Consider the following 115343-nt stretch of genomic DNA (forward strand, 5'->3'; position numbering starts at 1 on the left):
GGGAGGACGTGGCTTCGAGACACCGTTCGGCATCGTCCATGCGGCCAACATTTCGCCGGATGCCCGCGCCGGTATCGGCAGCTGGTCTTTTGCCGCCTTCGAGCGCGCCATGCGGGAAGGGATAAGCCGCGATGGCAGGCATCTCTATCCGGTTCACCCCTACACATCCTTCGTGCATGTGAGCGATCAGGACCTGCAGGATCTCTATGCCTATCTGATGGCGGCGCCCGCCGCCGCCGAGCCGGCGCCGGAAACGCGGCTGAAGCCTCCGTTTCAAATCCGCAGCCTGATGGCCGGATGGAACGCACTTTTTCTCGACAGGACACCACTCGCCTACGACCCGGCCCGCGGCGAGGCCTGGAACCGCGGCGCCTATCTGGTGGAAGGTCTCGGGCACTGTTCCGCCTGCCATTCGCCACGCAACGCGCTTGGTGCCGAGGTGCGGGGAACTGCCCATCTTTCGGGAGGGTTCGCCGATGGCTGGGAGGCTCCGGCCCTGAACGACCTGTCGAAAAGCCCGGTCGGCTGGTCGGAGCAGGCGCTCTACGCCTACCTGCGCGCCGGCCATTCCAGCGACCACGGCAGCGCTGCCGGCCCGATGGCGACCGTCGTGCGTTCTCTGTCTGCCCTGCCGGATGAGGATGTGCGCGCGATGGCCACCTATCTCGCGAGCCTTGCAGCAGCACCCGATGCGGCAGAAGCCGGTGCAAGACGCGACAACGCCCTCCGCCTGTCCCGAGAAGCCGCAACCGCCGCAGCCCTTCTCCATCCGGAAGGTGCCCGGCTGTTCGCGGGAGCCTGCAGCAGCTGCCACGCGGACGAAATGCCCCTGCCGAGCCTCGCCCTCAACAGCAACCTTCATGCGGAGCGGGCCGACAATGTGCTGCAGGCCATTTTGAACGGCGTCGAGACGATGCCGGGCCTTGCGAGCGCTTCAGAAGGCCCTGCGGACATCCTCTCCATGCCGTCCTTCCGCGACAGCCTTTCAACACGCCAGCTGGAGGAGTTGGCGCACTATCTGCGCGCCCGCTTTGCTCCGCAGCGCCCGGCATGGCGCAACTTTTCCGACACAGCCGCCCTGCGCCGTTCTCCGGGCGGATAGGGCTCCGCACCGCCCCGAACGGGAGCCTCTAACCAAGTTCGAGCGTGGTGACGCCAAACACGAGCGAGGGATGCAAGCGTGGGGGCGTGCCCCGATACATGCGCGCCGTATCGAAACCCTTTTCAAAACCCAACCCTGCGAGGCAGGCGGAGAATTCGCCCTGCGTCTCCGGTACATCGATGGCCACGGTCTCGAGGCCAGCCTCGCGGGCGAGCGCTGCAAACAGCCGTTCCGCCTCTTCCGGCGTTTCCGCAAACAGCGGACCGATCTTGAAGCCGTCGTGACAGCGGCGCAGCACGCCATAACCACGGATCGTATCGCCGCGCAGAAGCGCAAGAGCGATCCGCGGCGGCTTCAGCCAGGCTTCGAGGAAGGCTTCGCGCGGGGCAGGGAAGGCACGGCGGTCGAAGGCGGAAATGGCCGGCAGCAGCGTATCGGTGACGGTCACGATGTCGGCGGATGCGCGCGTCAACGCCGGAAAACGACCGCTCCAGCGCCAGGTGCGATAGGCGGGCGAAAAACCCATTCGCGCATAATTGCCCTGCTGCGCCGGCACGCCGTCAAGCCCGATCGTGCGGCCGTCGAGCGAGGCCATGGCATGATCCCAGACCGCCCGGCCAAAACCTTTCCCGCGACAGTCCGGATGGCTGATGTAGAGGCCGATGAAGGCGAAGTCTGTTCCGTAACGCACGGCGGAAATGCCGGCGGCCATGCGCCCCTCGCTGAAACAGCCGAAAAAGCCGCCCTGATCTGCGGCGCGAAAGGGCGCCGCATCGGCAATCCCCGGATTCCAGCCCTCCGCCTTTGCCCAGCCGAGAAGCTCATCGACCTCGGGCAACGTCAGCGGGCGGATCTCGGGTGTTGTCATGCGGTCAGCGCTTTCGGTTCGAATGGCTCCAGCAGCCCGTGATAGGGTTTGGAGACAGGAAAGGCATAGGCGCCGCGCTTGGCGGTGGAAAGCCCCATGGCAATCAGCGCTTCCGCCTGCTTCACGGCGGCGGCCACGCCATCGACCACCGGCACGCCGAATTCGCGGCGAAGCTCTGCCGTCAGGTCGGCCATGCCGGCGCAGCCGAGCACGATCGCTTCCGCCTTGTCTTCGCGCAGTGCTGCGGCAATCTCGTTGCGCAGCCGGTCGCGGGCATTCGACTGCGGATCCTCCAGCGACAGCACCGGAATGTCGGCAGCGCGCACTTTTGCGCGGCCCGTCATGCCGTAACGATGCACCAGATGTTCGAGCGGCAGGCGGGAGCGTTCCATGGTCGTGACGATGGTGATCCGCTGGGCGATGAAGGAGACGGAGGCAAGTGCCGCCTCGCAGATGCCGATCACCGGAATGCCGGCGAGTGCGCGGGCAGCATCGAGGCCGGTATCATCGAAACAGGCAATGATGGCGGCGCGCGCGCCGGCCTTTTCGCCGCGGGCGATTTCCAGCAGCAGACCGGGAACCGCGAGCGCCTCGTCGTAATAACCCTCGATCGAGACCGGCCCCATGGAGGAGGTCGCGGCGATGATCTCGGTGCCGGGGGCGGCGACGCGGCGCGCGGCATCGGCGGCGGTTGCCGTCATGGTGGCGGTGGTGTTCGGATTGACCAGCAGGATCTGCATCAGCGGCGCGCCTGGTTGCGGCGGTTGAGCGCCACGATGAGGCCGAGCGTGCCGGCAATCACGAGGAAGGAGAAGATGGTGGTGACAGTGCCGAGCGCATAGAGCACCGGCGTCGTGACATTCGTCGTCATGCCGTAGATTTCCAGCGGCAGCGTGTTGTAGGTGCCGGATGTCATCAGCGTCCGGGCGAATTCGTCATAGGAGAGCGTGAAGCCGAAGAGCCCGACGCCGACGAGCGAGGGTGCGATCATCGGCAAAACGACATGGCGGAAGGTCTGCCAGGAGGTGGCGCCGAGATCGCGTGCTGCCTCCTCGTAGGAGGGCGAGAAGCGGTTGAAGACAGCGAGCATGATCAAGACGCCGAAGGGCAGCGTCCAGGTGAGGTGCGCGCCGAAGGCAGACGAATACCAGGCCGGCTGCAGGCCAAGCTGCGAGAACAGAACGCCGATGCCGAGCGAGATGATGATCGACGGCACGACGAGGCTTGCGACCGAGAGATAAAAGAGCGGGGTGGCGCCGATGAACTTGCGGCGGAAGGCGAGCCCCGCCAGCAGCGAGACCAGCACCGTCACGATCATCACCATCAGCCCGAGCGCCAGCGAGCGGCGGAAGGAGCCGCCGAAATCGCCCACCGCCTGGGTTTCGAAGAGGTTGGCGAACCAGTGCAGCGAGACCCCGTTCAGCGGGAAGGTCAGGCCGCCGTTTTCGCCCTGGAAGGAAAGGATGACGATGGCCGAGAGCGGGCCGTAGAGAAACAGCACGAAAAGGGCAAAAAAGATCGCGAGGATATAGAATTCGCGGGAGCGCTTGTCGGCATACATCTTAGAGCTCCTTGCGGATATCGACGATGCGGAGGATCCCCGCGACCATCAAAAGAACGAGGACCAGCAGCACGACCGCGTTGGCGGCGGCGGCCGGATATTGCAGCAGCGACATCTGGTTCTTCATCATCAGCGCGACGGAGGCGCTCTGGCCGCCGGACATCACCTGCACGGTGGAGAAATCCGCCATCACCAGTGTCACGACGAAGATGGTGCCGATCGCCATGCCGGGTTTTGCCAGCGGGATGATGACGTTGGTGAGCACCTGCCAGCTCGTGGCGCCGGCATCGCGCGCCGCTTCCACCAGCGATTTGTCGATGCGCATCAGCGTGTTGAAGATCGGGGTCACCATGAAGAGCGTGTAGAGATGCACCATGGCAAGCACGACCGCGAAATCCGAATAGAGCAGCCATTCCACCGGCTCGGAGACGATGCCGGCATTCACCAGGCCGGAATTGATCAGGCCGTTTCGCCCGAGAACCGGGATCCAGGAGATCATGCGGATGATGTTGGAGGTGAGGAAGGGTACGGTGCAGATGAGGAAAAGCACCATCTGCATGGCGGTGGTGCGGATGTGGAAGGCGAGGAAATAGGCGACCCAGAAACCGAGGAAAAGCGTGATCGCCCAGACCATGGCGGCGTATTTCAACGTGTTGAAATAGGTTTGCCAGGTGACCCAGGAGCCCAGCGTCTCCTCGTAGTTCATCAGCAGGAAATCGGGATACATCTGGGCGAAATCGTAATCCCAGAAGCTGACGACGATGATCATCAGCAGCGGCAAAGCGAGAAAACAGCCGAGGATCAGCGTCAGCGGCGTCGCCTGCAGATAGGAGGCGAGCTTCGGCGAGATGCGGATGCTCCGCTTCGGCCTCGGCGTGCCTGCGCCTATGAATCGGACTGTCGTCATTGATCGTTGTCTCCTTTGGGAATTCCCCCTCTGGCCTGCCGGCCATCTCCCCCACAAGGGGGGGAGACACCATGCGGCCCGGCATTGCCCTCCATCGGAGGTTTGTCTCCGCAGTTGGCTCTGCGGAGGTCATGACCAATTGGTGCTCCTCCTTGCTCCTGCCCTGCCTTTAAGGTGAGGCGGTGCTCCGGGTTTCCCTCCCCCTTGTGGGGAGGGTGGCCGGCAGGCCGGGAGGGGACTTTCGCCTTACGCCGCGATGAACTCGTTCCAGCGGCGAACCATGTAGCGGTCCTCGTCCATGACGGAGTTCCAGCAGGCGACCTTGCCCATGCGGTCCTCGAAGGAGCCGCCGTCGCGCACGGCGCCGGCCTTTTCCATCACCTTGCCTTCCGGCGAGAGGATTTCGCCCTGAGCCGGCTTGCCCTCGATCCAGTAACCCCACTCGTCGGCGCTCATGAAGGCCTTGGCGGTTTCCATGCAGGCCGAATAGTAGCCCTGGCGGTTCAGGTAACCGCCGACCCAGCCGGACGTGTACCAGTTGATGTATTCGTAGGCCGCATCGAGCTGGGCGCCCTTCAGGTGCGCTGCGAGACCCAAACCGCCGCCCCAGGAACGATAACCTTCCTTCAGCGGCTGATATTTGCAGGCGATGCCCTTGGAGCGGACGGCGGCAACCGCCGGCGACCACATGGACTGGATGACGACTTCGCCGGAGGCCATCAGGTTGACGGATTCATCAAAGCTCTTCCAGAAGGCGCGGAACTGGCCGGCCTTCTTGGCCTTGATGAGGAAGTCGATCGTGGCATCGATTTCCGCTTTCGTCATGTTGCCCTTGTCGGCATATTTGATGTTGCCCATGGCTTCCATGATCATCGCGGCATCCATGATGCCGATCGACGGGATGTTGAGGATCGAGGTCTTGCCCTTGAAGGCCGGGTCCATGATGTCGGCCCAGGTGGTGATCTCGCGGCCGACGAGGTCGGGGCGGATGCCGAGCGTATCGGCATTGTAGATCGTCGGCATCATGGTGAACCATTCGGTTTCGCTCTTGGCGAAGGTCTTGGTGCCGGGCTTTTCGACATAACCGACGGTGTGCGGTGCGGTCCCTTGCGCAATCACGCTGTCCGGCTTCAGCTTGCCGTTCTTGAACAGCGGAACGACCTTGTCGTAATATTTCAGCTTCTTGACGTCCATCGGCTGGATGACGCCGGTCGGATAGACCTTCTTCAGGATCCAGTATTCGATGTCGGCGATGTCGTAGGAATTCGGCTGGGTCACGGCGCGCTGGGCGGCGGCGTCCGAATCCGTCGCGGTCATTTCGAGCGTGATGCCGAGGTCCTTTTTGCACTGCTCGGCGATCGCATTGATGTTCGACACGCCGGTGCCGAACTGGCGCAGCGTGATCTTCGACTGGGCCCAGATGGTGGGGAAGCCGGTAATGGCACCGGAACCAGCGGCGAGGCCGGCGGCGGCAGAGGCGGTCTTCAGCAGGTTGCGGCGGCTGATGCCGGCCAGCTTCTTCGGTGTATCGGTCATGCCATGTTCCTCTCTTTGTGGTTTGTCAGCAGGGTCTTGTTCTTGGTTAGTGGGGTCGGCCGAGAACGATCACGTCCTCGGGCGCCCAGGACAGCTGGATGGCTTCGCCCACCTTGACGGGTGTCGCGAAGAACATCGTGTCGCTGAGGATGGCCGTGAACTCCTCGATGCCGGCGCCGGTGGCGACCAGTTTGACGGAGGAGCCGCGGTATTCGATGTTGGAGATCGTGCCGGTGAAACCGAGCCCGGTTTGCGCCACCTCACCGATCTTCACCCGGTCGGTGCGGATGGCGATGTCGGCCGGATCACCTTCCGGCGTGCCGCTCGACGGCGCCCAGAAGCTGCCGCCGGAGGGAACCGACAGGATCGTCTCCATCATGTTGGAGGTGGTGACGCGGCCGGAGATGACGTTGTGATCGCCCATGAAGCGGGCCACGAAGGCGGTGGCCGGCCGCTCGAAGACGGTGCGCGGCGGTGCGGCCTGTTCAATGCGCCCGTCATTCATGACGACGATGATATCGGCGAGCGCCATCGCCTCTTCCTGGCTGTGCGTCACATGCACGAAGGTGATGCCGAGCGAGGTCTGCAGCTTCTTCAGTTCCGCGCGCATGCGGATCTTCAGGAAGGGATCGAGCGCGGAGAGCGGCTCGTCGAGCAGCAGCGCTTCCGGATCGGTGATGAGGGCGCGGGCAAGCGCCACGCGCTGCTGCTGGCCACCGGAAAGCTGCGCCGGGCGGCGGTTCGCATAGGGCTCCAGCTGCATCAGCTTCAACATCTCGAGCGCCTTGGCGCGGCGGGTTTCCTTGTCGATCCCCTTCATCTTCAGGCTGAAGGCGACGTTGTCGATGAGGTCGAGATGCGGGAAAAGCGCATAGGACTGGAACATCATCGCCGTGCCGCGGGCGGCGGGTGCCAGATCGGTGACATTCTTGTTGCCCAGCAGCACATCGCCGCTGGTGATGATTTCATGGCCGGCAATCATGCGCAGCGTCGTCGTCTTGCCGCAGCCGGAGGGGCCGAGAAGGCAGCAATAACTGCCGGCCGGGATCTTCAGGCTGATCGCGTGCACGGCCGTCGTCGATCCATAGACCTTGGTGACGGAGGCGATTTCGATCTCTGCGGCTTTCGTCATGCATGTCTCCCCTGAGGCGGACCCATCCATGCATCTGGCGTGCCAGTTTGGATTCTGCGGGCAAAACGGGCAGGACGGAAAAAGGAGCATGCGGCCGCGGCACGTGTGTGCACAGAAGCGATGCAGACGCTGCACAAGTTTTGATCGATCGTGTACCATTAGCTATCACAATCGTATCCAATTCATCGGCAAGCAGAATGGAAGCTTTGCAAACAGCTCCCGTCGGGGTTACAACAACTGCAGCAGCAGGATTTCCCATGAACATCAGCGAAAAGCTCTCCCCTTTCGAACTCGTTCCCGACGACCGCGCACTAGCCATACGGGAAGCGTTGCGGAACGCGATTGTTGACCGGCGACTGGCACCTGGCACCAAGCTGGTCGAGAGCGAGGTGGGAGAACTGTTCGAGGCAAGCCGCACCGTGGTGCGGGCAGCCCTGCAGATGCTGGCCTTCGAGGGGCTGGTCAGGACGGAACGAAATCGGGGGGCTTTTGTATCCAATCCGACGCCGGAAGAGGCACGCCAGGTCTTTGCCTCCCGCCGCCTTCTCGAGCCCGGCATCGCGGCCGCCGCTGTCGACCGGATCACGGACGAGGAAATCGAAGGCTTCCGCCATCACCTGAAGGCGGAAGTCCGCTTCATGAGCGAGCGCGGCCCGGCCGCCCGCCGCGCCGAAATCAAGGCCTCCGGCGATTTCCACCTGATGCTGGCCGCCGTCGCCGGCAACGCGATCCTGCAGCGTTTCATGGATGAACTGGTGGCGCGCTCCTCACTGGTGATTGCGCTTTACGGCAGCACCGGTGTCTCCCGCTGCGGCCATCACGAACATGCCGACATTCTGGAGGCACTGGAACAGCGCGACGCAGTTCGTGCCAGCGCGTTGATGCTGCACCACATCGATCACATCGAGGCGGATCTGGACATCCGGGTGCGGGATGGGCTGGCCCTCAAGGATGCCCTGCATATCTGACACCAAGAATGGCGTTGCGGGTGGATCGCGCCGACGCCGCTTGCCGGCAAGGGCACATGTCTCTATCCTCTGCCCTCGACGCCGCGACGGTAAAACTTGACGCATCTGCCGATTTCCGGAAGAACAGCGGCAGATTTTCCTGCAATGGAAGCGCTGGCACGTTTTGCAGCGCCCCTCCAGACTGACCGCCGATGACCCGCAATCGCCGCCCTGCTCCCTTTTCGGAAGACGCGCTCCAGAAGACCCTGGTGCGGGTGCTGCAGCCATTGGTGAAGCTGGCACTGGCCAGCGGCTTGACCTTTCCCGCCTTCTCCGCGCTGCTGCGGCGGCTGTTCATCGATGTGGCGGAAAAGGACTTTGCGCTTCCCGGCAAGACGCAGACCGACAGCCGGATTTCGCTCATCACCGGCATCCATCGCAAGGATGTGAGCCGCCTGCGCACCGGCGACATGCCGATGCCAAGCCTGCCGGCTCCGGTTTCCCGCACCAGTCGCATCATTGCGCGCTGGCTTGCAGATCCGCGCTATTGCGGCGAAAACGGGCTGCCGAAGCCGCTGCCGCGCAGCGCGCCGGACGGCGAACCCTCCTTCGAAACCCTGGTCGGTGATGTGACGCGCGACCTGCATCCACGCGCCGTGCTGGACGAATGGCGCGACCGCGGCATTGCCAGCCTGGATCAGGACGATCACGTGCATCTGGGGGCCGCCGCCATCGTGCCGGATGCCGGCGACGAGGCCCGCCACCATTTCTTCACCCGCAACCTCACGCATCACGTGACGGTATCGGTGGAGAACATGCTGACCTCGCCGCCGCCCTTTTTCGAGCGCGCGGTGCATTACAACAATCTCTCCCCCGAACTGGCCAGAACCCTTGAACAGGCGAGCCGCGACGAGGCGATGCAGATGCTGCTGCGGCTCAACCGCATCGCCAACGAAGCGCTCGCGACCGATCAGGGCGGAACGGCCACGTGGTCAACCGGTATCTACATCTTCCGGGCGGCGGACGCGCCCGGAGCTGCGGCGGCGCCGGATGAAGCCCCTGCGCCCGGAGACGCGACGTCAGGGGGCAAGGCATGAAAGCCAGGCTGTCCCGTCGCCTCTTCCTGCATCTCGCAGCAAGCCTGCCTCTGCTGGCCGCCAATGCCTGGGCGGCACCGAGGAAAGTGCCATCCTCCGACCACGGCATCGGCGGCACCGGGCTTTCCGTTTCGGGGGGAGGCGAGGGCGACGACCACGGCATCGGCGGCACGGGCATCGTCGGCACACTCCAGCGGTTCGGCAGCATCTATGTGAACGACCTGCGCATCCGCTATCCGGACGATGTACCGGTCTTCATCGACGGACGCCGGCAAACGGCAGAGGCCCTGCGGATCGGCCACGTGGTGCGCGCCATCCTGAGCGGAACCGACAAGGGGCCGGTCACCGGACGCATCGATGTGACCAGCGAGGTCATCGGCCGCATTGAATCGGTCGAGCCTGGCGCCATGACCGTGCTGTCACAAAGGATCGACACGACAGGAGCCACCGGACTGCGGAACTTCCGCACCGGCCAGATGGTGGCTGTCTTCGGCATTCGCAAGCCCGACGCGACCATCGTCGCGAGCCGCATCGAGCCAAGGCCGAAAGGCGCCGTCCTGACGGTTCGCGGCGTTGCCGCACCCGAACAGACACGCATGCGGCTCGGCGGCCTCCTGATCACCCGCCCGGCGGGACGTCTGCAGGGCAGGCGCGTGATCATGACGCTGACGCAGCGCCAGGACGGCCTTCATCTGCGCAGTCTGGAGGCCGAAACACTGGTTCCGGGCCTGACGTCGGGCCGCGTCAACGTCGAAACCTATGCCGAGGCGAACGGCAGATCCCTTCGCCTCGGCATCGGCATCGACCTTCCCGAACCGGCCGGGCGTCCGGCGCCACAAGGCCCGCAACGCACGTACTTCGACGCCGTTCTTGATGGACGCGGGCAGGTTTCGCCCTCCCGTGAGGGAGACGACCGTGGTGCACGAGGGACACGGCCCGACAGGCGTCTGCAACCCGGCAGCGATGCACGCGAGCGCAATTTCTCTCCTCCGGACCGTTTTGATCAGCCTGATCGTCCCGACCCGCCATCTCCTCCGTCCTCTCCGGACGATCCGGATCCGTCGGCGCAACCCTGAATCGTTGCACCGCGTTGCCCGGCGGCAGCCGAGGCCTGTTTTCGACATCCCGATCTGACAGCACCGACTGAGCGGGTTGTTCGCGCGCGCACGTCTTGTCGGCCGCCGGCGGAGGGCGCCGCCAGCACACGGCAGGCCGACGCGCATCAGATCTTTGGCTCCCCGCAATCTTCCGTTTTCCAACACACCCCTCCTTCCGACGACACCGTCTTCACGGAATGGACGAGCGGCACGCCGCGCCGCCGCAGCCACCTTCGGCGCTTCATGTACGAAATTTAATTTGTACATGGGATTTTTTCCCATTTATAAGAACAGCCATCGAGCCCGGTGGCTGGACGCATCATCCTTTGGCCAGCCATCCCCCTTCAGCCCGCCATGTCGCCTCCACGGGAGCGAACCTGACGCAGCAGACGGAACAGACCCGGAATGAGCACCTTGAAGCGCGAGATCCAGCGCTTGCCCAAATCGCTGCGCAAGCTCGCGGCCCCGCACCTCGTTCGCCTGCGCTGGACGGCACGCCCCCTCTACGAGGCGCTTCCCGCACCGCACGACCTGCCGGGCAGGCTGATCATTTCGCTGACGTCGTACCCCCGCCGTTATGGAACGCTGCACCTGACCTTGAAGGCGCTGCTGTCGCAGACGATGCAGGCGGACAGGCTGGTCCTGTGGGTCGCAGAAGCAGACTATGCCGCGCTGCCAGCTGCCGTCCTGCGCCTCCAGTCGAACCGTTTCATCATCCGCACCGCAGATGACCTTCGCTCCTATCTGAAGCTGGTCCCATCGCTGGAAAGCTTCCCCGGGGCCTTCATCGCCACGGCGGATGATGATGTGTATTACGAGCGAACCTGGCTTGAAGATCTGGTTCGTGCATGGCGCGGCAATCACGGTCAAACCGTATGCCATCGCGCCCACCGCATCACCACCGATGCGGTGGGCAACTGGAAACCCTACGCGCAATGGCAGAACGGGTTTCGCGAGCCGACCGCCTCCGCCGAGGTGTTTCCGACCGGCGTCGGCGGCATCCTGTATCCGCCCGGCAGCCTTCATCCATTGTGCACGCGTCGCGATCTTTTCCAGTCACTCGCACCGACCGCCGATGACCTCTGGTTCTACTGGATGACCCGCATGGCCGGCAGCCAGGCCCGTGCCCTGGGTTGGAAACGGGGCGTGATCAACTGGAAGGGTTCCCAGGCAACCTCGCTCTACGCGGAAAACGTGCTTCAGAACCGCAATCAGCAGCAGTTGGAAGCTCTGGCGCACCATTTCGGATGGCCATCGCTCTGCGAAACCCCTTCCGAAGCCGACGGGCGCCCCGGATCGTATCCGACATCCCGCCACGCAGCACCCGATACGATGGATTCCTGCTCATGAAGATCTGCATCGGTCTTGTGACCCGCAAACGCCCGGAAATGCTGCGACAGGCCCTGCTTTCCCTTGCGCGCATGAAACGGCCCGCCGGTACGCAACTGTCCTTCATCGTGGTGGAGAACAATCCGGTCCTGACGATCGGCCCGGTCATCGATGCCGTGCGGTCTGCAACGGGACTGGAACCGATCACGCTCGGCCTCGCGGCAACGACCGGCATTCCCTTTGCACGCAACGTGGTTCTGGCCGAAGCGCTGCGACAGGAGGCCGACATCCTGACCTTCATCGATGACGACGAGATGGTGGATGAGGCTTGGCTGGTGAACGGCATTGCCTGCCTGAACGAGGGCAATTACGATCTGGTCGGCGGACCGGTGCTGGTCGGCCCGTGCCCGGATGGCGCAAGCGCATGGCAGACATGGCTCTGGAACGGCCATCGCCGGCGTTGCCTGGCCCTGCGGGCCAAGCTCATCCGCCGCATGAAGAGGAAGGGCGCCAACAGCGTCAACGTAACGACCGCCAACTGGTTCGGAAGGCTGGAATTCTTCCGGCGCACCGGCTTGCGGTTCGACGAATCCATCGGCCAGGGCAGCGGCAGCGACAGGCGCCTCTACCAGCAGGCGAAGCAGCAGGGCGCGCGATGCGGCTGGGCCGGGCTTGCGCCGGTCTATGACACGATCCCCAAAGATCGGCTGGCGCTCGGCTACACCTTCCGCCGCGGGCGGGAACATACAAGCTATCTGTTCGCCGACCGGGCGAGACGACCGGTCGCCGCAATACTTCTGGCGAAGGCTTGCGTGCGTGGGCTTAGAGCCGGTCTTTCCGCGCTGAGCGTGCCCGTTGCAGGCGCCACGGGCCTGGTCGATGCGGCAAGGTTGTCCGGTGATGCCTTCGGTTTCCTGGATGCGGCCCGCGGCATCTCGACCAGCCACTATTCACGGGTGACCGGCCAATGACGTCAATCACTTTCAGCCAGAAGACGTCGCTGACCGGCCGGAACAAGGTTCCGCTTGCCCGTCGCCTCATCCGGATCGCATTCCGGCTTGCAGGCAGGCGTCGCGCCCACTGGTATGCCGCCTTCCCCCATCTCGTGCTTGAGCCGCCGCGTTATCCGGCCGCAATCGGCAGCCTTCGCCATGCGGGGCGCCCGCTGGCCCGTCTGCTGCCACTCTCAACGCTGCGGGAACAGGCAGCCAACGCGCTCTTCGTCATCGGGTCGGGGCCATCCATCCGTGATCACGACCTGACGCTGCTGCCGGAGCGTTCCTGCCTGCTGCTCAACGGCGCGATCGCCCTGGCGGGCTGCACGATCATGCGCCCGCTCGCCGTGGTCATCGAGGATGAGCGCTTCGTCTGGCGCCATTTCGAACTGATGCGGGCAAAGATCGACACCGACATGCTTTGCATCCTGTCGGTCGGCGTGCTGCGTGCGCTGTGTGAAAAAGATCCGGTCTGGGTTGCCGAGCGGCGCATCATCCTGCTGGACGACATCCGCAAGCCGTATCGGACAGCACGCCGATGCGCGAATGCCTTCGGCCGGCTGGATCACGTCGTCTTCGACACCGAAACCGACACCGGTATCTCCCTCGATCCGGAAAAGGGTGTCTTTCAGGCCGGATCGGTTGCGGTCAGCGCGCTGCAATTCGCACTCGCCTGCAATCCGGAAAGCATCGGGCTATTCGGCATCGAGATCGTCAATGCCGACCAGCCGCGTTTCTATGAGCGCGCAGGCGACACGGCCAAGTCTGGCATCGTCGCGGCGCGGGAGCGCATCGTGGCGAGTGTCAGGATGTTCCGGCAGATCTGCACCATGCGCGGCATCCGCCTCTCCAATCATTCCTCCGCGCAATCCGCTCTGACCGAATGCGGGCTGGACTATGATCCGCGATATCTGCCGGCCTGCCCGCAAGACGCTCTGACACAGCGGGCAGGCTGACGCCCGAACACGGGACATCGCGAAGCAGCGTCCGGTCCGCCACGGCCAACCGGACGGGCCGCCTCAATAGGTGGCGCGTCCGCCGGAAAGATCGAAGACGGCGCCCGTCGTAAAGCTGTTTTCCGCGGAAACCAGCCAGGCGACCATGGAGGCCGCTTCCTCCACTTTCAGGAAACGGCCGCGCGGGATTTTTCCGCGCATATAGTCGATGAATTCTTCCGAAAGCTGTTCCAGAATACGGGTCTGGGCGGTCGCCGGCGTGATGCAGTTGACGGCGATGTCAAAGCCCGCCAATTCCTTGCCGAGCGACTTGGTAAGCCCGATGACGCCGGCCTTGGACGCCGAATAGGCGGAGGCGTTCGGATTGCCTTCCTTGCCGGCGATCGAGGCGATGTTGACGATACGGCCGTAATTCTCAGCCTTCATGCCGGGCACCACCACGCGGCTCACATGGAAGGTACCGATCAAGTTGATGTCGATGATCTGGCGGAACATCGCGATGTCATAGGTGTCGAGCGGGGCCGCCGGCCCCGCAATGCCGGCGGAATTGACGAGGATCGACACCGGCCCGCTCTCTGCCAGCGTTGCCGCATAAGCGGCTTCCACGGCGGCATAATCGGTGATGTCGACCACCGCGATGCGTGCGGCACTGCCGAGTGCGGCACGCGCCTCCTCCAGCAGGGCTGCATTCATGTCCCACAGGGTGACGGTAGCGCCGGATTCGATGAAGCGCCTCGCCATGGCAAAACCGAGGCCTTGCGCGCCGCCGGTGACGACCGCGTGGCGACCCGACAGATCGTATTGATTCATATTGCTATTCCTTGACCGCACCCGTCATCGACGAAACGTAATAATCCACAAAGAACGAGTAGAGGATGACCACCGGCAGCGAGCCGAACAGCGCACCTGCCATCAGCGATCCCCATTCGAAAATGTCGCCGCGCACCAGTTCGGTCAGCACGCCGACGGGGACCGTCTTGTTTTCCGACGACTGGATGAAGGTGAGCGCATAGATGAACTCGTTCCAGGAGAGCGTGAAGGCAAAGATCCCGGCGGAAATCAGGCCCGGAACCGCGAGCGGCAGGATGATCTTCGTCAGAATCTGCAGCCGGGTTGCGCCATCCACCAGCGCACTTTCCTCAAGTTCGAAGGGGATCGAGCGGAAGTAACCCATCAGCAGCCAGGTGCAGAAGGGAATGAGGAAGGTCGGATACGTGAAGATCAGCGCCATGCGGCTGTCATAGATGCCGATCTTGAAGACGATGAAGGCAAGCGGAATGAAGAGGATCGACGGCGGCACCAGATAGGCGAGGAAGATCAGAAGGCCGACCGAGCGAGACCCGGTGAAGCGGATACGCTCAATGGCATAGGCACCGAGCACCGAGGCAAACAGCGACAGGAAGGTGGAGGCGACCGCCACCAGCATCGTATTCCACAGCCAGCCCGGATAGGAGGTTTCAAACAGCAGGTACTTGATGTGGTCGAGCGTGGCGCCGACCACCCAGAACGGGCTGTAATTGTCGTAATCTGTCAGCTGGGAATTCGGCTTCACCGCAGTGATCGCCATCCAGTAGAAGGGAAACAAAAGCACGAAGACGAAGACCGCCATCGGCAGATAGATGGTCACCACCTGGCGCGGCAGACTGTTGAGATAGGACATGCCCTGGCTGTCATCGGTCAGGACGGAAGGATCGGTTTTGATCTTCGTGGTCATGGTCGTCTCCATCTCAATCCCCTCCGCCCTGCTGCCACTTGCGGCGCTGCAGCCCGAAGAAGGAGAACATGATTGCGGCGAGCAGGAAGGGGATCATGGCAACGGCAATCGCGGCACCCTCGCCCAGCTGGCCGCCCGGAATGGCGCGCTGGAAGGAAAGGGTCGCCATCAGATGCGTGGCATTGACCGGCCCGCCCTTGGTCAGGACGTAGATCAGCTGGAAATCGGTGAAGGTGAACAGCACCGAAAAGGTCATGACGACGGCGATGATCGGGGTGAGCATCGGCAGCGTCACGTATCGGAACCGCTGCCAGCTGGTGGCGCCGTCGAGCGAGGCAGCCTCCTGGAGCGAGGCCGGAATGGTCTGCAGGCCGGCAAGCAGCGAGATTGCAACGAAGGGAATACCGCGCCAGACATTGGCGGCGATGACGGAGGCACGCGCCGTATTCGGGTCGCCCAGGAAATTGATCGGCGTGTCGATGAGGCCCATCTGGATCAGCGACCAGGAGACGATCGAAAACTGCGAGTCATAGATCCACCAGAAAGCGAGCGCCGATAGCACGGTCGGAACGACCCAGGGGAGCAGCACGATGGCGCGGAAGAAGGACTTGAACGGCAGGTGCTGGTTGAGCAGCAGCGCCAGCCAGAGGCCGAGCGCGAATTTCGCCACCGAGGCCACCGTGGTGTAGAGGATGGTATTGAACACCGAGAGCCAGAAGACCTGATCGCTCCAAAGGAAGCCATAATTTTCCAGCCCGACGAAGATGCCGTCGCGGCCGATCGTCGTATCGGTGAAGCCGAGCCAGACGCCAAGCCCGAGCGGATAGGTGAGGAAACACAAAAGGAACACGGCTGCCGGCAGCATGAACAGAAAGCCGAGCACGTCGCGGTTGTTGGTCAGCCGGGACCAGAGCGACCGCTCCGGCAGGGCAGAATCCGTCATGGGTGTCATCGTCATGGACATCCGAACTCCAGGAATGAAGGGCCAGAAGCGGCTGCGCGAGCATTTGCCCGCGCAACCCTGATTGCGGCGATGTCAGACGCGGTAGTAGCGGTTGGCGCGCTTTTCCGCCTGGGCCATCGCATCTTCCGGCGTGGCAGCGCCGGTGACGGCTGCGGCGAACATGTCGACGAGCACGTAATCGGCCATCACGGCGGCAGAGGCATAACCCAGCGGGCCGGCGTAACCGTTCGGGCGCAGCGTCTCGGAGGCTTTTGCATAGGGTGCGTGGATCGGGTTTTCCGTCCAGATCGGGTTGCTGGCAAAGGCCTTCAGCGGCTGGCAGCAATAGGCGCTCGACCCCTTGATCCAGGCATTCATCTGGTCGGCTTCCATCATGAACTTGATGTAGGCCTTGGCGGCTTCCGGATATTTCGTGTGCTTGAAGAGCAGCAGAGAACTGGTCTGGTGCAGTTCGATGCTCTTGCCCACCGGGCCGACAGGGAAGTTGGTGCTGCGCATGTCGGCCGCGATCTCCGCCAGCTTCGGATCGTTCTTCGCCGCGTAGTAGATCGAGACGCCGTTGGCCGTCAGCGACACCTGGCCGGCGAGGAACGCGCGGTTGTTGTTGATGTCGAGCCAGCTTTCGGTGCCCGGAATGAAGGTAGCGTAGAGTTCCTTGGCATATTTGATGGCGGCGAGCGTTTCCGGTGAATTGATCGTCACCTTGCCGCTTTCATCCACCATCTTGCCGCCATGGCTCCAGAGCAGCCAGTGGGCGTAGTTGTTGCCGTCGCCAACGGCTTTGCCATGCGGGAAGCCGGCCGGCGTGCCCTTGGCTTTCATCGCCTTGGCAAGCTCCAGGAAGCCCGCCGTATCCTTCGGGAATTCGCTGAAGCCGGCAGCTTTCATGTGGCTGTCACGGTAGACGACGGCATTGCCGATCGCCGTCAGCGGCATGGCGATGAACTTGCCCTGGCGGGTGGCATACCCCTTCACGCCGTCATAGAAGCCGCCATACTTGCCGTCGAGATAGGTGCCCAGTTCGGTGAGATCCACCAGCTTGTCCGGATACTGGTGCGCATCGTCGAACCAGCACATCACGAGATCCGGGCCGGAACCGACGTTTGCGGCAACGGCAGCCTTCGGGCGGATATCCTCCCAGCTTTCCTTGTCGATGCGCACTTCGACGCCGGTCGCTTCCGTAAACTTCTTGGTGTTGGCAAGCCAGGCTTCCTCGTCCCCCTTCACGAAGGGCGACCAGCGCAGCAGGCGCAGGCTGGCCCCCTTTTCCGGCGTGTAGGTCGGCTCGGCCGCCTGAACGGGTCTGAGGCCAAGGCCGGTGAGACCCGTTGCACCCACAAGACCGGCCGTTCCGGCCAGAAATGTTCTTCTCCTGATGGTCATGACTGCTCCTCCTCCAAATCGGGACCCTCCCGCGAGGCATTCGCTGTCCCGAGCGGCGAATGCCGGTTTCACGCAACGGTGTGGAAACATGCTGCGGCCCGGCGGCTCCTCTTCCGCCCGGCCATCGCGTCCTCAGTCAGCCGGAAAGGCGCTGCCCGCTGTCTGCGTCGAACAGATGCACATTGGCAGGATCGATCGCGATGGTGATCGCCTCGCCGGGACGCACATCGACGCGCTCCCGGAACACGCAGGTCACTTCCGACCCGCCGAAATTCACCACGATCTGCGTTTCGTAGCCGGTCGGTTCGATGACGACGACCTCCGCCCGGTGGCCGGCTCCGTCAAGGCGGATATATTCGGGCCTAAGCCCATAGACGAGGTTCCTGCCGACGGCCAGCGGATAGGCCCTGGCGAGTGGCAGGCGCGTTCCATCCACCGCCACGAAGACCTGCGGATTTTCCGGATCCAGGCGCCCTTTCAGCATGTTCATGGCCGGCGAGCCGATGAAGCCCGCGACGAACAGGTTGTTCGGATTGTCGTAGAGATCGAGCGGCGTGCCGATCTGCTCGACGCGGCCGTCATGCATGACGACGATCTTGTCGGCCATGGTCATGGCCTCGATCTGGTCATGCGTCACATAGACCGTGGTGGTCTTCAGCCGGTGATGCAGTTCCTTGATCTCGGCGCGCATCGCCACGCGCAGCTTGGCATCGAGGTTCGACAGCGGCTCGTCGAACAGGAAAACCTGCGGGTCACGCACGATGGCGCGCCCCATGGCAACACGCTGGCGCTGACCGCCGGACAGTTGCCGCGGATAGCGATCGAGAAGATTGGTGAGGCCCAGAATGCCGGCGGCATAATTGACGCGCTTGTCTATCTCCGCCTGGGAAGCGGAAGCCAGCATCAGCGAAAAGGCCATGTTCTTGGCAACCGTCATATGCGGATAAAGCGCATAGTTCTGGAACACCATGGCGATGTCGCGTTCCTTGGGCGGCAGGCTGTTCACCGTGCGCCCGCCGATGCGGATCTCGCCGCCGGAAATATGTTCCAGGCCGGCCAGCATGCGCAGAAGCGTGGATTTTCCGCAGCCGGAAGGGCCGACGAGAATGACGAATTCGCCGTCCTCGATGTCGATGTTGACACCCTTGATGACGGGAAAGGCGCCGAAGGATTTCCTCACCTCGGCGAACTGAACAGTGGCCATGCGTCTCCTCCCAGAGTGCAATGCGGATGTCTGCGATCTCGAACCAGTCGCGCCGCGGGCTCCTCTTCCCGCAGGTGGCGCAACGGCAAATTCAGGGGCCGCCGGCTCCTCCCCAGCCGGCGGCGGTGCCGGTCGCGATCAACCGCGCCCGACAAACGGCATTTTGGTCGCCATCACCGTCATGGTCAGCACATTGGCATCGAGCGGGAGGCTCGCCATGTAGACGACTGCATTGGCGATATGGGCGGAATCGATGGTCGGCTCTGCGGCAAGGCTGCCATTCGCCTGGATCACGCCGGTGGCGATCTTCTGTGTCATCTCGGTGGCCGCGTTTCCGATATCGATCTGGCCGCAGGCAATGTCGAAGTCGCGTCCGTCGAGCGCCGTCGACTTGGTGAGGCCGGTGATGGCATGCTTCGTTGCGGTATAGGGCGCCGAATTCGGCCGCGGCGTGGTGGCGGAAATCGAGCCATTGTTGATGATGCGCCCACCGCGCGGCGACTGCGCCTTCATGATGCGGAACGCCTGCTGGGTGCACAGGAACGCACCGGTCAGATTGGCGGACACCACGGCACTCCACTGCTCGAAGGTCAGTTCCTCCATCGGCACGCCGGGTGCGCTGATGCCGGCATTGTTGACCAGCAGATCGAGCCGCCCGAACCTTTCCGTGATGCCATCGAAAAGGGCCCTGACCGACAGAGGATCGCCCACATCCGCAACCATCGGATGAAGATGGCCGGAGGTTTCGGCCGCAAGATCCAAGGCCGCCTTGTCCAGCACCTCGGCGCGGCGCCCGGAAATGACGACCTGGTAGCCCGCCACGGCGAGCGCCCGGGCAATCGCCCTGCCGACGCCCGTGCCGCCACCGGTGACCAGCGCAATCGCGCCATTGCCTGCTGCCGTCATTGGATGCTGCCTCCCAGTTCGTCCTCGATATGAATGCGAATGATCTCGTCGAACGTCTTTTCCGCACTGAAACCGAGCTGCTCGGCACGGCTCGCGTCGAAATTGGTCGGCCAGCCGGCAACGATCCGCTCGATTACCGGATCGGCTTCGCGGCGAATGAGAGCAACGGCCTTGTCGCCGGCCACGCGACGCAGCGCCTCGATCTCCTCACCCACGAGCGCCGAGAGGCCCGGCATGGTCAGGTTGCGGCGCGGGCCGATCAGGCTCGTGTCCATCGTCGCTGCATGAAGAAAGAAACCCACCGCCGAACGCGGGCTGGCAAACCAGTGCCGCACCGTCTCGCTGACCGGCAGCACGGCCTCCTTGCCCGACAATGGCTCGCGCAGGATGTTGGAGAAGAAACCGGAGGCAGCCTTGTTCGGCATCCCGGGCCGGATGCAGATGGTGGGCAGGCGGATTCCGACGCCATCGAAAATGCCGCGCCGCGTATAATCGGCAAGCAGCAGTTCGGTGATCGCCTTCTGCGTTCCATAGCTGGTCAGCGGTGTCGTGAAGAACTCGCCGCCGATCCTCTCGGGGAAGGGGGCGCCGAACACGGCGATGGACGAGGCAAACAGCAGGCGCGGGCAATAGGCTTCACGCAGCCCCTCGCGGCGGATTGCCTCGAACAGCGCCCGTGATCCATCCAGATTGACCGCATAGCCCTTGTCGAAATCGGCCTCGGCCTCGCCGGACACGATGGCGGCGAGATGGATGATCAGATCGGGACGCTCGGCAATCAGCATCTCGGCGCTGCCCGGCGCGGCAAGATCGATCGTCAGCGTCTTGCCGGCGGACTCGAAGACGCGGGGCAGGGTGGGCTCGAAGGCATCGGCCAGCGTCAGCCGGGCAATCTCGCGGCCGAGAAGGCCCGGCGCGCCGGCCAGCCTCTCCACCAGCTTGCGCCCCACCATTCCTGCGGCGCCCAGTACCAGTACATGCATATGCGGCGTCCTCCCTGCCGTCTCGTCCCTCTCGCCTGAAGCCACCCTCCCGTGGCTTCAGGCCTCCTGCCGTTCGAGCTGCCGCGGCGAAGCGGCCATGGCTCGCGTGGTCTCGTAGATGCGCGTCAGATGCCGCCGGAAGGCATCCACAACCGCCGTTCCGTCGCGACGCCGCAGTGCCTCGACGATCTCCACATGGTCTGCGTAACTGTCTTCGATGGCATGCGGCTCCGCCATCGCCTGGCGGCGCTGGTCCATCAGGTAGCCGTAGAGATCGATGACGAAATCCGTCAGCAGCGGATTGCCCGATGCCCTGTAGATTTCCAGGTGAAATTCGCGGTCGCAGATCAGGAAACGCATGGTGTCCGTCCCAGCCCCGCGTTGCGCCTCCAGAAGGCTTTCCAGCTTGGCAATCGTCTCACCGTCCACCTTTTCGGCTGCCTGACGCACGACATCCAGCTCAACCAGTAGTCGCGCGCCATGCACCGCCTCGAGATCGTAGCGGTCGATGGCACTGGGGGAAGCAATCGTCACGGGCAGGTGGCTGAGATCGACATCGGCAACGCGGCTGCGGCTACCCTGGGAGACTTCGACAAAGCCGTGAGCCGCCAGAATCTGGATCGCGCCGCGAACGGTCTCGCGGCTGACATTCAGTACATGCGCCAGTTCCCGCTCGCCCGGCAGCTCATCGCCCGCCCGCAGCATGCCTGTGGCAATCAGCGTTGTCAGCTTGTCGGCCACGACATCGCGCGCCGTCTGCCGCGTCAGCGCCCTGCCTATCGTCGGAACCTGGTTTAGAATGCCGTCGGTCTTCATGCCCCGCCATCCCTGCGTCGCTCCGGCCAGCCCCTTGGCGTATCATACGCCAACTGGTCTGCTGGATGGACCACTGGATATGTTGGTAGAGTCCTTTACGGACGGCGTCAATGAGCATTCGTCGCTGCACTGCAGCGATGAAGGCAGGCGTCCGCCGCACCGCGGCGGCGGATGTTCCGGCCAGACCCGTCACCGGAAAGCCTGCAGCCAGCCAAGCCCCGCCTCGGTGGTCGCAGCCGGGCGGTATTCGGCCCCCACAGGCCGCCGGTAACCGAGCCTTTCCAGGCACTTCAGCACCGGCCGATAATCCAGCTGGCCGTGATCAGGCTCCCCTCGGTCGGGCACTGCGGCGATCTGCACATGCCCGATATGCGGCATGCAGGCTTCGAGCCGCCCCTCGACGTCGCCCTCCATCAGGGCGATGTGATAGCAGTCGAACATCATCTTCAGATTGTCCGCTCCGAGTTCCTCGATCAGCGCGATCGCCTGGCCGGAGGTAGTAAGGAAATAGTCCGGCGCATCCCGCAGATTGAGGGGCTCGATCAGCACCGTGATGTCGTGCACCTTGGCAAGGCTCGTCGCATAGGCGAGATTGTCAAGAAAGGTGCGGCGCGCCTCTTGACCTTCTGCCTTGCCGGCCATCACGTGCACGTTCGGGGCGCCGATCGCCACCGCATAGGCGATGGCTTCGCGAATGGCTGCCTCGGCCTCGCTCCTGCGGCCGGCAATGGCAGCAAGACCGTTGTCGCCGGCGGCCGGATTGCCGCGGCTGGTATTCAACCCCAGCATCGTCAATCCGGTCTCTTCCAGCGCCCGGTTCAGTTCGTCGACAGGCACAGCATAGGGCCAATGGCATTCGACCGCGTCGAAGCCCGCAACGCGGGCGGCGCGCACCGCATCCGGAAGCGACAGTTCCTGCCAGAGAAATCCGAGATTGGCGGAAAACAATGTCATCGTCAGTCCCACTCCACATCGAACCGGTCGACGATCTCGCGGATCTGCCCGGTGGTCAGATGGCGCGGCGCGAGCCCGCGGGTCAGAAGCGCAAGACGAGCGGTCTCCTCAAGTTCCTCGATGGCATAGACGGCAGCCTCAAGATCCCTGCCGGCGACGACAGGGCCGTGATTGGCCAGCATCACCGCCGAACGCTTGCCGGCAAGCCCGCGAATTGCATCCCCCATGGCCGGATCGCCGGGGATGAAATAAGGCAGCAGCTTCACCTTTCCGAGTTTCATGATCGAATAGGCGGTGAGCGGCGGCAGCATGTTGTCGGGATCGACCTCGGGCAGCATCGACAGGGCGACCGAGTGGCAGCAATGCAGGTGCACGACGGCGCCGGTGCGCTCCGGGCGTGTTTCGTAAAATGCAGAATGCAGCGGCATTTCCTTGGTCGGCTTGTCCCCGCCAACGAAGCGTCCATCGTGATCGAACAATGAAAGACGGGCAGGATCGAGACGGCCGAAGGAACTTCCTGTCGGCGTCACCAGCAGGCGGCCATCGGAAAGCCTTGCCGAAATATTGCCGGAAGAGCCGCCAGTCAGGCCACGATCGAAAAGGGATCTGGCAAACAGGCAGATCTCCTCGCGCAGGCGCGTCTCCTCCGTCATGCGGCCTCCAGCAGCTGAAACGCCTCGTGGAAAAAGTCTGCACTGCCGAAATTGCCAGATTTCAGGGCGAGCGCCACCGTTTCCCCCGCAACCTCCGCATAGGTCCAGGGCACGCCCGGCGCGATTTCGCAACCGATGGCAAGGCGCGTCACCCCCAGCGCCTTGGCAACTGCGCCAGAGCTTTCTCCGCCGGCCACCACGAAGCGGCGAATACCCATGCGGAAGGCTTCCTGCGCAAGACGCGCCAATGCATCCTCGACCAGATGCCCGGCACGCGCCGCACCGAGCTGCTGCTGCGCGGCCCGGACCTCCTCGGGTTCGGCGGTCGCATAGATGATCTTCGCAGCGGCCGGCTGCCTGGCGCGCAGCCATTGCAGCGCCGGCTCCACCCCATCCGCCTGCAGCGACAGCGGATCAAGGCGCAGGCTCTCCGCCTCCTCCAGATAATGCGCAACCTGCTGGCGTGTCATGGCCGAGCAACTGCCGGAAAGAACGATCTGCCCCCCTTCGACCGAGGGGCGCTCGAAGAAATTGCTGGCGCGATCCATCAGCCCTCGTTCGAGATAAAGCCGGGGAAGCGGCGCGGCCAGCGCGCTGCCACCGGTGATCAGCAGCATGTCGACGGCGGCCGTGGCGATCGTCACAAGATCCTCCTCCTCCACGGCGTCGACGATGATATGCGCCAGTTGCCGGTGATAGAGTTCATCGAGCCGCGCCTTCAGCGCCTGTGGCCCCTGCGCCACCACATGCCGGTTCGCCAGCCCGACCGCTCCCTTCACCTGCGGCCCCAGCAGGCGGACCAGGCTTGAGTCGCGCATCGGCGTCAGCGGATGGTCCTTCATCGGGCTTTCCGACAGCAGCTGTTCGCCGACAAACAGGTGCCCCATGAAGATGCTGCGGCCATTTTCCGGAAAGGCCGGGCAATAGAGCGTCTGGCCGATGCCGAGATCCGCCATCAGCGCCTCCGCGACAGGGCCGATATTCCCTTCCCGGGTGCTATCGAATGTCGAGCAGTATTTCCAGTAGAAGCGCCGGGCACCGACCGATCGCAGCCAGGCGAGCGCGGCGCGGGCTTCCGCCACGGCCTCCGCAGCCGGCAAAGTGCGGCATTTCAGGGCGATGATCTCAAAGGGAGATGCCTGCTCGGCGGCGACCGGGTGTGACGGCACCCCGAGACGCAGGCAGACCGGCAGGCCACTGCGGGCCAGCAATCCCGCCAGATCGGTCGCGCCGGTGAAATCATCCGCGATGGCACCGAACAGAGCCGCCATTTTCTACTCCATGCCGGGCAGGCGAAGGCCTGCCCGTTCGGCCAGCACCTTGGCAACGGCCGCATCGTCTTCCAGCCCCAGCCCGGCGGCAGCCGCCTCCTGAAAAAGCGCAAGAGCCGTCCTCGTCAGCGGCGTGTCCCCACCCTCACGCCCCGCTTCAGCTGCGACGATACCGAGATCCTTGACGAAGATGTTGACGGCAGAGCGTGGAGTATAATCGCCCTCGACTATATGGGCACCGCGGTTTTCGAACATCCAGGAGGAACCAGCCGAGACGCGGATCACGTCATAGACTGTCCTGAGATCGAGGCCGCAACGGGCCGCCAGCGTCAGGGCCTCGGCCGCGGCGGCGATGTGAACGCCCGCCAGCAACTGGTTGATCATCTTGACCCTGGAGCCGAGACCGATTTCCTCGCCCAGCCGGAATACACGCGCCGCGACGGCCGCCAGCGCCTCTTCCGCCGCGGCAAAGGCCGCATCAGGTCCGGAGCCCATGATGGTCATCTCTCCGGCGAGCGCCTTCAGATGCCCGCCCGACACGGGTGCATCGATGACCTGCATTCCGGCCCGCACCAGTTGCCCGGCGATCTCAACGGTCTGGCTGGGCGCCATCGTCACGCACAGCACGAAAACGCTGCCATGAGGGGCGGCGGCCACGATGCCATCTTCGCCGAACAGCACCTGCCGCGCCTGATCGGAATTCACGACGAAGAGAAAGATGATCTCACTTGCGGCGGCAGCGGCCGGGCTGGCATGCGCCTCGCCCCCTTCGGCTGAAAACCGCGCCAGCACATCCGGGCGGATGTCGACCCCACGCACCAGAAAGCCCGCCCGTATCAGCGACAGGGCCGCGCCCCATCCCATTGAGCCGAGCCCGATCACGGTTGCCGTTTTCCCGTACGCCACTCCCAATCCTCCCTCGGCAGCTGCGCTTGATCTCCGGTATCGATACCGGTATCGGTAACGTAGGAGAGAGATAAACCTCTGTCAACGCATCCCGCCGAAGATCGCAGGCAAAGACCCTTGCCGCTGCCGGCGGCATCTCCGGAGAACGTCACGCATGCGCCAACCGACCCTTGAAGAAGTTGCCGCCGCCGCCGGAGTCAGCAAGATGACGGCCTCCCGCGCCCTGCGGGGCGCCGCGGACGTATCGGCCGAAAGCGTCGCGAAGGTCCGCGCCGCGGCCGAACGCCTCGGCTATGTCGGCAACCGTCTGGCGCTCTCGCTTTCGGCGAGGCGCACCAATCTCGTCAGCGTCGTGGTTCCGAGCATGTCCAACATCGTCTTTCCGGAGGTGGTATCGGGCATCACCCTCGGGCTTGAGGGTTCCGGCCTCCAGGCGGTGTTCGGTATCTCGGACTATGATCCCGACAAGGAGCGGGAGGTCATTCGCAACATGCTCTCCTGGCGTCCGGCAGCCCTGATCATCACCGGTCTCGATCAGCCGGAGGAAACACTGGCGCTTCTGAGGCACATCGACATTCCGGTGATCCAGCTGATGGACCTGGACGGCGAACCGCTCGATTTCAACATCGGCCTGTCGCATCACGCCGCCGGTGCGGCGATGGGGCGGGCACTGATCGCGGCCGGACGCAGAAGGTTTGGCTATATCGGCAGCATGCTGGGCCGGGATCTTCGCGCGGCCAAGCGGCGCGAGGGCTTTGCCGAAGCGCTTCGCGACAAAGGGCTTGAGTGGATCACCAGCAGCATTGCGCCGGACGCATCCTCGGCCCTGCTCGGCAAGCAGTTGACAGGGGCGCTGCTGGCCGGCGGCCGCGACATCGATTGCCTTTACTATTCCAATGACGACATGGCGGCCGGCGGCCTGTTTGCCTGCATGGAACTGGGGATTTCGGTGCCGTCCGACATCCTGATCGCCGGTTTCAACGGCCTGGATCTGGCCGATGCGCTGCCGGTGCAGATCGCAACCTCGCGTTCGCCGCGCCGGCAGATGGGGGAGGCGGCCGCGCATCTGGTGCGCCGCGTCTTGAAGGACGGACGAGAAGGCGTCGAGCGCGTCATTGCCTTCACGCCCGACATCGTCCTCGGCAACGGATGAGGAATTCTACGCCGTGCCGTCCACGATCACCAGCGGGCGCCCCTGCGTGCAGTTTTCCACCCGGGCATCGACCCGGTAGACGGACCGCAGCATGTCCGGCGTGATGACATCCAGCGTCGGGCCGCTTGCCAGCAGGCGGCCGCCGGAAATCACCATGGTCTGCGCGCAGTAGCGCAGCGCATGGTTCAGGTCATGCAGGGCGATCAGGACGGCCATGCCTTTTTCCGCCGCCAGTTGCCGCATGAACTCCAGCACCTCGATCTGGCGGAAGAGGTCCAGAGCAGAGGTGGGCTCGTCCATCAGCAGCACTTCCGGCCGGCGCACCAGCGCCTGGGCAATTGCCACCAGCTGGCGCTGCCCGCCGGACAGTGCCCCGAGATCGCGAAAGGCGAGATCCGAAATGTGCAGCGCCTTCAGCAGCCGGTCGATCTCCTTCAGGTCGTCCTCGGCCACCCGCCAGCCGCTGCCCTGCTTGGCAGCGAGCAGGATGGATTCATAAACGGTCAGCACCGCATTGGCGCCGGTATCCTGCGGCATGTAGCAGATCGGCCGAAAGCCTTCGCGCACATCCTCGACCTGCACGACGCCTTCCCCCTTGAGAAGACCGGCGATCCGCTTGAAAAGCGTGGATTTTCCTGCCGCGTTGGGGCCGATCAGCGCCGTCAGGGTGCCGCCCTTCAGCCAGTCGGTGGAGATGGCCTCGAACACCTGGGTCTTGCCATAACGGGCACCGACCTCCTCGAGCTTCAGGGCTACCATGCGCGCCTCCGATTGGTGAAGATCAGCGAGAAGAAGAAGGGGACGCCAACCAGCGCCGTAATGACGCCGATCGGCAGGATCGCACCCGGGATCAGCATCTTGGAGACCACCGAGGTGGTCGACAAAAGCAGCGCCCCACAGATCACCGAGCCCGGCAGGAAGAAACGCTGGTCCTCCCCCACAACCATGCGTGCAATGTGCGGCCCGACAAGGCCGACGAAACCGATCGTACCGACGAAGGAGACCGGGATCGCTGCCAGCAGGCTGACCAGCAGCATGGTTTCCAGCCGCAGCGAACGCACGTTGACGCCAAGGCTCGCCGCCTTGTCGTCGCCAAGGCGAAGTGCCGTCAGGGCCCAGGCACGGCGGGCAAACAGCGGCACGCAGACCACAAGTACCGCAAAGGTCACAGCCACCTTGCCCCAGGTCGCCTTGGTGAGGCTGCCCATGGTCCAGAAGACGACGGCGGCCAGCGCCTGTTCGGAGGCCAGGTACTGAAGCAGGGACAAGAGCGCATTGAAGGTGAAGACAAGGGCGATGCCGAGAAGAACAATGGTTTCCACGGTCACGCCGCGCAGCGTCGAAACACCATAGATGAACAGCGAGGCAAGCATCGCCATCAGGAAGGCGTTCATCGGCACCATGAACTGCACGGCCGCCGGAAACACGGCGACTCCGCCGACCAGCGCCAGCGCCGCGCCGAAGCCGGCCGCGGCGGAAATGCCGAGCGTGAACGGGCTTGCCAGCGGATTGGCAAGAATGGTCTGCATCTGCGCACCGGCCAGCGACAGGCACGCTCCAACCGTCACCGCCATCAGCGCGATCGGCATGCGGATATCCCAGACGACGACGCGCAACTGGTTCGGAACCGAAGCCGGCGTAAAGATCGCCGAAAGCACCTCGGAGAGCGAATAACGCGCCGGGCCAAGGCTGATATCGACCGCGACGCTGAGGGCGAGAGCTACGCCAAGCCCCACCAGCATGAGGATCCGGCGGGCCGCAAGCGCGCGATAGCGACCGCGCGCCTCCATGCCGGCCTCTTCCTGAACTGCGACTGCCATCAGTGTCCGCCTTCTGCAAGCGATGCGAAATAGCCGGACTTGTAGGTCACCGGCAGGAACCTGTCATGGAAATCCCGGAAGGTCTCTTCAGGATCCAGATCCGCGAAGAGTTCGGGATGGAACCACTTGGCGAACTGCTGGATCGGCACGAACTCGTAGGGAACGCCATAGAACTGGTGCCAGACGGCATGCACATGGCCCTCCTTGACCGCCTTCAACTCCGGAAACGGGGTGCGCTGCATCAGCGCAGCCAGACGCTGCCGCGCAAGGCTCATGTCTGCACCGCGCCCGACCGGGACGAACTGGTTGATATCGGATTCCGCCGCCCAGTTGGAGCCAGTGACGATCACATGATCGGGATTGGAAACCACAAGCTGCTCGGGATTGAGGTCGCCGAAGGTGGTGCCGATAACGCCGTCGGCAATGTTGCGCCCACCGGCGGCATCCACCATGGCCCCGAAATTATAGGGGCCGAAGGTACGGCAGCAGGTATTTTCCCCGGAAATGCCCGGCGCGCGCTCGATGAACACCGTCGGGCGCTTCAGATCCTTGACGGCGGCAAGGCGGTCCGTCACGCGGGCGATCTGTTCGCGCCGATAGGCCTTCAGCGCCTCGGCCCGGTCGGTGGCGCCAAACAACTGCCCCAGGATATCGATCGACCGTTCAGTGTTCTTCTCGGGGTCGAGACGGAAGTCGAGATAGACCACCTTGACGCCGGCCGCCGCCAGTTTCTCCTCAAGCCCGCTGTCACGCGCCGATTTCTGGGATTCGAGATTGAGCGTCAGGACATCGGGTGTCAGCGAGATGGCCGTTTCGAGATCGAAGTCGCCCTGCGGAATGTAACCGAACTGCGGAAGGCGGGCGATCTGCGGGAAGCGTTCGAGGTAGGCGGCATAGCTGTCGGGATCCTTCTTGAGAAGGTCGTCGCGCCAACCGACGATGGTATCGAAGCTGTGTTCGCCCTTCAGGGCGGCAATCACATGGATCTGCCGCGCCTCGCCGACGATGACCCGCCTGGCCGGCAGGTCAAGCTCGACCGTGCGTCCCGCAACATCCGTCAATTGTGCGGCCAGAGCCGCAGGCGCCCAAAACGCCAAAAGGGCGAAGACCGCCCGCGCAACAAGCCTGAACATTCAGGTCTCCCCTGATAATGAACCGGCAGGCCATTGGCCTGCCGGCGGAAATCGACTTACTTCGGGTCGTTGAGCGAGACGAAGTAACCGGTGTGATAGTCCACGGGCAGGAAGCGCTCGTGCAGTTCCTTGAAGGTCGCTTCCGGGTCCAGGTCCTTGAACAGGTCCGGATGCAGCCACTTGGCGATCTGCTGGATGGCGACGAACTGGTACGGGTTGTTGTAGAACTGGTGCCAGATGGCATGCACATTGCCTTCCTTCACCGCCTTGATGTCGGTGAAGGCCGGACGCTGCATCAGTGCCGCCAGCTTCTTGCGCGCCAGCGCCTTGTCCGCCCCCGGACCGACGCCGACCCAGTTGCCGCCCGGAACATAAAGCTCCCAGTTGGCGCCGGTGACGATCACCTGATCCGGATTGGAGGCGATGATCTGCTCGGGATTGACGGTGCCGAACGTGCCCGGAATGATCTTGCTGGCCAGGTTCACGCCGCCGGCCATTTCCACCATCTTGCCGAAGTTCTCGGCACCGAACGACATGCAGCAATCGTCGCTGTAGCCGCCGGCGCGTTCCATGAACACCACCGGCTTCTTCAGGTCCTTGGCCTTGGCGATCACGTCGGTCACGCGGGCGATCTGCGCGTCATGGAATGTCACGAATTCCTCGGCCTTCTGTTCCTTGCCGAACAGCTTGCCGATCAGGCGCATCGAGGGATCGGTGTTTTCAAGCGACTTTTCGCGGAAGTCCACATAGACCAGCGGGATGCCGACCTTGGAGAGCTTGTCGATGTAGCCGCTCTCTTCGGTCGCAGACTTGGCGTCGATGTTCATGATGATGACATCGGGCTTCAGCGTCACGGCCTGCTCGATGTCGAATGTGCCGTCCTTCATCCCGCCGAAGGTCGGGATCTTGGCCATTTCCGGAAATTTCTTGAGATAGATGTTGTAGCCGTCGAGGTCAGCCTTCTGGAAGTCGTCACGCCAGCCGACCACGCGCTTGAACGGCGCTTCCGTATCCAGGGCACCGGTGAAATAGATCTGGCGACCTTCACCAAGGATCACGCGCTCGACAGGAACGCTGACCTCAACCTCACGGCCGGTGATATCCTTGACCTTGATCTTTTCGCCCGCTTCAGCCACACCCGCGAGGAATGCGAGCGAAATGGCCGCAGCCGTTGCGACGCCGGAAATTTTGAACACCTTTGCCTCCATGTATGGAATTTGGGCGCTTCTATGATTTTATGAGTTTTCAAGTCAACAAATATCTTTTAGAACAATTCCAATCATTTAGTTGAAGTGGATCCCCTCTCATGCAGCAGTTGGCGGTACAGACGAACTACAACCTCAAGGACGAAATCAAGGCCTACTGGTCGGCACGTGCCGAGACCTTCGACGAACAGCCAGGACACGAGATCTTTTCCGATGCCGAACGGGCGGCCTGGCATGCGCTGATCCGCCGCCATCTCGGCGACGGCGAGGGGCGCAAGGCGCTCGATCTCGCCTCCGGCACGGGCGTGGTCTCGCATCTGCTGGATGATCTCGGCTTTTCCGTCACGGGGCTCGACTGGGCGGAATCGATGCTGGAGCGCGCCAGGGCCAAGGCGAAGGCGCGCGGCCGCTCGATCCGCTTCCTGATGGGAGACGCGGAAGCCACCATGGAGCCGGACGACAGCCATGACGTGATCACCAACCGGCATCTGGTCTGGACCCTGGTCGATCCGGCTGCGGCCTTCCGCGAATGGCACCGGGTGCTGAAGCCCGGCGGGCGACTGCTGATCGTGGATGGCGATTTCGTCAATCCGGGTATCGTTGCGCGCATCGCCGGCCGGCTGGCGACGGTGCTGGCACGGCTCGGCATTTCCGACAAGCGGCCGGCGCATGGGCCCGGCAAGGCCCTCGCGGAAACGCATCGCAGCATTCTGTCGCGCGTCTATTTTTCCGAAGGCGCGCGGGCAGAGGCGGTCGCGGCGCTGCTGCGCGAAGCGGGCTTTTCGCAGGTGACGGTGGATACCAACATGCGCGCCATCCACCGCGCCCAGCGCAAGAACTTCAGCCTCCTGAAGGGGCTCGAGCGCGCCACCCAGCACCGCTATGCGATCTGTGCCGTCAAGTGAGCCGCGGCAAGCCGCCGTTGTGCGGACTCAGGGCCTTCCCTTCAGCCCGAGCAGGGCGGCACCGATCAGGCCTGGCTCGATCAGGCACTCGGCCCGCACCACCAGCGGGCGGTTGAACCGCCGCAGAATGCGGCAGCGCACCGCCCGGTCGATTTCGGCAAGAAGGGCCGGCGCATTGGACAGCCCGCCGCCCACCGGCATGATCGTCGCACCGGTAACATTGGCAACAAGCGCCAGCGGCCCGGAAAGGACATCGACATAGACATCGATGGTGCGTGCGGCGCGCGGATCCTGATCGGCCCAGGCCCGGATGATCTCCTCGCTCGTCAGGGCCTCGTCGTGCAGATGGGCGTGCAGCTTTTCCAGCCCGCGCGCGCTGCAGGTGGCATCGATGCAGCCGGAGAGGCCGCAGCCACACTTGAACCGCGGCAGACGCGCCGGCGGATGGCCCGCCTCGGTTGCCGCAACAGGCCCATGCCCCCATTCTCCGGCAAAGCCGCCCTCGCTGTTGATCAGCCGGCCGTCGATCACCAGGCCACCCCCGACACCGGTTCCGAGAATGACGCCGAAGACGACGCGATGTCCGCGTCCGGCTCCGATCCCCGCTTCGGCCAGCACGAAACAGTCCGCGTCATTGGCAATCAGCACCGGCAGGCCGAGTGCGGCCTCCAGATCCGTCTTCAGCGGTCGACCGTGAATGCATGGCACGTTCGCAACGACCGCCAGCGCGGTATCCGGATCGATAATGCCGGCAATCGACAGCGCCACGCAGTCCGGCCGCTCGCCGGCCGTGTCGATGACGCTGCGCAGGACGCCGACAAAGGCATCGAAATCGTCAAGCGGCGTCGGCAGGCGCGGAACCGGGCGAATATCTTCCGCGCCATAGGCAAGCGCGCCCTTGATCGCGGTGCCGCCGATATCGAAGCAGACGATCATGCCGGGGCTCCCGCATCGCTTTCATTGGCACCGTACACCATGGTGCCGCCGATCCAGCTCGACAGCAAGGCCAAGGACGGATCGAGCAGCAGGAAATCGGCCGTGTTTCCGGCAATCAACTGGCCGCGATCGCGCAGCCCCATCGCCTCGGCCGGATAGAGCGACGCCATGTTCAGTGCTTCGGCGAGCGAAAGGCCGAGGCGCTGATGCGCGAACCGCACGCAGGACAGCATGTCGATATCGGCGCCGGCAAGCGTACCGTCGGCCAGCGTCAGACGGCCATCGCGCCGGTAAACCCGTCGGCCATTCAGGTCGAAGCCGGGCTCATCGGTGCCGATGGTCGACATGGCGTCGGTCACCAGGAAGATCCGGCCGGGGCCCAGCTTGGCGCGAAGCGCAATGCCCATGCTCACCGGATCCACATGAAAGCCATCGGCAATCAACCCGCAGGACAGAGCCCCGCTTGCCAGCGCTGCGCCGACGACGCCCGGCTCGCGATTGCCCATCTGGCTCATGGCGTTGAACAGATGCGTGACCATCGAGGCGCCGGCGCCGACATAGGCCGCCACCGTTTCGGCCCCCACATCCGTATGGCCGAGGCTGACCACATAGCCGGCCTCCCTCAACGCGCGGACCTGGTCCGTCGTGACGTTTTCCGGCGCTATCGTGATGAGGGCCTGCCCGAAGCTGCCGACCTCTGCCGTCAGCGCCGCCAGATCCTCCGCCGTCATCGGCCGGATGAGGGCCGGGTCATGCGTGCCCTTGCGGGCGAGCGACAGATGCGGGCCTTCCAGATGCAGGCCGAGATAGCCGGGCAGGCGGCGCTGCTGCGCGAGCCGACCGGCCGCAAGCGCCCTGTCACGCACATCCGGACGGTCGGTGATCAGCGTCGGCAGAAGTGCCGTCGTGCCATAGCGGGCATGAGCAGCGAGGATGGTCGCGATACCTTCCACCGTCGGCTCGTTGTTCAGCAGAACGCCGCCGCCGCCATTCACCTGCAGATCAATGAAGCCGGGCACCACAAGGGCGCCGCCGGCATCCTGTCGCGGCAGATCGGGCAGGGGGCCACGGAGGGGCAGAACGCCGGCGATCACGCCTTCGGCAACCACCAGAACATGGTCGTCAAGGAAACGCGCACCATCGAAAATGCGTCCGCCGGCAAGGATGAAGCGATTGCTCATCGGGTCTCGGTCACTTTCTGCAGGGCGGCGGGCTTGTCCGGATTGAAGCCGCGACGGCGCGACAGCGCCTCCACCATGCCGTAATAGGGAATGATCAGGCAGAGCGCGTCGGTGAGCGGATGGCCGGTCTCGATGAAGGGCAGCACCGCCGGCCCCCGGCCGCTCGCCGACGTCAGATAGATCGCCGCCTTCTTCGCCACAAGCTTCGATGCGGTTTCCGCGACCGATGCCTCTGCCTTGTCGCGCGCGGCAAAGGCGATGACCGGAAAGGCATCGGCAACCAGCGACACCGGCCCGTGCAGCACTTCAGCCGAGGAATAGGCTTCGGCATGCAGTTCGCAGGTCTCCTTGCATTTCAGCGCCGCTTCCGAGGCGATGGCAAGCGAGGGACCACGACCCAGCATGTAGAGCGAATCGGCGCCGGCCAATGCCTCGACCAGCATGCCCCAGTCGAGCGCAAGGGCCTTCTCGAACTGGCGCGGAAGCTCCGCCACGGCCGCCGCCAGGCTTGCGTCTTGCTTCCATGCCGCGATGATCGCCAGACCGGCCACGATGGAATTGACGAAGGATTTGGTTGCCGCCACCGCGATCTCCGGCCCGGCCTTGATGTCGAGCGTGATCGAGGCCGCCTCGGCAAGTGGCGAGGGAACGGTGTTGACAAGCGCAACACTCAAGGCACCGCCTGCCTTTGCACTTTGCGCGAGAGAAACGATGTCCGGGCTCGCACCGGACTGCGACACCGCCAGCGCCGCCGCCCGCGCCAGTTTCAGGGGCGCGCCGTAGATCGAACTCAGCGACGGGCCGATGGAGGCGACGGGAATGCCGAGTTCCAGTTCGACCGCGTATTTCAGGAAGTGCGCCGCGTGATCGGAAGAGCCACGGGCAATCGTCACAACCACGGCCGGATCGCGCGCTCGCAATGCGGCCGCGGCCTCGCGGATGGCATCGGCCGAGGAGGACAGCAGGGACGCGGCAACGGCGGGGATCTGATCGATCTCCTGACGCATGATGGAAGACATGGGAAGGGCCTTTCGGAAGAAATGGATCAGGAGCCGATGGTCAGTTCGGCCACGAGGTCATAGGCATCGCTACGGTAAAGTGCGGTCGACACTTCCATCACGCGCCCGGTTTCGAGATAGGCGATGCGCTGGACAGAAAGCGCTGCGGAGCCCAGCGGCACGCCCAGCAGTTCTGTCTCCTCGTCCTTCAAAAGCACCGCGCAGATACGCTGGTTGGCACGCATCGGCCGGATGCTGCGCTGGGACAGCGCCTGATACAGCGAGTTTTCGATGCCATCGGGATCGGGCAGGATGTCATCCGGCAGGCTGGTGCGTTCCAGCGCGATCGGCATGTCATTGGCCGTGCGCAGGCGCGTCAGTCGCGCCACGCGCGCATTGCCGGAAAGACCGAGCGTCATCGTCTCTTCCGGTGTCGGATGAAACAGGCCGCGATCCAGCCAGCGCGATCCGGGCACCATGCCACGCCGGCGCATGTCCTCGGAAAAGGAGGTCAGCCGGTTCAGCGTCTGCTGCATGCGCGGCACCGGCTTGACGACAAAAGTGCCGGAACCGCGCCGCCGCACCAGCAGGCCCTGGTCGACCAGATCGTCGATCGCCTTGCGCACCGTCACGCGCGAAATCGCCGCGGCATCGGCAATGTCGCGTTCGGCCGGCAGGGCATCGCCATGCTTCAGCCGGCCGGAAACCACCGCCTGCTCGATCATGTTCTTGAGCTTCAGGTAGAGCGGGCCGCCGCGCACATTCTGCAGATCCGCCAACGGGAGGGCGTCATCCATGGCCATGCGCGCATCCCTCTCGGAAAGATGCCGAGAACCCCTGCTGCCCCATCCCTTTCGCCTTCCTCTCCGTGGCCACCGTTGGACCCTGTTCCGTTATCGGTTGAAACGCGACAATACCAATGAAGTGCCAAATCCGCAAATGGTTTCAGTTTCATGGCGAGAGCAGGCCCTTTCCTCGTTGCGGCGATCGAATTTCGCTGGTTTTTCAACACACGATCGGAAAATTGGATGGGACCAGTAGACGATTGGCATTTTTTTGGTATTGTTTATTAACAGGAGCCGCGGCAAGGCTCCCGTTCTCGCGAAAACTGGCAGGCCTCCACGAGGAAAGCCCAGGCGGAAACCACGACGCATGCCGATCATGAAAATGAATTTCATGATTTTGCGGATTTGTCGTTTTCCGGTTGACGAAAACGGGCACATGCCACAGGCTAAGAAAAATAATTACGAAAACAGGGAACATGCTGTCATGAAGGTCGCCATCATCGGACTCGGATTCCGTCTGGGCTATCTCGGCGTCGTCTTCCGCGAGATCGACACGGATTTCGAGATCGTCGGCTATGTCGACCCGGCGCCTGCCGGATTGGCGCGTCTGACCGAGGCCGGAATTTCTCCTGGCAAGGCCTACGACACGCCGGAAGAGCTGATTGCGTCGGAAAACTTCGACCTGCTGATGATCGGCTCGCCCAACCACATGCATCTCGAGCATATCCGCATCGGGCTCGAGGCGGGCCTGAAGGTCTTCACCGAAAAGCCGATCGTCATCTCCATCGAGGAGAGCCATGCGCTGGCAAGCCTCCTCAACACCCATGGTCATGACCGGCTGCTCGTTGGACTGGTGCTGCGCTATTCGCCGCTCTACCGCGACCTGCGCGACGCCCAGGCGTGCGGATTGCTGGGCGACGTCGTCTCGATCGAGGCCTCGGAGCATATCGCGCCCTATCACGGCGCCTTCTTCATGCGCGACTGGCGCCGCTACGCCACCTATACCGGCGGCTTCATGCTGGAAAAATGCTGCCACGACCTTGATCTTTACAATGGCGTGGTGGGCCAGCGCCCCCGCTTCGTGGCAAGCTTCGGCGGCCGCAAGAGCTTCGTGCCTGAGAACGCGCCGCAACAGGCCGGCATCAACGATCTGGAAGTCTATCATCGCAAGCCGAGCGGCTGGATGGGCTCCGACAAGGTGTTCGACAGCGACGGCGACATTATCGACTACCAGACCGCCATCGTGGAATACGAGGGCGGGGCGTCGATGACATTCCACACCAATCTCAACGTGCCCGACGAATTCCGCCGCTTCTGCGTGATCGGCGCAAAGGGCATGGCCGAAGGCGATTTCGTGCGGGGTTATCTCGACGTGCACGACGCGCACACCCGCGAAAAGCGGATCGGCAACCGCTATCAGGCTCCCTCGACCAAGTCCCAGCATTACGGCGCCGACGAGCAGATGGCGGCCGATGTGCTGGCCCACATGCAGACGGGTGCCGCACTGCCGGTCTCTGCCCTCGACGCGATCGAGGCCGGTATTCTGGCGCTTGCCATGGATGAGGCCCGCCAGAGCCGCAAGGTGGTGGATCTGGCGCCGGTCTGGGCGCAGTTCGATGCCTGCCTGCATGGTGGTGCCGCCGCACCCCGCGCCAAGTCCGCGTAAGGGGGAAGCTCTCATGCATGCCAGACGCAGCGCTGTCATCTTTGCCTGGATCCTGCTGGCGCCGGCGCTTCTTTATGTCTGCGCCATCGTTGCCTATCCTCTGGTGGACACCTTCATCCTGTCCTTCACCGACGCGTCGCTCCGCAAGACCACCAACTGGGTCGGCTGGGAAAACTACGACAAGATCTTCAATGCCACTTTTGCGGAGGTCATCACGCGCACCTTCGTGTGGACCTTCTTTTCGGTATCGATCAAGATGATGATCGGCACCTTCGGCGCCGCCATGCTGAACTCCGCCGTGCCAGGCCGCGCGCTGTTTCGCGTGCTGACCATGCCGCCCTGGATCGTGCCGATGGCCATCGGTATCTTCATGTGGGGCTGGATGTATAACGGCCAGTTCGGCATGATTTCCGGCCTGCTGCAGCGCTTCGGCCTGACCGACGGCCCGATCGCCTTCCTCGCCTATGGCAACACCGCCTTCTGGGCCACGATCATCACCGATGTGTGGATCGGCGTGCCGATGGTGACGCTGTACATGCTGGCCGCCATGCAGGCGATCCCTCAGGATCTCTACGAGGCCGCGTGGACCGATGGAGCAGGGCGCTTCTACCGCTTCCGGCGCATCACGCTGCCGCTGCTGGTGCCGGCCATGATCACCATGTCGATGCTGTCGCTGATTTCCACCTTCAATTCCTTCGACATCATCTGGATCCTGACGCAGGGTGGCCCGAACGGCGAAACCACCACCATGATCATCGACACCTATCGCACCGCGATCGGCTCGAAGAAATATGGCGAGGGTGCCGCGCGAGCCGTGCTGATCTGCATTTTCCTGTCGATCTTCTGCCTCTGCTATTTCCGCGTCACCAGCCGCCTTGCCACGGGAGAAAAGCAATGAAAGAGCCCGCGCAGCTGATCAACCGCTACAAGTGGTACGAGATCCTCGGCATCTATTGCGGCATCTTCGTCTTTCTGAGCTTCGTGCTTGCGCCCTTCGTCGAAGGCTTTCTGGTGTCGCTGAAGCCGCTCAGCCAGCTGTTTTCCTCGCCCTACCGCTTTGTTCCCGAAAACGGCTCCTTTGCCGCCTACAGGACGATGTGGGAAAGCGTGCCGGGCTTCGGCCGCTACATCTTCAATTCCTTCTTCATTTCCGGCATCGTGACCACCGTGGTTCTGTGCATGGTGGTGCCGGCGGCCTATGCCTTCGCCCGCTTCGAGTTCAAGGGCCGCGGCGTACTGCTTGCCGCTTTCCTTGCGGTCAACATGTTTTCCGGCGCGGTTCTGCTGATCCCGCTGTTTCGGCTGATGCGCAGCTTCGGCGTGCTGAACACCTATTTCGCCATGATCGTGCCTGGCGTCGCCTTCCTCATTCCGTCGGCCATCTGGCTGTTGCGCACCTATATCATGCGCATTCCGAAGGAACTGGACGAAGCGGCCTATGTGGACGGCGCCAGCCACTTCTACACGCTGCGCCGCGTGATCCTGCCGATCGCCATGCCCGGCATCACGGTGGTTGCCATTACCACCTTCATCGGCTCCTACGCGCAGCAGTTCATCTTCGCGCTGACCTTCAACGCCAAGACGGAATACATGCCTTTGCCGGTCGGGCTGTTTGCCTATTTCGGCCGCCAGGAGGTGATCTGGAACGAACTGATGGCTGCAAGCTTCGTCGGCATCGCGCCCGCCATGATCGTGATCTTCTTCCTGCAACGCTATCTCGTCAGCGGGCTCACCGCTGGTGCGGTGAAACAATAAGACAACCAAACAGAACGGGAGCATAAACGTGACAATGAGCATCAGAACTGGGATTTTCGCCGCCGCCCTCGCCAGCACCACCATGCTGAGCGCGTTCGGCGCACACGCCGCCGACAAGGAGATCTCCTGGATCTACTGCGGCGACAAGATCGATCCGATCCACGAGAAATACATCAAGGTCTGGGAAGAAAAGAACCCGGGCTGGAAGGTTGCGCCGGAAGTCGTCGGCTGGGCCCAGTGCCAGGACAAGGCAACGACGCTGGCTGCCGCCGGCACGCCGGTTGCCATGGCCTATGTCGGCTCGCGCACGCTCAAGGAATTCGCCCAGAACGACCTGATCGTTCCCGTCCCGATGACGGATGCGGAAAAGAAGACCTACTATCCGAACATCGTCGACACCGTGACCTTCGACGGCACCCAGTGGGGCGTTCCGATCGCCTTTTCCACAAAGGCTCTCTACTGGAACAAGGACCTGTTCAAGCAGGCAGGCCTCGACCCGGAAACACCGCCGAAGACCTGGGCTGAGGAAATCGCGTTTGCCAAGCAGATCAAGGAAAAGACGGGCATTGCCGGTTACGGCCTGCCGGCCAAGACCTTCGACAACACCATGCACCAGTTCATGCACTGGGTTTATACCAACAACGGCAAGGTGATCGATGGCGACAAGATCACCATCGACAGCCCGGAAGTGCTGGCCGCGCTGAAGGCCTACAAGGACATCACGCCGTATTCGGTCGAAGGCGCCACCGCCTACGAACAGAACGAAATCCGCGCCATCTTCCTTGACGGCAAGGTTGGCATGATCCAGTCCGGTTCGGGCGCGGCGTCGCGCCTGAAGAAGACCAACATCAACTGGGGCATCGCCCCGCTGCCGCTCGGCCCCTCCGCCAAGGGCGAAGGCACGCTTCTGATCACCGACAGCCTTGCCGTATTCAAGGGCTCCGGCGTCGAGGACAAGGCAATCGAATTTGCGAAGTTCATCACCTCGCCCGGCCCGCAGGGTGAATACGAACTGCAGGGCGATGCCGGCCTCACCCCGCTGCGTCCCTCGCCGCAGGTCGATGCCTTCGTGGCCAAGGATCCCTTCTGGAAGCCGCTGATCGACGGCATCACCTATGGTGGCCCGGAACCGCTCTTCACCGATTACAAGGGCTTCCAGAACGTCATGATCGCCATGGTTCAGTCGGTTGTCACCGGCCAGGCAGAACCTGAAGCGGCCCTCAAGAAGGCCGCCGCCGATCTGGAACAGTACAAGTAAGATCTGACAGCCATGGGGGATCGCGTCGCAGATGCGCGATCCCCTCCCTCATATTCGTGATGCGCCGCGCGGCCGCTCGTTCCGGCGAACGGAGACTTTGACCTTGGGACAGCTTTTTCTGAACAATGTGCAGAAGTTCTACGGGGACTTCGAGGTGCTGAAAAGCATCCGCCTGGAGGTGAAGGACGGCGAATTCGTCGTCTTCGTCGGTCCGTCCGGCTGCGGAAAATCGACCTTGCTGCGCATGATCGCCGGCCTTGATTCCGTCAGCACCGGCGACATCGTCATCGATGGCGTGCGCGTCAACGACAAGCCGCCGGTCGAGCGCGGCATTGCCATGGTCTTCCAGTCCTATGCGCTCTATCCGCACATGACGGTGTTCGAGAACATTGCCTTTCCGCTGCGCGTCGAGCGCCTGGTGGAGGAAAAGATCCGGGAAAAGGTGGAGGGCGTTGCCCGCATCCTGCAACTCGACAAGCGTCTGCAGCAGAAGCCCGGCATGCTGTCCGGTGGCCAGCGCCAGCGCGTCGCCATCGGCCGCGCCATCGTGCGCGAACCGAAAATCTTCCTGTTCGACGAGCCGCTGTCGAACCTCGACGCGGCCCTGCGCGCCGATATGCGCATCGAGCTTTCCAAGCTGCATCAGGATCTGAAGGCGACAATGATCTATGTCACCCACGACCAGGTGGAGGCCATGACCATGGCCGACCGCATCGTCGTGCTGAATGCCGGCAGCATCGCCCAGGTCGGCGCGCCGCTGGAGCTTTATCACAAGCCGCAGAACCTGTTCGTTGCGGGCTTCATCGGCAATCCGAAGATGAATTTCGTGCCCGTGACCTGTGAAGCCGCCGGCCCGGAGGGCGTCACCGTTCTTTGCCAGGGCCAGCGTGCCGTGATCCCGGTGGCGCCGCGCGACAATCTCGTGGGCAAGACGCTGACGCTCGGCATCCGCCCCGAGCACACGCATCTCGGCCACGGCGACCTCTTGATCGATGTCGTTCCGTCGGTCATTGAGCGTCTCGGCGTCAACACCGTTGCCTATGCCAGCCTTCCCGGTGGCGAAGCCTATTGCGCACTGCTTCCGGGTTCGGCCCCGGTGCGGGTCAACGAAACGATGAAGACCGGCATCCGCGCCGCCGATTGCCATCTGTTCGACGCCGACGGCCTCGCGCTCGAGCGCCGGATCGACTGGCAGAAGCTGGAACTGCCGGAGGTGACGGCTGGGGAGTGACGCAGCCTGGGGGAGGCTGCCGATAACTCTCATCAACGCCCGATAAAACCGCCGGCCGTGGCGCTTGCCCGCTCCCGGCCGGCGCGCCAGGCATGGATCGCCGCTTTGTCCGGGCATGGCGTCTGGCGCAAAGCCGCGCCTCAGCCGATATCAAACGCCCCCACCCGCCGGCCCCGCTCCGCGAACAGCCGTTCCACGTCTTCCAGATCCGGGCTCTGCGGTGGGTTCGCGAGAGCCGCACCGGCCGCATCTCCGGCCGGCAGGGCAAAGGCGGCAGTCACCAGCACGCGGCGGCCGGCCGGAACGGTGCCGCGTAATTGCGGCAGGTTGGTTTTTGCGACGACGAGGTTGGTATTGGCGATCGGCACATGTGCACGACCGGCGCGGGGCGCCTGGCCCAGATCAAGGATGGCGCTCACGTCCCTTTGCCCGAACCAGACGGCGCGGCCGGTCTCTTCCTCGCTCCGGTCGCGCGCGAAATCGGCGCGCGGAATGGCAAACCCGCCCTCTATGGTCAGCAGGTCGCGCGGCGTGTCGATGCGATGAATCCGCAAATGCCAGGGATTGGCTGGAACCAGCCAGGTCTCGACCGTAACGTCTGACCAGGGCTTCCAGCGGGAATAGAGCCTGTCATCGGCGATCAGCGCCTCCTCCAGCGTCTCGCGCATGCGAAAATGGACGCCATCGTCGGAGAAGCCGATCATGTTGTCGAAACTTGCCGCATCGAAATGCCGGTCATTGGCCTCGATGTTGAAGCCGTAGCGGGTCGAATAGGCGAACTTTGCGTATTTCTCGTTCGATCCCCGCATCTTGTCGTGTTCCTGTCCGGAGGACAGCACGACGTTGTTGCCGGGCGTGTGCATGGCAACCATGCCGGGTTTTTCGAGCGGCACCGGCTTTGTAAAGCGCGGCGCTTCCTCTTCCTCCGCCTGCCAGAACGGATGTTCTTCCGGCAATGCCAGCGCCAGAAAGAATTTCAGCGCCCAGTAGGGCGAACCGGCGGAATTATAACTCTCGCTCATCAGCAGGTTGGGATAACCGTAACCGACCGAGAGCACACCGTCGCGGTCGCAGATCGGCAGGTGCGACCAGTAGCGAATATGGCGCAGGTAATAGCCCTTGATCTCGCCCCAGGGCAGAGCGTCCAGATCGGCAAAGGCAAGGGCTGCCCAGAAGCCGCCGGCAGCAAATCGGTAGGTCTGGCTGCGGCCGAAGGCGAGCGAGGCACCATCCGGCCCGTACCAGTGGCGGATATCGGGGGCAAAGCGTTTCGCACGTTCCCGAATGCGGTCGCAACGCGCCTCGTCACCCTTGGCGAGAACCGCATAGATCAGGCCATAAAAATGCATGGCGAAGGGAATGTAGTGATCGACCCGCTTGACCGGTCCGTCGCGATACCAGCCCTCGCCGATATCGAAGGCTTCCAGCTCGTCGAGATAGGCGACCGTCTTCGCCCGGTCAAACGCGATGCCGATCCGCTCCAGGCCGAGATCGACCAGCACGCGGAAGAATTTCCAGTTGTTGTCGACGTAGTCCCACTCGCGGGCGGCCAGCAGGTAGCACGCCGCGCGCTCCTTGGCCGCGGCACCCAGCGGCTCCCACAGGTGTTCGGGCACCATTGCAAGCGCAAAGCCGATCGCGGCAAGTTCCACGAGACGCTGGTTGCGGTCTGCCACATCGCCCCAGTATTCTGGATGATCGGGATCGGTGCCGTTGGTCAGCCCCCTGCGGTAGAGATCCCAGTGTGGAAAATCGCCGCCGCCGGCAGCAAAGGGAACGATGCCCCAGAGCGGCCGGGCAAACCCTTCGAGATCGGCCGCCGCGTGATCGAAGATCGCCCCGGAAGCGCTCAGGCGTACGCGGGCGCCGCCTTCGGAAAAATAGGGCAACAGCGGCTGGAAGAGATCGAGCAGCGCCTTCTGCAGATCGGACCTAGTCAACAGAGGGTTGCCGTTCAGCGGGTTGGCGCGGGCGGGATCATACATGGCTGGAACTCTTGAATGTTATGAAAGGAGACCGGCCGCGCAGATGAACCGCGCGGCCGGAGGGAATGGTGTCACCGGATGGCTTTCACGCCGTCGTTCATGTCCTTCAAACCCTGCTCGATCGGGACATTGTCCGTCATGATCGCATCATGGGCGCGGTTCAGAACCACTTCGATCTTGGCCGCATTCGGGTTCACGGCCATTTCGAGGTAGGACTTGCCCGCCTTCAGCGCCTTCTTGCTCGTCTCATCCTGCGGGAAACCCGGCAGTGCGGCAATTTGGGCCGCCACATCGTCAGAGCGGATCGCGGGTATGGTTCCGGTCTCGGCGATGATCTTGGCACCTTCCGGACCGGCGGCGAACTTGATGAAGTCCAGCGCCGCTTGCTTGTGGCCGGAATTGGCGTTGACAGAAAGACCCGCGAGCTGCGCCGCCGTCGTGCCGGCCGCGACGCCCTCCGGGTGCGGGAAGCTGACGATACCCCAGTTGGCACTCTTCGATTCACCGCTCTTCACCTTGGCGATCTGCGTGCCGATGAACCAGGTGCCCATCGGCAGCATGCCGATGGTGCCGTTGAAGAACAGCGCCGAATAATGGGTGTTGGAGGTCTTCAGCGAGGCATAGGAGGGGATGGCACCGCTCTTCTGCAGCGCCAGTGCGCGCTCGTACCACGGTTTCAGGAAATCATACTGGCCATCGACCAGTGTGTGCTTGCCATCCTGAATGCCGGGAAGCTGGACGGTGGAACGCCAGGTGTGCAGAAGCGCACCATAGATCTTGTTCGAGCCGAAGCCGCCCTTCAGTTTCTCGGCAATGGCATCGAACTGTTTCCAGGTCATGTCATTGGTCGGGTAGGGCACGCCGGCCTTGTCAAAAATATCCTTGTTGTAATAGACGACCCAGAAATCCGAGCGGAACGGCAGCGCATAGACCTTGCCGTCGATGGTCATGGCGTCGATCAGACCGCCATAGGCGGACGCGTCGATCTTCTCGGTCTTCATGAAATCGTTGAGTTCGGTAATGTTGCCGGCCTTTACCAGCGTCGCATAACCCGGCACGTCCTTGATGGTGACGATGTCGATATCCTTCGAGCCGCCCGTCAGCTGGGTAGCGATCATCTGCGTGTAGTCCTGCGAACCGAGGTCCACATGCTCGAACTTTACATTCGGATGTTTGGCCTGATAGGCCTCGATCAGCGGCTTGTAATAGGCCACCTTGTCCCAGTCCCAGAGCGCCCATTTCAGCGTCACCGGCTCGGACGATTGTGCAAAGGCCGCGCCTCCCAGCGAAGCGGTCACCGTCAAGCCCGCCGCAGCGGCACGTATGGTCTTCGACATGTAGTTCAGTGTCATATCCGTTCTCCTTCCCTTGAACGTTTCTGATGGCGTGCGCGAAAAGTCGCGCTGCCCTTTCAAATTTCCCGGTCCTGCAAAGCCTCCCCGGACGGCGCGAGAACCTGCGCCACCGCCCCATGTGCACCGAACGCCACGGCGAACATTCCGAATGAAAAATTGACCATCGCCGGCATGAAGACGGAGACGGGGTAGAAGAGGACATGCGCCAGCCAGAGCAAAGCGACGACGGCAAGCGAAGCGAGCGCAGGCAACGGATGAAGCAGCGCGGCAAGCGCTGCCTGCCGGAGCGCGGTGCGGATGGAGCCGCGGCCCGCCACGCTCACCATCACGAAATAGCTGCTCACTACCGCAGCGAAAACGGTGGCAACCAGGCTGACGGTCAGCGGCAGGACATAGATCAGGGCGTCCTGCGCATAGGTCCCATAGATGATGATCGCATAGGTGCCGGCGGACACGGCGCCCGCGGTGATGATCGCCCAGAGGCTTGCTCGCAGCGCATGGGCCCGCATCGCCTCCCGGAAATCACGCAGCAGATAGACATTGCGATCCTCGACGATCAGCCGGCAGACATGCGCTATCGCAAACAGCGCTGCCGGCAGCGTCACCAGAGGCAGGCTTGCCAGCAGGAAAAGAAGGTTCAGCTTGACCAGTTCCCACCACTCACGGGCGAGGATATCCGCTATCAGCGCAAGGCCGGTCTTCTTCGGTGCATCCTTGGGGATGCCCTTTCCTTCCTTCGTCCAGAATGCCTCCAGCCACTGCATGGCGCGTCTCCGCAAGCCGGTTAATAGAGGATCGACCGTTCTGTCGTCGGGTCGAACAGTTGCGCATTGGTCATGTCGGCGGTCAGCGTCACTGCGTCGCCGATCCGCGGTCTGAAGCGTGGCGAGACGCGGGCGATGAGCGAGCGTTCGCCGGCAATCAGGTTGAGGTGGATTTCCGAGCCCATCGGTTCGGCGAGTTCGACCACAGCGTTGAAGGCGCCGGTATTGGCTGGATCGATGTCGCCGGGCGCCAGTTCATGGAAGTTTTCCGGGCGGATGCCGAGCATGACGGGACGCCCCTCGTAAGGCGCAATCCGGCTCTGGTCGAAGCTCTGCGGCAGTGGCAGAACCTGGCCATCGACAACGGCCAGGAAGCGACCGTCCTCACGGCGGATGGTTGCCGGTAAAAGGTTCATCTGCGGCGCACCGATAAAACCGGCGACGAACATATTGACCGGCCGGTCATAGAGGTTCTGCGGCGTATCCACCTGCTGGATATGGCCGTCCTTCATCACGACGATGCGGTCGGCCATCGTCATGGCCTCCACCTGGTCGTGTGTTACGTAGATGAAGGTGGCGTCGAGGCGCTTGTGCAGCTTGGTGATTTCCGCGCGCATCGTGCCGCGCAGCTTGGCATCCAGGTTGGACAGCGGTTCGTCGAGCAGGAAGACGGCCGGATTGCGGACCATGGCGCGGCCGAGCGCCACTCGCTGGCGTTGCCCGCCGGACAAGGCCTTCGGTTTGCGGTTCAAGAGATGGGTAATGTCGAGGATCTTTGCCGCTTCCTGCACCTTGGCGTCGATGATCTCGCGCGAGGCTTTGCGCAGTTGCAAGCCGAAGGCCATGTTCTTGTAGACCGTCATATGCGGATAGAGCGCATAATTCTGGAACACCATGGCGATGTCACGGTCCTTGGACGGCACGTCGTTCATCAGGTCGTTACCGATGATCAGTTCGCCGCCGGAGATTTCCTCCAGGCCGGCGATCATGCGCAGCGTCGTGGATTTTCCGCAACCGGAGGGGCCGACCAGGATGATGAACTCCTTGTCGGCGATCTCCAGGTCGATATCGTGCACCACGGTGAGCGCGCCGAAGGTCTTGTTCAGTTTTTTCAGCGAGATGCTGGCCATAAAGTCCTCACGCAATCACCAATAGGAAGACCAGTTGCGCGACAGGCGCGTCAGGGCTTCCATGTAATAATAATCCCCCCAGGACACGCACTCATCGACGCCTTCGCCGCGGCAGGTGTTGTGCGGGGTCTTCTTCGAATAGGTGCCGTGCAGCACAAGTCCGTTGGAGAGGGTCGGGTCTTTCACGGCGTAGCGGTCCGTCAGGCTCTTCATCATCCGCCGGGCAAGGTCGCGGTAACGCGCGGCGTCGCCCGCCTCCACCAGCTCCGCCATTTCCAGGAGCCCGCAGGCGACGATGGAGGCAGACGAACTGTCGCGCGGCTCGTCGGAGCCTTCGGTGAAGATGAGATCCCAATAGGGCACGAGGTCTGAAGGCAGTCGGTTCAGGTAGAAGCCGAGCAGCCGTTCGAAGGCCTCGCGATAGGCGGGCAGACGTTCGTAACGATAGGACAATGCCATGCCGGCAATGCCCCAGGCCTGGCCGCGCGCCCAGAAACTGTCGTCGCTGTAACCCTGCTTGGTGGCACCGCGCACCGGGGCCCCGGTTTCCGGGTCCATATAGAAGGTATGGTAGGTCGAGTCGTCGGGCCGAACCGAATGGGCAAGCGTGGTTCGCGCATGGGTGAGGGCGATCTCGCGGTATTTTTCGTCGCCGGTTTCGCGCGTCGCCCAGTAGAGGAGCGGCAGGTTCAGCAGGCAGTCGATGATGTAGCGGTATTCGTTCGGATTGCCCTTGCGGCCCCAGGCTTGGATAAAGCCGCCGACCGGCTGGTAACGCTCGATCAATTGATCGGCTGCGAGCAGCGCCGCCTTGCGCCCGTCCTCATCGCCCACCAGTTTCCAGGCGGCGATGCAGGAGGGCGAATAGAGAAAGCCCATGTCGTGATGGTCCGTCTCGATGCGGTTTTCGATCCGGTGGAGAAAGCTCTGCACCTGGATCTGCGCCGCATAGCGGAACAGCTTCTCGCCGGTATGCTCGAAAGCCAGCCAGATCTCGCCCGGCCAGAAGCCCGCCGTCCATTGATCGTTGGCAACCGCCGGATAGACATTGCCGACGCTCGAATGGTTCTGCGCCGAATAGGTGAAGGTCGGCAGGTTACGGCGCACCTGGGCGACGGCAGTGTCGAGTGCCGCGCGCACCTCTTCGTCGGTGATCGGCTGTGGTGCGAGTGTGGAGACGGCATTCATGGCATCAACCCTTCAGGCCCGACGACGCGACGCCTTCGACGAAGAAACGCTGCAGCGCCAGGAAGACGACAAGCACGGGGACGAGCGCGACGACGGAGGCCGCCATGATCAGCCCGTATTCGGCGGAATATTGCGAGATGAACATGCGAAGCCCGATCTGGATCGTCTTCAGCTCCGTCTTCGTCAGATAGATCATCGGCCCGAGAAAATCGTTCCAGGTGGTGACGAAGGTAAAGATGGTCAGCGTCGAGAGCGCCGGCTTCGACAAGGGCAGCATGATCTTTGCCCAGATCTGGTATTCGTTCATGCCGTCGATGCGCGCCGCTTCGCAGAGTTCGGTCGGGATCGACATGTAGAACTGCCGCATCAGGAACACGCCGAAGGCGGTGAAGGCCTGCAGGCAGATCAGCGCCAGGTGCGTGTTGTTCAGCCCGAACTCGCGCATCAGCAGGAATTGCGGGACCATGTAGACCTGCCAGGGCATGGCGATCGTTGCGATGTAGCCGAGAAACAGCGTGTTCTTGTAGGGAAAGTGCAGCTTGGCAAACGCATAGGCCGCAAAGCTCGAGGTCAGCAACTGCAGCAGCGTGACGATGATCGTCAGCTTCGACGTGTTGTAGATGAAGAGTGCCAGCGGGATCTTCGTCCAGATGTCCACATAGTTCTGCCAGCGCGGTTGCGCGGGGATCCACTCGATCGGGAAGGCGAAGACGTCGCGGTCGAGCTTCAGCGAGGCCGACAGCATCCAGGCGAACGGCAGCAGCATGATGACGGTGACGACGATGACGGTCAGATAAACGGCAATCGTCGCGGGCTTGATCTTCTTTCCGGCAATTCTCATCGGCTCAATCCTCCCGCTGGCGGCGGAACTGGACGACAGTCACGACCAGCACCAGAAGGAAAAGGACGAGCGCGATCATGCTGGAATAACCGAGATCCCAGGAAATGAAGGCCTCGTTATAGATGTGGTAGACGAGCACGAGCGTCGACGTTCCGGGCCCGCCCTGCGTGATCATGTAGACCTGATCGAATACCTTGAAGGACTGGATGGTCAGCATCACGGTGACGAAGAAGGTGGTGGGCGCCAGCTGCGGCAGTGTCACGTGGATGAACTTCTGCCAGGCATTGGCGCCATCGAGGCCTGCCGCCTCGTAAAGTTCCGAATTGATGCCCTGCAGGCCGGCGAGGTAGATCACCATGTAGTAACCCATGCTCTTCCAGATGCCGAACAGGATGACAGTGACCATCGCCCAGTGCCGGTCGGCCGCCCAGCCGGGCAGATCCTCCGGCGGAATGCCGATCGTGTAGAGCAGCATGTTGACCGGCCCCATTTCGGGGTTGAACACCATGTTCCAGACCACTGCGACGGCCACCAGCGAGGCGACATAGGGGAAGAACATGGCCGTGCGGAAAAAGTCGCGGCCGAAAATCTTCTGGTTCAGCAGAATGGCGAGACCGAGCGCGCAGGCAAGCGTCAAAGGCACCGAGACGGCGGTGTAGATGATCGTATTCCAGAAGGCATCGATAAAGGCGCGGTCTTCGAACAGCCGCCAGAAATTGTCGAGGCCGGCAAACTCGATCGGGTTCGAGCCGTCCCAATGCATGAAGGCCAGCGCGAAGGCGAACAAGATCGGCCCGAGCGTAAAGACGGCGAATCCGAGAAAATTCGGCGCAATGAAGGAATAGGCGATCAGCGCGTTCTCGATCCGCCGCCTGCGTCGCGAGACGACACGCACCTTGCGGCGGACCGTGGTTGCCGGTTGCCTGTCAGACATGGCTGGGCTTAACGTCGTCACCCGCATCCTCCCATGGACAATGGAAGCCTCCGCCTCCAGTCCGCTTGCGCAGCATGCGCACCTTCACTCCACCCGGCCGCCGTAACCGGCAACCGGCCTCCCGTCGTCTGAATAGCACGAATCAGCGAGTGGTCAAACAAATTGATATTAGATCAGACCAATCTGCTGGATACGTTGAAATAGGTATGATAGGTGTGCGATAGCAATCGGCCGAGGACGGGCCGCGGAGGAGGGCGTGTGTTTTCAGGGCGGATCGAATGTCTGGCGCAGTCGCTTGGCGATGTGGCCGCTTCTGCGCTCGGGCCCTATGGCAGCGATGCCTGGACGGCGCTGCCGTCACAGGTCCGCACACAGCTGGTTGCGAGCGGCGAGGGCGCCCTGGCCGAGCCCTGGCCGCAGATCCTGGCGAGCGATTACCGCGCCTATGTGAAAACCGGAGACCGCGCCCGGTTCGAAGCCCTTTATTTTGCCCGGCGCCTGAAGCTCAATCACCTGGTGCTGGCGGAATGCGTCGAACGGCAGGGGCGGTTTCTGGACGCTATCGTCGACGGACTCTGGCTGATCGCGGAAGAAAGCGGCTGGCAGTTGCCAGCCCACAACGCCTATGGCCGCGGCGGCCAGCGCCTGCCGCTGCCGAACCCGGCAGATCCCGTCATCGATCTTTTTGCGGCAGAAACCGCGGCCAATATCGCCGCCATTCTGTCACTCCTGCGCGCGCCCTTGATCGCCGTCGATCCCGGCCTTTGCCCTCGCCTTGAACAGGAGATCGGCCAGCGCATCCTCGCACCTTATCTCGCGCGCCACTTCTGGTGGATGGGCAAGGGCGACGAACGCATGAACAACTGGACGGCATGGATCACCCAGAATGTTCTGCTTTCGGCCTTTCTGCTGCCAACCGCCCAGCCTCAACGGCGGGCGGTGGCGCAAAAGGCACTGTCCAGCCTGGACGCCTTCCTCAAGGACTATGCAGAAGACGGCGCCTGCGAGGAGGGTGTCGTCTATTACCGCCATGCCGCGCTCTGTCTTCATGGTGCGATGACCGTGCTGGACGAGGCATCGCCCGGCCTGATGGCACCGCTTTGGCAGCACCCGAAAATCCGTAACATGGCGGAATTCATCCTGCACATGCATGTGGCGGACGATTACTACTTCAACTTTGCCGATGCGGCGGCGGTGGTGGAGCCCTGCGGCGCGCGCGAATTCCTGTTCGGCAAGGCCGTCGGCTCGCTGCCGCTGCAGGATTTTGCCGCTGCCGACTGGCGACGTTCCGCGAGCCGGTTGATGCCGAACGAATGGAACCTCTGGTATCGGCTGCAGGCCATCGCCGCGGCAGGCGAAATCGAAAGCTGGACGCGTGATGTGCCGGCCAAGTCGGACAGCCTCTATCCCGGCATAGGTCTCGCGATCGCCCGCGACGGTCGTTATGCGCTGGCGGTCAAGGGCGGCCACAATGGCGAAAGCCACAATCATAACGATGTGGGCAGCATCACGCTCTACAAGGACGGCCAGCCGCTGCTGATCGATGTCGGCGTCGAGACCTATACGGCAAAGACCTTCTCGCCACGCCGCTACGAAATCTGGACCATGCAATCGGCCTATCACAACCTGCCCAGCTTCGGGGACGTGATGCAGCGCGACGGGGAGGCTTTTGCCGCACGGGATTTCGCCGCGCGGTTCGACACGGAAATGGCCGAGATTTCGCTCGATATCGCCGGAGCCTACCCGCCGGAGGCAGAGCTTCAAGCCTATCGGCGCAGTGTCCGCCTGCTGCGCGGCCGGCATGTCGAGATCCGCGACGAGCATGAGGGAAGCCGCCCGGCGATCCTGTCGCTGATGACGCTGATGGAGCCCGATGTGCAGGACGGTGTGATCCGGCTCGGGGAACTGGCCCGCATCCACCTGCAGGGCGCCGGGCCGATCACGGCAGAGCCGCTTGACATCACCGATGCCCGGCTGCGGCAAAGCTGGCCGGCGCGGCTTTACCGCCTTCTCGTGCCGCTTGCCGGGCCGAGTCTGACATTGACGATCGTTTAAGGAGAAAAACGCATGCAGTTGACCCTCAAGGTGACGGACGCCTCGGGAGCGGTGAAGACAGAGGCCACCGGAGACGACGAGGTGCTTCTCGTGCACGACGCCGCCTACGAGGATGGCGACCGTCTTGTGGTCACGGCCGCCGGGGCCGGCCACATATGGCTGTCTCTCGATGCCACGCTGATGCCGGCCCTGCTTTACCTCGCGCAATCGCCGTTCAGCTTCACCATTCCCTTCGGCGAAAAACGCATGCCCTATGCACCGCAAGCCTTTCTCGGAGCCCTGCATCGTCTGCATGTTCGTCGGGCCGAGCCCTGCGAAGTCGCCGCGCGACGCAATCTGGCCCTCAACCCGATGGACCAGCATGGCAACCGGACGCTCTTCCCGCGTGCCGAGGCCACGGTGGAGACCCGTGGCGAGGCGCAATTTGCCGCCCGAAACGCCATTGACGGCGAGAAGGCCAGCTTCGATCACGGCTCCTGGCCCTTCACCAGCTGGGGCATCAACAAGGATCCCGATGCCGCGCTGACGATCGCATTCGGCCGGCCGGTGCGGATTGACGAAGTGGTGCTCTATCTGCGCGCCGACTTTCCTCACGATGCCTGGTGGCAGGCAGCAAGCCTCAGCTTTTCGGATGGCAGCACGACCGAGGTGACATTGCAGAAATCCGGCAAAGGCCAGAAATTTGCGCTGGAGCCGCGCGTCGTGGACTGGGTCAGGCTGCATTCGCTGGTCAAGGCGGAAGACCCTTCGCCTTATCCGGCGCTGACGCAGATCGAAATCTGGGGAACGGACGCCTGATGCCGGGGCAGGCGGCCCGGCATCCGCCTCAGGCCGGGCCTTTGCCGCGCATGTCGCGCAGCAGGTCCCGGTAGCGCATCTGACTGCCGCGCAGATGCTCCTGCATGGCTTCGCGTGCCGCCTTCTCGTCCCGGTCGGAAATGGCAAGCACGATCGCCTCGTGCTCCTTGTGGATCAGCTGGCGATAGGCCGTCTGCTCCGCAGCCTGGTTTTCCGGCACCACCTTGGACTGCGGAATCGCGGAGGGGCCGTACTGTTCCAGAAAGCCGACGAAAAGCGGATTGTTGGTGGCCGCGGCAATGGCCATGTGCAGAGAAAGATCCGCCTCACGGATCGATCGGCTTTCCTCGATGCAGGCAAGCACCGCCGCATGACAGGCGAAGATCGCCTCTTCCTGGGCCGGCGAGCGGCGCTGCGCAGCTAGCCCCGCCGCCTCGATTTCCAACGGCGTGCGCACTTCCAGCACCTCGAGATCCGAGGAAATCCGGGCCCGGTCGAGCGCGGGCGGCGCGGTCCTTGCCGGCTGCGCTGGCAGCACGAAGATTCCGGCCCCCTGCCGAACATCCACAAGACCATCGCAGCGCAGTGCGGTGATCGCCTCGCGGATCACCGTGCGGCTGACGCCATGTGCCTCGGTGAGTTCGATTTCGCTGGGCAGCCGCGCACCCGGCGCATAGTCGCCACTGAGGATCGCCTGCCTGAGGCTCTCCTCCACCCTGGCGACCAGCGAGCCCGTCGGCTTGCCGCGATGTCTTGTCTGAACTGCCAATGTCCCACGCACCGTGTCGTTCGTGTCAAACGCGATGCATAATAGGTATGATGACTTTAGGCCTTTTACAATCAATATCGACGAATTGGCGAATAGATATGATGATTACCTGTCGGATCGCCCCCCTCGCAGCGGCCTGAACGCGCTCAGACGCCTTGTACATCGACATAGATCGCGTAGAGCGAGCGGGTGGCGGTGATGAACAGGCGATTGCGCCGCGGGCCCCCGAAGGTGAGGTTTGCGACCGTCTGCGGCACGAGAATCTTGCCGAGCAGCGTGCCATCCGGCGCAAGGCAATGAACGCCGTCGCCGGCGCTCGTCCAGAGATTGCCGGCGGTATCCAGCCTGAAGCCGTCCGGCAGTCCAGCATCGAGGCGGCAGAAGATGCGGCCATTTGCCAACCGCAGGCCATCCACCACATCGAACACACGAATGATCGGCTCGGCAGACGGGTCATGGCTGACGGCGGAATCGGCAACGTAGAGCCTTGTCTCGTCGGGGGAGAAGGCAAGGCCGTTCGGCTGGCCGAAATCGTCGACGACGGAGGTCAACGTACCAGTGGCCGGATCGAGGCGGAACACGTTGCGACACGCCTGTTCCGGCTCGGCCTGGAAGCCCTCGTAGTTCGAACGGATACCATAAGTCGGATCGGTGAACCACACGGTCCCGTCCGACTTTACCACCACATCGTTGGGCGAGTTCAGGCGACGTCCCTCGAAACGATCGGCGAGCACGGTGATGCTCCCGTCATACTCCGTGCGGATGACCCGGCGCCCGCCATGTTCGCAGGAAACAAGCCGCCCCTCGCGGTCACGCGTGTTGCCGTTGACGAAATTGGACGGCTCACGGAACACGGAAACGCCCTGGCCCGGAACGTAGCGCAGCATGCGCTGGTTAGGGATATCGCTGAAGATCAGCAGGCCATGATCGGCAAACCACACCGGCCCCTCGGCCCAGCGGCAGCCGGAATAGAGTTCCTCCAGCGCAGCGCTTGGAATGATCATCTGCTGGAAGCGCGGATCGTGGATCTGGAAGAGGGAACTGCTCATGGGACTGCCTTTCAGCGCGCGCCGGCGGGGCGGCTTGCCGCAACGATGACGGCGATGATGATGAGACCGGTGAGGATGAGGCGTATGCCTGCGCCGAAGCCATAGGTATTGAGCATCGACACCACCAGGAACATGAAGAGCGAGGCGCCCCAGATGCCGGGCACGTTGGAATTGCCGCCGGCCACCGCAGAGCCGCCGATAACCACCACGGCAATCGACATCAGCAGGTATTCCGCGCCCATGTTGAGCGCCGCGCCGCCGGAGAAGCTCGCCAGAAGATAGCCGCAGAAGGCCGCCAGTATTGCACACAGGATATAGGTCAGGCAGCGCGTGCCATCGACCGGGATGCCGGCCATGCGGGCGGCCGCGAGCTTCTGCCCGATGGCGGAAATCCAGCGCCCGTAGATCGACCGCTCCAGCAGCCACCAGACGGCGAGCGACACGACGAGGCCGACTAGTGCGATGTTCGGTATTCCGAGTGTCGTACCCGTGGCAAAGGCCGCCAGCGCTTCCGGCGGCTTGATGCGCAGGCCGCGGTTCGACCAGATGGCCATCGACTGGACGAGAAAGCTCATCGACAGCGTCGCGATGATCGGTGGAATGCGCAGGAGTTTGATCAGCCCGTAATTGGCGAGCCCGATGCACAGGCCGATGCCGATGGCAATCGCAAGCCCAGGCAGGATCAGAGTGTCCTGCGTATCCATGAACTTCAGCGCCAGCGTGCCGGACAGGGTAATGGTAGCCGGCACAGACAGGTCGATATTGCCCGGGCCAAGCGTGATGACGAGCATCTGCCCAAGGCCGACCAGAACCGAAAAGGCGGCAAAGGTCAGGGTCGCCTGAGACAGGCCGAAGGCGGAGGCACCACCGGTGAAGAGAATGGTGACGATGAAGGTGGCAAGTGCGGCGAGCCAGGACCACAGCCAGGGCTTCGACAGGAACGGTTTGAGCGCATTCATGATCGACCTCATGCCTCCCGCCGGGCGAGAAGGAGGCGCAGGCCAAGCACGATGATCAGCACCGCGCCCTGCGCGCCGATCTGCCAGTCGGGCGAAATCCGCAGGAAGGAAAGAAAGGAGCCGGCCAGCGTCAGCGTCAGCGCGCCGATGACCGCGCCCACCGGCGAAACACGACCGCCGACGAATTCTCCGCCGCCGAGGATCACCCCGGCAATCGACAGAAGCGTGTATCGCAGAGCGATATTGGCATCGGCCGAGGTCGTGACCCCCACCAGCGCCATTCCGGCCAGCACCGAGAAGAAAGCCGAAAGCGCATAGGCCGCCGCCTTGATCTTCATGACCGACCAGCCGGCCCGCGCCACGGAGCGTGCATTGCCGCCGATGCCACGGATTGCGACGCCGAGGGTCGAGCGCATGACCAGCAGATGGGCGACCACCGCAATCACCACACTGGCAATGATGGCCAGCGGCACGAAGGGTGTCGAGGCCGTCATCAGTGCCCGTAGCCAGCCGGCCGCCTGTCCACCCGGCGAGGGCAGGATCAACACCGCCAGGCCGCCCCAGACGAAGCTCATGCCGAGCGTCACCACGATGGAGGGCAGGTCGCGCAGGTGGATGAGGATGCCGATCAGTGCATAGACGCAGATCGCCCCGAGGAGGATGGCGACCGCCACCAGCGGCGCCGTCGGCAGGTAGACCGCGGTGACGCAGGCTGAAAAGCTCACGAAGGTGCCGATCGACAGATCGAGATCGTTGACGGCAATCACCAGCATCTGTGCAATCGTGGCAAGCGCGATCGGCACCGCCAGGTTGAACAGCAGGTTCATGCCCATATAGCTCATGGCGCGCGGCTGCAGCCAGAAGACGGCAGCCAGCAGGACTGCCAGCGACAGAACCGGGATCATCAGGCGGATGGCCTGCGGGGACAATCTGGTCATGCGGCTTCTCCCTGGAAGGAGGCGGCCAGCACGCGCTCCTCGCTGATGTCGTCACCGGTCAGTTCGGCCACCATCACGCCGTCGCGGAACACGTAGACACGGTCGCAGAGGCAGATTTCATCCATCTCCGTCGAATACCAGATGAAGGTTCGCCCCGCTTCCGCCTCTGCGCGGATGATGCCGTACACATCCTGCTTGGTGCCGATATCGACGCCGCGCATCGGATCGTCCATCAGCACGATGGCGGCGGGCGTGGCGAGCGCCCGGGCGAACAGAACCTTCTGCTGGTTGCCGCCCGACAGCGAAAGGATCGGATTGCCCATGTCCGGCGTGCGGATTGCCATGCGGCTCTTCCATTCGCCGCCAAGCGCGGTTTCCTCGCCGTGGGCGATGGTGGAAAGACGCGAAAGCGCGCCGAGATCGCCGATGGACAGGTTGCGCAGGATGCTCCACAGCGGGAAGGTGCCGTTGAGCGCGCGATCGCCCGCCACGAAGGCCACCTCCTGCGGGCGTTTCGGCAGCCAGCTGGAGGAGCGGCTGCGGAAGAGCGACAACAGCATGTCCGTCTGCCCATGTCCGCCAAGCCCCGCCAGGCCGACGATCTCGCCCCTGCGGGCCGCAAATGCCGTGGCAGCCCCGGCCGCGGCCGGCAGGCTGACGGCAAGTGGTGCCTTCGACAGATCCCGCGCGCCGGCGCGAACCTTTTCCTTTACGACACTGCCCATGGCCTCGACCAGGCTCTTGCCGCTGAAGCCGGAAACCGGCCGGTTTGCGACCACCTTGCCATCCTTCATCACCACGATGCGGGTTGAGGTGGAGAGGATTTCGCCGAGAATATGCGAGATCAGCAGCACCGAGCCGCCGCCCGCCACATAGCGGCGCACATGCGCCATCAGCTGTTCGGCCAGCGCCGCATCCAGAGAGGAGGTCGGCTCGTCCAGAATCACAAGCCGCGGAGGCGTGCCGATCGAGAGGAAATTGATGGCAATTTCCACCATCTGCCGTTCAGTGATCGGCAGCTCGGCCACCGTTGCCGCGCAATCCACGCGGTTGCCCGGGAAGATTTCCGAAAGCTTGGCGCGGATCAGCGACAGCGCCTCGCGCCGCCAGCCGACGCCGGTCAGTCCCTGATGCATCAGCCGGATGTTTTCCGCCACCGTCAGGTTGGGACACAGCGAAAGTTCCTGGAACACGCAGCGCACGCCCCCGGCGCGCGCCGCCGAAACGCCGCCGCCAGCAGCATCGACCGCGCCATAGGCAAGACTGCCCTGATGCGGCGTGAGGCCGCCATTGATCACATTGACGATGGTGGACTTGCCGGCCCCGTTGTGGCCGACCAGCCCCAGTGTCTCGCCGGGGTGGATATCGAGATCGACGCCATCCAGGGCGGTGACCGCACCAAAGGCGACACGGACGCCGCGCACCGAAACGACCGGGCACGTTTCACTTTCTGAAATCATGGAGCGAACCATCGGGACATGCGATTGCGGGAGGACGGAGGCGCCAGGAGGCAGCGCCTCCGCCCGTTGCGGGGGGGGATCCCGCCTTACTTGGCCTCGGCGATCACCTTCTGGGCGTCCGCCTGCGAATATTCGACATTGGCGACGCCGCCCTTCTGCGTCGTCTTGAGGTTTTCCTCGAGCGTGGCCTGATCGATGCGCAGGAAGGGAACCGTCAGGTCCTTCTTCACCTGCTTGCCGTCAAGGATCTGCTGGGCCACCCAGAAGGCGAGCGTGGAAACGCCGGGCGCGATCGAGACGGACATCGTCTCATAGCCGGAGGCGTCCTTCTGCTTCTTCCACCACTGCAGCTCATCCTCGCGGTTACCCATGATGATCACGGGGGTGGGACGCTTGGCCGCCTCGAAAGCCTGGGCGGCGCCATAGCCATCGCCACCCTGCGTCACCACGGCCGCAATGTCCGGCAGGCTCGGCAGGATGCCGGCCACGGCGCGCTGCGCCACATCCTGCGCCCAGTCGCCATGCACGGAGCCGACGATCTTGAACTGCGGGAACTGCTTGACGCCTTCATGGATGCCGGCGGAAATCTCGTCATCGACGAAGACGCCGGCAAGACCGCGCACTTCCAGCAGGTTTCCGCCCTTGGGCAGGCGCTTCGACAGGTATTCCACCTGGCTGCGGCCCATTTCCTTGAAATCGACGGCGATGCGCCAGGCGCAAGGCTCGTTGACGATACCATCGAAGGAGACGACAACGATGCCGGCATCGCAGGCGGCCTTGACTGCGCCGTTCAGCGCCGTCGGCGAGGCCGCGTTCAGCACGATGGCGTCATAGCCCTGCAGGATCATGTTCTGGATCTGGGCCGCCTGTTCCGTCGCCTGGTTCTCGGCGGTGGTGAAGGCATCGGCGGAGGCCACGACACCGGCCTTGACCGCCTCCTTCGTCACCTTGTCCCAGCTGGTCAGCATGGCCTGGCGCCAGGAATTGCCGGCATAATTGTTGGAAAGCGCAATCTTCTTGCCGGCCGTATCCGCGTGAGCGGTGAGCGGCGAAAACGCGCAGGCGAATATGGCGGCCGATGCCGCGAGCATGCTTCGGATTCTCATGTTACCTCCCAAGTGCCGCCTGTTGCGGCGTATCGACCGGGACCGCTCCTCAACGGTTTGCCCCGCGTCCATCTCGTACGGATCGCTTGTATCCGTCAGCATCAGGATGGCGCAAAGGGCCCGGGCTGTATAGGGGAATTGCCTCCCCGAATCTGCGGGTTTCCGCACGTTGATTGCGAGATGCCGCACGACAAGGAGGCCCGCTCGGGGCTATTGTCAGGGGGCGGAAGGGAAGAGCCGCAGAATGAGACCGCTGAAGGAGGAACAGCCGTGCTCGACAAGACCGGATCGCCGCTGTTCGAACAGTATGTGCGCATCGCCTGGCATCTGGCCGGCAATCTCGATTTCAACTCGGCCATCCGCGCGGTGGCGGAACAGATTGCCCGCATCGTGCCGCATGATCACATGGATGTCTGCATCATCATGCCCGGCAGCCGCTTCCACATGGCCTACGAAAGCGGCTTCGAAACCGAATGGAGCCGCCGTGCCGAGGCGCCCATCGACCAGAGCCCGCTGAAACGCCTGCTGATGGGCGAGGTCGACTGCATGGTGACCGGCGATGCCATGGTGGACCCGGCCTTCCATTTCGAGGGCGCCTTCGGTCAGCCCATCCTCGATCACAAACTGAAGAGCCGCATCCACGTGGCGCTCAAGGCCCATGGCGAAACGATCGGGGCGCTGTCGATTTCCGACCGCAAGGCCAATGTCTACGATTCCGTCGACGTGGAACGTGCGCGCTGGATCGCCGACCTGATCGCCCCCTATTTCTTCGCGCTGCGCGCCTCCGATGAGGCAAGACGCGCCGCGATTGCCGAGGCCGAAACGCGGGTGCGCGCCGAAGGCCTGCGCGTCGGCGCCCTGAAACTGACGGAAGCGCTGGAGGCGGAGCGCCAGCGGATTGGCATGGACCTGCACGACCAGACGCTCGCCGACATGACCCGTTTTGCGCGGCGGCTGGAGCGGCTGTCGCAGATGAAGAACGTGCCGGGCGACATGCTCGCGCCCTTGTTCCAGAGCCTGCAGCAATCGATGCGCGATCTCAGGCAGATCATCGAGCAGGCGCGCCCCTCGGTACTGGAACTGTTCGGCCTGGCGGAAGCCATCGACAACCATCTGGACCGGTCGGTGCGTGACAGCGGGCTCTCCATCGACTGGGCATTGCGCGACGATAGCGACGGCGCCATGGAGGCACTGCCGCAACCGGTGCAGACCGCCCTGTTTCGCATTGCGCAGGAAGCAATCAACAATGCGGTGCGCCATTCGCAGGCGGGCCGCATCGATGTGCGGCTTGCCCGCGTGGCCGATCGGGTGGTCATCGAGGTGCGCGACAATGGCATCGGCCTGCCCGGCATCGAGGAGAGGCGCGGCAGCGGCATCGAGAACATGAAGACCCGCGCCAGATTGATCGGTGCGCAGTTCGCCGTCCGGCGCGAGGCAAGCGAGACCGTGATCCGCGTGACGCTGCCGCTGGCATGGGAGGAGATGCAATGAAGGTTCTGATCGTTGAGGACGACCCCCTGCACCGCGCCTATCTCGGCGAGGCGGTGCGGGGGGCACTTCCCGAATGCAACACGGTTCTGGAGGCGGCCGACGGACTGGCAGGCGAACGGCTGGCGCGCGAACACATCTCAGACCGCGTGGTGATGGACCTGCAGATGAGCCCGCGCAACGGCATCGAAGCCGCCCGCACCATCTGGCGCGAACGACCGGACACCCGCATCCTGTTCTGGTCCAACTATGCCGACGAAGCCAATGTGCGCGGCATTTCCCGCATCGTTCCGCCAGGCGCTGCCTATGGCTACGTGCTGAAATCAGCCTCCGACGAGCGGTTGAGACTGGCGCTACGCTCCGTCTTCATCGAGGATCAGTGTGTCATCGACCGCGAGGTGCGCGGACTGCAGCAGAAGAGCGCCGGCGCGGTCAGCGGCTTCACCGATTCAGAATACGAAGTGCTGATCGACATCGCCCTCGGCCTTACCGACCGCACGATCGCCCGTCGCCGCAATCTTTCGCTCCGCAGCGTCCAGAACCGCCTGCAGCAACTCTACGAAAAGCTCGGCGTCTACCAGCCCAATGACGGCGACCCCGAAGCCCGCTTCAACCTCCGCTCCCGCGCCGTCACCGTCTCCCTGCTACGCAAACTGGTGAACCACACGGCCCTGGAGCGCGCCGAAATGGATCTCGCCCGCTGGCTCGAGCGGGACGGACACGGGCCAAAACCGTAAGGCAGGACACAACAGCCGATCGAGCTTCTGCAGCGTTTGTGTTAACTCGATGCCAAGGTCGACAATCAGGGAATGCGGACATGCAGATCACGCTCACCATCACCGACAGTCCGGCGGCAGAGGAGGTGGCGCTGATCGGGCAGAACCTCGCCGCCTATAACGATGCCGACGTCGGCCCGTCCGGGCGGCGTGTTCTCGTGGTGACTGTACGCGATGAGGCTGGAGCGCTTCGCGCCGGCATCAGCGGCTATACGGCGTGGGGCTGGCTTTATGTGCAGTGGCTGTGGGTTGACGAAAGGCTGCGCGGTCAGGGCATGGCGGGCCGCCTGCTGACCGCGGCGGAAGACGAGGCGCGGGCGCGCGGCTGCCAATCGGCCTGGATCGACACCTTCAATCCGGTCGCGGAAAAGGCCTACACCCGGCAGGGCTATGAAGTCTTCGGCGAATTGCCCGATTTTCCCGTCGGGCGCAGCCGCAAGTTCCTGCAGAAGCGACTGGTCGCGTCAGACTGACAGACGCCCGCCCGTCATCGGCTGTGGCGCGCCTGTCGTGGCCGGGAAGCTGATGGGCAGGCCGCGCAGCACGCGCACGGCGAGAAAGGCGAAGCATTCCGCCTCAACCGCGTCCCCGCGCCAGCCGAGATCCTCCGCCGGCTGCACCTCGACATGCGCCCGAGCGCGCAGCATCTGCATCAGGGTGGGGTTATGGCGTCCGCCACCACTGACAAACAGGCGGCGCGGCCGCGCCGGCAGAAGATCAAGCGCCCTGCCGACGGCAGAAGCTGTGAAGGCGGTCAATGTCGCGGCGCCATCCTCCGGCGAAAGCCCTTCGGCCATCGCGGCACCGAAATCGAAACGGTCCAGCGATTTCGGGAAGCGAGCCGAGAGATAGGGATGCTCGAGAAGACGCGCGAGACGCTCCTCGTTCACGGTGCCGGCCGCGGCCAGCCTGCCGTCGCGATCCATGTCGCCCAGTCCGTGCCCCTTCACCCAGTCGTTGATCGGCGCATTGGCCGGGCCGGTATCGAAGGCCACCAGCCCGTCACGGCCATCGCTCCAGGTGATGTTGGCGACACCGCCGAGATTGAGCACCGCGGCCGATCCATCCTGCGCCGCGCCCTTCAGGAGTGCCGCATGATAGATGGCGGCAAGCGGCGCGCCCTGGCCGCCGGCGCGCACATCCGCACTTCGAAAATCATAGGCGACCCGCGCACCCAGGATATCGGCCATCAGCTGGCCATCGCCGAGCTGGCGCGTGGCGCCCGTCCGCCCCGGCTGCGGCGCCCGGTGCAGAACCGTCTGGCCATGAAAGCCGATAACGCCGATTTCGCTCATCGCAAGACCCGCCTGCGCCACCAGAGCCCGCACGGCCTCGGCCTGCGCCCACGTCAGCGCCGCTTCGGCTTCGGAGAAGATCGCGGGTTCGGGCCCCTCGAAATTCCAGGTCCTTGCCTCCGCCAGCGTCTGTTCCAGCAGATCGCGGATCGACTGCGGATAGGGTGCCAGGGTGTAGCGGCCGAACCGCTCGATCGTCTCGCCATCGGTCTTCAGCAACGCCACGTCGATATTGCCGTCCAGCACGGTCCCCGTCATCAGACCCACGGCCCAGATCGGTCCCATTGTCGTCCTCCCTTACATCCGGTTGATGGCATCGCCCACCGCGCTGCGCAGCGCAAAAATTCCGCTGTCGGCGTGACGGGTGGGATGAACCCGGTTGGTCAGCAGCGTCCAGGCACGGCCGCGCTCGAAATCGATCCACAGCCCGGTGCCCGTAAAGCCGGTATGCCCGATGACGGAAGCATTGCACAAGCTGCCGCCGGACCAGCCCTCATGGGGCCGCTCCCAGCCATGGGTACGCCGGTCGGACAGGGGCTCCCGCATCCAGCCCGCCACCGGATCACCCGCGGCATCGGCGCGCAAGATCCCCGCCGCAAAATCGAGAACCGCATCCGCGGTGCCGAACAGACCGGCGTGACCGGAGCCCTGCAGCGCAAAGCAGTTCTCGTCATGCACCTCGCCGCAGATTATGCGCTCTCGCCAGTGGCAGAATTCGGTGGCCGCCGTCTGATCGGCAGGCCCTGCGAAGGCAAAGCCCGGACCGGCATCCATCGCCCGGATCTTCCGGCCTTCGATGCGCTCCAGCGCGATCCCCAGCAGGATGTAATTGATGTCGGAATAGACCGGCGGGCCGGCACGCCATTCCCTCTGCAGAACGAAGGCGCGCAGGCGGTCGGGCTCATCGCCATAGGTGTAGATCGGCTCGACGGCGGGGAAGGGCGTCTGATGGCCGAGACACTGGCGGAAGGTGACCTGACGTTCCCAGCAATGCGGCGCATACTGGCGGAAATCTGCAATGATCGATGCCAGCGGCGCATCGAGATCGATCCTGCCGCCGGCAGCGAGCGCGAGAATGCGGGGCGTGGTGAAGATCACCTTGGTCAGCGAGGCCAGATCGAACCATGTCTCGCGCGACATTGCCCGCTGTGCGCCCACCGTCTGGGCAAATCCTGTGGCGCGCACCACGCGATCGCCGCTGCGCTCGATTAGGCCCAGCACACCGCCGGGGATGCGGCCGCTTTCCACGGCATGCCGCAGCAGGGCAAAGGCATTTTCAAAGACTGTCGCGCCACGGTCGTCGCTACTCATCGGATCTCCTTCGCGGCGGCCGCACGTTCCACCAGCACCTGATGATCCTCGCCGCAGACCTGCCAGACAGCCTCCGGCGGTTCATAGCCCCTGGGTCGCAGCAGGCTCGGCACGGCGGCGGTCTCCAGCCGGAAGACGTCTCGCCGACGCTCCGTGGTGGGAACCGCGGCAATCAGGCGGCGCGTATAGTCATGGCGCGGGTTCGACAGAACGGCATCCGCCCGCCCGATCTCGACGATCCGCCCGGCATAGAGCACGGCGATACGGTGGGCAATGCGCTCCACCACCGCCATGTCATGCGAAACGAAGAGGTAGGCAAGCTTCAGTTCGTTCTGTAGGTCGATCAGCAGGTCGAGAACGCGGGCCTGAACCGAAACATCAAGGGCGGAGACAGCCTCATCCAGCACCAGAACCGAAGGGTCGACCATCAGGGCACGCGCGATGCACAGACGCTGCCGCTGGCCCCCGGAAAATTCGTGCGGAAACCGCCTCAGGCTGTCGGCTGGCAGTCCGACGCGCTCCAGAAGCGCAACCATGCGCTGGCGGGTGCTGGCATCCGGACGCACGCCGCCGGCCAGCACCGGCTCTGCCAGCAGGCCTTCCACGTCAAGGCGCGGATTGAGCGAGGCATACGGATTCTGGAACACCATCTGCATCGGCTTGCGGCGCGCCAGCCCTTCTGCGGACATCACCGAGAAGGTTCCGGAACTGGGCTTCACCAGCCCCAGCAGGGCGCGTGCGGTGGTCGACTTGCCGGATCCACTTTCGCCGACAACGGCCAGCGTCTCCCCCGGCATGACATCGAAACCGATGCCCTCGACGGCATGGATCGCGCCGACAGGGCGGCGCAGCAGGCCGGCCGTTGCCGGGAAACGAACCGTCAGCCCCTCGACCTTGAGCGCCGGTCGCGCCATCTCCCGGCCGGCAGGGGACATATGCCGGCGCACCTTGCGCCCATGCGAGAAATGCGGCACCGCCTGCAACAGATGCTGCGTGTAGGGATGCCGGGGACGGTCGAAGATATCGTCCAGCCGCCCCTGCTCGACCACGCGGCCGGCAATCATCACCAGAACCCGATCGGCAATGCCGGCCACCAGTCCCATGTCGTGGGTGATGAAGATCATCCCCGTGCCGGTCTCGCGTCGCAGCTCGGCAAGCAATGCCATGATCTGTGCCTGGACGCTCACATCGAGCGCGGTGGTCGGCTCGTCGGCGATCAGCAGCCGCGGATTGGCCGCCAGTGCCATGGCAATCATCACCCGCTGCAGCATGCCGCCGGAAAGCTGGTGCGGATAATAGCCCAGGCGACGCTCCGCATCCGGAATGCGAACCCGCTCCAGCGCATTCAGCGTTTCCAGGCGGGCCGCCGCCCGGCCGAGCCCCCGCTGAAGACGGAATGCCTCCTCGATCTGCCGGCCAATGGGGATCACGGGATTGAGCGAGGTCATCGGCTCCTGAAAGATCATGCCGATCTCCGAACCGCGGATCGTCTCCATCCGCCGATCGGTAGCGCAGGCGAGATCGATCACCTCGCCGCGTGCCGTCGTAAACTCCATCCGGCCACCGAGAATGCGTCCGCCGCCATCATCGATCAGACGATTGATCGAGAGCGCCGTGACGGACTTGCCCGAACCGCTCTCGCCGACAATGGCAAGCGTCTCGCCGGGTTCGAGATCGAAATCGACGCCGTGCACGACGGTCTTTGCCGCATTGCCGCGGCCAAAGCCAACCTTGAGACCGCGAACGGAAAGAAGCCGGTTCATGCCAAGGCCCTCCGGCTGCGCGGATCGAGAATGTCGCGCAACGCATCCCCGAGAAGATTGAAACCCAGGATGCCGATCATGATGGCAAGCCCCGGAAAGACGAGAAGCCAGGGCGCCATTTCCATGAGGTTCACGCTGTCAGACAGCATGAGGCCCAGAGAGGAGGCCGGCGGTTGCGTGCCGAGCCCGAGGAAGGAGAGGCCGGATTCGGTCAGGAGCGACCAGGCGAGTGCCAGTGTCACCTGAACGGTGAGCGGCGCCACGAGGTTCAACATCAGATGGCGGCTCAGGATATAGGAGGTGGAACTGCCGAAGGTGCGGGCCGCATCGACGAAATCGCGCGCCTTGAGGGAGAGCGCCGGCCCACGCACCACGCGCGTGAAGATCGGGGTATAGACGAAGGCGATGGCGAGGATGCTCGTGAAGGTGCCGGGGCCGACCACGGCGATGAACAGCAGCGCGAGCAGGATGGCCGGGAAGGCCAGCAGCACATCCATCAGCCGCATCACGAGACCGTCCCAGAGATGGCCGAACCAGGCCGCCGTCAGCCCCAGCAGCGTGCCGGCGAGCGCTGCGATGCCGACCGAGGAAAAGGCAACGAGGAAGGACTGGCCGATGCCGATCATCAGACGGCTCAGCACGTCACGGCCGAACATGTCCGTGCCCATCCAGTGCGCCAGGCTCGGCCCCTGCAGGCGCTCGATGCGGAACTGCTGCAGCGGATCATAGGGCGTGAGGCCTGCCTGCGCAGCAAGCGCGATCAGGATATAGGCAAGCACGATCACGCCGCCGATGCGGCCGCTCGAATGGTCGAGCAGGCGGGTCAGAAAACGGTTCACGAGCGTCCCCCCAGGCGGATCCGCGGATCGAGCATGACATAGGCCAGATCGACCAGCAGGTTGACGATCATGAAGTTCAGCGCGACGAACAGCACGCTGCCCTGCACCAGCGCATAATCGCGCTGCAGGATGGCGTCCAGCACCATGCGGCCGAGCCCGGGCAGGGCGAAGATCTGCTCCACCAGAACCGCGCCGCCAAGCAGATAGCCGAATTCCACCCCGCTCAGGGTGACCACCGGGATCAGCGCATTGGGCAACGCATGGCGCCAGATCACCCGCCGTCTGGTGGCCCCCTTGCTGCGGGCGGTGCGCACGTAATCATCGCTCAGCACATCCAGCATGGCCGAACGCGAAATGCGGGTGACGGAGGCCGTGAAGGACAGGCCGAGCGTCAGTGACGGGAGAATGAGCTGGCCGAGATTGCCGAGGGGATCCTCGGAGAAGGGGATGAACTGCCCCATGGCCGGCAGCACGCCGAAGCCGGCGGACAGGACATAGATGATCATCAGCCCGATCACGAAACTCGGCGTCGACTGGCCGATCATCGCGAAGATACGCACGGCAAGATCCGATCCGCGCTCTTTGCGTGTGGCGGCAAACACACCGAGCGGCAGGCCGATGCCGATCGCGATGAGCATTGACAGGCAGGCAAGTTGGAGCGTCAGCGGAAACCGCTCCAGGATGACGTCCAGCACCGGCTTGCCATAGGTGACCGAGAGGCCGAGATCGGCCGACAGCACGCCGAGAAGCCAGCGGCCGTACTGGACCGGCCAGCTGTGATCCAGGCCGAAATAGGCGGCGAGCGCCTGCTTCTGCTCGGGCGTCAGCAGCCCGGCCTCGGTGCCCAGCATGGCGGTGATCGAGTCACCGGGAACGAGGCGGATTGCCACGAACACCAGAACGGAAACGCCGAGCATCACGAGAGGAAATGTGATGAGACGCCGCAGGAGGTAGGTCATGTCAGTCTCCGCCTCGCATCGAGCATTACTTCAGCGTGACCTTGGCGAGGCCAAACAGCGAGCCATCCGGAGTGGGCACGAAACCCTGAACGTTCTGCTGCTGCGCGGTATAGGCATAGCCCGTATAGAGCCAGATCCACGGCGAAACCTCGGCCAGATGCCTGTCGAAGGCGGCAAAGATTTCCTTGCGCTTGGCGGGATCGGTTTCGACGCGTCCCTTCTGCATCAGATCGTCCAGGGTGTCGTCGATGTAGTTGGCGACCTTTTGCAGATTGCCGGCCTTTGTCCAGTACCGGTTGTACATCGAATAGGGATCGGCGCGTCCACCGTTCAGGGCCACTGCCATGTCGAAATCGCCCTTCAGCCAGGTATCGACATAGACGTTGAGCTCCATCAGCTTGATGTCGAGCTTGATGCCGATGTCCTTCAGCTGCGACTGGATGACCTGCGCCTCGGCGGCGGCCGTCGGCGGCTCGCCGGTCGCGGCGATCACGGTCGCCGAAAAGCCGTCGGCATAGCCGGCATCGGCCATCAGCTTCCTGGCCTTGGCAAGGTCGCGGCTGTAGCAGAACAGCGTGTTCGGATCGGACCGGTACTGCGGCATGGTCAGTGGGCCGGTGATCTCTCCTTCACCGAGAAGCGCGGTGTCGAGAATATCCTTCCGGTCGATGGCGCAGGAGATTGCCTGGCGCACGGCAAGTTCCGTCATCGGCTTGCGTGACGGGTTGAGCTGCAGCACGTGATAGGAGAGCACCGGCTTGCGGTTCAGCGTCAGGCCGGCAACCCTGGGCACCAGCGTGGCGACGAGCGGATCGTTGAGCAGCGCGAAATCCACCTGCTTGGCGCGCAGCGCCGCGAGGATGGCATTCTCATCCGGCAGCACCTTGATGTCTATGCCGTCGACGCCCACCTTGCCACCGGCCCATTCGCTATTGGCCTTCAGCACTTCGCGTGAATTCGGCTCCCAGCTCTCCAGCTTGAAGGGGCCGGAGCCGATGGCGGCCGTGCCGATCTTGCCGGCAGCGATCTCGGAAGCCGGCACGATGGCGGCATTGACGCTGCCCATGGCCGTCAGCAAAGGCACGTCCGGCTGGGAGAGATTGAAGACAACGGTTCTGTCGTCCGGCGTATCGATACTGGCGATGGAGGCATAATTGGCGCGTGCGGCCGCCCCGGTTGCCTGGTCGAGAATGCGCGTGAAGGAGGCCTTCACGTCAGCAGAGGTGACCGGCTGGCCGTTGTGAAACTTCGCCTTCGGATCGAGCTTGAAGGTCAGCGTCTTGGCATCCGGCGCAAAGGTCCATTCCGTCGCCAGCGCCGGCACCACCTTCAGGTCGCCGTTCAGGCGCACCAGCGGCTCATAGACGAGTTCGAGCAGGCGGATCGACGAAAAGGCCGTCTGCTTGTGGGGATCGAGCCCGGTCGCATCCTGGGCCCAGGCCATTTTCAGTGTTGCAGCCGCAGCCGGCGCGACCGAGGCACCGACCAGTCCGGCCACCACGGCAGCACAGGCGAGAAGCCTGCGGGTCATTCCAGGTTTCATGCTCATTCTCCCTCTGGTTTTCCGGCCTCGGCTTCTGAAGGCCGGGCGCCGGATGGCTTGCAGTTTCAAACCGATTGTCGCGCCTCTTCAAGCGCCTTGCGAAGAAAGCCCTCGCTTTTTGAAAGGGCAATCTCACCATCTGCCGCCGAAAGCCCCGTCAGCGCCATCAGGATCGCCAGCTTCACATTGTTGCCGCTCTCCGCCAGATGGCGCTCCGCATCCTCCACCTGGCAGCCGGTGGCCTCCGAAATGATGCGGATGGCGCGCGCGTGAAGCTTCTTGTTGCTGATCGACAGGTCCACCATCAGGTTCTGATAGGTCTTGCCGATGCGGATCATGCTCGCCGTCGTCAGCATGTTGAGCACGAGCTTCTGCGCCGTGCCGGATTTCAGGCGGGTGGAGCCGGTCACGACCTCCGGCCCGACCACCGGCGAGATGGCAATATCGGCCATTGCTGCAAGCGTCGAGGCGGGGTTGCAGGTCAGCGATACGGTGACGGCGCCAACCGAGCGGGCATAATCGAGAGCACCGACGACATAGGGTGTGCGGCCGCTGACCGCTATCCCCACCACCACATCGCGCGCCGACAGCGCCACGGATTGGAGATCGCGACGTCCGCCCTCCACATCATCCTCCGCGCCTTCCACAGCGCGCAGGATTGCCCCGGGGCCGCCGGCAATCAGACCGATCACCATGCCCTCCGGCACCGAAAAGGTCGGCGGGCATTCGGATGCATCGAGAACGCCGAGCCGGGCGCTGGTGCCGGCCCCGATATAGATCAGCCGGCCGCCCTCGCGGAAGGCGCGGACGATCTCGTCCACCGCATGGGCAATCTCCGGAATGACCCGGGCGACGGCCTCCGGCACGCCCGCATCCTCGCGGTTCATCACCCGCAGGATCTCCTCCGTCGGCAGAAGATCGATGGCCATGGAATTCGGATTGCGCGCTTCCGAAACCAGCTGCTGAAGCTCTGCGAGAAGGTGCTGGGAAGACATGGGCTCTCACTGTTCGTTTTGAATTTTGTAGGATTGAATATTCCTTATGTCAACAAATTCCGGAATACTTTATTCCAAAGAGTCGACACGAGGCGGCAGCGTCTCCGCTGTCGATCAGGTCATACGGGCAAGGATGATCGCACCCGCCACGGCATCGCCATCCGGCGGTTTCAGGCGACGGCGCACATCAGGGGAAAGCCAGGGCTCCAGCGGACCGGAAAGCCCGCCAAGCAGCGTGACCAGCGGCGCACCATACTCCACCATTCGCCGCACCAGCCCATCGATCTGCTCCGCCCCCGACTGGACGATCTGCCGCGCCGCCGGATCGCCCTGATCGGCATGGCGCAGCACCAGCGGCGCGAAGGTTGCGTAATCGGTGGCGGTTGCCTTGTCCATCCAGGCGATGACACGGGAAAAATCGCCATCGAACCGCGCCATAACCTCGGCCAGCAGCGCCGTGCGGTCACGACGCCCGTCATGGGCGCGCAAGGCGAACTGGATCGCCTTCAGGCCCATGTCGGCGCCGCTGCCCTCGTCCGAGATGGGAAAGCCGTAGCCGCCCGCCCGCAATTCCTCCCCACCGACAAAGGCAAGGCCGATCGAACCGGTACCGGCGATGACGATCGCGCCATCCCGTCCGGAATGCGCCCCAAGGCAGGCGGCTGCGCCATCGGAAGTGAAGCGGATGCCGGCAAAGGGATGCGGCAGCGCTTCCAGTTGCTCGCGCGAACCCGCGCGACTGAGGCCGGCTATGCCGATGCCTGCCTTGACGTTCGGCGCATGCTCGGGATCGAGGCCGGCCTCCTCGGCCGCGCCCCGCCAGGCGCGCATCAGGGATGCCCAGGCCTCGGCAATGCCAAGGCGCGTGGTGGCAGGGCCGGAGAGGCCCTGTCCCAGCAGATTGCCTTCTTCGTCGGTGATGCGGGCCCGGCAGCCCGTACCACCACCATCGATGCCGAGGAAGAGCTGCGGCACGCCTCCCATTGTCGCGATCGGGGCCGTCATCTGGAGATCCGTTCGATCTTCGCACCGCACTGGGCAAGCTTGCGATCGAGTTGCTCGTAGCCGCGGTCGAGGTGATAGACGCGGTTGATCAGCGTTTCGCCTTCAGCCGCGAGTGCTGCCAGCACCAGGCAGACGGAGGCCCTGAGATCGGTCGCCATCACGGGCGCGCCCTTCAGCGTGGCGCGGCCACGCACAAGCGCGACCGGCCCGTTGAGCGTAATGTCCGCGCCCAGCCGCCGCAGTTCCGGCACATGCATGAAGCGGTTTTCGAAGATCGTTTCCCGGATCAGGCTGGCGCCATCGGCCAGAGCGGCCATGGCCATGAACTGGGCCTGCAGGTCGGTCGGAAAACCGGGATAGGGCTCCGTCGTGATGTCGGCCGGCTTCAGGCGGCGCCCACCGTCCACCACGACGCCGCGATCGCCGGGCCAGACGGAAACGCCCATCTCCTCCAGAACCTGGAAGACCGAGGCCAGATGCTCCATGCGTGCTCCGACCAGTTCGAGACGTCCACCCGTGATGGCGGCCGCAGCGGCATAGGTGCCGGCTTCCACGCGATCCGGGATGCCGTGGTGGCTGGCCGCACGCCACGCCGTGCCGCCCGCAATCAGCAGGCGATGCGTACCGGCACCCTCGATAACCGCCCCCATGGCGCAGAGGCAGGCGATGAGATCCACGACCTCCGGCTCGCGTGCGGCATTGAGGATTTCGGTCTCGCCGCGCGCGCAACAGGCTGCCATCAACGCCGTCTCCGTCGCCCCGACGGACGGCCCAGGCAGTACGATCCGCGCCCCGGCCAGTCCGGCCCCGGCGGAGGCAACAATATAGCCGCCCTCTACCGAGACATCGGCGCCGAGTGCGGTGAGCGCCTTCAGATGCATGTCGACCGGTCGGGCACCGATCGCACAGCCACCCGGCAGCGACACGCGCACACGGCCAAAGCGGCCCAGCAGCGGCGCCAGCACCAGGATCGAGGCCCGCATGCGCCGCACCGTGTCATAATCCACGTCTCCCGGCATCATCGTGCCGGCCTCGATACGGGTGCAGTGGGAATCCCGGCTGACGGTTGCGCCATAAAGCGCAACGATCCGCAGCATGTTCTCGACGTCCGTCACCTTGGGGAGATTGGTCAGTTCCAGCGCCTCGGGCGACAACAGCGCCGCTGCGATCTGCGGCAGGGCCGCATTCTTGGCGCCGGCAATCGGCACGGCGCCGTCCAGCCTGTTGCCACCGATGATGCGAAGCTGATCCATGGGCAAAATCCACTGAAAGCCGTCAAGCGGCCGGAATCGGGGGGTGACCAATGATAGGACGCCGGCTATAATATTCCAGATAATTTTCAAGTTTCGAATAGCTTATTCCATCATCTCGGACTGCGAAGGAGCCGGAATGTCCGTTCTGAAAGTCATCCGCGCCAAGCTGGACGCCATGACGGAGGCCGAGCGCGAGATCGGCCAGTTCATCATCGATGACCCCGAGCGGATGCTGACGCTCTCCTCCGCAGAACTGGCTGCCGCCACCGGGCGCAGCCAGTCCAGTGTCGTCAAATTCTCCCAGAAGATCGGCTATGATGGCTATCAGCAGCTGAAACTGGCGGTGACGCGGGCCAAGGCCCAGGAGTGGCGCGTGCCAACCGGCATGATCCACGGCACCATTGATGCCGGCGACAATCTCGTCACGATCCAGCAGAAACTGGTGGCGAGCAAGGTATCGGCCATGCAGCAGACCATGCAGGTCAACAGCGAAGAGGCGGTAACGGCCGCCGTCAGCGCGCTCGCCGCCGCCCGCCGCATCCATCTCGCCGGCATCGGCGCCTCCTCGCTGGTGGCGCGCGACTTTTCCTACAAGCTGCTGAAACTCGGCCTGATGGTACTCATGGACAGCGACACCCATGTGCAGATGGCCAACGCCGCCTCCCTCACCGACGAGGACGTGCTGTTTGCCATCTCGCAGTCCGGCGGCAATGTCGAAACCCTGCGGCTTGCGGAAATGGCCCGCAGGTGCGGCGCGACCGTCATCACGCTGACGGGTCTGCATGAGAACCGACTGAGCGAGCTCGCCGACATCCGGCTCAATACGGTGGCCGATGAGGAACGTGTCCGCTCCTCCGCGATCACCTCGCGCGATGCGCAGCTTGCCATCACCGATCTCGTCTTCCTCGCCCTGGTGCGCACGCTGCCGAAGGCCAATGACGCGATCCATGCCAGCGAGGCCGCAGTGGCCTTGCTGAAATCCTGAGGACTGCCGCTACTTGATCGCGCCCGCCGTCATGCCGTTGATGAACTGGCGCGACAGAGCGATGTAGAGCAGGATGATCGGCAGGGCCGACAGGGTAAGTCCGGAAAACAGCACGCCCCAGTCCGTGCCGAACTCGCCCATGAAGGTCGTCAGCCCCTGCGGCAGCGTCTTCAGATCATTGTTCTGGATGAAGATGAGCGGGAAGAAGAAGTCGTTCCAGATCGGCACCACGTTCTGGATCGCGGCAATGACCATGGCCGGACGCACCAGCGGCAGCATGATCGACCACATGATGCGCGCCTCGCTGGCGCCATCCATGCGGGCGGCATCCTCCAGTTCGTTCGGCAGGCTGCGGATGAAGCCGGTCATGATGAAGACGGTGGTCGGCAGGCCGGTCGCCACATAGATGAAGATCAGCGAGAAACGGCTGTCGACCAGTCCGAGATCGCGCATCTGGATGAACAGCGGAATGACCGCCAGCTTCAGCGGCAGCGTCAGACCTGCGAGAAAGAACAGCAGGATGGCATTCGATCCGCGAAACTCGTAGCGTGCCAGCGCATAGGCGGCCATGGTGCCGAGAACGAGGATCAGCACGATCGATGCCCCCGTCACGATGAAGGAGTTCATCAGGTAGCGGACGAAATCCGTTTCCGTCCAGACCCGTACCAGATTGCCGACATGGGTGAAATCCGGCAGCGCGAAGGGTGACTGGAAGATCTGCGCATTCGTCTTGAAGGCAGAAAACACCATGATCACGATGGGCGCCAGCATGACGATGCTGTTGCCGATCAGGACGATCTGGATCAGTCCGTCCCAGCCGAAGGTGCGCAGCGTCCGGCTGCGGTTTTCCCGGATCATAGCTGGATCTCCCGCTTGCGAAGTTTCAACGTGATGACGCTGGAGACCACCGCGATGAACAGGAAGATCAGCACCGCCAGCGCGCTGCCCGGCCCGAAATTTTCCGCCGAGGCCGACATGCTGCCAAACGCCGTGCGATAGAAGTAGAGGCCCAGCACATCGGTCGCACCATGCGGCGAGCCATCGATTCCGCCCATCACGAAGGGCATTTCGAACCAGTTGAAGGCACCGACGAAGAGCAGGGTGAAGACCACCGTGGCAGAAGGCGCCACCAGCGGCCAGACGATCTTCGTCATCTTCACCCATTCGCTTTCGGTTTCCATGCGCGCGGCATCGAGAATTTCTGAGGGGATGCGCTGCATGCCGGCGAGAAACACAAGCGTCGGAAAGCCGACCATGTGCCAGGCATTGGCAACGATGATCGCCATCAGCGCCGTGCTGTCCTGACCGAGCCAGGGCTGCGCCAGCGTACCGAGCCCGACGGCCCGCAGCGATACGTTGACCGCGCCGAACAGCGGATGCAGGAACAGTTTCCATAGCAGGCCGACGATAACGGTGGACAGGACGACCGGCAGGAAGACCGCGATGCGGTGAAAGCGCGCCCCCCACAATTCGCGCCAGAGGCAATAGGCCAGCAGGAAACCGACGCCGTTCTGCAGGATCATCAGCGCGAAGAACACGACGATGTTGTGGGTGAAGGCGTTGAGGGTCCGTTCCGAGAAGGGATATTCGAACAGGACGCGGTGAAAATTGGCAAACCAGACGAAATCGCCGCGCACCAGCCCGCGCCATTCATAAAAGGCATAGGCGAAGGCCGAGAGGATGGGGTAGACCAGAAACAGGCACATGAAGGCCAGCGGTGGCACGACAAGCGCCGCGATCCATAATCTTCTTCCCGTCAGTTTGCTGGACAACATGCACGATCCTCAGGCGCCGTTCCGGTGACGAGGGGCCGCCGCAGGGGCGGCCCGCTGCCGTTTCACTTCTTGAAGGGGGCGTACCAGGTGGCAAGTCCGTCCGTCATGGACTTGCCGATTTCCTGCGGCGTCATCTGCCCGTTCAGCATCTTCGAGACACCGGCCTGGATCAGATTGGAGCCGGTCGGTTCGCCGTAACGGAAATGTACGAGCGTCATGTAGGCAATCGAGTTCTTGTTCAACTCGGCGACCTTGGCCAAAAGCGGGCTTTCGAAGGTCACGCCCGGCACGGCGGAGACATTGTTCAGGTTGTTGGCAAAGGGCTGGGCAAAATCCTTGCTGGCCGCATAGTGGAGGAACTTCAGTGCCGCGGCCGGGTCCTTGGCCTTGGCATTGGCCGCAAAGCCGGAATCGTAGAACAGGCCGACCAGCTTGTCGTCATCGGCCTTCAGGCCCGGGGCGGCAAAGATGCCGAGCTTGAGCGCCGGGTTTTGCTTGGCAAAATTGGCAAGTTCGAAGGAACCGCCGGCAAACATGGCCGCCATGCCGGAGGTGAAGAGCTGCTGCGCCGAGGCATAATCAAGCCCGACGAAGCCATCCGGGAAGTAGGCGGAAATTTCCTTCAGCTTCGTCATGGCCTCCACGAAGCGGGGATCGTTGAAATCCGTCTTGCCGGCCATCAGGTCGGCATAGAAGCCCTTGCCCATGATGGAGGAGGTCAACGCCGAGACGATCGTCTCGTTCTGCCAGGCGGTCGCCGTGCCATTGGCAAAGGGCATGATGCCGGCAGCCTTGAGTGTCTTGCAGGCGGCGATGAACTCATCCCAGCTCTTCGGCTCGGAAATGCCGTTCTTGTCGAAGATGTCCTTGTTGTAGACCACCAGCATGGTCTGGCTGGCGGCGGGCACCGCATAGAGCGTCTTGTTCGAACGCATGGTCTCCGAGGCGAGCGCCGCCTGCGAAAAGCCCTTGAGCGCCGGGATCTTGGTCTCGTCCAGCGCCATCAGGTAACCGGCGCCGGCCAGGCTCTCGATGCCGCCATAGGTGCGCGTCATCATCAGGTCCGGTCCCTTGCCACCGGCAAGGGCCGTGGAGAGCACGGTGTTGTAGCTCGTGGCCTCGAAGGCCTCGAACTTGATGGTGATATCGGGGTTTGCCTTGGTGAAAGCGGCAAACAGTTTTTCGTATTCCGCCTTGTCCTCCTGGCGCCAGGTCCAGAAGGTCAGTTCGGTCGCAAAGCTTGCGGAGGCCGACAGAAGGGTTCCGACGGCAAGGGCTGCTCCCAGAAGTAAGCGTTTCATCATGTTCCTCTCTCTTTTCGTTTGATGTCTTCAACGTCATGCCAGTCAGACACTCAGCCGCTCGGAAGTCCTGCGGCTGAAGTAATGCGCACGGCCGGGCAGCACCTGCAGCCGGACGGCCGTGTCCGGGGCAAAATTCGCATCGGGCGCGCAGCGCACCCAAATGGGCGCCGCCTCGTCGCCCAGCCGCACATAGACGAATGCGCTGTCGCCCAGATATTCGGTATAGACCACCGTTCCGGCAAATCCCTCGCCCCCGGCATCCGGCATGACCGTCATGCCATCCGGCCGGACACCGAGCAGGATGTCCCGCTCATCGCCTTGCGGCAGGCGGTCCGGCGTGATGCTGCCGATACCGGGCGCGGTCAGAACATTGCCGTGCCGTTCCACCGGCAGCATGGCCATGCGCGGCGAGCCGATGAAATTTGCGACAAAGACATTGGCCGGGGTCTCGTAGAGTTCACGCGGCGACCCGAACTGTTCGATGCGACCACCATTCATCACCACGATGCGGTCCGCCAGCGTCATGGCCTCAACCTGGTCATGCGTCACATAGATGGTCGTGCCGCCAATCTCACGGTGCAGCCTGGCGATCTCCAGGCGCACGTCGGACCGAAGAGCTGCATCCAGATTGGACAGCGGCTCGTCCAGCAGCAGAAGCTGCGGCTTGCGCACCAGCGCACGGCCGATCGCAACGCGCTGGCGCTGCCCACCGGAAAGTTCGCGCGGGCGGCGCTGCATCAACTCCTGCAGCCGCAGCATGCGGGCCGCCTCCGCAATCCGCGCCTCCACCTCGGTCTTGTCCAGGCCCATCAACCGCGCGCCGAAGGCCATGTTCTCGTAGACGTTCATGTGCGGGTAAAGCGCGTAGGACTGAAAGACCATGGCGATGCCGCGGCGGGACGGTGCCACCTCGTTCATCCGCTGGTCGTTCAGCAGAAATTCACCCTCGGTGATCGGATCGAGCCCGGCGATCAGCCGCAGCAGGGTGGACTTTCCGCAGCCCGACGGCCCCACGAACACGATCAGTTCGCGGTCCTTCACATCGAGATCGATGCCGTGCAGAACCTCGACCGCCTTGAACCGCTTCCTGATCCCACGCAATGACAACCGTGCCAAGGTAATGCAACTCCGTCTTCAGAAACATGCTGCGGCAGCAGGCTGCGCGCGATGAAGGATATGGTCGATGGCCCGCATGGTCTCGGGTCCGGAGACATGCAGGATGCTGTCTGCCCAGCCGATGGCCTTTGCCGCCTCGACGTTTTCGGGCGTATCGTCGATGAAGATGATCCCGGCGCCAGTCACGCCCTCCTGCCGGGCAAGTTCCGCATAGATGTCCGGGTCCGGCTTCTCGAGGCCCATTTCATGCGACAGATAGCAGGCATCGAAGAAATCCGGCCCCAGGCACTGGTCCAGGATGTGCTGCCAGTGAAGCGCCTGGGTGTTGGAAAGGCAGACGACGCGACCGATCTGCCTCAAGCCCTGCACATAGGCGCTCATGTCCGCAAAGATGCCGGCCAGCAAGGCCGTTTCGGCCTGCCGCACCGTCTCGCCCGACACGCCATAGATCCCGGCCAGCCGTTCAACATAGGCCTCAGATGCAATCCGGCCGAGACGGAACTGCCTGATGCTGTCGGCAAGGGCAGCGTCCTCGCGAAAGTTCGGGCAAGGAGATCCTTCGAGATGCGTAGCGTGCGCCGCATGGTCCAGCCTGATCAGCACGCCGCCGACATCGAAGACGAACAGCCGGGGCGCCGACAAGGCATCTTCCGCACTGTACTCGCCACGATCCATGCCTCACCCTCAAGCCGCGAGACGAAACCAGACCGGTCCGCTCTCCTCGAAGCAGAGATTGGCAAAACATTAAGGAATTATCAATTCCAAATTAAGCAAATTTTACGAATAATATATTTTACACCTCGTCGACCGGCAGGGCGGGTCGAGGCGCGCATGGCGCAACGACATCGCCCTGCACCACACGGCGTCGAATGAGGCGCCTTCACTTGCCGGTCACACCATCAGGCAAAGAATGGTGTGCAGCACCTGGGCGGCGATATGCGCGGTATTGGTGGTGGAATCATACTGGGGCGCCACCTCCACCACATCACCGCCGACGATATTGAGGCCCTGCAGGCCGCGCAGCAGCTGCAGAACCTCGCGCGGCTGCAGGCCGCCGACCTCCGGCGTGCCGGTGCCGGGTGCGAAACCGGGATCGACGCTGTCGATATCGAAGGAGATATAGGTCGGACCGTCGCCGACAATCTGGCGCGCCCTGGCGATGATGCCGGGCAGCGAGGCCTCGCCGATCTCCTCTGCATGTATCACGGTCATGCCGCTCTCATAGGAAAATTCCCAGAGATATTCCGCACCGCCGCGAATGCCGATCTGGATGGTCCGGCGCGGGTCGAGAACACCGTCGAGCACCGCCAGCCGGAAGGGGCCGCCATGCTGAAACTTCGCGCCCTCGTAGGGACCGGCCGTATCGCAATGGGCATCGATGTGGATCATGCCGACCGGCTCACGCTCACCGACGGCCTTCAGGATCGAGGAACTGATCGAATGGTCGCCGCCGACGCTGAGCGGTCGCACCCCGGCCTTGACCAGCCGCTTGTAGAAGGCCTCGATATCCGCATGGCATTGGGCGAGATCGTAGCGGCTTTGCATCGGCACATCGCCGATATCGGCGATCCTTGCCCGCGACAGCGGCGCGCAGCGCAACACGTGATCATAGGGGCCGATGCGTTCCATCGTGCGCAGGGCGCGCGGCCCGAAGCGACTGCCATTGCGATTGGTCACGCCGAGATCCATCGGCACGCCGATCAGCGCGATGTCGAGGCCGCCGAAATCCTCCAGTTCCTGGGCGTCCAGCCGGCAGGGGGCATCCAGCAGGGTCGGAATGCCGGCAAACGGCCATTTGCGCCGATCGCTGCCGGTGAACTGGGCCTGCGCCACCTCGCGAAAATGCGGGTCGAAAATATCCCCGCCGGAGGCGGCGGCATACTTCTTCCGAAGTGCTTCGAGATGGGCTTTGTCGGTCACGGCGAACTCTCCAGTCTGATAAACGTGGCCACCATAGAGGCGGACCCGCGGCCATTGCCAGAGCAAATGCAGCGGCAGCGCTCCCGGCGGCAGCGTTCATCTCCGACCATAGATGAGATCAGCAGGCGCCGGCTAGCGTTCCCGCCAGCCGGCATTGAATTTCCGGGGGGCCTGCGATGACCAGCACGGGGGAGGGCTGTCGGCGCCCTCAGCGCCGCGAGGCGATATAGGCGCGCCAGCCGCCGAGTTCGGTGATCTCCTGTGCCCCCTGCAGCGCGTAGGGTTCGCAGAGAAAGCCGGAAACCTGGGTGCCATCGTCCAGCGTCACCTTGCCGATGCCGAGCGGCGCCGGGATGTTCTGGACGAAACGGCCGAAGGCGGCGGGCGTCACCTTCCACACCTCGACCTCCAGACCCTTGCCGACAAAGCCCGGCTCACGGATCAGGCCTGGCTTCGGCGGCGTGGTGTTGGGCAAAACGTAAAGCCGGTAGTCGCCCGCCGTGCGGCAGGTCTTCACCAATTTCCCGCCGGGACCCGTCAGCTCGTGGTTCAGCGGCATGCCGGTCAGATGCGCGCCGACAACCATGATCGTCACGAGACCCTCATCGGCTACCGCGACCGTCGATGCTTGAGGAAGCGTGGCGGACCTGTCCTTGCCCATGCCGGACTGGGCGGCGCGATGCATTGCGTCCGCAAACGGCGCGAGTGCATCGTCTGAAAAGGAGGGGCCGAAGAAGGTTACGCCGTTCGGCAGGCCATCGGAACCGAAGCCGCCCGGCACCGCGATCGCCGCATAACCGAAGAGGTTGGCGAAGTTGGTGTAGCGCCCGAAATGGCTGTTCTTGACGATCGGATCGGAGAGCATCGCCTCCACCGTATAGGTGGTCGGCGAGGTCGGCAGCATCAGCACGTCGAGCTTTTCCCACTCCGCGATTGCCTTCTGGCGCAGATGGCCGAGCCTGTACTGGCCTTCGAAGGCGGCCACTGCATCATAGGCCTTGGCGCCTTCGATGATGGTGCGCACGGTCGGATCGAAATCATCGGCATTGGTGGCAATGAAGTCCTTGACCGCCGCCAGACGCTCGGCCACCCAAGGACCGTTGTAGAGCAGTTCCGCTGCCTGCCGGAAGGGTGCGTAGTCGAAGGGAACGATGGTGGCCCCGAGCGATTTGGCCCGTTCGATGGCGGCTTCATAGAGCGCTTCCACCTCGGTATTGCCGAAAAATTCGCGCTCGGCGCCATCCAGCACACCGATGCGCAGGCCCGATCCGGGCAGACTGGCTGGCACCGCCTTGCGGGAATAGGGATCGGCTGCGTCGTAGCCGTCCATGACCTTGCGGATCGCGACGCCATCACCGACGGTGGCTGCAAACACCGTCACCACATCAACGCTGCGGCAGGCGGGCACGACGCCGACATTCGGGACAAGTCCCGGCGTCGGCTTGATGCCGACGAGGTTGTTGAAGGCCGCCGGAACACGACCCGAACCGGCGGTATCGGTGCCCAGCGCGAAGCTTGCAAGGCCTGCACCGACGGCCACGGCGGAACCGGAGGAAGAACCGCCCGAGACATAATCCCTGTTGAACACGGACCGCGGCGCGCCATAGGGCGAGCGCGTGCCGTTCAGACCGGTCGCGAACTGGTCGAGGTTCGTCTTGCCGATGACAATAGCGCCCGCCGCCTTCAGCCGCGCGACGACCGTTGCGTCCTTGTCCGGCTGATAGGCGAAGGCCGGGCAGGCGGCGGTGGTCGGCAGGCCTGCCACATTGATGTTGTCCTTGACGGCGAAGGGCACGCCCCAGAGCGGCAGACTGTTCGGCTCCGGCGCGCGCTGCATCAACGCCTTTGCGGCCGACCGCAGATCCTCGTCGGGTGTCTCTGTGATGAATATCGCCGGATCGTGGGAGGCCTTGCGGCGCGCAATCACCTCTTCCACCAGATCGAGCGGGGTGAGGCCGGAGGCATAGGCCGCCTTCAGCGCGGCAAGATCAAGCATGAGTGGCAGCATTCAAACATCCTCCAGAACGACCAGAACATCGCCGGCCTTGACATTGCGACCCGGCCCGGCCCTCACGTCCCGGACGCGGCCGGGCGCATGCGCCGTGACGGTGATTTCCATCTTCATCGATTCGATAATGGCCAGCGTTTCGCCAGCGTCCACGCGCTGACCGTGTTCGACCAGCAGTTTCCAGACATTGCCGGGCACCGCACTTTCCACGCCGAAACAACCTTCCGGAATATCCCCGCCGAGGCCGGGACCGGTGCCCTCATCCACCTGGAAACTGTCGAGACCCTGGTCTTTCCAGCGCTGTCTCTCGGCCTCGAAGGCGGCCTGCTGTCCTCGCTTGAAGGCGCCAATACTCTCTGCATTGCGGGCCATCTCCGCCTCGTAATCGGCATAGGAGAAGGTGCCGTCCTCGATGCGGATCGGATAACCGCCATGCGGGAAGGCAGCACGCGCCTCCATCAGTTCCTCATGGGAGACCGGGAAGAAACGGATCTGGTCGAAGAAATCGAGCAGCCACGGCTTGTCCTTGGTAAACACGGACGTCTGGTGCCAGGTGTTCCAGACTTGGATCGTGCGGCCGAAGAGCTGATACCCGCCCGGACCTTCCATGCCGTAGATGCACATGTAGGCGCCGCCGATACCGACGGCGTTTTCCGGGGTCCAGGTGCGGGCAGGATTGTATTTCGTCGTCACCAGCCGGTGGCGCGGATCGAGCGGGGTGGCCACAGGCGCGCCGAGATAGACATCCCCCAACCCCATGACAAGATAGGAGGCATCGAAGATCGTGTCCTTCACTGCCTGCTCATCCGCCAATCCATTGATGCGGCGGATGAACTCGATATTGGACGGGCACCAGGGCGCGTTGGGGCGCACAAGCTCCTGATATTTGCGCATGGCAAGCTCGGCTTGCGGATCGTTCCACGACAGCGGCAGCCACACGGTGCGGCTCGGCACCTTGACCTCGGAGACAGGCGGCAGGCTCTTTTCGATCTCGCCCAGCAGCCCCAGCAGCGTGGTGCGTGACAGCATCGAGCTGTCATAATGGATCTGCAGCGAGCGGATGCCGGGCGTCAGGTCGATCAGTCCCGTAAGCTTCGCCGCCTGAACCGCCTGCATCAAAAGATGCACGCGCATGCGAATGCCGATATCGAGCTGCATCGGGCCGTATTCGACCAGCAGGTTGTCATCGCCCTGGCGACGGTAGACGACCGGGATGGGGCCAGTGTCGTTGGCGGCGAGGATAGGGGAGCCGAAGGACGGTGGTTTCGCCACCACGGCAACCATTGACGTGACCGACGGAGCCTTACCCCCCTCTGTCCTGCCGGACATCTCCCCCTCAAGGGGGGAGATCGGGGAGGCTACCGTCTCGCCTACCTTTATGTTCGATACGGAGGAAAGCTTGTCTTCTGAAAACGCCGAGGATGCCTCTCTGCCAATCCCCCCCCTTGAGGGGGAGATGTCCGGCAGGACAGAGTGGGGTACGGAGCGTGCCACACGTTCACTTGAGGGTGCCAAGGGCACTAAGCCCACTGCCAGCGCCTCATCCTCATTCCGAGCCACGGCATGAAACCGGATCTTATCCCCCGGCTTGAACTGGCCCATCTTCCACTGCTCATCGCGTGCGATGACGGCAGGGCAGACGAAGCCGCCGAGGCTTGGGCCGTCGGGGCCGAGGATGATCGGCATGTCGCCAGTGAAATCGATGGCACCGATCGCATAGGCATTGTCATGCAGGTTGGAAGGGTGCAGCCCCGCCTCGCCGCCATCGGTGCGCGCCCATTTCGGCGCAGGCCCGATCAGGCGCACACCGGTGCGGGCGGAGTTGAAATGCACCTCGTATTCGGTGGAGAACAGCGTTTCGATGTCGTCCGCCAGGAAGAAATCGGGCGCGCCATGCGGACCGTAGAGCACGCCGACCGCCCATTCGCACGAAAGCTCTGCCGGCTCCGTCGCCGGGAGGACATGCGTCGGGTTCTGTCGAGCCAGTCGCAGTACATGACCGGCCCGAAGCGTCCCGGTGGCGTTGCCGCCGAACTGGCCCAGTCCGAAGGTGGCGCGAGAACCCATCACGACGGGGGCATCGAAGCCGCCGGAGACTGCGAGATAGGCCCGCTGGCCGGCACCGGTGATGCTGCCGATGGCCAGCGTCTGGCCGGCTGCCACGGAAATGGCTTCGCCATTGGGCACCGGAACGCCGTCTAGCTTCATAGGCATCTCGGCACCGGCAAGCGCCACGACCGCATCGGAGAAGAATTTCAGCACCGGGCCGGAGACGGTCAGTTCCAGGGCCGCCGTATGATCGTGGTTGCCGACAAGCCGGTTGGCGTGGCGGAAGGAGCGTTCGTCCATCGGTCCCGAGGGCGGAACGCCGACATGCCAGAGACCGAGCCGGCCCGGCAGTTCCTGCAGACTGGATTGCGCGCCGGGGGCAATCACTTCCACCACATCCGGCACGAACTCGAAATCCTTGAGCGCCGTGGTCGCCACATCGCCACTCTGGAAAAGATCGGAGGCGGCGATGGCCTTCAGGTAGTCGAGATTGGTCTCGATCCCACAAAGCGAGGTTTTTTCCAGCGCCGCCGAGAGCGCGGCGATGGCCGTGCCGCGATCCGCACCAGACACGATCACCTTGGCGAGCATCGGATCGTAGAAGGGCGTGACCTCCGTTCCCGTTTCCACCCAGCCATCGACGCGGACCTCCTCCGGAAACACCACTTCGGTGAGCAAACCGGCACTCGGGCGGAAGCCGGCATGCGGCATTTCGGCATAAACGCGGGCCTCGATCGCAGCCCCCTTCGGGACCAGGTTTTGCTTGCCCGTCAGCACATCTTCGCCGGCCGCCTGACGGATCATCCATTCGACCAGATCGACAGCGAAGACGGCTTCCGTCACCGGATGTTCGACCTGCAGGCGGGTGTTGACCTCCAGAAAGTAGAACTCCTCGCGCTGGGGATCGTAGATGAACTCGACGGTTCCGGCGGAGGCGTAAGAGACCTGCTGGCCGAGCGATACAGCCGCCGCATGCAGTCGCTCGCGCACCGCATCGGACAGACCCGGCGCCGGCGTTTCCTCAATGACCTTCTGGTTCCGGCGCTGGAGTGAGCAGTCGCGCTCGCCAAGCGCGATGACCCGGCCCCTGCCATCACCAAAGATCTGCACTTCCACATGGCGTGCCTTGGAAACGAAACGCTCCAAGTAGACGCGGGCATCGCCAAAGCTCGATTTTGCCGTGCGTTGCACGCTGTCGAAGGCGGCGGCAAGCGCATCTGGTGTGTCGCAGAGTTGCATACCGATGCCGCCGCCGCCAGCGGTGGATTTCAGCATCACCGGATAGCCAATCTCTTCGGCTGCAGTGATCGCCTCCTCGCGACTGTCGAGCAGGCCAGAACCGGGAAGCAGTGGCACGCCGCTCGCCTTCGCCAGTTCGCGCGCGGTATGCTTCAGACCGAAGGCGGAGATGTTGTCCGGGGTCGGGCCGATGAAGGTGATGCCTTCTGCCTTCAGCCGCTCGGCAAAACCAATGTTTTCCGAGAGAAAACCGTAGCCGGGATGAACGGCTTGCGCACCGGTCTGACGGCAGGCGGCAATCACCGCGTCCACGTGGAGATAGCTTTCCGAGGCCGGCGCCGGACCGAGGCGGACGGCCTCGTCCGCCATCAGCACGGCCTTCGAAAACCGGTCGGCATCGGAATAGACCGCAACACTTGCGATCCCCATCTTTCGCAGCGTCTTGATGACGCGCACGGCGATTTCGCCGCGATTGGCGATCAGAACCTTCTTGAACATCAGGCGGCCTCGCCATCCCAGACCATCACCCGGATGGGCGTCGGGTCGAAGCCGTTGCAGGGATTGTTGATCTGCGGGCAGTTGGAGATGACCAGCAGCACATCCATTTCCGCCGTCAGTTCCACATAATCGCCGGGCGCGGAAATACCGTCGACAATCGTCATTTCGCCGGAAGGCTCGATCGGCACGTTCATGAAGAAGTTGATGTTCGGCACCACATCGCGCTTGCTCATGCCGTGCTTGGAGACCTCGATGACGAAATTGTCGCGGCAGGCATGCAGATACTTCGTGTAATGGCCGAAACGCACCGTATTGCTCTCGCAGGAGCAGGCGCCGGCAGAGGTATCGTGCCGGCCGCAGCTGTCGGCCGTCACCGTCAGCATGACCCGGCCTTCGTTGGAGATGACCTTGGTGCCGGTGGAGATGTAGGCCGCGCCCTGCTCGCGCATCGTATCCTGGCTGGAATAACGCTCGGAGAAATCATGGGCGTTGTAGAAGAGCGTATCGACGGCCTGCTGGCCATAGCTGTCCTCGATGCGCACCACCTGACCCTTTTTGATGACGGTCGAAAAAGGCGCTTCGGCAGCGATATAATGATCCTGCACCGTGTTGGAGAGCGTGCGGGCGGGGGAGGTCTGGATGAATCCGGTCATGATCGCCTCCCCTTTCAAAGCGTTGCGAATGCGTTGTTTTCGAAGCCGCGGACGGCTTCGGCAGTAGCCGTGCGGCAAAGGTCGTCTGCCGCCGGCTCCATGGCCGCGATGCGCGTGATGGCGACAGGGTTCGGCGCATAGACCGGATTGGGGTCAAGCGGATGCGGGCAATTGGAAAAGCCAACAATCATGTCCATCTCGGCACGCAGGTCGACGTAGTCGCCGTCGCTGACGAGTTCCGACTTCCACTGAAATTTGCCCTCAGCATCGACGCGCACGGGCGCAAACAACGCAAGTGCTGCCGGAATGTCGCGTTTATCGAGACCGGCCTTGGTGGCGACCAGAACGAAATTCTCGCGCGTATTGCGCAAGGCGGCACCGTTGGCGCCGGCATATTTTTTCGCATTGGAGGAGGCCGTCGAGCCGCCCATCAGCACGTCATGCGCGCCGCAGCTGTCCTTGATGATCGAGAACATGACCTTACCCATGTCGGAGAAAATCACGCGGCCTTTGCCGAGACCCGTCGTCCACTGCACCTTCACCGTATCCGGCAGGTTCATGCGTTCGCTCGAATCCGCCGCGCTCCAGGCGACAACCGACACCGTCGAAAAGCCCTCATTAAGGGCAATCCGCAGCACCTCGTTGGCTTTCACACGCGTCCACCAGTACCAACCGCCGGGCAGTTTTTCCTGATGCAGGATGGCGTCGGCAGCAATGGTTGGCGCAGGCTTGGCGCTTTTGCCCGGCAGCGCCTTCGGCGCAAATTCCAGCCCCTTCTTCTGATGTTCCTCGTAGCGCGCACGGTTGGCGGCGATTTCTTCCGGTGAACGTCGAATATGCATGGTGATCTCCAGTGGTTCCGTATGCCGGGCCGTCCCGGCTATTGACCCTTTGAAGAGACCGGGCCGTCCCGGTCGGGGCGAAAGATGGAGGGCACGCCCGCCTGCCGCGGCGGCCAGATGGCGATATCCCGGGTGATTGTCGCGCCGTAGCGCAGTTTCTCTTCGGGCCGGTCGCGCGGCCGCTCAAACGCGACGACGCGGGTGCCAAGCGTGAAGGCCTCGCGCATGTCATGGGTGACCATCACGACGGTCATCGGCGCCTCGTGCCAGAGCTTTTTCATCAGCACATGGATTTCGGCGCGGATGCCGGGGTCGAGAGCCCCGAAGGGTTCGTCGAGCAGCAACACCTTCGGACGCATGATCAGCGCCTGGGCCAGCGCCAGCCGCTGTTGCATGCCGCCCGACAACTGGGCCGGATATTTGTTTTCCGAGCCCATCAGTCCGACGGCGGCGATCATGGCGCGCGCCTCTTCTTCCATTGCGCGGCGAGCGGAGCCGAACAGGCGGGCGGCAAACCGCGAGGCCTGCAACTCCTTGCCGAACATCACATTGCCGAGCACCGTCAGATGCGGAAAGACGGAATACCGCTGGAAGACGACGCCGCGATCCGGCCCCGGCTCCTTCGGCAAAGGCTCACCATCCAGCAGGATCTCGCCCTTTGTTTGGATCTCCTGACCAAGAAGCATGCGCAGAAAGGTGGATTTGCCACAGCCGGACGGGCCGACGAGAGCGACGAATGCGCGAGACTCGATTTCGATCGAGACGTTTTCCAGCACGATCTGGTCGCCATATTCCTTCCAGAGGTTCTTGATCGACAGCGCGCTCATTTGCCCTTCTCCAGTTCAGACCAGGGGAAGACGGCGATGCGCAGGCGATCGAGCAGGATGTCGGTTGCGACGGCCAGAAGCGTGATCCACAGCACGTAAGGAAAGATGACGTCCATCGACAGATAGCGACGCACGAGAAAGATGCGGTAGCCGAGCCCGCTGTCGGAGGAGATCGCTTCGGCGGCGATCAGGAACAGCCAGGCCGGTCCAAGCTGCAGGCGCAGCGTGGTGATGAGGCGCGGCAGAATCTGCGGCAGCACCACACGGAGCGCGATCTGCCAGGAAGACGCCGACAGGGTTTCGGCCTTGACGATCATTTCACGCGGCAGTTCCAGCGCCTTCAGCGCCAGATCGCGGATCATGATCGGCGCGACACCGATGACGATCAGTGCGATCTTCGAGGCCTCGCCCAAACCCATGACGATGAAGAGGATCGGCAGGAGTGCGAGCGGCGGGACCATGGCAATCGCCGCCACGAAAGGCGACAGCAGCGCACGGGCAAACGGCAGGATGCCGATGACCAGCCCGAGCAGCAGGGCAATCGCTGTTGCGATACCGAGGCCGGCCGAGAGCCTCTGCAGACTGGCGATCGTATCCGACCACAGTAGATAATCGCCGGTGCGGACATCCGCCACGAAGGCCATGCGGCTGATGGCCTCGCCGAGCGCCGCGAACCCGGGCAGAAGCTTGTCGTTCGGGTTTTCAGCAAGCCGTTCGGCCGAGCCGATCATATAAGCGACGACCAGGAGAATGAACGGCAGCAGGGCCAGAGCCAGCCGCGAGCCGTTTCCCGGATGTGAGTTGATCCAGCGCATGGGCCTCTTCCTGATCCTGAGGGGTGAAGGGGGCGAGCAGTACCCGCCCCGGACAGGTGATCAGAGAGCGCCGTCTGCGGCCGCCTTCATAAAGGTCGGCGAGAAACGCAGCTTGATGTTGCCCTTGTCACCCAGCACCGTGCCGTCCGGCATTTCGATGCCGATCACATCGGCGGAGGCTGCACCACTGCCGAGCAGACCCTTGGCGAAGAGGAAGTTGCGGACGCTGTCCATGGTCTTCGAAAGGTTCGGCGAGGTGGTGAAGGCCAGCGCATCCGCCGGCTTGTCGAACAGCTTGGTCGCCGCCATCTGCGCCTCGAAACCGGCCAGATCCGTGCCGGAGGCCGCGCCCATGGCGGTCCGGGCCGCCTTGCCTTCGGGCGTGTCGGCGGTCATCACCTTCATCGTGTCGTACCAGATGCCGGCGAGCGCCTTGCCAAAATCGGGATTGTCCTTCAGCACGTCGGTATTGGCGACCATCAGGTCGATGATCTCGCCGGGGATCTTCGAGCTGTCGAAGACAGCCTTGGCCGATTTGTCCTCCAGGATCGAGGAGACGAGTGGGTTCCAGGTCACGACGGCGGTCACGTCCGGCGTCTTGTAGGCGGCGACCATGTCTGCGTCGGAGGTATTGACCACCTTCACGTCACGTTCGGAAGAGCCGATGCTTTCGAGCGCGCGGGCAAGCAGGTAATGCGAGACGGAGAATTCCACGAGGTTGACGTTCTGGCCCTTAATGTCAGCGAGCTTGTCCTTGTCCTTCAGGATCACCGCGTCATTGCCGTTGGAGAAATCACCGACGATGACGGCCGTGGTATCGACGCCACCGGCAGCGGGGATAGACAGGCCGTCCATGTTGGTCAGCGTCACCGCATCAAAGGCGCCGGCGGTGTACTGGTTCATCGATTCCACATAATCGTTGAACTGCGTCACCTCGATCTTGAGGCCGTATTTGTCCGCCCACTTCTTCACGATGCCGGTATCGTTGGCATAACCCCACGGCATCCAGCCGACATAGATGGACCAGGCCACCTTGAACTCCTTCTTCGGCGCGGCCTCGGCGGGCGAAAGGCCGGCAAATGCCAGCGCGGCCGTGAGAGCGGTCATCGAAAGAAGTGTCTTGAAAGTCTGCATGTCGAAATTCCCCTTCTGGCTTCTTCAGGAAGGGATCGGCATGGACCATCGCGCCGCCAATCCCTTGGCTTACGAGGTCTCCCGGGCTTTTGTCCCGCCGTGCACCCGGCAGGATGTCTCCCCGCCGGTAGCCGCTCTCGGACCAGTCACGCGTGGTGCGCCGGAACCCTAGCTGCTAACTCTGCCGATAACGATGCAAGGCGCGTGCCAGTCGCTCATTCTCAGGTTTTCAGGCCTAAGTCTTCGGCACACGCGCTTCATTGCACACAATGGCAGTCAAATTGACTAGATTTTAATCAAAGAAATCCAGACAGGCAGTGTTGCGCGCCCGGGTGATGCCTGGCCGCCTCATGCGCCATCGCCTGCCGGCCGGCACCGCAATCCGTCCATCAGCAGGCCGATCAGCCGGTGCGCCCGCTCGCGCCAGTCCGGCAGGTCGGGAATGGAATAGATGCTGGAAAGCGCGGTCAGCACATCGACGGTTTCGATGTCGCCGCGAATGCTGCCGGCATCGATGGCCTTGGCGAGCAGGTCGCCGAAGGCGGCGCGCAGCAGCGCCGAGCCCTCGGTGAAGAGGCAGGCATTCGATGTCATCAGCAGCTTCAGGCTGCCGGCCATGCCCCGCTTGGTCGCCATATAGCTGACGAAACGGTGCATCCATTCCTCCAGCGCCAGATCCGGGGCGCGTTCCGCCGCAAGCTCGGCGGCGGCCTCCGCCAGACGTTCCAGTTCGCGGCGATAGACAACCTCGACCAGATGTTCGCGCGTCGGGAAATGCCGGTAGAGCGTGCCGATTCCGACACCTGCGCGACGGGCGATGTCTTCGAGAGAGGCTTGCGCCCCGCGTTCGGAAAATGCCTCGGCAGCAACTTCGACCAGCTTGTCGCGATTGCGTCGCGCATCGGCGCGCTGCCGCGGCTTTTTCCCAGGCTCGGATGAGGCCAATCTTTCGCTCCAGACCGAAGGGGCTTGACGTGCGTGCCTCAGCCCCTAGATTAAACGGAGGCGCCTCCGCTTATCTGGAGTGCCTTTCACTCCTTAATTCACAGCAGGGCCGCATGTCATGTCAAATGGGAGGACAGGCCGTGTGTGATGATGATCTAGGCGCTGGGCGCAGACCGACCAGCCCGCCATTCCGAAAATTCAGCATTCGTGACGAGAAGCAGGAGCTTATCATGACACGGACCATCAGGCTTTCTCTCGACATCAACGAGCGACGATACGAGCTAGACGTAGAGCCGCGGGTGACGCTGCTCGATGCACTGCGCGACCATGCCGGACTGACCGGCACCAAGAAGGGGTGCGACCAGGGCCAGTGTGGGGCCTGCACCTGCCACATCGACGGTCAGCGGGTTTTGTCCTGCCTGACGCTGGCCGCCCAGGCGGAAGGCCGCAGGATCACCACGATCGAGGGGATAGCCACCGCAAACGGCGATCTGCATCCGGTCCAGCTTGCCTTCATGGAGCATGACGCCTTCCAGTGCGGCTATTGCACGCCGGGCCAGATCATGTCGGCCGTCGCCTGCATCCGTGAGGGACGCACCGGCTCCGACGACGAGATCCGCGAATACATGTCCGGCAATCTCTGTCGCTGCGGCGCCTATAACAGCATCGTCGCCGCCGTGCGCGAAGCCGCGGAGATGGCCGATGCTTGATTTTTCCTACACCCGCGCACGCTCGGCCGATGAGGCCCGTGCCTCCGTCGCAGCACAGCAGGGCACGGCACTGCTGGCCGGCGGCACCACCTTGCTCGACCTCGCCAAATGCGGGGTCGAACGACCGGACAGCGTCATCGACATCAGCCATCTGGACGGGCTGTCCGGCATTGCGGTGGATGGCAGCGGCGCCAGCATCGGTGCGCTTGCGAAAATGAGCGCCGTCGCCGATCACGCGGACATCCGCGACGCCTTCCCGGCGATCGCGCTATCGCTGTCGCTCGCCGCTTCCCAGCAGTTGCGCAACATGGCCACCATCGGCGGCAATCTTCTGCAGAGGACCCGCTGTCCCTATTTCCGCGATCCCGCCACCTTTCCGGATTGCAACAAGCGTAATCCCGGCTCCGGCTGTGCGGCCATCGGCGGCGTGACCCGCAACCACGCCGTTCTCGGCACCAGCAGCCATTGCATCGCCACCTATCACGGCGATCTTGCCGTGGCGCTCGCGGCCTTCGATGCGGTGGTGCAGACCGACCGGCGGGACATAGCCATCGACGCCTTCTTCCTGACGCCGGACGACAGACCGGACCGGGAAACGGTGCTGGAGAAGGCCGAGATGATCACCGGCATCACCATTCCAGCATCCATCGCCGCACGCCAGTCCACCTATCTGAAGGTCCGCGACCGGCAGTCCTACGAATTCGCCGCCGCGAGCGCCGCGATCGGTCTTGATCTGGAGGATGACGGCGTCACCATCCGCGATCTGCGCGTGGCGCTCGGCGGTATCGCAACGAAGCCCTGGCGGGCCCGCAGCATCGAGGCCGGGCTCATCGGACGGGCGATCACCCCGGAGATCGTCACCAGCGCCAGCCGCCTTGCCGTCGAAGGTGCCGTCTCGCAGGGCGGCAACCACTACAAGATCGAGCTTGCCCCGCGTGTCGTGGCCCGCGCCATTCTCACCGTTGCCGCGAGCCTCAATCCCGACCTGAACCCCGCTTTGGGAGAAACCGCATGACGATCATGGAACCCCGCAAACATGGCAGTTCCGCCGATGGGGCGGTGGGCGGGCGCCTGTCGCGTTTCGAAGGCCGCCTGAAGATAACAGGCGAGGCCGTCTATGCGCTGGAATATCCTGCAGAAAACCTCGCCCATGCCGTTCTGATCCAGAGCACGATTGCCGCCGGCCGCGTCACCGCCGTGGCGGTTGACGAGGCGCTCGCCGCACCGGGCGTGCTGATGGTACTGACACCGGACGAGGATCTCGGCCTCATGGTGTCCGCCGACTGGCAGGGCAACCGGCCGGAGGAGAAGCCCTACCATCCTTTGCCGCGCGAGGTGCAATTCAACGGCCAATCCATCGTGGCCGTGATTGCCGAAAGCCGCGAGCAGGCAGAGGAAGCCGCCCGCCTGGTGCGCATCACCTATGAGGAGCAGCAGGGCGTGGCGAGCCTCGACGACCCGAAGGCGGGCGAGGGCAAGCTGCTGGAACAGTTGAGCGTTGCCTGGGGTGATGCGCAGGCGGCACTCGCCCGCTCTCCGGTGCGGATCGAAGGAACCTATCGCACGCCGCGCGAATACCACTGCGCCATGGAACCGCACGGCCTCACCGCCGCCTGGCAGGGCGATCAGCTGACCATCTGGGAACCCAGCCAGTGGTCGCATGGCATGGCCCGCATGTATGCCGAATGGTTTTCGCTGCCGGTCGAGAATGTGCGCATCATTTCGCCCTTCATCGGTGGCGGCTTCGGCTCCAAGGGCCAGCCGCTCGCCTTTGGGGCGGTGGCCGTCGCGGCTGCCTGCAGGCTCGGGCGGCCGGTGCGTCTGGCAGTGACACGGCCACAGAACTTCACCAGCTATGGCGGACGTGCCGCGACACGCCAGACGATCGCGCTTGGAGCAACCGAGGATGGCATCCTGCAGGCCATCGTCCATCGGGGCGCCAGCGAAACCTCGGTCTATGCCGATGTGCCGGAACAGACCGGCGCCGCCACGCCGATCCTCTACAAGGTGGAGAACTTCTCCTCCGAATCCCGGGTGGTGCCGGTCAACACCGTCAGCCCCGGCGCGCTGCGCGGTCCTGGCAAGAACCCGAGCGCTTTTGGCATCGAATGCGCGATGGAGGAACTTGCCTACGCGCTTGGCATGGATCCGCTTGAGCTGCGGCTGAAGAATTACGCCGACCGCGACTACCAGTCCGGCAAGCCCTGGTCGACGCGCATGCTGCGCGAGGCGCTGACGCAGGGCGCCGAAGCCTTCGGCTGGGCAAGGCGCAGCGCCGCACCGCGCTCGATGCGCCGGGGCGGGAAACTCATCGGCTGGGGCATCGGCTGCGGCACATTCCCGGTGATCCGGGCGCCGAGCGAGGCGATGATCCGCATTCTCGCCAATGGCCGCGTGCAGGTGGTGAGCGGCTCGATCGACATGGGGCAGGGGACCTATACCATCCTCGCCCAGACGGCGTCGGAAGCGCTCGGCGTCCCGGTGGAGCAGGTGGATGTGGTGCTCGGTGATTCCAGACTGCCGGGAGCCGCGATTGCCGGCGGCTCCATGCTGGCAGGGTCCATCACGGGGGCCGTGCACAAGGCAGCGCTTGCCGCACGCGACGAGCTGATCGGTCTTGCGCTCGGCGAAGCGGGCTCCCCCTTCCGCAATACCGGTGCCAACACGCTCGCGATCAGCGAGGGCAGGATTTCGGCGCGCGAAGACGGTCCGTCTCTCCCCCTGTCGCAGTTGATGGCAGCCATTGGTCGCGAGGAGATCGAGGTCCGGCGCAACACGCTGTCCGACGACGCGCAAAGCGTCGAGGACCAGAACAAGGCCTGGACAACCATGTCGCGCGTGCAGGGGCCGACGATGGGCGATTATTCCATGCACAGCTGGTGCGCCCATTTTGCCGAGGTGGAGGTGGACGAGGATTTCGGCACCGTGCGCGTATCCCGCATGGTCTCCGCCTTCGATTGCGGCCGCCTCTACAATCCGAAGCTGGTGGAAAGCCAGTGGCGCGGCGGCATCATCATGGGCATCGGTCAGGCACTGCTGGAGGAAGGGGTGGTCGATCCGCGCAATGGCCGTACGATGAACGCCAATCTCGGCGACTACCTCGTGCCGACCAATGCCGACATTCCGGATCTTCAGGTCATTTCCGTCGGCGTGCCGGACCTGAATGCATCCGCGCTCGGCGGCAAGGGCGTTGGCGAAGTCGGCATCGTCGGCGTGGCGCCTGCCATTGCCAACGCGGTGTTCCACGCCACCGGAAAGCGCGTCCGCGACCTGCCGATCACGCTCGAAAAGCTGATCTGACGCCTTTTGCGACGCGCGCCGGCGGGCAGGTTCCGCCGGCGCCTTCGCAAAACGGCGTTCACATGACGAGTGAAAGCTCTCAGCCCGGCGCGTCCCGCCATTGCGCGGCGTCCAGCAGCGTGCGGATCAGCGGGTTGGGAAAGCGCCGCTTCACCTGCACCGCATAGAAGTTCTCCACCATGCCCGGCAGCGTATCGAGTTCGGCCAGCATGCCGTTCTGCAGTTCCTGCTGCACGACAATCGGCGGCATCACCGCAAGACCGAGTCCGGAGCGGGCGAGCAGACGCATCATCGCCATGTCCTCCACCTCCGCCGCCACCTGCGGGGTGACGCCAAGGCGGGCCGCCAGCGCCTCGAACTGCAGGCGCACGCCGCTTTCCATCGTCGGCAGGATCATCGGATGCGTGGCCAGCATGGTCGCAAGATCCTGCTTTTCCACCGCCAGATCCGGCGCACCGATCAGGGCAACGCGCTGCTGCGACAGGTGATCCGAGACGAAGGGCGTCACGGCATCGGCCGCCGGCGGCTGCGTCAGGAGAACGATATCGAGATTGAGTGTCTCCAGCGCCCCGAGAAGCTCCGCCGTGCTGCCGGAGCGCAGAATCAGTTCCACATCGGGCCGGCCGATCAGGGGACGCACGAACTCCATCTGGAAATTGCGCGACAGCGTGGCGAGCGCGCCGATGCGGATCGCGCGTCGTGCCGACCCCGTCTGGCGCAGCGTTTCCAGCAGTTCCTCGCCGGTCGAGAAGATCGTATCGGCGTGGTCGAGTGCGATCCGCCCGGCCTCGGTCAGGTAGAGCTGGCGCCCGCGGCGTTCGAACAGCTGATGCCCGAGACGCTCCTCCAGCTGCTTGATCTGGATGGACAGAGCCGATTGCGACAGGTTCAGCCGCTCGGCCGCACGGGTCAGGTTTCCGTCATGCGCAACGGCCCGGAAGTAACGCAGGTGATGATAGTTCAGCTCGCTCATCGTTCTATTTTATAGAACGAAAATGCAAGAACAATGAATTTTTATCCGGTTTTTGCAGGTGCTAACTCCTGCGGCACCGAACGAACGGCTGGAGTTCCCATGATCTACGCCCTTGCACTGTTACCCTCCGCGCTCTTTCTGCTGGCGGCCGGCACTGCTTTCGCAAGCCGCCCGATGCGCCCGCGCGGCGCGCTGCTGATCGTCAATCTGCTGGCACTTTCCGCCCTTTGTGCGGCGCTCGCCACCACAGTTGCGCTTGCTCTCTACGGGCCCGGCACCAGCCCGCACCTCGGCACGGAGCTTGTTGGCTTCGCGGGGCGACTCGACCTCGTCAGCGCCGTCATGCTGCTGCTCGTCAGCTTCATCGGCTGGGTGGTGCTGCGCTACAGCGCGACCTATCTGGATGGCGAGGCGCGGCAGGGACCGTTCACCGGCTGGATGAGCGCAACACTCGCCGCCGTCTCGCTGCTGGTCGTTTCGGCCACGCTTCTCCAGTTCGCGCTGGCCTGGATCGCCTCCAGCCTCTTCCTGCATCGGCTTCTGGTCTTTTATCCCGAACGGGCTGCCGCCCGGCGCGCCGCACACAAGAAGTTCCTCATCTCCCGGCTGGGGGATGCAGCCCTTGTCTCCGCCGCCCTGCTGCTCGCATTGGCCTATGGTACGGGCGATATCCAGACGATCCTCAGCGAAGCGCGAGACGGGGTTGCCCCGGTGACGGCGCTCGTCGCCGCCGGCCTTCTGGCGCTCGCCGCCGTGCTGAAGTCCGCGCAGTTTCCGATGCATGGCTGGCTGACGGAAGTGATGGAAGCGCCGACGCCAGTCTCCGCGCTGCTGCATGCCGGCGTCGTCAATGCCGGCGGCTTCCTGCTGATCCGCTTCGCCGATGTGATGCTGAACGCACCGATCGTGCTTGCGGTGCTGGTGATGATCGGCGGCTTCACGGCCATGTTCGGTGGCCTGGTGATGCTGACGCAGAGCGCGGTGAAGACCTCGCTCGGCTGGTCCACCATCGCCCAGATGGGTTTCATGATCCTGCAATGCGGGCTGGCGCTCTTCCCGATCGCGCTGCTGCACATCGTGGCGCATTCGCTCTACAAGGCACATGCCTTCCTCTCCTCCGGCAGTGCCGTCGAGGCGGTGATGGCAACCCGGCGGCCGGGTCCGGTCGCCATTCCCGATGGCTGGGCGGTCGCCCGCGCCTTCCTGCTGGCACTCGTGATCTATGGCGTCATCGGCTTCCTGTTCGGCTTCTGGCACAAGCCGCCGCAGGCGCTCGCGCTCGGCGCCATCCTCATATTCGGCGTTGCCTATCTGGTGGCCCAGGGCTTTGCCGATGCGGCTCCATGGGCGCTCACCTGGCGCACCTCGCTCTATGCGGTGGCAACGGCAACCGGCTATTTCGGCCTGCAATGGGCCGCCTATCGCGTGATGGCCGGCACTCTGCCCGTCACCCCATCCCCCGGACATCTCGAATGGAGCCTGATGATCCTCTGCGTCACCTCTTTCGGCGTGGTGGCCGTCACCCAGTCGCTCTTCCCGCTCTGGGCCCATCATCCGGCAACGGCAGGCCTGCGCGTCCACCTCGCCAACGGCCTTTATATCAACGCCCTCCTCGATCGCCTGCTCGGAAACTTCCGGGTGCAGGCTCCGACCCTTGCCAAGGAATAAAGCCATGGATCACATCTCCGCTCCGGTCCCCCTGCAGGCAGCCGATCTCGCGCCCGCGATCCGCGCCGCGATTGATGCCATCCCGCCGGCATGGCCACTGGCGGCAACCGTCGCCGTCAACCCCTTCCTCGGCCAGACCGATCATCGCCTCACCGCCACCGCCGAACAGATCGGCAGGCTGACCGGCGCCAGCATCGCCATGCCGCGCCGCTGGTATGGCGCAAAGCTTGCCGATGGCACCATCACGGAGGCTGATCTTGCCGATGCGCTGTCAGAAAGCGCGCTTGCCATCCCCGTGCAGGCGCTGAAGCAGGCCGTGCTGGAAGATGTCGCCGCGCCTGCCGCCATCCCGACCGTTGCCGATCTTGCCCGGGATATCTCGGGGCTCGATTGGCCGCGGCTGGTCGAGGACAGGATCGGCGCCTTCGCCGCCGGCCATTTCGACGAGGGGCAGGCGCTGTGGACCGCACCGCGTGGCCAGAGCCTCTATGCCGCCTGGCGCATCTATGCCCGGCATGACCTGACACCCGAAATTGCCGGGCTGCAGGGCTTTGCGCAGACGGTCGCCGATCTGCCCCGCACGTCCATCCGCGCGATTGCCGTCGCGGCCGAAACCCTCGGCTTCGGCCGGAAGCCGGGCTCCTACTTCCACCAGTTGCTGCTCGGCCTTGGCGGCTGGGCGCAATATGCGCGGCATCGCCTGTGGACGGCCGAACTGGCCGGTGAGACCGACGAGAGCCTCGGCGATCTCCTCGCCATCCGGCTGGCCTTCGAGGAGGCGCTGTTCCGCCAGTACGCACCGGCGATTGCACCTGCATGGCAGGCGGCGCTTGCCGCGCATCGCGCGCCGGTCGTGGCCGGCCTCGACAGGCAGATCGACGCGGTGCTGCAGGTCGCGGCGGAACGGTCCGAACAGCGGCGGTTGGCAAAGCTGTTGGCGCAGACCCGGCTGCCGGCTCGGACGCCTGATGGCGAGAGCGCACGTCCCGCCGTACAGGCTGCCTTCTGCATCGACGTGCGGTCGGAAGTGTTTCGCCGCGCGCTGGAAAGCGCCGATCCGGGCATCCGCACCCTCGGCTTCGCCGGCTTCTTCGGCCTTGGTGCCTCCCATCGCGACCAGGCGTCCGATCTCGCGGAACATCGGCTGCCGGTACTGCTGAAGCCCGGCCTGTTCAGTTGCGCGGAAGTCAGCGCGGCGGAGGATCGCGAGGCACGCATCCAGTCCCGCGCCGTGCGTGCCTTCGGGCGGTTCAAGCAGGCGGCCGTCTCCTCCTTCGCCTTCGTGGAAGCGATGGGGCCGGTCTATGGAGCCAAGCTGCTGGCCGGCAGCCTTCGGCTTTCCAGCGCGAAGGCACGCCACGCCGCAAAGCCGCAGCTTGTGGATAAACCTGGACTCCCGCAGAAAATTGCCATGGCATCCACCGTGCTGCGGGCCATGTCGCTGACGCAGAACTTTGCGCGGATCGTCCTTTTGTGCGGCCATGGCGCGTCGGTCACCAACAATCCGCTTGCCAGCGCGCTTCAATGCGGCGCCTGCGGCGGCCATGCCGGCGATGTCAATGCGCGCCTGCTGGCCTCGCTGCTGAACGAGACCGAGGTGCGCGAGGGGCTGGCAGCGCAGGGGATCACGGTGCCTGATGATACCCTTTTCCTTGCCGGCCTGCACGACACCACGACGGATGCAGTGACTGTCTATGAAGGCGACGTGGACACCGCATTCCATGCGGATGACCTGACGCGGCTGACGAACTGGCTCGCCGCAGCCGGCAAACTGGCTCGAGCCGAACGGGCGATACGCCTGCCGAATGCGACGGGGGGCTCGATTGCCGTCCGCAGCCGCGACTGGGCGGAAGTGCGCCCGGAGTGGGGCCTTGCCGGCTGCTCCGCCTTCATCGCCGCGCCACGTGCCAGGACTGCCGGCCTCTCGCTCGACGGTCGTTCCTTCCTGCATGATTACGTCTGGCGGCAGGACGAAGGGTTCCGGGTGCTGGAACTGATCCTGACGGCGCCGGTGGTGGTGGCAAGCTGGATCAGCCTGCAGTATTTCGGCTCGGCCGCCGCGCCGTCGCTGTTCGGATCGGGCAACAAGCTGCTGCACAATGTCGTGGGCGGCATCGGCGTGCTGGAGGGCAATGGCGGTGTGCTGCGGGCAGGTCTTGCCTGGCAGTCCGTGCATGATGGCGAGCGCTTCTCGCATGATCCGCTGCGGCTGTCGGTCATCATCGAGGCGCCGGGGGAAGCGATCAACGCCATCCTCGCGCGCCACCCACAGGTCAAGGCCCTGTTCGACAACGGCTGGCTGTCGCTGTTCATCCTTGATGAGGCGGGCCGGATGACGGAACGTTATGCGGGCGATCTTGCCTGGGTGCCGTTCGCGGCAGAAGGCGCGACACCTTGTCGTCTGAAGGCAGCGGGCTGACGAATGAACCAGCCGAAGTGTCGCAGAAATGCGCCATTTCGGCCGGTCGATCCAACTGATATTTGTCAGGGCATCACCGCTCCTTCTATGCTAGCCTGTCAAAAGGCTGGAGATGCTTTGGGAGGAGCGGATGCGGCGCGAACTCAGTCATTCCGATCTCGTCTACGAAACAGCGGCGCGATCATCAGCGGTGGTCGCTTCGCCGGTTGCCGCCTCGTGGCGGCGCTGCCTTGATGTTTATCGGCTGGCACCGGAAAGGTCCGCCAAGCCGCAGCGGGTCGATGACGCGCTGTTTCGGGAAGCACGGGACCGGATGGAGCGCCTCGTCGGCAGTTCGGCCGAGGAAGTCGACCGGCTCTATCAGACGGTTGGCAAGTCCGGTTGCTGCATCATCCTGTCCGATGCCCAGGGGATCGTGGTGGACAGGCGCGGCGCGCCCGGCGATGACGCGGATTTCCGGGCGCTCGGCCTCTGGCAGCAACATAAGTGGAGCGAGGCCTGTGTCGGCACCAATGGCATCGGCACGGCGCTGGCGGACGAACGGCCCGTCATCATTCACCGCGACCAGCATTTTCTCAGCGCCAATATCGGCCTGTCCTGCGCTACGGCACCGATCCGCGATCATCTGGGCCATGTCACGGCCGCCCTCGACGTTTCCACCTGCCGCAGCGATGTCAGCGAGATGACGCTGTCGATGCTCTCGCAGGCCGTGCGGGAGGCGGCGATGCGCGTCGAGGCCAACCTGTTTCGCCAGGCCTTTTCCGGCGCGCGCATTCTGCTCGTGCCGCAGGCGAACGCGCTGACGGCGCTGCTTGCCGTCGATCAGGATGACCTCGTGATCGGCGCGACGCGGGCGGCGCGGCTGGCGCTGAAGCTGGACGACCAGCGCATTGCCCAGGGTGTGCCCGCCGCAGACGCGCTGCGCGAGGAGCGGGGAGACGGGGCGAGTGACCTGGACGATGCCGAACGGGCAGCGCTCCGCCGGGCCCTGTCCCGCACCAACGGCAATGTCTCCAAGGCTGCCGATGTGCTCGGCCTCAGCCGTGCCACCCTGCACCGCAAGCTGAAGCGCTTCAATCTGCAATAGGCGGGCGGCGCTGTCGCAGGACTGCGACACTGTGCGGCGCAACATCGCCGCAGCAGGCTTCCGCCCGGCGAAGGACGGCGCAATCATCCTCCCATCGGAGCCCGAGGAGGGGCTCCCCAACCGGGAGGAAAACCATGAACGTTCAGGTTCAGACCATTGCCGCTTCGCCCTTCAAGCTGAAATACGGCAACTTCATCAATGGCGAATTCCGTGAGCCGGTGAACGGCCGCTATTTCCAGAACACCACGCCGGTGACCGGCGGCGTGCTGTGCGAGGTCGCCCGTTCCGACGAGCATGACATCAATCTGGCACTCGACGCAGCCCATGCTGCCAAGGATGCCTGGGGCCGCACCTCCGCAACCGAACGGGCCAACATGCTGAACCGGATCGCTGACCGGATGGAAGCCAATCTGGACCTTCTCGCCAAGGCGGAAACCTGGGACAACGGCAAGCCGCTGCGCGAAACCATGGCCGCCGACATCCCGCTCGCCATCGATCACTTCCGCTATTTCTCCGCCTGCGTGCGCTCGCAGGAAGGGTCTATCGGCGAGATCGACAACGACACGGTCGCCTATCATTTCCACGAACCGCTCGGCGTCGTCGGCCAGATCATTCCGTGGAATTTCCCGATCCTGATGGCCGCCTGGAAGGTGTCACCGGCGCTTGCCGCCGGCAATTGCGTGGTGCTGAAGCCTGCCGAACAGACGCCGGCCTCCATCCTAGTTCTCGCCGAACTGATCGCCGACCTGCTTCCGCCCGGCGTGCTCAACATCGTCAACGGCTTCGGCCTTGAAGCCGGCAAGCCGCTCGCCAGCAGCCCGCGCATCGCCAAGATCGCCTTTACCGGCGAAACCTCCACCGGCAGGCTGATCATGCAATATGCCAGCCAGAACCTCATTCCCGTGACGCTGGAGCTTGGCGGCAAGTCTCCCAACATCTTCTTCGCCGATGTGATGAGCGAGGACGACGACTATCTCGACAAGGCGCTCGAAGGCTTTGCGATGTTCGCGCTCAACCAGGGCGAGGTCTGCACGTGCCCGAGCCGTGCGCTGGTGCATGAGAAGATCTATGACCGCTTCATGGAAAAGGCGGTCAAGCGTGTCGAAGCCGTACGCCAGGGCCATCCGCTCGACCTGTCGACCATGATCGGCGCGCAGGCCTCCAGCGAGCAGTTGGAAAAGATCCTCTCCTATATCGACATCGGCAAGCAGGAAGGCGCCGAAGTGCTGACCGGCGGCTATCGCAACGAACTCGGTGGCGAGCTTGCCGGCGGCTATTATGTGAAGCCGACCGTCTTCCGCGGCCATAACAAGATGCGCGTCTTCCAGGAGGAAATCTTCGGGCCAGTCGTATCGGTCACCACCTTCAACGACGAGGATGAGGCACTCGCGCTTGCCAACGATACACTTTACGGCCTCGGCGCCGGTGTCTGGAGCCGCGATGCCAATACCTGCTATCGCTTCGGGCGTCATATCCAGGCCGGCCGCGTCTGGATCAACAACTACCACGCCTATCCGGCACATGCGGCCTTTGGCGGCTACAAGCAGTCCGGCATCGGCCGCGAGACCCACAAGATGATGCTCGACCATTACCAGCAGACCAAGAACATGCTGGTCAGCTATTCTCCCAAGGCGCTCGGCTTCTTCTGATCAAGGCGCCGCGCGAGGAAGGCTCCCGAACCGCCTCGGGAGCCTTTTCCATTCAACCGGGAGATGCTGATGCCCATCATCGCACCGCGCAGCATGGTGTCGGCCACCGAGGCCGCGCTCGAGCTGATCGCCGAGATCCGCCGCGATCATCCCGACATCCTGTTTCACCAGTCCGGAGGCTGTTGCGACGGGTCTTCGCCCATGTGCTATCCGGCCGACGACTTTCTGCTGGCCGATCACGACGTGCTGATCGGCCATATCGGCGGCACCCCGTTCTACATTGGCGGCCAGCAGTACGAGGCCTGGAAACACACGGACCTGCTGATCGACGTGGTTGCGGGGCGGGGCGGAATGTTCTCGCTCGACAATGGTCGCGAACGCCGGTTTCTGGTGCGCTCGATGATCTGCCGGGCCTGAGCTTCCGCACACCACCTGCCCGAACATCCTGGCATTTCACAGCCCGCAAGCCCCGAAACGGTCGGCATTCCGACAACAGCGAATCTCAACTACTGTCTCAGCATCAGCAAAACGCGCGCTCTGCGGCATTTCGTCGACGCAAGCGGTCGCCGCCAGGCCTGCCTATACAGGGATTGCAATACCGCGATTGCAATTAGCCCTTCAGAAAGCCAACAAAATTCAAGTTATTGATAGAACTAAATTTCAATCCGACTTTGAATCAATTTACTTTATTTTTCCCCCGCAATTTTGATAGCATATTTGCGTGGGGCAAATCAGATGTTCATTCGTGGCCATGCGCGGAAGCGCCTCGGCTACGCTATCGAGAAACATCACATCGTCTCACGCATAAAAAAATGGCTGTGCAGCAGGCCGGTTACTCCGGTCTGCATGACGACCGCCGGGCATGGGAGGATAATGCATGTCGTCAGGAATCTGTTGCTGTAGGTATTCCAGCAGCCTCGGTCCACCATAGGTCTCTTCTTTCGCCGGCCGCGCGGCTGGCCACCTTTTTCCTTCCGTTTGACTGATCCGTGATGACCACCACCGTGACAGGCGGCGCCTGCCCGTGCGGTCTGCAGCGGATGCTTGTCCGCGAACGCGGTTTCCAGGATCACATCATGAATTGCAACCTTATGCATCCCCCCCTCAGACGCGCTGCCGTTTCAACAGTTTCCATGGCGGCCTTCGCGACACTTCTTCTTTCCTCGACCAGCGCATTGGCGACGCCGGCGCAGACCTGGACCGGTTCGCAGAGCAGCGACTGGTTCCAAGGCGGCAACTGGACGCAAGGCACGGCACCGTCCACGACAGATACGGCCACCATCAACGTCTCCAATCCGGCCGTCCTGTCGGGGCAGGCGGTCACCATGGATACCCTTCTGATGGGTACGACCGCCACCTCGCCCGAACTGACGATCTCCGACGGCGGCACGCTGACGACAGGCGGCCTTGACGCCGTTGGTAGCGCTACCGGTTCTTTCGCCTCTGTGACGATCACCGGCAGCAACAGCCGCTGGACGAACAGCAGCCTCATCGTGGGCAGCGAGGGCGAAGGCGCCATCAGCATCACGGAAGGAGGCGCACTGGAGGGAAGCTTCATTCACCTCGGGCGCTTGGCCGGTGGTTCCGGCAGCATCACCGTGGACGGCGCCACCTCCTCCTTGACCGCAAGCGGGTCCCTGAATGTCGGCTACACGGACGAGGGTGAGTTGATGCTCACCAATGGCGGGCAGGCCAGCGCCGCATCGCTTCAGGTCGGAATGAGCACGGGCGCCAGAGGCAGAGTCTCCGTCGAGAGCGGCAGTGACTTGACCGTCAGCAGCGGCACGCTTTACATCGGCAATCAGACCGGCACCACCGGCGAAATGGCCGTCACGGGCAGTGGTTCGACGCTGACCAATAGCGGCCAGACCTATCTTGGCCTTTCCGGAAACGGCAGCCTGACGATGTCGGATCAGGCAACGGCGAGCCTCGGATCGCTCGTCATGGCCCAAAACACTGACTCGACGGGAACCTTGCGGGTCGAGGGCGGCAGCGTGATGACCGTCACCGGACAGCTCGTTGCCGCGCAGGGCCAGGACAGCACAGCCAACATCACCGTGTCGGGCACGGGCAGCCGCGTCGTAGCCCAGGACGGCTTGCAGATGGGCTTCGGAACAAATTCCAGCAGCACGATCACTATTGAAAACGGCGGCACGCTGGAGACCGTCGGCAACGGTCTTTACGTGGACGGCGGCAATGTCATCTCCGTGACCGGTCAAGGATCCGGGCTTCTGGTCGGCACAGAGCATTCCGGCGTGCCGACGGCCTGGAACGATGCGGACGGGTGGCTCAGCATCAGCCATGCGACCGTTACCGTGTCGGACGGCGCCCATGTGGAAACGGACGGACTTCATGTGCAGGGCGGTGCGACGGGCGCTGCCGTCATGACGCTCTCCGGTTCCGATACCACGATGAACGCCGGCATGGTCATCTACATCGGCGGCAACGGCAGCGCACCGACAGGTGCGGGGAGTCTGACGATTGAAGATGGCGCGCAGGCATCCGCCGCCCGGATCTTTCTCGGCATTGCCGCCACGGACAGCGGTCGTCTTCTGTTGACGGGTGCGGGCTCAACTCTGATGGCCGTGCCGGACGGACAAAGCGCTCCCGGCAATTTCGGCGTTGGCTTCTACGGAAGCGGCGTGGCGGTTATCCAGAATGGTGCAAGGCTGTCCGTTGCCAATGCCCTGCGCATCGCGGATATGGCCGGCTCAACCGGCACACTCGTCATCGGTGCGGAAGAGGGGCAGGCAGCGGCCGATGTCGGCACAGTCGAGACCGGGGCGGGTATTGTCTTCGGCGCCGGCACTGGCGAACTGGTGTTCAACCACACATCGTCCAACTACGTATTTGATTCCGACATCACCGGTAACGGCACGATCAAGGCGGTGGCGGGCACGACGAACCTGACAGGCGATTCTTCCGGCTTCACCGGCGCAATCAACGTCACGGGCGGCGTGCTGAACGTTGCCGGCGCAATCGGCGCGATTTCGACCGTCGAAAGCGGCGCCAGACTGACCGGTGCCGGCACGGTGGGCGGCGTCGTCGCGCTGTCCGGCTCCACGGTTGCACCGGGCAACAGCCCCGGCACACTGACGGTGACCGGCAATTACAATCAGGCAGCAGGCGCCACCTATGCGGCGGAAATCGTGCCGGGAGGCTCGATCTCCGACCTGATCGACATCTCCGGCACAGCCACGCTCGCCAGCGGCGCGATCCTCGACGTCTCCGTTTACGGCACGGGAAACTACATCCTCGGCACCCGCTATACCGTCCTCTCAGCGACCGGCGGCCTGACCGGCACCTACACGGTGACTGGTAGCACGGATCTTTCCACCTTCTATGGGCTGGATGCCGCTTACGACAGCAACAACGTCTATCTCGATGTCGTCCAGACACGCGCCTTTGCCGAGGCTGCCCTGACGCGCAACCAGCTGGCAACGGCCAACGCACTGCAAACGCTGGCGGCCGCCAGCAACCTGCGCTCGATCGTCGGCAGTTCGGCCACGGACGACATCGCCCGCAGCGCCTTCGATCAGGTTTCCGGTGAAATTCACGCCTCCGCCAAGACGGCTCTTCTGGATGACAGCCGTTTCGTGCGCGACGCAACGGCACGGCAGGTTCGTTCGTCCATCGGCACCGAGGGACCCGGCGTCTGGATGCAGGGCTATGGCACCTGGGGCAGTTTCGACGGCGATGGCAATGCGGCGGGCCTTGACCGCAACGCCGGCGGCCTCTTCGTCGGCGCCGATGGCGAGATCGCCGATGCGCTGCGCCTTGGCATCGTCGCAGGCTATGGCCATTCGTCGCTGAGCGCCGATGGCGGGCGCGGCTTCATGTCGATCGACAGTTACAGCCTCGGCGTCTATGGCGGCGGCCAGTGGGACAGTGTCACGGCAAGCTTTGGACTGACCCAGACCTGGCATCAGCTCTCTTCGAGCCGCCAGGTGGACCTCAGCGGCCTGAACAACGCCCTGTCCTCCGATTACGATGCCCGTTCGACCCAGGTCTACGGCGATGTCGGCTACCGGATCGAGATGGGGTCCGCCTCCATCGAGCCCTTCGCCGGCCTTGCCTATGTCAACCTGCACACCGACAGCTTCACCGAAACGGGTGGAGAGACCGCGCTCAGCGGAAGCGGAGACACGACCGACGCAACATTCACAACGCTGGGCCTGCGTTCCAACGGCAGCTTCGACCTGCAGGGCACGACCATCAGAGCCAACGGCATGATCGGCTGGCGTCACGCGCTGGACGATACGCGGCCCACAACCACCAACAGCCTTGCCGGCAGCAGCGCCTTCACCGTCTCCGGCGTTCCTCTGGCGCGCGATGTGGCGGTGATCGAAGCGGGCGTGGCCGCGCAGATCGCGCCGACCGCCAGCCTGGGCCTGACCTATACGGGACAGTTCGGCTCCGGCGTCTCCGATCACGGCATCAAGGCGAACCTGAACGTGCGGTTCTGAACCCGTCTGTGCCTGTGCATCAACCGGTCCGGGCTGCCGCCATCTTCCGTCGGCCCGGACCTCAACTGGCATCATTGCGGCGCCAAGCCTCTCTTGCGCAGCGGCCCGAAACCTGTCAAAACCAATAGGTAATCACGTTTTGCCTGCCACATTATTCACACCGGAAACCCTGTCGTCGCACCAGCCAAAGATCCGGTGGCCGTCCCCCAAAATCCCGCATATGCCAGTGTTCCGTTCTCGTCCTTCCATTCCCCTGCAGCCAGCATGTCTTCGGCGCAGTCTTGCGCGCGCCTTCAGACGCCACTTCGTCCGGATTATGTGTCGCCCTTTCCTCAGCAGGCAAACGTCCCGACGGCGCAGAGAGTATATTCTCCGCCTTCGACAGGTGACGGAAACCCGCCTGCGGGAAGGCGCAGAAACCGCCGGCGTGGACAGCACAGGCTATGATTTCGGTCGCGCCGCCATCTCAATGGCCCGGCAGCAGCGGCGCTCGGAGCGCACACAAGGACAGCCGCCGCAACGGTCTTAGGCGATCCCGCCCAGGGCTGCAGCGGGCAGCGGAAGGCGATGGAGGGCGCGACGCATTTTGTCGATGTTGATTGCGTCCCAACTCGTCTACTGTGCCCCGACACATCGCACACATGTCGGGCAGCCGGATAAGCATGCAGGACCGTGATCTTCTTCGAGCCATGTTTGATGCGGCCGTCGCCGCCGCCGATCCGTTGTCCGGCATCCGGCGCCACCTGCCGCAGCCACCGGCTGCGGGGCGTACGCTGGTGATTGGCGCAGGCAAGGGCGCAGCACAGATGGCCGCGGCACTTGAAAGCCTCTGGCCAACGCCCCTCGAAGGGCTGATCGTCACGCGCTACGGCTATGGCTATGCAACCCGAGCCATCGAGGTGGTGGAAGCGGCCCATCCGGTTCCCGACGCAGCGGGACAGAGGGCCGCCGAACGAATCATGGACCTCGTGAAGAACCTGCAGCCCGAGGATCTTCTGATTGCACTGATCTGCGGCGGTGGTTCGGCGCTTCTGCCGGCGCCGCCGGCTGGCCTGACGCTGGCGGACGAAATCCGCCTGAACGAGATCCTTCTGGCGTCAGGCGCTCCCATCGCCGCGATGAATGTCGTGCGCAAGCACCTGTCGACGATCAAGGGCGGACGGCTTGCAGCGGCAACCCGGGCGCGGGTCGTCAGCCTGATCGTTTCCGACATTCCGGGAGATAATCCGGCATTTGTGGCGTCAGGTCCGACCGTGCCGGATGCCACCACCCGCCGGGACGCGCTGGCGATCGTCGAACAGTATCGGCTGCCGCTGACGCCGGCGATGATTGCGCATCTGCATTGCCCGGCAGCCGACGCGCCAGACCCGGCGGACCCCGCCTTCAGCCGTCACAGTCACCATGTCATCGCCTCGGCCGGCGTTTCGCTGGAGGCCGCGGCCGACATTGCCAGGCGGCACGGGCTTGCGCCGCATATCCTCTCGGATGCCATCGAGGGAGAGGCGCTTGATGTGGCGCTGGTCCATGCGGCGCTGGCACGCGAAGTGGCAGAGCGCGGACGTCCATTTGCCCGGCCTGCCGTGCTGCTGTCCGGCGGCGAAACGACGGTGACCGTGCGTGCCGAGGCCGGCAAGGGCGGGCGCAACAGCGAATTCGCGCTGGCCCTTGCGCTTGCGATCGACAACCAGCCGATCTCGGCGCTTGTGGCCGATACCGACGGTATCGACGGGGTGGGCGACCATGCGGGCGCCTTTGCGGACGGAACGACGGCGCGGCGCTTGCGCGGTGCGGGCATCGAGGCGCGTTCGCTGCTTGCTGCACACAACAGTTACGCCGCCTTCGAAGCGATCGGCGACCTGTTCCGTCCGGGACCGACCGGTACCAATGTCAACGATTTCCGCGCCATCATCATCCGCGGCTGAACCGCTTCCATTCTCGCCGCCCAAAAGGCGGCGACCGGAGCGAAGATCTGGCGCCTCAGGTGAGAACCTTCTGCCGCTGGCTGCGCGCAGCCGTGAGTTCTGCGGTGGTGTGGTTCAGACGATCGGCCAGAACCCGCATGATTTCCACGGCCATGTCTGGAAAATCGCGCATCAGGTCGAGGAAATTGTCCTTGCTGATCTTCAGCACCTCAAGCCGCGAGGTTGCCCGCACTGTCGCGGTCCGGGCCATGTCGCAGAGGATCGCGATCTCGCCCACGATGGAATTGCTGCCCACGTCGGCGACCTTGATTTCGCCGCCATCCGAATGGACGATGATTTCGGCAGTACCGGACAGGATCACATAGGCCGCATCGCCCACATCGCCCTGCCGGAAAAGGTTCTGCCCGTCGCGACAGGTCATGCGCTCCGATGCGAAGGCCAGGAGCTTCAGCTTGGCCGGCGCGATCTGGGAGAATAGCGGCACACGCCGCAGCATTTCGACCTCATCCTTCAACAGCATTGGCTACTCACCTTTTCCCACCTGAGGATACGATATTACGAGAGCAGTTGATTGAACATCCCGTTTTTACGGGAGAGTTCTTCGAATGACCCACTTTCGACAAGTTTGCCTGCGTCGAAAACCAGTACGCGGTCAAAAAGTTCGCTCATTCCCGCATTTGGCAGAACCCAGATGATTGCAGGGCGCTGCCCGTCCCGGTGCAGATCCTGCATGACATTCATCACGATGCGGTCCTGGGCGCGTTGATCCAGCGCAGACAGGGGACGATTGAAGATGAAATAATCCGAACGCTTCAGAAGCGCACGCGCAAGGTTCAGCTTCTGCCGCTGAACGGTCGTCAGCCTGCGCCCCTGCGACCCGACATCGAAGTCGAGCCCGATGGCAAGCACCTGCTCCTCGAGTTCGAGCTCCACGAAAATCGCCCGGATGATGTCGCGAATCCGCTCCGTGGTATCCACTTCCTGGAAGGACAGGCGGCCGAACAGCACGTTATCCATCAGGGAGGCGGAAGCGGTCAGCTTTCTGGCGTCGTGGCGCTCGATCCGTTCGGCGAGATCGGCCGGGATCTGCGCGTGGAAACGCCGGCGCGCCTCCACGATGCGCTCCATCAGCGCCTCGCCCAGCAGGCCGAAGCGGTGGCGGGGTTCGATATAGGAAAAGCTCAAGCGAATGATCTTCGAGCGGTCCACGGCAGAGGCCTGCGCCACACGCGTTCCCTCCAGTTTCTGCAACAGCGCCTCATAGGCCGGGATGTCGTCGGCACTCATGAAGCTCAACTGCTGGAAGAAAGGGTGATCGGCCGGCAGGTCTCGGAACAGGTCGACGGCGTTTTCGGCAATCGCCATGCCCATCGCATAGAGATCCTCTGCAAGCCCTGTCTCCTGCATGATCCGGCGGAAATAGGGGTGCGCTGCCAGGGTCTGCGCCGTCATCTCCTGTTTCAACGTGCCGAACAGCAGGTTTTCGCCCACCGTCGCCAGCCGGTTGTAGGCATCTTCCTCGAAATGGGCGACGATGTCGCCGAGATGCTCCTCGCGCAGCCTCTGGCGCATGGCCTGGCGCACATCGACGATCCGCCCCGCCAGAAGCGGATGCCGCGCCGGATCGACATGCGCACGAAGCGCAAATTCGAAGATGTCCTGCGAGATCGTCACGGCGTCCAGCACGGGCCGGATGACCCGCAGCAGATCATCGGGGCCATCGGCGCCGGCCGCCGCATAATCGATCCAGTCGCTGTTGAGGTCGAGGGCCGGCGTGCCGGCCCGCTCGGCTTCGACAAGATGCCGCCGGATGCGCCGGGCCTCCGCCCCCGAATAGCTCATCCGGGTCATGGGCGCATGCTTCAACCCGTAGAACAGATTGTCGCGCAGGCTGGCATGGAAGAAATAGGCTTCGGAGGAGGCAAAGGAGATGCGCCGGCCGGTGATCGATTCGGGCATGTCGAGGATATCGGTGCCGCCGATGGTGATGCGGCCCGCATCCGGCCAGACGATCCGGCCGAGCGCCTCGGCCAGCGCCTCGGCACCGCTGCCGTTCGGGCCGAGAATCGCCACCGTCTCGTCCGGCGCGATGCTGAGAGAGACCCGGTTGAGCAGCGGCGTCCCATTGTCGTCGGACACCAGCAGGCTGCTGACGGTCAGCGCGTCGGCAAGCCGGGGCACCGGCTCCGTCGCGACCGCCTGGATCCCGGGTGCCATGAGATGCTCCACATCGAACTGCTCGACCACCTGTGCATATTTCAACTGCACGTCCTGGCGCGCCTGATCCCAGTCGATCAGTTCCTTCAGCGGGCCGGGAAGATCCTTGTAGGCGCCGATCACCGCAACGAGCTGGCCGATATCAAGACGTCCCTGAAGGGCGAAATAGCCACCGATGGCATAGAAGAGAAATGGCGTGACCTGTGCGAGGAAGTTGTTGAGGAACTTCACCAGGAACTTCCACTGGTAGAGGTCGTAGCGGATCTGAAAGATCGTCGCCAGCCGCTCCGCGACATCGGCGCGTTCGAGGTTCGAGGTATCGTTGCCGCGAATGGCATGAATGCCTTCGACGATTTCGCTGACGCGGCCGGAAAGCTGTCGTGCGGTCAGCTGTCGCCGACGCCCAAGCTCCAGCAGCCGGCGGCGCATGCGCGGAATGATGATTGCCTGCACTGCCACGATGGCCAGGGCGATCATGCCGAGCCAGGCATTCTGCAGCACGATGAAGGCAAGCGCCGTCAGCGCCTGGCCGCCAAGCAGCGCCGGCTGCACGAAGGCATCGCCGGTGAAACCGCCGAGCGGCTCCACCTCGTCCTTGATCATGGTGGCGATTTCGGCCGACTTCACGCGCTTGAAATGCACGGGCGGAAAGCGCAGCACGCGGTCGATCAGCTGAAAGCGGATGCGCCTGAGCATCCTCTCGCCGAGCCGCCCCTTGTAGGTGTTGATGTAGAACTTGAAGGCGCCGTTCAGGATGACGAGCGCCAGGAAGACGAAGCTCAGCGCCATCAGCGTCTGAACGCGGTTGAGTTCAACGCCGTCGAAAAGCGCAATCTGCCCGATCCAGGGCAGATCGAAGGCCAGCCGGAAGAAGGTGCTGGTGGCTGTCGGATCCTCGAATCCCTGTCCCTGAATCGGGCCGTTGACGATGCGCTTCGGCAGGTCGAAGGAGAGGAAATAGGGGATCATCGAGGCGGCAACGACCGCCAGAATCCACAGCTGCTGCGGATAGGTGTTGGACCAGATGTAGCGCGTCAGACTCTTTTCCATCACCGCCCGCACAAGCTGTTTCGTCTTCGAAAGGAGGCCTTGCCGATCCGCCGTGCCTCTAGGCGGGGGAGGGCACCGGCGGCGGATGTTTCTCGGTCAGCCGGCGCGCGGCAACCGCATAACCGCCATCGGCACCCTCGACGAAATGCATGTGGTTGCGCATGGCGGGGCTTACCACGAAACAGGTCATCAGGGCGCTCTCCTGGCGATGCAGGCCATACTGGCAGACACCCTGTGCCTCCGCCTCCTCCAGCAGGGCCTCGATGCGCAACCGGTGCGGCTCGTCCACGTCCACCGTCATCTTCAACCCGTCATCGAATTTGCGAAAGTCGGAATTGGCAGTAACGTCACGGGCATAGCGCCGGGTGTTGAAGTTGCCGATCGTCAGGTTCAGCCGGTGCAGCAGGATCACGAGGCGAACGATCAGGGCGATCCTGAGCCGCGCCGCCAGGCGTCTTTCCGGCGGCGCCGCCGCGCGCGCCTCGATGTCGATGCCCTCTCCGGCAGAGAGCAGGTCCGGACCATCCACCGGCACCGGGTGGCCGCCGCGTTCCTGTTCGGAGACGACCGCGACGATCGCCGAGACCATGGCGTCGAATTCCGGCATCACCGCCGGGGAGGTGGGACGCACGATGATCGAGACCACCTCGCCATTGCGGGCCGGCATCGGGCTCCAGCGACAGGAAAGGCCGGTCAGGTCCGGCGCCTCTTCCGCGTTCTCCGGCACCCCGTAAAGCCCCGCCTTCATCTGCCGCTCCGCCCAACTGGTGCCGCCGCCGGCAAACATCGCATAGGTGACAAGCGGGCTTGCAGCAAAGCGGGCAACCCGCACCTCGAAGCCGGCAGCACGAACATCCGCCACCGGCACCACTGCAACGCGCAGGGAAAGCGACAATTCACCGGCCGCCCAGTGGCGCATCGCGGCCAGTGCCACGCGCGCCTCTTGCGCATGGCGGGCGGGCAGGGCAACCACCGCGCCGTCGCCGCCGAAGCTGAAAGGATAGTCCTGGCTGCCGACGGCGTTCAGCACCGCCGAGATGACGCCGGCGCCGGCCATGTTGACCGCCTTGTAGCGACCGTTCGCAATGGCACCCGTCGAGCCGACGATGTCGGCCAGCGCCAGAACCCAGCCCTCCGGCAGCGGCATGTAATTGGTCGTGTCCACCACGCCCTCAAAGCGGGTAAACACGGGAAGCCTCTGATAGAACTGGTCATCCGGGATGGCGCGCATGCCGGGACACTACAACATCCTCGACAACACGGATATGGATAATCCTCCGATTTCAGGCGCAGACGGCGGCAGTGCATATGGTTCGGCAGCAGCATGCCGACAGCGCCGGCGAAGACCGAAAAGCGGTCAGTTGAGCGCCGGCATCGCCATCACACGGCGCAGCAGCACCTTGTCGAACACGAAGACCTTGAGCGACAGGACCCGGCCGCGAAGGGGCATTTCGCGGCTTTGTTCGCTTTCGAGATCAAGACCCGCGAGCTCTGCCACCGGCTCCGAGATGACCAGCGGCGCATCATGATCCTTGGCCACGCTCTCCAGCCGGCTCGCCACATTGACCGTATCGCCAATCGCCGTCAGGGTCTGCACCGCGCCGTAACCGAGCGTTCCGACCACGGCCGGTCCGGTGTGAATGCCGATGGCAATCCGCAGCGGCGTGCTGAGTTCCTTTTCCAGCTGCCGGTTCAGTTCATCGATCCCCTCGACAATGCGGGCAGCAGCCCGCAGGGCCTGCCGGCATCCCTCATCCGCGGCTCCGGACACGCCGAAAAGCGCCATTGCTCCATCGCCGATGAACTTGTCCATCCGCCCGCCGGCCTCCTCCACCGCACGCCCGACCACCGCAAAATAGCGGTTCAGAAGGAAAACGATGTCGAAGGGCAGGCGGGTCTCGGTCAGATAGGTGAAGTTCCTCAGATCACAGAACAGAACCGCGATGTCCCGCTCGCGGCCGGGGATCAGCTCGACATTGCCCTGCGGCTGCTCAGGCTCGGACACGGCCACCAGGATCGGAGACAGCATCACCGCCGCCTTGGGGCGCAACTGGCAGGCAAGCCGCACACCGGGACCGGCATTGATGCGTGACAGCGTCTTCTGCTCGAGCGGTTCCGGCGGCGGCAGGCTTTCTTCCCCCTCGATCACCTGAACGCGGCAGGTGGAACAGCGCCCCTTGCCGCCACAGGCGGAATAATGCGGCTTCCCGGCAAGCCTGCTTGCCTCCAGCACGGTATAGCCGCGTGGAACACTGATGGTCTCTCCCGTCGGATAGCGGATGGCGACCAGATGCGCGCGCTCCCTCAGCCACCGCACCGCCCGCAGCAACAGCACCGCGCCAAGCGCAAGGCCGAAGCCGCTGTAGATGACGAGACTGATGCGACGCAGCGTGCGCATGGCCTCAGCCGAGAGCGAGGTCGGGTCGTAATAGCCGCCGGGATAGCCGCTGAGCAGGAAGATCGGGCTTGCAATGGTTCGGCCCATTTCGATGAATCCGAGCAGCGCGAGAACCGGCAGCAGAATGGCGAAGGTGAGCAACCAGGGCAGAGCCGGCTGATACCAGGGCCGGTACCGCAGCCAGAAATGAATACCGATCACGCCATGCAGCCACAGGACGACAATGCCGATGCTCTGCCGGACGCCGTCGAGCGGCGAGCGGCTCCACATCAGATGCACGATGTTCTCGTAATTGTCGTGCAGGCGGAACAGTTCGGAGGCAATGCGGGTGCTGATGACGTGGTCGACCACGAACAGCGGCACCAGAAGACCGAAGAGGATCTGTGCGGCTTCGGCGCGCGGCATGACGAAGCTTCGCCGCCGGTAGATGGCCGCGAGCGCCAGCACGATGTGCACGATGAAGGAGCCATAGAGCAGGATCGTGCCCGGCAAGGTCCGCCACAGGAAGAGAAAGACCCGCCGCATCTCGTCGGCGGCCTGAACCGAAATCAGCCCCACGGCATGATTGGCAAGATGGCTGATCAGAAAGGCGAAAATCACGAGCCCCGACAGGAGCTTCGCCATACGGACCCTGCGTTGCGAAAACAGAGCTTCTTTAACGTCCGCAGCCATGAATTCCAACGGTTGAGCCCAGATGGGGAGGAGAAATGACAGGTTTGGCAGGCACTGTAAATCAAGGCTGCGCTGACAATGCCGTCATCGGCGCGCAGTTGCCGGGGCGGCCGGTGCTGCTTCAGCCGATCTGCAGAACCATCCCGTCACGGGCGGCAATCGTCTCGGCGAAAGCTTCCTGCGCCAGCCGCTCGATCAGTGCCATCTCGTTGTCTGTGCGCGACGGGGCATGATGGAACAGCACAAGTTTGCGTGACCCGGCCTGACGGGCCAGCAGCACGGCCTGCTCCCAGCTCGAATGGCCAAATCCCCGATAGCGCTCCATTTCCGACTCGACGAAGGCACTGTCATAGACGACCACATCGGCATCCTGCATCATGGTGAGCGCGGTCGGATCGAGGACACCGGGCTGATGTTCGATGTCGAAAACAAGCGCCAGCGAGCGGCCCTCCCATTCGATGCGGTAGCCGACGCAGCCGCCCGGATGGTTCAGCGCGAAGGTTCGAACCGTAACGCCCGGCTTCGGCACCAGAACTTCGCCCGGCTTGAAGTCATGAAAATTCAACGCGGCCTTGCAGATGTCGAGACGGACCGGGAAATAGGGCGGCCCGACGAACTGGCGGATCATCTGCGCGGTGGTCATGGTGCCGTGCAGGTGGCCGGACCACAGATGAACGGCCGTCTGCGGATTGTAGATCGGTTTGAAGAAGGGCAGGCCGATGATGTGGTCGTAATGACAGTGGGTGAAGAAGAGATCGACCTCGGACAGGTTCTGCCCCAGCATATCCAGGCCAGCCTCCCGGATGCCGGACCCGGCATCGAAGAGAAGCCGATGCG

At 63.7% G+C, this 115343-nt stretch carries 98 protein-coding genes, 1 pseudogene and 1 riboswitch (2 of these 100 cut by a window edge); of the genes and pseudogenes, 30 read left to right on the plus strand and 69 right to left on the minus strand.

Annotated features, from left to right (window positions below):
- On the plus strand, positions 1–1102 hold the 3' portion of the coding sequence (locus KLP42_RS07005; RefSeq protein WP_215565503.1) for a molybdopterin cofactor-binding domain-containing protein. It extends 2432 nt beyond the left edge of the window; the window shows 1102 of its 3534 coding nt (coding positions 2433–3534); its start codon lies beyond the left edge, outside the window; it ends in the stop codon at positions 1100–1102.
- A gap of 28 nt (positions 1103–1130) precedes the next feature.
- On the opposite strand, the gene KLP42_RS07010 is transcribed toward KLP42_RS07005, so the two are convergent.
- The 6 genes from KLP42_RS07010 to KLP42_RS07035 all read right to left on the minus strand — a co-directional run bounded on the left by KLP42_RS07010 (position 1131) and on the right by KLP42_RS07035 (position 7106).
- Positions 1131–1970: a GNAT family N-acetyltransferase gene (locus KLP42_RS07010; protein ID WP_215565504.1), complete on the minus strand. Its 840-nt coding sequence runs from the start codon at positions 1968–1970 to the stop codon at positions 1131–1133.
- A complete protein-coding gene (locus KLP42_RS07015) occupies positions 1967–2710 on the minus strand; it encodes an aspartate/glutamate racemase family protein (protein WP_215565505.1) in 744 nt (247 codons plus the stop codon). Before KLP42_RS07015 ends, KLP42_RS07010 begins: the two co-directional genes overlap by 4 nt.
- Positions 2710–3531 (minus strand): ABC transporter permease, encoded by an 822-nt coding sequence (locus tag KLP42_RS07020; protein ID WP_215565506.1) that lies wholly within the window; start codon positions 3529–3531, stop codon positions 2710–2712. Before KLP42_RS07020 ends, KLP42_RS07015 begins: the two co-directional genes overlap by 1 nt.
- A gap of 1 nt (position 3532) precedes the next feature.
- Positions 3533–4438 (minus strand): ABC transporter permease, encoded by a 906-nt coding sequence (locus tag KLP42_RS07025; protein ID WP_215565507.1) that lies wholly within the window; start codon positions 4436–4438, stop codon positions 3533–3535.
- A gap of 246 nt (positions 4439–4684) precedes the next feature.
- Positions 4685–5974, minus strand: coding sequence for an ABC transporter substrate-binding protein (locus KLP42_RS07030; protein ID WP_215565508.1), 1290 nt, complete (start codon positions 5972–5974; stop codon positions 4685–4687).
- A gap of 46 nt (positions 5975–6020) precedes the next feature.
- On the minus strand, positions 6021–7106 hold the full coding sequence (locus KLP42_RS07035) for an ABC transporter ATP-binding protein (protein ID WP_215565509.1): 1086 nt from the start codon (positions 7104–7106) through the stop codon (positions 6021–6023).
- Positions 7107–7363: 257 nt separating this feature from the next.
- On the opposite strand from KLP42_RS07035, the gene KLP42_RS07040 reads away from it, so the two are divergent.
- The 6 genes from KLP42_RS07040 (at position 7364) to KLP42_RS07065 (ending at position 13527) form a co-directional block, all read left to right on the plus strand.
- Positions 7364–8074 (plus strand): GntR family transcriptional regulator, encoded by a 711-nt coding sequence (locus tag KLP42_RS07040; RefSeq protein WP_215565510.1) that lies wholly within the window; start codon positions 7364–7366, stop codon positions 8072–8074.
- A gap of 191 nt (positions 8075–8265) precedes the next feature.
- Positions 8266–9150, plus strand: a complete 885-nt coding sequence (locus KLP42_RS07045; protein ID WP_215565511.1) for a DUF6502 family protein — start codon at positions 8266–8268, stop codon at positions 9148–9150.
- On the plus strand, positions 9147–10226 hold the full coding sequence (locus KLP42_RS07050) for a DUF5666 domain-containing protein (RefSeq protein WP_215565512.1): 1080 nt from the start codon (positions 9147–9149) through the stop codon (positions 10224–10226). Before KLP42_RS07045 ends, KLP42_RS07050 begins: the two co-directional genes overlap by 4 nt.
- 435 nt (positions 10227–10661) lie before the next feature.
- On the plus strand, positions 10662–11597 hold the full coding sequence (locus tag KLP42_RS07055; RefSeq protein ID WP_215565513.1) for a hypothetical protein: 936 nt from the start codon (positions 10662–10664) through the stop codon (positions 11595–11597).
- The gene (locus KLP42_RS07060) at positions 11594–12547 is read left to right on the plus strand and encodes a glycosyltransferase family A protein (protein WP_215565514.1); all 954 of its coding nucleotides are present in this window, start codon (positions 11594–11596) and stop codon (positions 12545–12547) included. Before KLP42_RS07055 ends, KLP42_RS07060 begins: the two co-directional genes overlap by 4 nt.
- On the plus strand, positions 12544–13527 hold the full coding sequence (locus KLP42_RS07065; protein WP_215565515.1) for a glycosyl transferase: 984 nt from the start codon (positions 12544–12546) through the stop codon (positions 13525–13527). The genes KLP42_RS07060 and KLP42_RS07065 overlap by 4 nt, the downstream gene beginning before the upstream one ends.
- Positions 13528–13590: 63 nt before the next feature.
- On the opposite strand, the gene KLP42_RS07070 is transcribed toward KLP42_RS07065, so the two are convergent.
- The 12 genes from KLP42_RS07070 to ltnD all read right to left on the minus strand — a co-directional run bounded on the left by KLP42_RS07070 (position 13591) and on the right by ltnD (position 25281).
- Positions 13591–14337 carry an SDR family NAD(P)-dependent oxidoreductase gene (locus KLP42_RS07070; protein ID WP_215565516.1) on the minus strand — a complete coding sequence of 249 codons (747 nt, stop codon included), beginning with the start codon at positions 14335–14337 and terminating at the stop codon, positions 13591–13593.
- A 4-nt stretch (positions 14338–14341) separates the two neighbouring features.
- Complete coding sequence (locus KLP42_RS07075) at positions 14342–15241, minus strand: carbohydrate ABC transporter permease (protein ID WP_215565517.1); 900 nt, start codon at positions 15239–15241, stop codon at positions 14342–14344.
- Between the two features lie 13 nt (positions 15242–15254).
- Positions 15255–16193, minus strand: a complete 939-nt coding sequence (locus KLP42_RS07080; protein ID WP_502941281.1) for a carbohydrate ABC transporter permease — start codon at positions 16191–16193, stop codon at positions 15255–15257.
- An 84-nt stretch (positions 16194–16277) separates the two neighbouring features.
- Entirely contained in the window at positions 16278–17588 is a 1311-nt protein-coding gene (locus tag KLP42_RS07085; RefSeq protein WP_215565518.1) for an ABC transporter substrate-binding protein, read from the minus strand.
- Positions 17589–17724: 136 nt separating this feature from the next.
- On the minus strand, positions 17725–18792 hold the full coding sequence (locus tag KLP42_RS07090; RefSeq protein WP_215565519.1) for an ABC transporter ATP-binding protein: 1068 nt from the start codon (positions 18790–18792) through the stop codon (positions 17725–17727).
- A 138-nt stretch (positions 18793–18930) separates the two neighbouring features.
- A complete protein-coding gene (locus KLP42_RS07095) occupies positions 18931–19698 on the minus strand; it encodes an SDR family oxidoreductase (RefSeq protein WP_215565520.1) in 768 nt (255 codons plus the stop codon).
- Complete coding sequence (gene denD / locus KLP42_RS07100; RefSeq protein ID WP_215565521.1) at positions 19695–20681, minus strand: D-erythronate dehydrogenase; 987 nt, start codon at positions 20679–20681, stop codon at positions 19695–19697. Before denD ends, KLP42_RS07095 begins: the two co-directional genes overlap by 4 nt.
- Before the next feature lie 57 nt (positions 20682–20738).
- A complete protein-coding gene (locus tag KLP42_RS07105; RefSeq protein ID WP_215565522.1) occupies positions 20739–21497 on the minus strand; it encodes a FadR/GntR family transcriptional regulator in 759 nt (252 codons plus the stop codon).
- Positions 21498–21686: 189 nt separating this feature from the next.
- A complete protein-coding gene (locus tag KLP42_RS07110) occupies positions 21687–22451 on the minus strand; it encodes a hydroxypyruvate isomerase family protein (protein WP_215565523.1) in 765 nt (254 codons plus the stop codon).
- 2 nt (positions 22452–22453) lie between these two features.
- Positions 22454–23104 carry a 3-oxo-tetronate 4-phosphate decarboxylase gene (otnC, locus tag KLP42_RS07115; RefSeq protein WP_215565524.1) on the minus strand — a complete coding sequence of 217 codons (651 nt, stop codon included), beginning with the start codon at positions 23102–23104 and terminating at the stop codon, positions 22454–22456.
- Entirely contained in the window at positions 23101–24375 is a 1275-nt protein-coding gene (otnK, locus tag KLP42_RS07120; RefSeq protein WP_215565525.1) for a 3-oxo-tetronate kinase, read from the minus strand. The genes otnC and otnK overlap by 4 nt, the downstream gene beginning before the upstream one ends.
- A gap of 3 nt (positions 24376–24378) precedes the next feature.
- Positions 24379–25281: an L-threonate dehydrogenase gene (gene ltnD, locus KLP42_RS07125; protein WP_215565526.1), complete on the minus strand. Its 903-nt coding sequence runs from the start codon at positions 25279–25281 to the stop codon at positions 24379–24381.
- A 154-nt stretch (positions 25282–25435) separates the two neighbouring features.
- Here ltnD and KLP42_RS07130 point away from each other — a divergent pair, with 154 nt between their 5' ends.
- Positions 25436–26434 (plus strand): LacI family DNA-binding transcriptional regulator, encoded by a 999-nt coding sequence (locus tag KLP42_RS07130; protein WP_215565527.1) that lies wholly within the window; start codon positions 25436–25438, stop codon positions 26432–26434.
- Positions 26435–26440: 6 nt separating this feature from the next.
- On the opposite strand, the gene KLP42_RS07135 is transcribed toward KLP42_RS07130, so the two are convergent.
- The 4 genes from KLP42_RS07135 to KLP42_RS07150 are packed head-to-tail and all read right to left on the minus strand — an operon-like array spanning position 26441 to position 30547.
- Positions 26441–27193 carry an ABC transporter ATP-binding protein gene (locus KLP42_RS07135; RefSeq protein WP_215565528.1) on the minus strand — a complete coding sequence of 251 codons (753 nt, stop codon included), beginning with the start codon at positions 27191–27193 and terminating at the stop codon, positions 26441–26443.
- On the minus strand, positions 27187–28254 hold the full coding sequence (locus tag KLP42_RS07140) for a FecCD family ABC transporter permease (protein WP_215565529.1): 1068 nt from the start codon (positions 28252–28254) through the stop codon (positions 27187–27189). The genes KLP42_RS07135 and KLP42_RS07140 overlap by 7 nt, the downstream gene beginning before the upstream one ends.
- Entirely contained in the window at positions 28254–29387 is a 1134-nt protein-coding gene (locus KLP42_RS07145) for an ABC transporter substrate-binding protein (protein WP_215565530.1), read from the minus strand. Before KLP42_RS07145 ends, KLP42_RS07140 begins: the two co-directional genes overlap by 1 nt.
- 56 nt (positions 29388–29443) lie before the next feature.
- Positions 29444–30547 (minus strand): ABC transporter substrate-binding protein, encoded by a 1104-nt coding sequence (locus KLP42_RS07150; protein WP_502941282.1) that lies wholly within the window; start codon positions 30545–30547, stop codon positions 29444–29446.
- 146 nt (positions 30548–30693) lie between these two features.
- Here KLP42_RS07150 and KLP42_RS07155 point away from each other — a divergent pair, with 146 nt between their 5' ends.
- On the plus strand, positions 30694–31497 hold the full coding sequence (locus tag KLP42_RS07155; RefSeq protein ID WP_215565532.1) for a class I SAM-dependent methyltransferase: 804 nt from the start codon (positions 30694–30696) through the stop codon (positions 31495–31497).
- 27 nt (positions 31498–31524) lie between these two features.
- On the opposite strand, the gene KLP42_RS07160 is transcribed toward KLP42_RS07155, so the two are convergent.
- Genes KLP42_RS07160 through KLP42_RS07175 form a run of 4 tightly spaced genes read right to left on the minus strand, consistent with a single transcriptional unit; the run spans position 31525 to position 35409 of the window.
- Positions 31525–32433, minus strand: coding sequence for an ROK family protein (locus tag KLP42_RS07160; protein ID WP_215565533.1), 909 nt, complete (start codon positions 32431–32433; stop codon positions 31525–31527).
- Positions 32430–33614, minus strand: coding sequence for an N-acetylglucosamine-6-phosphate deacetylase (nagA, locus tag KLP42_RS07165; protein WP_215565534.1), 1185 nt, complete (start codon positions 33612–33614; stop codon positions 32430–32432). Before nagA ends, KLP42_RS07160 begins: the two co-directional genes overlap by 4 nt.
- On the minus strand, positions 33611–34633 hold the full coding sequence (locus tag KLP42_RS07170; protein WP_215565535.1) for an SIS domain-containing protein: 1023 nt from the start codon (positions 34631–34633) through the stop codon (positions 33611–33613). The genes nagA and KLP42_RS07170 overlap by 4 nt, the downstream gene beginning before the upstream one ends.
- A 26-nt stretch (positions 34634–34659) precedes the next feature.
- Positions 34660–35409, minus strand: coding sequence for a GntR family transcriptional regulator (locus KLP42_RS07175; protein WP_215565858.1), 750 nt, complete (start codon positions 35407–35409; stop codon positions 34660–34662).
- Positions 35410–35881: 472 nt separating this feature from the next.
- Here KLP42_RS07175 and KLP42_RS07180 point away from each other — a divergent pair, with 472 nt between their 5' ends.
- From KLP42_RS07180 to KLP42_RS07200, 5 genes are all read left to right on the plus strand, one after another.
- Positions 35882–37063 (plus strand): Gfo/Idh/MocA family protein, encoded by a 1182-nt coding sequence (locus tag KLP42_RS07180; protein WP_215565536.1) that lies wholly within the window; start codon positions 35882–35884, stop codon positions 37061–37063.
- Positions 37064–37076: 13 nt separating this feature from the next.
- Positions 37077–37961: a carbohydrate ABC transporter permease gene (locus tag KLP42_RS07185; RefSeq protein ID WP_215565537.1), complete on the plus strand. Its 885-nt coding sequence runs from the start codon at positions 37077–37079 to the stop codon at positions 37959–37961.
- A complete protein-coding gene (locus KLP42_RS07190) occupies positions 37958–38818 on the plus strand; it encodes a carbohydrate ABC transporter permease (protein ID WP_215565538.1) in 861 nt (286 codons plus the stop codon). The genes KLP42_RS07185 and KLP42_RS07190 overlap by 4 nt, the downstream gene beginning before the upstream one ends.
- 82 nt (positions 38819–38900) lie before the next feature.
- A complete protein-coding gene (locus KLP42_RS07195; RefSeq protein WP_502941283.1) occupies positions 38901–40076 on the plus strand; it encodes an ABC transporter substrate-binding protein in 1176 nt (391 codons plus the stop codon).
- 103 nt (positions 40077–40179) lie between these two features.
- Complete coding sequence (locus KLP42_RS07200; protein WP_215565540.1) at positions 40180–41307, plus strand: ABC transporter ATP-binding protein; 1128 nt, start codon at positions 40180–40182, stop codon at positions 41305–41307.
- Between the two features lie 140 nt (positions 41308–41447).
- Here KLP42_RS07200 and KLP42_RS07205 read toward each other — a convergent pair whose 3' ends face one another.
- The 7 genes from KLP42_RS07205 to KLP42_RS07235 form a co-directional block, all read right to left on the minus strand.
- On the minus strand, positions 41448–43292 hold the full coding sequence (locus tag KLP42_RS07205) for a DUF2264 domain-containing protein (RefSeq protein ID WP_215565541.1): 1845 nt from the start codon (positions 43290–43292) through the stop codon (positions 41448–41450).
- 71 nt (positions 43293–43363) lie between these two features.
- Positions 43364–44644 carry an ABC transporter substrate-binding protein gene (locus KLP42_RS07210; protein ID WP_215565542.1) on the minus strand — a complete coding sequence of 427 codons (1281 nt, stop codon included), beginning with the start codon at positions 44642–44644 and terminating at the stop codon, positions 43364–43366.
- A gap of 59 nt (positions 44645–44703) precedes the next feature.
- Positions 44704–45411, minus strand: a complete 708-nt coding sequence (locus KLP42_RS07215) for a DUF624 domain-containing protein (protein ID WP_215565543.1) — start codon at positions 45409–45411, stop codon at positions 44704–44706.
- A gap of 20 nt (positions 45412–45431) precedes the next feature.
- Positions 45432–46541, minus strand: a complete 1110-nt coding sequence (locus KLP42_RS07220) for an ABC transporter ATP-binding protein (RefSeq protein ID WP_215565544.1) — start codon at positions 46539–46541, stop codon at positions 45432–45434.
- A gap of 15 nt (positions 46542–46556) precedes the next feature.
- Positions 46557–47729, minus strand: a complete 1173-nt coding sequence (locus tag KLP42_RS07225; RefSeq protein WP_215565545.1) for a glycoside hydrolase family 88 protein — start codon at positions 47727–47729, stop codon at positions 46557–46559.
- A 4-nt stretch (positions 47730–47733) separates the two neighbouring features.
- Positions 47734–48570, minus strand: coding sequence for a carbohydrate ABC transporter permease (locus KLP42_RS07230; RefSeq protein WP_215565546.1), 837 nt, complete (start codon positions 48568–48570; stop codon positions 47734–47736).
- A gap of 4 nt (positions 48571–48574) precedes the next feature.
- Positions 48575–49504 (minus strand): carbohydrate ABC transporter permease, encoded by a 930-nt coding sequence (locus KLP42_RS07235; RefSeq protein ID WP_215565547.1) that lies wholly within the window; start codon positions 49502–49504, stop codon positions 48575–48577.
- 258 nt (positions 49505–49762) lie between these two features.
- Here KLP42_RS07235 and KLP42_RS07240 point away from each other — a divergent pair, with 258 nt between their 5' ends.
- Both KLP42_RS07240 and KLP42_RS07245 read left to right on the plus strand, forming a co-directional pair.
- Complete coding sequence (locus KLP42_RS07240) at positions 49763–51559, plus strand: heparinase II/III domain-containing protein (RefSeq protein WP_502941276.1); 1797 nt, start codon at positions 49763–49765, stop codon at positions 51557–51559.
- Positions 51560–51571: 12 nt separating this feature from the next.
- The gene (locus KLP42_RS07245; protein ID WP_215565548.1) at positions 51572–52357 is read left to right on the plus strand and encodes a discoidin domain-containing protein; all 786 of its coding nucleotides are present in this window, start codon (positions 51572–51574) and stop codon (positions 52355–52357) included.
- A 28-nt stretch (positions 52358–52385) separates the two neighbouring features.
- Here KLP42_RS07245 and KLP42_RS07250 read toward each other — a convergent pair whose 3' ends face one another.
- The 6 genes from KLP42_RS07250 to KLP42_RS07275 all read right to left on the minus strand — a co-directional run bounded on the left by KLP42_RS07250 (position 52386) and on the right by KLP42_RS07275 (position 58638).
- Positions 52386–53126, minus strand: a complete 741-nt coding sequence (locus tag KLP42_RS07250; protein ID WP_252192826.1) for a FadR/GntR family transcriptional regulator — start codon at positions 53124–53126, stop codon at positions 52386–52388.
- 146 nt (positions 53127–53272) lie between these two features.
- Positions 53273–54175, minus strand: a complete 903-nt coding sequence (locus KLP42_RS07255; RefSeq protein WP_215565550.1) for an SMP-30/gluconolactonase/LRE family protein — start codon at positions 54173–54175, stop codon at positions 53273–53275.
- Positions 54176–54186: 11 nt separating this feature from the next.
- The gene (locus tag KLP42_RS07260; RefSeq protein ID WP_215565551.1) at positions 54187–55134 is read right to left on the minus strand and encodes an ABC transporter permease; all 948 of its coding nucleotides are present in this window, start codon (positions 55132–55134) and stop codon (positions 54187–54189) included.
- 8 nt (positions 55135–55142) lie between these two features.
- Complete coding sequence (locus tag KLP42_RS07265) at positions 55143–56072, minus strand: ABC transporter permease (RefSeq protein WP_215565552.1); 930 nt, start codon at positions 56070–56072, stop codon at positions 55143–55145.
- Complete coding sequence (locus KLP42_RS07270; RefSeq protein WP_252192827.1) at positions 56069–57532, minus strand: ATP-binding cassette domain-containing protein; 1464 nt, start codon at positions 57530–57532, stop codon at positions 56069–56071. The genes KLP42_RS07265 and KLP42_RS07270 overlap by 4 nt, the downstream gene beginning before the upstream one ends.
- An 86-nt stretch (positions 57533–57618) precedes the next feature.
- The gene (locus KLP42_RS07275) at positions 57619–58638 is read right to left on the minus strand and encodes an ABC transporter substrate-binding protein (RefSeq protein WP_215565554.1); all 1020 of its coding nucleotides are present in this window, start codon (positions 58636–58638) and stop codon (positions 57619–57621) included.
- Between the two features lie 270 nt (positions 58639–58908).
- Here KLP42_RS07275 and KLP42_RS07280 point away from each other — a divergent pair, with 270 nt between their 5' ends.
- From KLP42_RS07280 to KLP42_RS07290, 3 genes are all read left to right on the plus strand, one after another.
- On the plus strand, positions 58909–60129 hold the full coding sequence (locus tag KLP42_RS07280) for a sensor histidine kinase (RefSeq protein WP_353844831.1): 1221 nt from the start codon (positions 58909–58911) through the stop codon (positions 60127–60129).
- Complete coding sequence (locus KLP42_RS07285) at positions 60126–60863, plus strand: response regulator transcription factor (protein ID WP_215565556.1); 738 nt, start codon at positions 60126–60128, stop codon at positions 60861–60863. The genes KLP42_RS07280 and KLP42_RS07285 overlap by 4 nt, the downstream gene beginning before the upstream one ends.
- A gap of 80 nt (positions 60864–60943) precedes the next feature.
- Positions 60944–61375 (plus strand): GNAT family N-acetyltransferase, encoded by a 432-nt coding sequence (locus KLP42_RS07290; RefSeq protein ID WP_215565557.1) that lies wholly within the window; start codon positions 60944–60946, stop codon positions 61373–61375.
- Here the strand turns inward: KLP42_RS07290 and KLP42_RS07295 are convergent.
- The 9 genes from KLP42_RS07295 to murA all read right to left on the minus strand — a co-directional run bounded on the left by KLP42_RS07295 (position 61367) and on the right by murA (position 71865).
- Complete coding sequence (locus tag KLP42_RS07295) at positions 61367–62482, minus strand: anhydro-N-acetylmuramic acid kinase (RefSeq protein ID WP_215565558.1); 1116 nt, start codon at positions 62480–62482, stop codon at positions 61367–61369. The genes KLP42_RS07290 and KLP42_RS07295 overlap by 9 nt on opposite strands.
- Positions 62483–62494: 12 nt before the next feature.
- Entirely contained in the window at positions 62495–63508 is a 1014-nt protein-coding gene (locus tag KLP42_RS07300) for a serine hydrolase domain-containing protein (RefSeq protein WP_215565559.1), read from the minus strand.
- Positions 63505–65271 (minus strand): ABC transporter ATP-binding protein, encoded by a 1767-nt coding sequence (locus KLP42_RS07305; RefSeq protein WP_215565560.1) that lies wholly within the window; start codon positions 65269–65271, stop codon positions 63505–63507. Before KLP42_RS07305 ends, KLP42_RS07300 begins: the two co-directional genes overlap by 4 nt.
- Positions 65268–66110: an ABC transporter permease gene (locus KLP42_RS07310; RefSeq protein WP_353844832.1), complete on the minus strand. Its 843-nt coding sequence runs from the start codon at positions 66108–66110 to the stop codon at positions 65268–65270. Before KLP42_RS07310 ends, KLP42_RS07305 begins: the two co-directional genes overlap by 4 nt.
- Entirely contained in the window at positions 66107–67069 is a 963-nt protein-coding gene (locus tag KLP42_RS07315; RefSeq protein WP_215565561.1) for an ABC transporter permease, read from the minus strand. The genes KLP42_RS07310 and KLP42_RS07315 overlap by 4 nt, the downstream gene beginning before the upstream one ends.
- 25 nt (positions 67070–67094) lie before the next feature.
- Positions 67095–68600: an ABC transporter substrate-binding protein gene (locus KLP42_RS07320; RefSeq protein ID WP_502941284.1), complete on the minus strand. Its 1506-nt coding sequence runs from the start codon at positions 68598–68600 to the stop codon at positions 67095–67097.
- Positions 68601–68677: 77 nt separating this feature from the next.
- On the minus strand, positions 68678–69607 hold the full coding sequence (gene murQ / locus KLP42_RS07325) for an N-acetylmuramic acid 6-phosphate etherase (RefSeq protein ID WP_215565563.1): 930 nt from the start codon (positions 69605–69607) through the stop codon (positions 68678–68680).
- A gap of 114 nt (positions 69608–69721) precedes the next feature.
- Entirely contained in the window at positions 69722–70612 is an 891-nt protein-coding gene (locus tag KLP42_RS07330) for a glucosamine kinase nucleotide-binding domain-containing protein (protein WP_252192828.1), read from the minus strand.
- The gene (gene murA, locus KLP42_RS07335) at positions 70609–71865 is read right to left on the minus strand and encodes a UDP-N-acetylglucosamine 1-carboxyvinyltransferase (protein WP_215565564.1); all 1257 of its coding nucleotides are present in this window, start codon (positions 71863–71865) and stop codon (positions 70609–70611) included. The genes KLP42_RS07330 and murA overlap by 4 nt, the downstream gene beginning before the upstream one ends.
- 136 nt (positions 71866–72001) lie before the next feature.
- On the opposite strand from murA, the gene KLP42_RS07340 reads away from it, so the two are divergent.
- Positions 72002–72850: an SIS domain-containing protein gene (locus KLP42_RS07340; protein WP_215565565.1), complete on the plus strand. Its 849-nt coding sequence runs from the start codon at positions 72002–72004 to the stop codon at positions 72848–72850.
- A gap of 9 nt (positions 72851–72859) precedes the next feature.
- On the opposite strand, the gene KLP42_RS07345 is transcribed toward KLP42_RS07340, so the two are convergent.
- The 14 genes and pseudogenes from KLP42_RS07345 to KLP42_RS07410 form a co-directional block, all read right to left on the minus strand.
- Positions 72860–73708 carry a carbohydrate ABC transporter permease gene (locus tag KLP42_RS07345; RefSeq protein ID WP_215565566.1) on the minus strand — a complete coding sequence of 283 codons (849 nt, stop codon included), beginning with the start codon at positions 73706–73708 and terminating at the stop codon, positions 72860–72862.
- Positions 73705–74625: a carbohydrate ABC transporter permease gene (locus tag KLP42_RS07350; RefSeq protein ID WP_215565567.1), complete on the minus strand. Its 921-nt coding sequence runs from the start codon at positions 74623–74625 to the stop codon at positions 73705–73707. The genes KLP42_RS07345 and KLP42_RS07350 overlap by 4 nt, the downstream gene beginning before the upstream one ends.
- 62 nt (positions 74626–74687) lie before the next feature.
- Entirely contained in the window at positions 74688–75929 is a 1242-nt protein-coding gene (locus tag KLP42_RS07355) for an extracellular solute-binding protein (protein WP_252192829.1), read from the minus strand.
- Positions 75930–75971: 42 nt separating this feature from the next.
- Positions 75972–77045, minus strand: a complete 1074-nt coding sequence (locus tag KLP42_RS07360) for an ABC transporter ATP-binding protein (protein WP_215565568.1) — start codon at positions 77043–77045, stop codon at positions 75972–75974.
- 18 nt (positions 77046–77063) lie between these two features.
- Positions 77064–77720, minus strand: a complete 657-nt coding sequence (locus KLP42_RS07365) for an HAD-IA family hydrolase (RefSeq protein WP_215565569.1) — start codon at positions 77718–77720, stop codon at positions 77064–77066.
- A gap of 216 nt (positions 77721–77936) precedes the next feature.
- Positions 77937–78965, minus strand: a complete 1029-nt coding sequence (gene speB, locus KLP42_RS07370; protein ID WP_215565570.1) for an agmatinase — start codon at positions 78963–78965, stop codon at positions 77937–77939.
- A gap of 208 nt (positions 78966–79173) precedes the next feature.
- Positions 79174–80973, minus strand: a complete 1800-nt coding sequence (gene atzF / locus KLP42_RS07375) for an allophanate hydrolase (protein WP_215565571.1) — start codon at positions 80971–80973, stop codon at positions 79174–79176.
- A complete protein-coding gene (locus KLP42_RS07380; RefSeq protein WP_215565572.1) occupies positions 80974–84759 on the minus strand; it encodes a 5-oxoprolinase/urea amidolyase family protein in 3786 nt (1261 codons plus the stop codon).
- A complete protein-coding gene (locus KLP42_RS07385) occupies positions 84759–85412 on the minus strand; it encodes an urea amidolyase associated protein UAAP2 (RefSeq protein ID WP_215565573.1) in 654 nt (217 codons plus the stop codon). Before KLP42_RS07385 ends, KLP42_RS07380 begins: the two co-directional genes overlap by 1 nt.
- Before the next feature lie 14 nt (positions 85413–85426).
- Positions 85427–86254 (minus strand): urea amidolyase associated protein UAAP1, encoded by an 828-nt coding sequence (locus KLP42_RS07390; RefSeq protein ID WP_215565574.1) that lies wholly within the window; start codon positions 86252–86254, stop codon positions 85427–85429.
- 4 nt (positions 86255–86258) lie between these two features.
- A pseudogene (locus KLP42_RS07395) lies at positions 86259–87081 on the minus strand (ABC transporter ATP-binding protein); the annotation flags it as partial.
- Positions 87078–87896, minus strand: coding sequence for an ABC transporter permease (locus KLP42_RS07400; protein WP_215565576.1), 819 nt, complete (start codon positions 87894–87896; stop codon positions 87078–87080). The pseudogene KLP42_RS07395 and the gene KLP42_RS07400, both read right to left, overlap by 4 nt.
- A 60-nt stretch (positions 87897–87956) precedes the next feature.
- Entirely contained in the window at positions 87957–89030 is a 1074-nt protein-coding gene (locus KLP42_RS07405) for a putative urea ABC transporter substrate-binding protein (RefSeq protein ID WP_215565577.1), read from the minus strand.
- Between the two features lie 76 nt (positions 89031–89106).
- Positions 89107–89213: riboswitch (guanidine-I (ykkC/yxkD leader) on the minus strand.
- 165 nt (positions 89214–89378) lie between these two features.
- The gene (locus KLP42_RS07410; protein WP_215565578.1) at positions 89379–89975 is read right to left on the minus strand and encodes a TetR/AcrR family transcriptional regulator; all 597 of its coding nucleotides are present in this window, start codon (positions 89973–89975) and stop codon (positions 89379–89381) included.
- Between the two features lie 230 nt (positions 89976–90205).
- Between KLP42_RS07410 and KLP42_RS07415 the strand changes: the two genes are divergently transcribed.
- From KLP42_RS07415 to KLP42_RS07425, 3 genes are read left to right on the plus strand one after another with little or no spacing between them, the layout of a single operon-like run.
- The gene (locus tag KLP42_RS07415) at positions 90206–90685 is read left to right on the plus strand and encodes a (2Fe-2S)-binding protein (protein WP_215565579.1); all 480 of its coding nucleotides are present in this window, start codon (positions 90206–90208) and stop codon (positions 90683–90685) included.
- A complete protein-coding gene (locus KLP42_RS07420) occupies positions 90678–91700 on the plus strand; it encodes an FAD binding domain-containing protein (protein WP_215565580.1) in 1023 nt (340 codons plus the stop codon). Before KLP42_RS07415 ends, KLP42_RS07420 begins: the two co-directional genes overlap by 8 nt.
- Entirely contained in the window at positions 91697–93985 is a 2289-nt protein-coding gene (locus KLP42_RS07425) for a xanthine dehydrogenase family protein molybdopterin-binding subunit (protein WP_215565581.1), read from the plus strand. Before KLP42_RS07420 ends, KLP42_RS07425 begins: the two co-directional genes overlap by 4 nt.
- A 79-nt stretch (positions 93986–94064) precedes the next feature.
- Here the strand turns inward: KLP42_RS07425 and KLP42_RS07430 are convergent, their stop codons facing one another.
- On the minus strand, positions 94065–94958 hold the full coding sequence (locus KLP42_RS07430; protein WP_215565582.1) for a LysR family transcriptional regulator: 894 nt from the start codon (positions 94956–94958) through the stop codon (positions 94065–94067).
- Positions 94959–95057: 99 nt separating this feature from the next.
- On the opposite strand from KLP42_RS07430, the gene KLP42_RS07435 reads away from it, so the two are divergent.
- The 5 genes from KLP42_RS07435 (at position 95058) to KLP42_RS07455 (ending at position 102198) form a co-directional block, all read left to right on the plus strand.
- Complete coding sequence (locus KLP42_RS07435) at positions 95058–96626, plus strand: proton-conducting transporter transmembrane domain-containing protein (RefSeq protein WP_215565583.1); 1569 nt, start codon at positions 95058–95060, stop codon at positions 96624–96626.
- Positions 96627–96630: 4 nt separating this feature from the next.
- A complete protein-coding gene (locus KLP42_RS07440) occupies positions 96631–99045 on the plus strand; it encodes a YbcC family protein (RefSeq protein WP_215565584.1) in 2415 nt (804 codons plus the stop codon).
- A 130-nt stretch (positions 99046–99175) separates the two neighbouring features.
- Complete coding sequence (locus tag KLP42_RS07445) at positions 99176–100132, plus strand: helix-turn-helix domain-containing protein (protein WP_215565585.1); 957 nt, start codon at positions 99176–99178, stop codon at positions 100130–100132.
- A 134-nt stretch (positions 100133–100266) separates the two neighbouring features.
- Positions 100267–101781, plus strand: coding sequence for an aldehyde dehydrogenase (gene adh, locus KLP42_RS07450; protein WP_215565586.1), 1515 nt, complete (start codon positions 100267–100269; stop codon positions 101779–101781).
- A gap of 69 nt (positions 101782–101850) precedes the next feature.
- The gene (locus tag KLP42_RS07455; protein ID WP_215565587.1) at positions 101851–102198 is read left to right on the plus strand and encodes a DUF779 domain-containing protein; all 348 of its coding nucleotides are present in this window, start codon (positions 101851–101853) and stop codon (positions 102196–102198) included.
- Positions 102199–102569: 371 nt separating this feature from the next.
- Here the strand turns inward: KLP42_RS07455 and KLP42_RS07460 are convergent, their stop codons facing one another.
- The gene (locus KLP42_RS07460; RefSeq protein ID WP_215565588.1) at positions 102570–102878 is read right to left on the minus strand and encodes a hypothetical protein; all 309 of its coding nucleotides are present in this window, start codon (positions 102876–102878) and stop codon (positions 102570–102572) included.
- Between the two features lie 36 nt (positions 102879–102914).
- On the opposite strand from KLP42_RS07460, the gene KLP42_RS07465 reads away from it, so the two are divergent.
- Both KLP42_RS07465 and KLP42_RS07470 read left to right on the plus strand, forming a co-directional pair.
- On the plus strand, positions 102915–106247 hold the full coding sequence (locus KLP42_RS07465; protein WP_215565589.1) for an autotransporter domain-containing protein: 3333 nt from the start codon (positions 102915–102917) through the stop codon (positions 106245–106247).
- 662 nt (positions 106248–106909) lie between these two features.
- A complete protein-coding gene (locus KLP42_RS07470; RefSeq protein ID WP_215565590.1) occupies positions 106910–108169 on the plus strand; it encodes a glycerate kinase type-2 family protein in 1260 nt (419 codons plus the stop codon).
- Between the two features lie 55 nt (positions 108170–108224).
- Here the strand turns inward: KLP42_RS07470 and KLP42_RS07475 are convergent, their stop codons facing one another.
- The 5 genes from KLP42_RS07475 to KLP42_RS07495 form a co-directional block, all read right to left on the minus strand.
- Entirely contained in the window at positions 108225–108689 is a 465-nt protein-coding gene (locus KLP42_RS07475) for a cyclic nucleotide-binding domain-containing protein (protein WP_215565591.1), read from the minus strand.
- Positions 108690–108724: 35 nt separating this feature from the next.
- Complete coding sequence (locus KLP42_RS07480) at positions 108725–111436, minus strand: ABC transporter ATP-binding protein (RefSeq protein ID WP_215565592.1); 2712 nt, start codon at positions 111434–111436, stop codon at positions 108725–108727.
- Between the two features lie 58 nt (positions 111437–111494).
- Positions 111495–112667 carry a DUF3095 domain-containing protein gene (locus KLP42_RS07485; protein WP_215565593.1) on the minus strand — a complete coding sequence of 391 codons (1173 nt, stop codon included), beginning with the start codon at positions 112665–112667 and terminating at the stop codon, positions 111495–111497.
- Positions 112668–112793: 126 nt separating this feature from the next.
- Positions 112794–114506: an adenylate/guanylate cyclase domain-containing protein gene (locus KLP42_RS07490; RefSeq protein ID WP_215565594.1), complete on the minus strand. Its 1713-nt coding sequence runs from the start codon at positions 114504–114506 to the stop codon at positions 112794–112796.
- A gap of 121 nt (positions 114507–114627) precedes the next feature.
- Positions 114628–115343: the 3' portion of an MBL fold metallo-hydrolase gene (locus KLP42_RS07495; protein WP_353844834.1), read on the minus strand. Its footprint extends 106 nt past the window's final position; only the last 716 of its 822 coding nucleotides appear in the window; its start codon lies beyond the right edge, outside the window; its stop codon occupies positions 114628–114630.

Origin of the sequence: Rhizobium sp. CSW-27 (assembly GCF_018760785.1) — a bacterium.
In the GTDB taxonomy this organism is placed as follows: domain Bacteria; phylum Pseudomonadota; class Alphaproteobacteria; order Rhizobiales; family Rhizobiaceae; genus Neorhizobium.

Coding starts and splice junctions, on each gene's coding strand:
- KLP42_RS07485 (WP_215565593.1), bottom strand. CDS start 112,667: ATGCGCGCCATCCCGGATGACCAGTTCTATCAGAGGCTTCCCGTGTTT.
- KLP42_RS07170 (WP_215565535.1), bottom strand. CDS start 34,633: ATGTCTTCCATCATGCGTCAGGAGATCGATCAGATCCCCGCCGTTGCC.
- KLP42_RS07320 (WP_502941284.1), bottom strand. CDS start 68,600: ATGACCCGCAGGCTTCTCGCCTGTGCTGCCGTGGTGGCCGGACTGGTC.
- KLP42_RS07185 (WP_215565537.1), top strand. CDS start 37,077: ATGCATGCCAGACGCAGCGCTGTCATCTTTGCCTGGATCCTGCTGGCG.
- KLP42_RS07205 (WP_215565541.1), bottom strand. CDS start 43,292: ATGTATGATCCCGCCCGCGCCAACCCGCTGAACGGCAACCCTCTGTTG.
- KLP42_RS07095 (WP_215565520.1), bottom strand. CDS start 19,698: ATGACGGCAGCAGGCAATGGCGCGATTGCGCTGGTCACCGGTGGCGGC.
- KLP42_RS07175 (WP_215565858.1), bottom strand. CDS start 35,409: ATGGATGACGCCCTCCCGTTGGCGGATCTGCAGAATGTGCGCGGCGGC.
- KLP42_RS07260 (WP_215565551.1), bottom strand. CDS start 55,134: ATGAATGCGCTCAAACCGTTCCTGTCGAAGCCCTGGCTGTGGTCCTGG.
- KLP42_RS07155 (WP_215565532.1), top strand. CDS start 30,694: ATGCAGCAGTTGGCGGTACAGACGAACTACAACCTCAAGGACGAAATC.
- KLP42_RS07430 (WP_215565582.1), bottom strand. CDS start 94,958: ATGAGCGAGCTGAACTATCATCACCTGCGTTACTTCCGGGCCGTTGCG.
- KLP42_RS07460 (WP_215565588.1), bottom strand. CDS start 102,878: ATGCATAAGGTTGCAATTCATGATGTGATCCTGGAAACCGCGTTCGCG.
- KLP42_RS07315 (WP_215565561.1), bottom strand. CDS start 67,069: ATGACCTACCTCCTGCGGCGTCTCATCACATTTCCTCTCGTGATGCTC.
- KLP42_RS07440 (WP_215565584.1), top strand. CDS start 96,631: ATGGATCACATCTCCGCTCCGGTCCCCCTGCAGGCAGCCGATCTCGCG.
- adh (WP_215565586.1), top strand. CDS start 100,267: ATGAACGTTCAGGTTCAGACCATTGCCGCTTCGCCCTTCAAGCTGAAA.
- KLP42_RS07365 (WP_215565569.1), bottom strand. CDS start 77,720: ATGGATCGTGGCGAGTACAGTGCGGAAGATGCCTTGTCGGCGCCCCGG.
- KLP42_RS07305 (WP_215565560.1), bottom strand. CDS start 65,271: ATGAACCGGCTTCTTTCCGTTCGCGGTCTCAAGGTTGGCTTTGGCCGC.
- KLP42_RS07350 (WP_215565567.1), bottom strand. CDS start 74,625: ATGTTGTCCAGCAAACTGACGGGAAGAAGATTATGGATCGCGGCGCTT.
- KLP42_RS07210 (WP_215565542.1), bottom strand. CDS start 44,644: ATGACACTGAACTACATGTCGAAGACCATACGTGCCGCTGCGGCGGGC.
- KLP42_RS07135 (WP_215565528.1), bottom strand. CDS start 27,193: ATGGTAGCCCTGAAGCTCGAGGAGGTCGGTGCCCGTTATGGCAAGACC.
- KLP42_RS07025 (WP_215565507.1), bottom strand. CDS start 4,438: ATGACGACAGTCCGATTCATAGGCGCAGGCACGCCGAGGCCGAAGCGG.
- KLP42_RS07400 (WP_215565576.1), bottom strand. CDS start 87,896: ATGCGCTGGATCAACTCACATCCGGGAAACGGCTCGCGGCTGGCTCTG.
- KLP42_RS07215 (WP_215565543.1), bottom strand. CDS start 45,411: ATGCAGTGGCTGGAGGCATTCTGGACGAAGGAAGGAAAGGGCATCCCC.
- KLP42_RS07445 (WP_215565585.1), top strand. CDS start 99,176: ATGCGGCGCGAACTCAGTCATTCCGATCTCGTCTACGAAACAGCGGCG.
- KLP42_RS07425 (WP_215565581.1), top strand. CDS start 91,697: ATGACGATCATGGAACCCCGCAAACATGGCAGTTCCGCCGATGGGGCG.
- KLP42_RS07490 (WP_215565594.1), bottom strand. CDS start 114,506: ATGGCTGCGGACGTTAAAGAAGCTCTGTTTTCGCAACGCAGGGTCCGT.
- KLP42_RS07010 (WP_215565504.1), bottom strand. CDS start 1,970: ATGACAACACCCGAGATCCGCCCGCTGACGTTGCCCGAGGTCGATGAG.
- KLP42_RS07455 (WP_215565587.1), top strand. CDS start 101,851: ATGCCCATCATCGCACCGCGCAGCATGGTGTCGGCCACCGAGGCCGCG.
- KLP42_RS07345 (WP_215565566.1), bottom strand. CDS start 73,708: ATGATCCGGGAAAACCGCAGCCGGACGCTGCGCACCTTCGGCTGGGAC.
- KLP42_RS07105 (WP_215565522.1), bottom strand. CDS start 21,497: ATGAAGACCGACGGCATTCTAAACCAGGTTCCGACGATAGGCAGGGCG.
- KLP42_RS07275 (WP_215565554.1), bottom strand. CDS start 58,638: ATGAGAATCCGAAGCATGCTCGCGGCATCGGCCGCCATATTCGCCTGC.
- KLP42_RS07145 (WP_215565530.1), bottom strand. CDS start 29,387: ATGTTCAGGCTTGTTGCGCGGGCGGTCTTCGCCCTTTTGGCGTTTTGG.
- KLP42_RS07090 (WP_215565519.1), bottom strand. CDS start 18,792: ATGGCCACTGTTCAGTTCGCCGAGGTGAGGAAATCCTTCGGCGCCTTT.
- KLP42_RS07065 (WP_215565515.1), top strand. CDS start 12,544: ATGACGTCAATCACTTTCAGCCAGAAGACGTCGCTGACCGGCCGGAAC.
- KLP42_RS07295 (WP_215565558.1), bottom strand. CDS start 62,482: ATGGGACCGATCTGGGCCGTGGGTCTGATGACGGGGACCGTGCTGGAC.
- KLP42_RS07060 (WP_215565514.1), top strand. CDS start 11,594: ATGAAGATCTGCATCGGTCTTGTGACCCGCAAACGCCCGGAAATGCTG.
- KLP42_RS07050 (WP_215565512.1), top strand. CDS start 9,147: ATGAAAGCCAGGCTGTCCCGTCGCCTCTTCCTGCATCTCGCAGCAAGC.
- KLP42_RS07245 (WP_215565548.1), top strand. CDS start 51,572: ATGCAGTTGACCCTCAAGGTGACGGACGCCTCGGGAGCGGTGAAGACA.
- KLP42_RS07235 (WP_215565547.1), bottom strand. CDS start 49,504: ATGTCTGACAGGCAACCGGCAACCACGGTCCGCCGCAAGGTGCGTGTC.
- KLP42_RS07300 (WP_215565559.1), bottom strand. CDS start 63,508: ATGAGTAGCGACGACCGTGGCGCGACAGTCTTTGAAAATGCCTTTGCC.
- KLP42_RS07085 (WP_215565518.1), bottom strand. CDS start 17,588: ATGACCATCAGGAGAAGAACATTTCTGGCCGGAACGGCCGGTCTTGTG.
- KLP42_RS07195 (WP_502941283.1), top strand. CDS start 38,901: ATGCTGAGCGCGTTCGGCGCACACGCCGCCGACAAGGAGATCTCCTGG.
- KLP42_RS07480 (WP_215565592.1), bottom strand. CDS start 111,436: ATGGAAAAGAGTCTGACGCGCTACATCTGGTCCAACACCTATCCGCAG.
- KLP42_RS07435 (WP_215565583.1), top strand. CDS start 95,058: ATGATCTACGCCCTTGCACTGTTACCCTCCGCGCTCTTTCTGCTGGCG.
- murQ (WP_215565563.1), bottom strand. CDS start 69,607: ATGTCTTCCCAGCACCTTCTCGCAGAGCTTCAGCAGCTGGTTTCGGAA.
- KLP42_RS07075 (WP_215565517.1), bottom strand. CDS start 15,241: ATGACCACGAAGATCAAAACCGATCCTTCCGTCCTGACCGATGACAGC.
- KLP42_RS07130 (WP_215565527.1), top strand. CDS start 25,436: ATGCGCCAACCGACCCTTGAAGAAGTTGCCGCCGCCGCCGGAGTCAGC.
- KLP42_RS07465 (WP_215565589.1), top strand. CDS start 102,915: ATGGCGGCCTTCGCGACACTTCTTCTTTCCTCGACCAGCGCATTGGCG.
- KLP42_RS07220 (WP_215565544.1), bottom strand. CDS start 46,541: ATGGCCAGCATCTCGCTGAAAAAACTGAACAAGACCTTCGGCGCGCTC.
- KLP42_RS07230 (WP_215565546.1), bottom strand. CDS start 48,570: ATGAGAATTGCCGGAAAGAAGATCAAGCCCGCGACGATTGCCGTTTAT.
- KLP42_RS07340 (WP_215565565.1), top strand. CDS start 72,002: ATGTCCGTTCTGAAAGTCATCCGCGCCAAGCTGGACGCCATGACGGAG.
- atzF (WP_215565571.1), bottom strand. CDS start 80,973: ATGCTGCCACTCATGCTTGATCTTGCCGCGCTGAAGGCGGCCTATGCC.
- KLP42_RS07015 (WP_215565505.1), bottom strand. CDS start 2,710: ATGCAGATCCTGCTGGTCAATCCGAACACCACCGCCACCATGACGGCA.
- otnC (WP_215565524.1), bottom strand. CDS start 23,104: ATGACGGAGGAGACGCGCCTGCGCGAGGAGATCTGCCTGTTTGCCAGA.
- KLP42_RS07470 (WP_215565590.1), top strand. CDS start 106,910: ATGCAGGACCGTGATCTTCTTCGAGCCATGTTTGATGCGGCCGTCGCC.
- KLP42_RS07045 (WP_215565511.1), top strand. CDS start 8,266: ATGACCCGCAATCGCCGCCCTGCTCCCTTTTCGGAAGACGCGCTCCAG.
- KLP42_RS07140 (WP_215565529.1), bottom strand. CDS start 28,254: ATGGCAGTCGCAGTTCAGGAAGAGGCCGGCATGGAGGCGCGCGGTCGC.
- nagA (WP_215565534.1), bottom strand. CDS start 33,614: ATGAGCAATCGCTTCATCCTTGCCGGCGGACGCATTTTCGATGGTGCG.
- KLP42_RS07270 (WP_252192827.1), bottom strand. CDS start 57,532: ATGATTTCAGAAAGTGAAACGTGCCCGGTCGTTTCGGTGCGCGGCGTC.
- KLP42_RS07265 (WP_215565552.1), bottom strand. CDS start 56,072: ATGACCAGATTGTCCCCGCAGGCCATCCGCCTGATGATCCCGGTTCTG.
- KLP42_RS07330 (WP_252192828.1), bottom strand. CDS start 70,612: ATGACGGCCCCGATCGCGACAATGGGAGGCGTGCCGCAGCTCTTCCTC.
- KLP42_RS07040 (WP_215565510.1), top strand. CDS start 7,364: ATGAACATCAGCGAAAAGCTCTCCCCTTTCGAACTCGTTCCCGACGAC.
- otnK (WP_215565525.1), bottom strand. CDS start 24,375: ATGGCGGCTCTGTTCGGTGCCATCGCGGATGATTTCACCGGCGCGACC.
- KLP42_RS07385 (WP_215565573.1), bottom strand. CDS start 85,412: ATGACCGGATTCATCCAGACCTCCCCCGCCCGCACGCTCTCCAACACG.
- KLP42_RS07160 (WP_215565533.1), bottom strand. CDS start 32,433: ATGATCGTCTGCTTCGATATCGGCGGCACCGCGATCAAGGGCGCGCTT.
- KLP42_RS07415 (WP_215565579.1), top strand. CDS start 90,206: ATGACACGGACCATCAGGCTTTCTCTCGACATCAACGAGCGACGATAC.
- KLP42_RS07475 (WP_215565591.1), bottom strand. CDS start 108,689: ATGCTGTTGAAGGATGAGGTCGAAATGCTGCGGCGTGTGCCGCTATTC.
- KLP42_RS07390 (WP_215565574.1), bottom strand. CDS start 86,254: ATGCATATTCGACGTTCACCGGAAGAAATCGCCGCCAACCGTGCGCGC.
- KLP42_RS07420 (WP_215565580.1), top strand. CDS start 90,678: ATGCTTGATTTTTCCTACACCCGCGCACGCTCGGCCGATGAGGCCCGT.
- KLP42_RS07225 (WP_215565545.1), bottom strand. CDS start 47,729: ATGAATGCCGTCTCCACACTCGCACCACAGCCGATCACCGACGAAGAG.
- KLP42_RS07030 (WP_215565508.1), bottom strand. CDS start 5,974: ATGACCGATACACCGAAGAAGCTGGCCGGCATCAGCCGCCGCAACCTG.
- denD (WP_215565521.1), bottom strand. CDS start 20,681: ATGCATGTACTGGTACTGGGCGCCGCAGGAATGGTGGGGCGCAAGCTG.
- KLP42_RS07020 (WP_215565506.1), bottom strand. CDS start 3,531: ATGTATGCCGACAAGCGCTCCCGCGAATTCTATATCCTCGCGATCTTT.
- KLP42_RS07190 (WP_215565538.1), top strand. CDS start 37,958: ATGAAAGAGCCCGCGCAGCTGATCAACCGCTACAAGTGGTACGAGATC.
- KLP42_RS07285 (WP_215565556.1), top strand. CDS start 60,126: ATGAAGGTTCTGATCGTTGAGGACGACCCCCTGCACCGCGCCTATCTC.
- KLP42_RS07035 (WP_215565509.1), bottom strand. CDS start 7,106: ATGACGAAAGCCGCAGAGATCGAAATCGCCTCCGTCACCAAGGTCTAT.
- KLP42_RS07290 (WP_215565557.1), top strand. CDS start 60,944: ATGCAGATCACGCTCACCATCACCGACAGTCCGGCGGCAGAGGAGGTG.
- KLP42_RS07070 (WP_215565516.1), bottom strand. CDS start 14,337: ATGAATCAATACGATCTGTCGGGTCGCCACGCGGTCGTCACCGGCGGC.
- KLP42_RS07380 (WP_215565572.1), bottom strand. CDS start 84,759: ATGTTCAAGAAGGTTCTGATCGCCAATCGCGGCGAAATCGCCGTGCGC.
- KLP42_RS07110 (WP_215565523.1), bottom strand. CDS start 22,451: ATGACATTGTTTTCCGCCAATCTCGGATTTCTCTGGCAGGAACTGTCG.
- KLP42_RS07405 (WP_215565577.1), bottom strand. CDS start 89,030: ATGCAGACTTTCAAGACACTTCTTTCGATGACCGCTCTCACGGCCGCG.
- KLP42_RS07255 (WP_215565550.1), bottom strand. CDS start 54,175: ATGAGCAGTTCCCTCTTCCAGATCCACGATCCGCGCTTCCAGCAGATG.
- KLP42_RS07180 (WP_215565536.1), top strand. CDS start 35,882: ATGAAGGTCGCCATCATCGGACTCGGATTCCGTCTGGGCTATCTCGGC.
- murA (WP_215565564.1), bottom strand. CDS start 71,865: ATGGATCAGCTTCGCATCATCGGTGGCAACAGGCTGGACGGCGCCGTG.
- KLP42_RS07080 (WP_502941281.1), bottom strand. CDS start 16,193: ATGACACCCATGACGGATTCTGCCCTGCCGGAGCGGTCGCTCTGGTCC.
- KLP42_RS07355 (WP_252192829.1), bottom strand. CDS start 75,929: ATGATGAAACGCTTACTTCTGGGAGCAGCCCTTGCCGTCGGAACCCTT.